General features: G+C 39.7%; 116 protein-coding genes, 4 tRNA genes, 2 pseudogenes, 2 riboswitches and 1 other annotated feature (2 of these 125 running past the window's edge). Of the genes and pseudogenes, 88 read left to right on the top strand and 34 right to left on the bottom strand.

Going from position 1 to position 115343, the window contains the following annotated elements; genetic code table 11:
- The 10 genes from hisD to glyS all read left to right on the top strand — a co-directional run.
- A protein-coding gene (gene hisD, locus IGI38_RS09970) for a histidinol dehydrogenase (RefSeq protein WP_438729352.1) crosses the window boundary here: on the top strand, positions 1–496 show its end. It extends 785 nt beyond the left edge of the window; the window shows 496 of its 1281 coding nt (coding positions 786–1281); its start codon lies beyond the left edge, outside the window; its stop codon occupies positions 494–496.
- The gene (gene hisC, locus IGI38_RS09965) at positions 493–1551 is read left to right on the top strand and encodes a histidinol-phosphate transaminase (protein WP_438729350.1); all 1059 of its coding nucleotides are present in this window, start codon (positions 493–495) and stop codon (positions 1549–1551) included. Before hisD ends, hisC begins: the two co-directional genes overlap by 4 nt.
- Entirely contained in the window at positions 1548–2141 is a 594-nt protein-coding gene (gene hisB, locus IGI38_RS09960) for an imidazoleglycerol-phosphate dehydratase HisB (RefSeq protein ID WP_438729347.1), read from the top strand. The genes hisC and hisB overlap by 4 nt, the downstream gene beginning before the upstream one ends.
- Before the next feature lie 53 nt (positions 2142–2194).
- Positions 2195–2821 (top strand): imidazole glycerol phosphate synthase subunit HisH, encoded by a 627-nt coding sequence (gene hisH, locus IGI38_RS09955; RefSeq protein WP_438729344.1) that lies wholly within the window; start codon positions 2195–2197, stop codon positions 2819–2821.
- Positions 2818–3537 carry a 1-(5-phosphoribosyl)-5-[(5-phosphoribosylamino)methylideneamino]imidazole-4-carboxamide isomerase gene (gene hisA / locus IGI38_RS09950; RefSeq protein ID WP_438729340.1) on the top strand — a complete coding sequence of 240 codons (720 nt, stop codon included), beginning with the start codon at positions 2818–2820 and terminating at the stop codon, positions 3535–3537. The genes hisH and hisA overlap by 4 nt, the downstream gene beginning before the upstream one ends.
- On the top strand, positions 3534–4292 hold the full coding sequence (gene hisF, locus IGI38_RS09945; RefSeq protein ID WP_438729337.1) for an imidazole glycerol phosphate synthase subunit HisF: 759 nt from the start codon (positions 3534–3536) through the stop codon (positions 4290–4292). Before hisA ends, hisF begins: the two co-directional genes overlap by 4 nt.
- Positions 4293–4307: 15 nt before the next feature.
- Positions 4308–4940 (top strand): bifunctional phosphoribosyl-AMP cyclohydrolase/phosphoribosyl-ATP diphosphatase HisIE, encoded by a 633-nt coding sequence (gene hisIE / locus IGI38_RS09940; protein WP_438729334.1) that lies wholly within the window; start codon positions 4308–4310, stop codon positions 4938–4940.
- Between the two features lie 158 nt (positions 4941–5098).
- Positions 5099–5926: a histidinol-phosphatase gene (locus tag IGI38_RS09935; protein WP_438729331.1), complete on the top strand. Its 828-nt coding sequence runs from the start codon at positions 5099–5101 to the stop codon at positions 5924–5926.
- A 714-nt stretch (positions 5927–6640) separates the two neighbouring features.
- A complete protein-coding gene (glyQ, locus tag IGI38_RS09930; RefSeq protein WP_438729328.1) occupies positions 6641–7528 on the top strand; it encodes a glycine--tRNA ligase subunit alpha in 888 nt (295 codons plus the stop codon).
- 1 nt (position 7529) lies between these two features.
- Positions 7530–9608, top strand: a complete 2079-nt coding sequence (glyS, locus tag IGI38_RS09925; protein WP_438729325.1) for a glycine--tRNA ligase subunit beta — start codon at positions 7530–7532, stop codon at positions 9606–9608.
- Between the two features lie 95 nt (positions 9609–9703).
- On the opposite strand, the gene IGI38_RS09920 is transcribed toward glyS, so the two are convergent.
- The 4 genes from IGI38_RS09920 to IGI38_RS09905 all read right to left on the bottom strand — a co-directional run bounded on the left by IGI38_RS09920 (position 9704) and on the right by IGI38_RS09905 (position 14312).
- A complete protein-coding gene (locus IGI38_RS09920) occupies positions 9704–10645 on the bottom strand; it encodes an AEC family transporter (protein ID WP_438729323.1) in 942 nt (313 codons plus the stop codon).
- A gap of 139 nt (positions 10646–10784) precedes the next feature.
- Positions 10785–12719, bottom strand: a complete 1935-nt coding sequence (locus IGI38_RS09915; protein WP_438729320.1) for a fructose-1,6-bisphosphatase — start codon at positions 12717–12719, stop codon at positions 10785–10787.
- A 139-nt stretch (positions 12720–12858) separates the two neighbouring features.
- Entirely contained in the window at positions 12859–13671 is an 813-nt protein-coding gene (locus IGI38_RS09910; RefSeq protein WP_438729317.1) for a pyruvate, water dikinase regulatory protein, read from the bottom strand.
- Between the two features lie 11 nt (positions 13672–13682).
- Positions 13683–14312, bottom strand: a complete 630-nt coding sequence (locus IGI38_RS09905; RefSeq protein WP_016181339.1) for a helix-turn-helix transcriptional regulator — start codon at positions 14310–14312, stop codon at positions 13683–13685.
- 244 nt (positions 14313–14556) lie between these two features.
- Between IGI38_RS09905 and IGI38_RS09900 the strand changes: the two genes are divergently transcribed.
- The 5 genes from IGI38_RS09900 to IGI38_RS09880 all read left to right on the top strand — a co-directional run bounded on the left by IGI38_RS09900 (position 14557) and on the right by IGI38_RS09880 (position 18645).
- Positions 14557–14628: transfer RNA gene (locus tag IGI38_RS09900), tRNA-Glu, on the top strand.
- A 439-nt stretch (positions 14629–15067) separates the two neighbouring features.
- Positions 15068–15544 carry a hypothetical protein gene (locus IGI38_RS09895; protein ID WP_438729314.1) on the top strand — a complete coding sequence of 159 codons (477 nt, stop codon included), beginning with the start codon at positions 15068–15070 and terminating at the stop codon, positions 15542–15544.
- A complete protein-coding gene (locus IGI38_RS09890) occupies positions 15545–16762 on the top strand; it encodes an efflux RND transporter periplasmic adaptor subunit (protein WP_438729311.1) in 1218 nt (405 codons plus the stop codon).
- Positions 16763–17449, top strand: a complete 687-nt coding sequence (locus tag IGI38_RS09885) for an ABC transporter ATP-binding protein (RefSeq protein WP_438729308.1) — start codon at positions 16763–16765, stop codon at positions 17447–17449.
- Positions 17446–18645, top strand: coding sequence for an ABC transporter permease (locus tag IGI38_RS09880; RefSeq protein ID WP_438729306.1), 1200 nt, complete (start codon positions 17446–17448; stop codon positions 18643–18645). The genes IGI38_RS09885 and IGI38_RS09880 overlap by 4 nt, the downstream gene beginning before the upstream one ends.
- Before the next feature lie 40 nt (positions 18646–18685).
- On the opposite strand, the gene yidC is transcribed toward IGI38_RS09880, so the two are convergent.
- A complete protein-coding gene (gene yidC, locus IGI38_RS09875) occupies positions 18686–19618 on the bottom strand; it encodes a membrane protein insertase YidC (protein WP_438729304.1) in 933 nt (310 codons plus the stop codon).
- Between the two features lie 105 nt (positions 19619–19723).
- Complete coding sequence (locus IGI38_RS09870) at positions 19724–19996, bottom strand: acylphosphatase (protein WP_438729302.1); 273 nt, start codon at positions 19994–19996, stop codon at positions 19724–19726.
- 136 nt (positions 19997–20132) lie between these two features.
- On the opposite strand from IGI38_RS09870, the gene IGI38_RS09865 reads away from it, so the two are divergent.
- The 4 genes from IGI38_RS09865 (at position 20133) to efp (ending at position 23294) form a co-directional block, all read left to right on the top strand.
- Entirely contained in the window at positions 20133–20894 is a 762-nt protein-coding gene (locus IGI38_RS09865) for a TrmH family RNA methyltransferase (protein ID WP_438729300.1), read from the top strand.
- Positions 20895–21024: 130 nt separating this feature from the next.
- A complete protein-coding gene (locus tag IGI38_RS09860) occupies positions 21025–21522 on the top strand; it encodes an HD domain-containing protein (protein WP_438729298.1) in 498 nt (165 codons plus the stop codon).
- A gap of 401 nt (positions 21523–21923) precedes the next feature.
- Positions 21924–22556 (top strand): YczE/YyaS/YitT family protein, encoded by a 633-nt coding sequence (locus IGI38_RS09855; protein WP_438729296.1) that lies wholly within the window; start codon positions 21924–21926, stop codon positions 22554–22556.
- Positions 22557–22730: 174 nt separating this feature from the next.
- A complete protein-coding gene (gene efp / locus IGI38_RS09850; RefSeq protein ID WP_438729294.1) occupies positions 22731–23294 on the top strand; it encodes an elongation factor P in 564 nt (187 codons plus the stop codon).
- 609 nt (positions 23295–23903) lie between these two features.
- Here efp and IGI38_RS09845 read toward each other — a convergent pair.
- The 3 genes from IGI38_RS09845 to IGI38_RS09835 form a co-directional block, all read right to left on the bottom strand.
- Positions 23904–24278, bottom strand: a complete 375-nt coding sequence (locus tag IGI38_RS09845; protein ID WP_438729292.1) for a DUF1801 domain-containing protein — start codon at positions 24276–24278, stop codon at positions 23904–23906.
- A gap of 47 nt (positions 24279–24325) precedes the next feature.
- On the bottom strand, positions 24326–24517 hold the full coding sequence (locus tag IGI38_RS09840; RefSeq protein WP_438729290.1) for a hypothetical protein: 192 nt from the start codon (positions 24515–24517) through the stop codon (positions 24326–24328).
- A gap of 186 nt (positions 24518–24703) precedes the next feature.
- Positions 24704–24973, bottom strand: coding sequence for a hypothetical protein (locus IGI38_RS09835; protein ID WP_438729288.1), 270 nt, complete (start codon positions 24971–24973; stop codon positions 24704–24706).
- A 546-nt stretch (positions 24974–25519) separates the two neighbouring features.
- Here IGI38_RS09835 and IGI38_RS09830 point away from each other — a divergent pair.
- Entirely contained in the window at positions 25520–26629 is a 1110-nt protein-coding gene (locus tag IGI38_RS09830) for a peptidylprolyl isomerase (protein ID WP_438729286.1), read from the top strand.
- Between the two features lie 609 nt (positions 26630–27238).
- Here the strand turns inward: IGI38_RS09830 and IGI38_RS09825 are convergent.
- The 3 genes from IGI38_RS09825 to IGI38_RS09815 form a co-directional block, all read right to left on the bottom strand.
- A tRNA-Ser gene (locus IGI38_RS09825) sits at positions 27239–27326 on the bottom strand.
- A gap of 7 nt (positions 27327–27333) precedes the next feature.
- A tRNA-Ser gene (locus tag IGI38_RS09820) sits at positions 27334–27423 on the bottom strand.
- 11 nt (positions 27424–27434) lie between these two features.
- Positions 27435–27507: transfer RNA gene (locus tag IGI38_RS09815), tRNA-Asp, on the bottom strand.
- Positions 27508–27953: 446 nt separating this feature from the next.
- Here IGI38_RS09815 and IGI38_RS09810 point away from each other — a divergent pair.
- From IGI38_RS09810 to IGI38_RS09800, 3 genes are all read left to right on the top strand, one after another.
- Entirely contained in the window at positions 27954–28496 is a 543-nt protein-coding gene (locus tag IGI38_RS09810; protein WP_438729284.1) for a hypothetical protein, read from the top strand.
- A 635-nt stretch (positions 28497–29131) separates the two neighbouring features.
- Positions 29132–30295: a nucleotide sugar dehydrogenase gene (locus IGI38_RS09805; protein WP_438729282.1), complete on the top strand. Its 1164-nt coding sequence runs from the start codon at positions 29132–29134 to the stop codon at positions 30293–30295.
- 30 nt (positions 30296–30325) lie between these two features.
- Positions 30326–31786 (top strand): glycosyltransferase, encoded by a 1461-nt coding sequence (locus IGI38_RS09800; protein ID WP_438729280.1) that lies wholly within the window; start codon positions 30326–30328, stop codon positions 31784–31786.
- Positions 31787–31849: 63 nt separating this feature from the next.
- Here the strand turns inward: IGI38_RS09800 and IGI38_RS09795 are convergent, their stop codons facing one another.
- The 6 genes from IGI38_RS09795 to IGI38_RS09770 all read right to left on the bottom strand — a co-directional run bounded on the left by IGI38_RS09795 (position 31850) and on the right by IGI38_RS09770 (position 34933).
- On the bottom strand, positions 31850–31930 hold the full coding sequence (locus IGI38_RS09795; protein WP_111945109.1) for a type I toxin-antitoxin system Fst family toxin: 81 nt from the start codon (positions 31928–31930) through the stop codon (positions 31850–31852).
- Between the two features lie 101 nt (positions 31931–32031).
- Positions 32032–32625 carry a DUF2922 family protein gene (locus IGI38_RS09790; protein ID WP_438729278.1) on the bottom strand — a complete coding sequence of 198 codons (594 nt, stop codon included), beginning with the start codon at positions 32623–32625 and terminating at the stop codon, positions 32032–32034.
- A gap of 46 nt (positions 32626–32671) precedes the next feature.
- Positions 32672–33055 (bottom strand): hypothetical protein, encoded by a 384-nt coding sequence (locus IGI38_RS09785; RefSeq protein ID WP_438729276.1) that lies wholly within the window; start codon positions 33053–33055, stop codon positions 32672–32674.
- Between the two features lie 72 nt (positions 33056–33127).
- Positions 33128–33340: a DUF2922 family protein gene (locus IGI38_RS09780; protein ID WP_438729274.1), complete on the bottom strand. Its 213-nt coding sequence runs from the start codon at positions 33338–33340 to the stop codon at positions 33128–33130.
- A 20-nt stretch (positions 33341–33360) separates the two neighbouring features.
- A complete protein-coding gene (locus tag IGI38_RS09775; RefSeq protein ID WP_438729272.1) occupies positions 33361–33573 on the bottom strand; it encodes a hypothetical protein in 213 nt (70 codons plus the stop codon).
- Between the two features lie 478 nt (positions 33574–34051).
- The gene (locus IGI38_RS09770) at positions 34052–34933 is read right to left on the bottom strand and encodes a LysR family transcriptional regulator (RefSeq protein WP_438729270.1); all 882 of its coding nucleotides are present in this window, start codon (positions 34931–34933) and stop codon (positions 34052–34054) included.
- 145 nt (positions 34934–35078) lie between these two features.
- Here IGI38_RS09770 and IGI38_RS09765 point away from each other — a divergent pair, with 145 nt between their 5' ends.
- The gene (locus tag IGI38_RS09765; protein ID WP_438729268.1) at positions 35079–36254 is read left to right on the top strand and encodes a Gfo/Idh/MocA family protein; all 1176 of its coding nucleotides are present in this window, start codon (positions 35079–35081) and stop codon (positions 36252–36254) included.
- Between the two features lie 19 nt (positions 36255–36273).
- Entirely contained in the window at positions 36274–37020 is a 747-nt protein-coding gene (gene aroD / locus IGI38_RS09760) for a type I 3-dehydroquinate dehydratase (RefSeq protein ID WP_438729266.1), read from the top strand.
- Between the two features lie 64 nt (positions 37021–37084).
- Here the strand turns inward: aroD and IGI38_RS09755 are convergent, their stop codons facing one another.
- Together IGI38_RS09755 and IGI38_RS09750 are read right to left on the bottom strand one after the other, a co-directional pair.
- Positions 37085–37984, bottom strand: coding sequence for an oligosaccharide biosynthesis protein Alg14 (locus tag IGI38_RS09755; RefSeq protein ID WP_438729264.1), 900 nt, complete (start codon positions 37982–37984; stop codon positions 37085–37087).
- 184 nt (positions 37985–38168) lie between these two features.
- The gene (locus tag IGI38_RS09750) at positions 38169–38699 is read right to left on the bottom strand and encodes a folate family ECF transporter S component (RefSeq protein WP_438729262.1); all 531 of its coding nucleotides are present in this window, start codon (positions 38697–38699) and stop codon (positions 38169–38171) included.
- Between the two features lie 35 nt (positions 38700–38734).
- Positions 38735–38831: riboswitch (THF riboswitch) on the bottom strand.
- Positions 38832–39233: 402 nt separating this feature from the next.
- On the opposite strand from IGI38_RS09750, the gene IGI38_RS09745 reads away from it, so the two are divergent.
- Positions 39234–39941 (top strand): hypothetical protein, encoded by a 708-nt coding sequence (locus IGI38_RS09745; protein WP_438729260.1) that lies wholly within the window; start codon positions 39234–39236, stop codon positions 39939–39941.
- A gap of 88 nt (positions 39942–40029) precedes the next feature.
- Here the strand turns inward: IGI38_RS09745 and IGI38_RS09740 are convergent, their stop codons facing one another.
- Positions 40030–40932, bottom strand: a complete 903-nt coding sequence (locus tag IGI38_RS09740; protein WP_438729258.1) for a LysR family transcriptional regulator — start codon at positions 40930–40932, stop codon at positions 40030–40032.
- A gap of 384 nt (positions 40933–41316) precedes the next feature.
- Between IGI38_RS09740 and IGI38_RS09735 the strand changes: the two genes are divergently transcribed.
- From IGI38_RS09735 to IGI38_RS09700, 8 genes are all read left to right on the top strand, one after another.
- Positions 41317–42171 (top strand): sugar phosphate isomerase/epimerase family protein, encoded by an 855-nt coding sequence (locus IGI38_RS09735; protein ID WP_438729256.1) that lies wholly within the window; start codon positions 41317–41319, stop codon positions 42169–42171.
- 18 nt (positions 42172–42189) lie between these two features.
- Positions 42190–43041: a shikimate dehydrogenase gene (locus IGI38_RS09730; protein WP_438729254.1), complete on the top strand. Its 852-nt coding sequence runs from the start codon at positions 42190–42192 to the stop codon at positions 43039–43041.
- 38 nt (positions 43042–43079) lie between these two features.
- Positions 43080–44384, top strand: a complete 1305-nt coding sequence (locus IGI38_RS09725) for an MFS transporter (protein WP_438729252.1) — start codon at positions 43080–43082, stop codon at positions 44382–44384.
- A gap of 144 nt (positions 44385–44528) precedes the next feature.
- Positions 44529–45857, top strand: coding sequence for a citrate transporter (locus IGI38_RS09720; protein WP_438729250.1), 1329 nt, complete (start codon positions 44529–44531; stop codon positions 45855–45857).
- A 22-nt stretch (positions 45858–45879) separates the two neighbouring features.
- Complete coding sequence (locus IGI38_RS09715; protein WP_438729248.1) at positions 45880–48000, top strand: hydantoinase/oxoprolinase family protein; 2121 nt, start codon at positions 45880–45882, stop codon at positions 47998–48000.
- 22 nt (positions 48001–48022) lie between these two features.
- Positions 48023–48643 (top strand): hypothetical protein, encoded by a 621-nt coding sequence (locus IGI38_RS09710; RefSeq protein ID WP_438730396.1) that lies wholly within the window; start codon positions 48023–48025, stop codon positions 48641–48643.
- A gap of 97 nt (positions 48644–48740) precedes the next feature.
- Entirely contained in the window at positions 48741–49577 is an 837-nt protein-coding gene (locus tag IGI38_RS09705) for an SDR family NAD(P)-dependent oxidoreductase (RefSeq protein ID WP_438729246.1), read from the top strand.
- A gap of 188 nt (positions 49578–49765) precedes the next feature.
- A complete protein-coding gene (locus IGI38_RS09700; RefSeq protein WP_438729244.1) occupies positions 49766–50281 on the top strand; it encodes a ClbS/DfsB family four-helix bundle protein in 516 nt (171 codons plus the stop codon).
- 72 nt (positions 50282–50353) lie between these two features.
- Here IGI38_RS09700 and IGI38_RS09695 read toward each other — a convergent pair whose 3' ends face one another.
- On the bottom strand, positions 50354–52261 hold the full coding sequence (locus tag IGI38_RS09695) for a M13 family metallopeptidase (RefSeq protein WP_438729242.1): 1908 nt from the start codon (positions 52259–52261) through the stop codon (positions 50354–50356).
- A gap of 104 nt (positions 52262–52365) precedes the next feature.
- Between IGI38_RS09695 and IGI38_RS09690 the strand changes: the two genes are divergently transcribed.
- The 7 genes from IGI38_RS09690 to lepB all read left to right on the top strand — a co-directional run bounded on the left by IGI38_RS09690 (position 52366) and on the right by lepB (position 57995).
- Positions 52366–52929, top strand: coding sequence for a hypothetical protein (locus tag IGI38_RS09690; RefSeq protein WP_438729240.1), 564 nt, complete (start codon positions 52366–52368; stop codon positions 52927–52929).
- A 42-nt stretch (positions 52930–52971) separates the two neighbouring features.
- Positions 52972–53943, top strand: coding sequence for a ribose-phosphate diphosphokinase (locus IGI38_RS09685; RefSeq protein ID WP_438729238.1), 972 nt, complete (start codon positions 52972–52974; stop codon positions 53941–53943).
- A 129-nt stretch (positions 53944–54072) separates the two neighbouring features.
- Complete coding sequence (locus IGI38_RS09680; protein ID WP_438729236.1) at positions 54073–55218, top strand: cysteine desulfurase family protein; 1146 nt, start codon at positions 54073–54075, stop codon at positions 55216–55218.
- A 63-nt stretch (positions 55219–55281) separates the two neighbouring features.
- Entirely contained in the window at positions 55282–55629 is a 348-nt protein-coding gene (locus IGI38_RS09675) for a DUF1831 domain-containing protein (protein WP_438729234.1), read from the top strand.
- Positions 55630–55828: 199 nt separating this feature from the next.
- Entirely contained in the window at positions 55829–56530 is a 702-nt protein-coding gene (locus IGI38_RS09670; protein ID WP_438729232.1) for a hypothetical protein, read from the top strand.
- A 107-nt stretch (positions 56531–56637) separates the two neighbouring features.
- Positions 56638–57243, top strand: coding sequence for a metallophosphoesterase family protein (locus IGI38_RS09665; RefSeq protein ID WP_438729230.1), 606 nt, complete (start codon positions 56638–56640; stop codon positions 57241–57243).
- Positions 57244–57452: 209 nt separating this feature from the next.
- Positions 57453–57995 carry a signal peptidase I gene (gene lepB, locus IGI38_RS09660; protein ID WP_438729228.1) on the top strand — a complete coding sequence of 181 codons (543 nt, stop codon included), beginning with the start codon at positions 57453–57455 and terminating at the stop codon, positions 57993–57995.
- 40 nt (positions 57996–58035) lie between these two features.
- Here the strand turns inward: lepB and IGI38_RS09655 are convergent, their stop codons facing one another.
- Together IGI38_RS09655 and IGI38_RS09650 are read right to left on the bottom strand one after the other, a co-directional pair.
- Positions 58036–59412, bottom strand: coding sequence for a PH domain-containing protein (locus IGI38_RS09655; RefSeq protein WP_438729226.1), 1377 nt, complete (start codon positions 59410–59412; stop codon positions 58036–58038).
- Positions 59412–59786, bottom strand: coding sequence for a GntR family transcriptional regulator (locus IGI38_RS09650; RefSeq protein WP_438729223.1), 375 nt, complete (start codon positions 59784–59786; stop codon positions 59412–59414). Before IGI38_RS09650 ends, IGI38_RS09655 begins: the two co-directional genes overlap by 1 nt.
- A gap of 181 nt (positions 59787–59967) precedes the next feature.
- On the opposite strand from IGI38_RS09650, the gene mnmA reads away from it, so the two are divergent.
- The 5 genes from mnmA (at position 59968) to IGI38_RS09625 (ending at position 66111) form a co-directional block, all read left to right on the top strand.
- Complete coding sequence (gene mnmA, locus IGI38_RS09645; protein WP_438729221.1) at positions 59968–61086, top strand: tRNA 2-thiouridine(34) synthase MnmA; 1119 nt, start codon at positions 59968–59970, stop codon at positions 61084–61086.
- A gap of 170 nt (positions 61087–61256) precedes the next feature.
- On the top strand, positions 61257–63002 hold the full coding sequence (locus IGI38_RS09640) for a carbon starvation CstA family protein (RefSeq protein WP_438729220.1): 1746 nt from the start codon (positions 61257–61259) through the stop codon (positions 63000–63002).
- A gap of 115 nt (positions 63003–63117) precedes the next feature.
- Positions 63118–63840 (top strand): LytR/AlgR family response regulator transcription factor, encoded by a 723-nt coding sequence (locus tag IGI38_RS09635; protein ID WP_438729218.1) that lies wholly within the window; start codon positions 63118–63120, stop codon positions 63838–63840.
- Positions 63837–65144 carry a GHKL domain-containing protein gene (locus IGI38_RS09630; RefSeq protein WP_438729216.1) on the top strand — a complete coding sequence of 436 codons (1308 nt, stop codon included), beginning with the start codon at positions 63837–63839 and terminating at the stop codon, positions 65142–65144. Before IGI38_RS09635 ends, IGI38_RS09630 begins: the two co-directional genes overlap by 4 nt.
- Before the next feature lie 118 nt (positions 65145–65262).
- A complete protein-coding gene (locus IGI38_RS09625) occupies positions 65263–66111 on the top strand; it encodes a CPBP family intramembrane glutamic endopeptidase (RefSeq protein WP_438729214.1) in 849 nt (282 codons plus the stop codon).
- Positions 66112–66156: 45 nt separating this feature from the next.
- On the opposite strand, the gene IGI38_RS09620 is transcribed toward IGI38_RS09625, so the two are convergent.
- Both IGI38_RS09620 and IGI38_RS09615 read right to left on the bottom strand, forming a co-directional pair.
- Positions 66157–66405 carry a hypothetical protein gene (locus IGI38_RS09620; protein ID WP_438729212.1) on the bottom strand — a complete coding sequence of 83 codons (249 nt, stop codon included), beginning with the start codon at positions 66403–66405 and terminating at the stop codon, positions 66157–66159.
- A gap of 60 nt (positions 66406–66465) precedes the next feature.
- Positions 66466–67712 (bottom strand): annotated as a pseudogene (locus IGI38_RS09615) (multidrug efflux MFS transporter).
- 246 nt (positions 67713–67958) lie between these two features.
- Between IGI38_RS09615 and IGI38_RS09610 the strand changes: the two are divergent.
- Both IGI38_RS09610 and IGI38_RS09605 read left to right on the top strand, forming a co-directional pair.
- On the top strand, positions 67959–68330 hold the full coding sequence (locus tag IGI38_RS09610; protein ID WP_438729210.1) for a DUF1033 family protein: 372 nt from the start codon (positions 67959–67961) through the stop codon (positions 68328–68330).
- Entirely contained in the window at positions 68269–70344 is a 2076-nt protein-coding gene (locus IGI38_RS09605; protein ID WP_438729208.1) for a DNA topoisomerase III, read from the top strand. The genes IGI38_RS09610 and IGI38_RS09605 overlap by 62 nt, the downstream gene beginning before the upstream one ends.
- A 55-nt stretch (positions 70345–70399) precedes the next feature.
- Here IGI38_RS09605 and IGI38_RS09600 read toward each other — a convergent pair whose 3' ends face one another.
- Positions 70400–71344: a ketopantoate reductase family protein gene (locus IGI38_RS09600; protein ID WP_438729206.1), complete on the bottom strand. Its 945-nt coding sequence runs from the start codon at positions 71342–71344 to the stop codon at positions 70400–70402.
- A gap of 167 nt (positions 71345–71511) precedes the next feature.
- Here IGI38_RS09600 and IGI38_RS09595 point away from each other — a divergent pair, with 167 nt between their 5' ends.
- The 18 genes and pseudogenes from IGI38_RS09595 to IGI38_RS09510 all read left to right on the top strand — a co-directional run bounded on the left by IGI38_RS09595 (position 71512) and on the right by IGI38_RS09510 (position 91462).
- A complete protein-coding gene (locus tag IGI38_RS09595) occupies positions 71512–72006 on the top strand; it encodes a TetR/AcrR family transcriptional regulator (protein WP_438729204.1) in 495 nt (164 codons plus the stop codon).
- Between the two features lie 92 nt (positions 72007–72098).
- Positions 72099–74783, top strand: a complete 2685-nt coding sequence (locus IGI38_RS09590) for a sigma 54-interacting transcriptional regulator (protein WP_438729202.1) — start codon at positions 72099–72101, stop codon at positions 74781–74783.
- 119 nt (positions 74784–74902) lie between these two features.
- Positions 74903–75220 carry a PTS sugar transporter subunit IIB gene (locus tag IGI38_RS09585; protein WP_438729200.1) on the top strand — a complete coding sequence of 106 codons (318 nt, stop codon included), beginning with the start codon at positions 74903–74905 and terminating at the stop codon, positions 75218–75220.
- A gap of 23 nt (positions 75221–75243) precedes the next feature.
- Entirely contained in the window at positions 75244–75573 is a 330-nt protein-coding gene (locus IGI38_RS09580; protein ID WP_438729198.1) for a PTS lactose/cellobiose transporter subunit IIA, read from the top strand.
- An 11-nt stretch (positions 75574–75584) separates the two neighbouring features.
- Positions 75585–76727: a GNAT family N-acetyltransferase gene (locus tag IGI38_RS09575; protein ID WP_438729196.1), complete on the top strand. Its 1143-nt coding sequence runs from the start codon at positions 75585–75587 to the stop codon at positions 76725–76727.
- Positions 76728–76744: 17 nt separating this feature from the next.
- Positions 76745–77997, top strand: a pseudogene (locus IGI38_RS09570) (PTS sugar transporter subunit IIC).
- A 252-nt stretch (positions 77998–78249) separates the two neighbouring features.
- Positions 78250–79638, top strand: a complete 1389-nt coding sequence (locus IGI38_RS09565) for a glycoside hydrolase family 1 protein (RefSeq protein ID WP_438729193.1) — start codon at positions 78250–78252, stop codon at positions 79636–79638.
- Between the two features lie 28 nt (positions 79639–79666).
- Complete coding sequence (locus tag IGI38_RS09560; protein ID WP_438729191.1) at positions 79667–80758, top strand: DUF871 domain-containing protein; 1092 nt, start codon at positions 79667–79669, stop codon at positions 80756–80758.
- A gap of 80 nt (positions 80759–80838) precedes the next feature.
- Positions 80839–81064 (top strand) — a binding site (T-box leader).
- A gap of 444 nt (positions 81065–81508) precedes the next feature.
- Complete coding sequence (locus IGI38_RS09555; RefSeq protein ID WP_438729189.1) at positions 81509–82150, top strand: amino acid ABC transporter permease; 642 nt, start codon at positions 81509–81511, stop codon at positions 82148–82150.
- A 13-nt stretch (positions 82151–82163) separates the two neighbouring features.
- The gene (locus IGI38_RS09550; RefSeq protein ID WP_438729187.1) at positions 82164–82799 is read left to right on the top strand and encodes an amino acid ABC transporter ATP-binding protein; all 636 of its coding nucleotides are present in this window, start codon (positions 82164–82166) and stop codon (positions 82797–82799) included.
- 23 nt (positions 82800–82822) lie between these two features.
- Positions 82823–83650 (top strand): transporter substrate-binding domain-containing protein, encoded by an 828-nt coding sequence (locus IGI38_RS09545; RefSeq protein ID WP_438729185.1) that lies wholly within the window; start codon positions 82823–82825, stop codon positions 83648–83650.
- 118 nt (positions 83651–83768) lie between these two features.
- Positions 83769–86171, top strand: a complete 2403-nt coding sequence (locus tag IGI38_RS09540) for a DNA translocase FtsK (protein ID WP_438729183.1) — start codon at positions 83769–83771, stop codon at positions 86169–86171.
- 329 nt (positions 86172–86500) lie between these two features.
- Positions 86501–88102: a BglG family transcription antiterminator gene (locus IGI38_RS09535; protein WP_438729181.1), complete on the top strand. Its 1602-nt coding sequence runs from the start codon at positions 86501–86503 to the stop codon at positions 88100–88102.
- Positions 88103–88143: 41 nt separating this feature from the next.
- Positions 88144–89091, top strand: a complete 948-nt coding sequence (locus IGI38_RS09530) for an IS30 family transposase (RefSeq protein WP_438725454.1) — start codon at positions 88144–88146, stop codon at positions 89089–89091.
- Positions 89088–89498: a PTS sugar transporter subunit IIA gene (locus IGI38_RS09525; protein WP_438729179.1), complete on the top strand. Its 411-nt coding sequence runs from the start codon at positions 89088–89090 to the stop codon at positions 89496–89498. The genes IGI38_RS09530 and IGI38_RS09525 overlap by 4 nt, the downstream gene beginning before the upstream one ends.
- Before the next feature lie 10 nt (positions 89499–89508).
- Positions 89509–89964 carry a PTS sugar transporter subunit IIA gene (locus tag IGI38_RS09520; RefSeq protein WP_438729177.1) on the top strand — a complete coding sequence of 152 codons (456 nt, stop codon included), beginning with the start codon at positions 89509–89511 and terminating at the stop codon, positions 89962–89964.
- A gap of 83 nt (positions 89965–90047) precedes the next feature.
- Positions 90048–90359 (top strand): PTS fructose-like transporter subunit IIB, encoded by a 312-nt coding sequence (locus tag IGI38_RS09515; RefSeq protein ID WP_438729175.1) that lies wholly within the window; start codon positions 90048–90050, stop codon positions 90357–90359.
- Positions 90360–90370: 11 nt separating this feature from the next.
- The gene (locus IGI38_RS09510; protein ID WP_438729173.1) at positions 90371–91462 is read left to right on the top strand and encodes a PTS fructose transporter subunit EIIC; all 1092 of its coding nucleotides are present in this window, start codon (positions 90371–90373) and stop codon (positions 91460–91462) included.
- A 40-nt stretch (positions 91463–91502) separates the two neighbouring features.
- Here IGI38_RS09510 and IGI38_RS09505 read toward each other — a convergent pair whose 3' ends face one another.
- Positions 91503–92261 (bottom strand): DeoR/GlpR family DNA-binding transcription regulator, encoded by a 759-nt coding sequence (locus IGI38_RS09505; protein ID WP_438729171.1) that lies wholly within the window; start codon positions 92259–92261, stop codon positions 91503–91505.
- 248 nt (positions 92262–92509) lie between these two features.
- Between IGI38_RS09505 and IGI38_RS09500 the strand changes: the two genes are divergently transcribed.
- The 4 genes from IGI38_RS09500 to IGI38_RS09485 all read left to right on the top strand — a co-directional run bounded on the left by IGI38_RS09500 (position 92510) and on the right by IGI38_RS09485 (position 97999).
- Complete coding sequence (locus tag IGI38_RS09500; RefSeq protein ID WP_438729169.1) at positions 92510–94858, top strand: formate C-acetyltransferase; 2349 nt, start codon at positions 92510–92512, stop codon at positions 94856–94858.
- Positions 94859–94873: 15 nt separating this feature from the next.
- Complete coding sequence (locus IGI38_RS09495; protein ID WP_438729167.1) at positions 94874–95656, top strand: glycyl-radical enzyme activating protein; 783 nt, start codon at positions 94874–94876, stop codon at positions 95654–95656.
- A gap of 244 nt (positions 95657–95900) precedes the next feature.
- Positions 95901–96968 (top strand): 23S rRNA (adenine(2503)-C(2))-methyltransferase RlmN, encoded by a 1068-nt coding sequence (gene rlmN, locus IGI38_RS09490; protein WP_438729165.1) that lies wholly within the window; start codon positions 95901–95903, stop codon positions 96966–96968.
- 215 nt (positions 96969–97183) lie between these two features.
- Positions 97184–97999 (top strand): prenyltransferase, encoded by an 816-nt coding sequence (locus tag IGI38_RS09485; protein ID WP_438729163.1) that lies wholly within the window; start codon positions 97184–97186, stop codon positions 97997–97999.
- A 55-nt stretch (positions 98000–98054) separates the two neighbouring features.
- On the opposite strand, the gene IGI38_RS09480 is transcribed toward IGI38_RS09485, so the two are convergent.
- The 5 genes from IGI38_RS09480 to IGI38_RS09460 form a co-directional block, all read right to left on the bottom strand.
- Positions 98055–98534, bottom strand: a complete 480-nt coding sequence (locus IGI38_RS09480) for a DUF2798 domain-containing protein (protein WP_438729161.1) — start codon at positions 98532–98534, stop codon at positions 98055–98057.
- A 151-nt stretch (positions 98535–98685) separates the two neighbouring features.
- Positions 98686–99513, bottom strand: a complete 828-nt coding sequence (locus IGI38_RS09475; RefSeq protein WP_438729159.1) for an NUDIX hydrolase — start codon at positions 99511–99513, stop codon at positions 98686–98688.
- A gap of 106 nt (positions 99514–99619) precedes the next feature.
- Positions 99620–100552 carry a peptidylprolyl isomerase gene (locus IGI38_RS09470; protein WP_438729157.1) on the bottom strand — a complete coding sequence of 311 codons (933 nt, stop codon included), beginning with the start codon at positions 100550–100552 and terminating at the stop codon, positions 99620–99622.
- 160 nt (positions 100553–100712) lie between these two features.
- Positions 100713–101093 carry a YtxH domain-containing protein gene (locus tag IGI38_RS09465; RefSeq protein WP_438729155.1) on the bottom strand — a complete coding sequence of 127 codons (381 nt, stop codon included), beginning with the start codon at positions 101091–101093 and terminating at the stop codon, positions 100713–100715.
- Positions 101094–101519 (bottom strand): HIT family protein, encoded by a 426-nt coding sequence (locus tag IGI38_RS09460; RefSeq protein WP_438729153.1) that lies wholly within the window; start codon positions 101517–101519, stop codon positions 101094–101096. It abuts the gene before it with no gap.
- Positions 101520–101714: 195 nt separating this feature from the next.
- On the opposite strand from IGI38_RS09460, the gene IGI38_RS09455 reads away from it, so the two are divergent.
- The 16 genes from IGI38_RS09455 (at position 101715) to IGI38_RS09380 (ending at position 113190) form a co-directional block, all read left to right on the top strand.
- A complete protein-coding gene (locus IGI38_RS09455) occupies positions 101715–102452 on the top strand; it encodes an ABC transporter ATP-binding protein (RefSeq protein ID WP_438729151.1) in 738 nt (245 codons plus the stop codon).
- The gene (locus IGI38_RS09450) at positions 102445–103653 is read left to right on the top strand and encodes an ABC transporter permease (protein ID WP_438729149.1); all 1209 of its coding nucleotides are present in this window, start codon (positions 102445–102447) and stop codon (positions 103651–103653) included. The genes IGI38_RS09455 and IGI38_RS09450 overlap by 8 nt, the downstream gene beginning before the upstream one ends.
- A 3-nt stretch (positions 103654–103656) precedes the next feature.
- Entirely contained in the window at positions 103657–104526 is an 870-nt protein-coding gene (gene dat, locus IGI38_RS09445) for a D-amino-acid transaminase (protein WP_438729147.1), read from the top strand.
- 89 nt (positions 104527–104615) lie between these two features.
- The gene (locus IGI38_RS09440) at positions 104616–105398 is read left to right on the top strand and encodes a phosphotransferase family protein (RefSeq protein ID WP_438729145.1); all 783 of its coding nucleotides are present in this window, start codon (positions 104616–104618) and stop codon (positions 105396–105398) included.
- 85 nt (positions 105399–105483) lie between these two features.
- A complete protein-coding gene (gene trmB / locus IGI38_RS09435) occupies positions 105484–106134 on the top strand; it encodes a tRNA (guanosine(46)-N7)-methyltransferase TrmB (protein ID WP_438729143.1) in 651 nt (216 codons plus the stop codon).
- 97 nt (positions 106135–106231) lie between these two features.
- Positions 106232–107182, top strand: a complete 951-nt coding sequence (locus tag IGI38_RS09430; protein WP_438729141.1) for an ATPase, T2SS/T4P/T4SS family — start codon at positions 106232–106234, stop codon at positions 107180–107182.
- Positions 107142–108155, top strand: coding sequence for a competence type IV pilus assembly protein ComGB (gene comGB / locus IGI38_RS09425; protein ID WP_438729139.1), 1014 nt, complete (start codon positions 107142–107144; stop codon positions 108153–108155). The genes IGI38_RS09430 and comGB overlap by 41 nt, the downstream gene beginning before the upstream one ends.
- Entirely contained in the window at positions 108152–108427 is a 276-nt protein-coding gene (gene comGC / locus IGI38_RS09420) for a competence type IV pilus major pilin ComGC (RefSeq protein ID WP_438729137.1), read from the top strand. The genes comGB and comGC overlap by 4 nt, the downstream gene beginning before the upstream one ends.
- 40 nt (positions 108428–108467) lie before the next feature.
- Complete coding sequence (gene comGD / locus IGI38_RS09415; protein WP_438729135.1) at positions 108468–108860, top strand: competence type IV pilus minor pilin ComGD; 393 nt, start codon at positions 108468–108470, stop codon at positions 108858–108860.
- Positions 108838–109119 carry a competence type IV pilus minor pilin ComGE gene (gene comGE / locus IGI38_RS09410; protein WP_438729133.1) on the top strand — a complete coding sequence of 94 codons (282 nt, stop codon included), beginning with the start codon at positions 108838–108840 and terminating at the stop codon, positions 109117–109119. Before comGD ends, comGE begins: the two co-directional genes overlap by 23 nt.
- Positions 109106–109528 carry a competence type IV pilus minor pilin ComGF gene (gene comGF / locus IGI38_RS09405; protein WP_438729131.1) on the top strand — a complete coding sequence of 141 codons (423 nt, stop codon included), beginning with the start codon at positions 109106–109108 and terminating at the stop codon, positions 109526–109528. The genes comGE and comGF overlap by 14 nt, the downstream gene beginning before the upstream one ends.
- A complete protein-coding gene (gene comGG, locus IGI38_RS09400; protein WP_438729129.1) occupies positions 109440–109841 on the top strand; it encodes a competence type IV pilus minor pilin ComGG in 402 nt (133 codons plus the stop codon). Before comGF ends, comGG begins: the two co-directional genes overlap by 89 nt.
- Before the next feature lie 166 nt (positions 109842–110007).
- Positions 110008–111015: a class I SAM-dependent methyltransferase gene (locus IGI38_RS09395; protein ID WP_438729127.1), complete on the top strand. Its 1008-nt coding sequence runs from the start codon at positions 110008–110010 to the stop codon at positions 111013–111015.
- 47 nt (positions 111016–111062) lie between these two features.
- Entirely contained in the window at positions 111063–112259 is a 1197-nt protein-coding gene (locus tag IGI38_RS09390) for an acetate kinase (RefSeq protein WP_438729125.1), read from the top strand.
- 136 nt (positions 112260–112395) lie between these two features.
- Positions 112396–112746 carry a BMC domain-containing protein gene (locus IGI38_RS09385; RefSeq protein WP_438729123.1) on the top strand — a complete coding sequence of 117 codons (351 nt, stop codon included), beginning with the start codon at positions 112396–112398 and terminating at the stop codon, positions 112744–112746.
- A 3-nt stretch (positions 112747–112749) separates the two neighbouring features.
- Positions 112750–113190 (top strand): EutP/PduV family microcompartment system protein, encoded by a 441-nt coding sequence (locus tag IGI38_RS09380; protein ID WP_438729121.1) that lies wholly within the window; start codon positions 112750–112752, stop codon positions 113188–113190.
- A 30-nt stretch (positions 113191–113220) separates the two neighbouring features.
- Positions 113221–113383: riboswitch (cobalamin riboswitch) on the top strand.
- Between the two features lie 397 nt (positions 113384–113780).
- Here IGI38_RS09380 and IGI38_RS09375 read toward each other — a convergent pair.
- Positions 113781–114677, bottom strand: coding sequence for a PocR ligand-binding domain-containing protein (locus IGI38_RS09375; RefSeq protein ID WP_438729119.1), 897 nt, complete (start codon positions 114675–114677; stop codon positions 113781–113783).
- 283 nt (positions 114678–114960) lie between these two features.
- Between IGI38_RS09375 and IGI38_RS09370 the strand changes: the two genes are divergently transcribed.
- Complete coding sequence (locus IGI38_RS09370) at positions 114961–115239, top strand: BMC domain-containing protein (RefSeq protein WP_438729117.1); 279 nt, start codon at positions 114961–114963, stop codon at positions 115237–115239.
- Positions 115240–115256: 17 nt separating this feature from the next.
- Positions 115257–115343: the beginning of a propanediol utilization microcompartment protein PduB gene (gene pduB / locus IGI38_RS09365; RefSeq protein ID WP_438729115.1), read on the top strand. The gene runs 723 nt beyond the window's last position; the window shows 87 of its 810 coding nt (coding positions 1–87); the start codon lies at positions 115257–115259; its stop codon lies off the right edge, out of view.

Genomic DNA, 115343 nt, shown 5'->3' with positions numbered 1-115343 from the left:
AATCCTTGTAACAACAGAAGAAGCGTTGATTGAAAAGGTTCAAGTAGAAGTAGCGCAACAATTAGCAGAGCTTCCGCGTAAGGAAATAGCGGAGGCGGCTATCGAAAATAACGGCAAAATTATTTTGGTTCAAGATTTGACAGAAGCACTTTCAATCGCGAACCAAATTGCACCGGAGCATCTAGAATTATCTGTCGTTGAGCCGTTTGCTTTGTTAGGAAAAGTTGAGAATGCCGGCAGTGTTTTTTTAGGCCATCACACGCCAGAAGTACTAGGCGATTATTTTGCTGGACCCAATCATACCTTGCCGACAGAAGGAACTGCGCGGTTCTATTCACCACTGTCAGTGGATGATTTCATTAAGAAGAGCAGTTATCTTTATTACACAGAAGAGGCAATGAAGGCAGCGGGGCCAGCAGTGGAATTATTTGCAGAGACGGAAGACTTGATGGGACATGCACGTTCTATGAGAGTGCGAAGAGGTGAGGAAGCATGACATTTTTAAATAGAAAGTATCAGGATTTGACGCCCTATACACCCGGGGAACAGGTTGACGAACAAGACTACATCAAATTAAATACTAACGAAAGCCCTTATCCTCCCGCGCCCGGTGTTCAAAATGCGGTAGCAGAAGCAACGCAAAAGCTGAATCGCTATTCTGATATAGCGGTGGAGATTGTAGCAAAACCATTGGCAAATTATTTGGGTGTGAAGCAGGATCAGCTATTTCTAGGTAATGGCAGCGATGAAGTTCTCTCATACATTTTTCAAGGCTTTACGGAAAAAGGCATCGCGTTTCCTGATGTGACTTATGGCTTTTATCAGGTTTATAGCGGACTATACCAAGTGGAAGCAACGATTGTGCCATTGAATGAGGATTTTTCACTGGAGTTGAAGGAATATGATGCTCTTAAAGGAACAGTGATTTTTGCGAACCCTAATGCACCGACAGGTATTTATCTGCCGCAAGAAGAAATTTGCAACTTTCTAGAACGTCATCCTAATCGATTAGTCGTAGTGGACGAGGCGTATATTGATTTCAGCGGAAAATCAATGGTTTCTTTGATCGATCACTATAAAAATCTATTAGTGGTTGGAACCTTTTCAAAATCTCGCCAATTGGCTGGAGCACGATTGGGTTTTGGTGTTGGAAATACAGAATTGATCGCGGATTTGAATCGTTTGCGTTTTAGCTTGAACCCCTATAATGTTAATAGCTTGACTCAAGCAGCGGGCAGTACTGTATTGCAAGAACAAGCATATGTAGACCAAAAAATACAAGAAACGATCCAAGTTAGAGAATGGAGCAAGCAGGAGCTGGCGAAGTTAGGTTTTGAACAAACAGACAGCCAAGGCAACTTTCTATTTGCGAAGCATCCGAAGTTTGCGGGTGAAAAACTATTCCAGGCTTTAAGAGAAAAAAGGATCTTAGTCCGTTGGTTCAATCAGGCTCGTACAAAAGATCATTTACGAATAACCGTCGGCACTCAGGAACAGATGGAGCGATTGATCGTAGTTTTGACAACGATATTAGAAGAGGTGGAAGCATGAGAAAAGCAGAAGTGATACGTAATACGTCTGAGACAAAAATCCAATTGACTTTGAAGGTTGATGGCACTGGACAGCAAACGATCAAAACAGGTGTGGGCTTTTTAGATCATATGCTGGAATTATTTGTTCGGCATGGCCGTTTCGATCTTGAGCTTGTTTGTGACGGAGATATTGAAGTAGATGCTCATCACACGACAGAAGATATTGCGATTGCGATTGGTCGAGCGTTTTCAGAGAGTCTTGGTGAACGCCGCGGGATTAAACGGTACGGCAGCATGCTGCTGCCGATGGATGAAGCATTGGTAATGTCAGCGATCGATATTAGCGGGCGCGGGATGGCGGTCATAGAGCTGGATATCCCAAGTGAAAAAATTGGATCGCAATTTGATACCGAATTAGTTGAAGAGTTTTTCATTGCCTTTGCTCGTGAGCTTGGTGCGACGATTCATTTGCATCAAATCGCGGGAAAAAATAGTCATCATATCGTGGAGGCCTGCTTCAAGGGCTTTGGTCGTGCATTGGGCGAAGCGGTGGCGATCAATCAGCTTGCACCGGACGAGATTCCATCCACAAAAGGGACGATAAATTAAGTTGATCCTCAAGATTAGAATGTATGATAAAACGAATTAGAAGGGGGAAGCCTATGCTAGCAATTATCGATTATGGGGTCGGGAACTTGTTCAGTTTGTCGCGCTCACTGGAATATCTAGGGGTGGAATGCCAAATTACCCGGTCATTAGATGAATTAAAGTCAGCGGATCGGATTATTCTGCCGGGGGTTGGTGCCTTTGGTGATGCACGGAGAAAGTTGGAGGAGCTATCGCTGGTTGAACCGATTCAGGAATTGGCGGCTTCTGGCAAACCTTTTTTAGGGATTTGTTTAGGGATGCAACTGCTTTTTGACAAGAGTGAAGAGTTTGGTGAACATCTCGGATTAGGATTGATTCCTGGTCGAATCGTTTCGATGCGGGATGCATTTGATCAAGCGGATATTGATTTAAAAGTGCCGCAGATTGGCTGGAATAAACTAGATGTACAAAATAATGCAAGTCCATTGGCGAAATCAGTTGGAAAAAATGATTTTGTTTATTACGTCCACAGTTACTATGCGACGGAATGCCATGAATATCTAGTTGCTGATAGTGAATATGGACTCTCGATTCCAGGGATTGTACAAAATAAAAATGTTTTTGGAACTCAATTTCATCCAGAAAAAAGTGGTGATGTCGGGTTAAATATCTTAAAAGCATTTACGGAGGTGTCAGCATGAAAATTTTTCCCGCAATCGATCTTTTAGATCAGAAAGTGGTTCGATTATACCAAGGTGATTATGATCAAAAAGAGGTATTTGGTGACGATCCCGTAGCTTTTGCGCAATCATTTGAAGATGCGGGAGCAAAGTGCCTGCACCTTGTGGACTTAGATGGCGCTAAGGCTGGGAAGCTACATTATTTTGGGATCGCCAAAAAAATCGTGGAAAATACGAACTTATTCGTAGAAGTCGGCGGCGGTATTCGTGATGAAAAAACGATCGAGAATTGCTTGTCTGCGGGGGTTGATCGTGTGATTCTCGGTACGATCGCTCAAAAAGACCCAGCGTTTACAAGAGCGATGCTGAAAAAATATGGCAATAGAATCGCGATTGGTGTTGACGCAAAAGATGAAAAAGTGGCTGTAGAAGGCTGGCTGGAAAAAACGGAAACAGACGCTTTTGAATTCTGTCAGCAATTAGTTGAGTGGGGCGCTGAAACAATTATTTTCACTGAAATTTCTCGTGATGGTACAGGCGAAGGGATCAATTTGCCATTATATGAAAAACTCAATCAGTTGAATATTGAGATCGTTGCATCAGGTGGGGTGGCATCTTTGGAAGATATCGAGGGACTGAAACAGTTAGGTGTTTCCAGCGCGATTGTTGGGAAATCATTATACAATGGAAGTTTAAAACTAGAGGACGTTTTAGCTGCAGGAGGTGACAATCAATGATCGCCAAGAGAATCGTTCCATGCTTAGACGTTCGTGATGGACGTGTAGTAAAAGGCGTAAATTTCGCTGGTCTGCAAGATGTGAATGACCCGATAACTTTGGCTCGCTTCTATAATGAACAGGGGGCAGATGAACTGGTTTTTTATGATATTACAGCCTCAGCGGAAGAACGCGGCTTGTTTACCGATATTTTGAAAGGTGTGGCCTCGGAAGTGTTTATTCCATTGACTGTCGGTGGCGGCATCAATGAAGTTACCGATTTTGAACGGGTTTTGAATTGTGGGGCAGATAAGGTCAGTGTCAATTCTGGTGCGATTCGTCGCCCTCAATTGATCGAAGAAGGCGCGAAACGCTATGGCAGCCAGTGTGTTGTTTTGTCAGTCGATGTGCGTCGAGTGGGCGATCAGTGGCACGTCTTTGCAAAAGGTGGACGAGAAGATACAGGATTAGAGGCTTTAGAGTGGATTCGTCAAGGTGAACAGCTGGGGGCTGGAGAACTGGTCATTAACAGCATGGATACCGATGGCGTGAAACAAGGCTTTGATTTAGAGCTGTTGAAGGCGGTCAGCGAGATTACTACTTTGCCAATCGTGGCATCTGGCGGAGCCGGCAAGAGCGAAGATTTTATCGATTTGTTCCAATTGCCGAAGATCGAAGCTGGCCTAGCAGCCTCCATTTTCCATTATGGCGAAGTAAAAATTCCTGATCTAAAAAAACAATTGATGGCGGCGGGCATTCCTGTCCGAATCGTTTAGAGGGGCGGAAATACTATGACTGAGTTAAAATTCGACGAGCAAGGATTGATCCCGGTGATCGTACAGGATGCTGAGAGCAATGAAGTATTAACATTAGCTTATATGAATCAAGAAAGCTATGAGATGACATTAAAGGATCAGCTGATGACTTTCTATTCTCGCAGTCGTAAAGAATTATGGCGCAAAGGTGAGACAAGTGGAAATTATCAGCACCTAGTTTCGCTAAAACTGGATTGTGATCAGGATGCGTTAGTAGCAAAAGTTAAAAAAGATGGGCCGGCTTGTCATACAGGTACGGAGAGCTGCTTCAACGAAATCTTGTATGGTGAGGATCAACAGGCAACGGTTGATGCGTTATATCAATTAGTCAAGGGACGTAAAGAAGTGCCTCAAGACGGCAGCTATACCAGCTACTTGTTTGAAAAGGGTGCCGAAAAAATCTTGAAAAAAGTCGGTGAGGAATCGACTGAAGTCGTAATCGGCGCAATGAAAGGGGACCGCAGTGAAACCGTTTTTGAAATCTCTGATTTGGTGTATCATGTTCTTGTACTGATGGTAGAGATGGGAATCGATTTAGCAGAAGTACGCCAAGAACTAGCGAACCGTCATGTCGTTGATAAAAAAGTTAAGCAAGAACGGATGCAATAAACTGCTAGTTCTGTTTCAGAGAATGATACGTGCACGAAAAATCCATGCATTTGTTCCGAGCTAGCTTGATGATAAAACTGGCAGAATGATGGACATGATGAAAAGTAGATCTATTTTTTAAAAATGAGTACTTTGAGATGAATTAGGAGGAATCAGCGATGTTCTATTCAAACGCTCACACCCACAGTACGTGGTGTGATGGGAAAGATACTCTAGAAGATATGGCGCAAGCGGCGATCGATTTAGGCTTTACTGATTTAGGTTTTACATGTCACTCACCAGCACTCTTTGATCCCAGTTGTTTGGGTGTACAGAATGAAGTGTCTTATCAAGCAGCTTTGCATGAATTGAAGGAGAAACTGGCGGGACAGTTAACCATCAGCTTAGGGTTAGAATGGGATTATTACAGTGCCGATCCGATCGAAGGGTATGATTATACTGTAGGGTCAGTACACTATTTTCCACCGCGGCAAGGAATCTTTCGCAGTGTCGATGAAAGTCCGGAAAGTTTGATGAAGACCTTGAATGAGTGGTATCAAGGAGATACGCTGCAATTAGTTCGCGATTATTATGATACTGTCGTGAAACATATCAACCAGAATCATTCGAAAATTGTCGGTCATTTTGATTTGATTACGAAATTCAACGAGAAAAATCCTTGGCTAGATGAGGAAAGTCCGGAATATCAGGCGATTGCACTAAAGGCGCTGAACAATGTCGTTGATATCATCCAAACCTATGACGGAATGGTAGAAATCAATACGGGGGCGATTTCTCGTAATTGGCGAACAACGCCGTATCCGAATCCTTTTTTATTGAAGCAATTAAAAAAAAGAGAATGTCCGATTATTATTACGAGCGATAGCCATGAGACGACGACTTTGACTTGTCATTTTCCAGAAACGGCTGAGTTGCTGAAATCGGTTGGTTTTACAGAGACGATGCAATTGAAAAATGGTATTTTCCAGCTGATCCCTTTGGACTAGCGCCCTTAAAAAGTCTTTTGTAACGTAGAAACTGCGAAAAACGTAACTCGAAGCTAGCTCATTTTTAAGGAATTTATTTTTCTAAAAACAGAAAAATAAATCCATTTTCGTACGCATACGATTTCGCTAAACGACTCATCTATTGATTGAGCTAATATATTAATCAAATCTCTTGTATTATGCAAAACTGCGAAAAGCATAACTCGCATAGCAGAAAGATTTGACAAAAAGGGTCTGGTGTCGCTATTATAGAACCAAGTTGAATAGGTGCGATGATCAAATTTAGAAATTTGTGGAAGAACACAGCGAGTTTGGGCCGGTGGAAGCCAAGCAGGGAAACAAATTTTGTTGGCGTTTGTGAGCACATGTAGTTAAAGCTGCCAAGTAATTGCTTGGAAGTAGGGTGGAACCGCGTTGATACGTCCCTATGTCGAATTTTTTCGGCATAGGGACTTTTTTTGTCAGTTGCTAGTTGCGCTTTTCACAGTTTATTTGGTGAAAGAAGAAACCCAAGAGTCAGAGCCAGATTTTGATCAAGGCGCACAGTGCAATGGTATGCGTACGAAGATAAGCCCATTTTTCTTTGAGCTAGCTGCATCTGCAAGTTTAACTTCTCAATAATGTATAAACTAGAATTATCAGCTACCGCGCAACTTCACACAAGCTAAGAAATAGACAATAAAATTTTTCAATAAGTAAGTAGGAGGAAACAGAATGAGCAAGTTAACAGTGCAAGAAATGATTTTAACGTTACAAAAATTTTGGTCAGACAACGGCTGTATGTTGATGCAAGCCTATGATACAGAAAAAGGAGCAGGAACGATGAGTCCGTATACTTTTTTACGGGCGATCGGACCAGAACCGTGGCGTGCGGCTTATGTTGAACCATCGCGTCGTCCAGCTGATGGCCGTTACGGAGAAAATCCGAACCGTTTATATCAACACCACCAATTCCAAGTGGTGATGAAACCTTCACCAAAAAATATCCAAGAATTGTATTTAGACAGCCTGCGTTTATTAGGAATTGATCCATTAGAACATGATATTCGTTTTGTAGAGGATAACTGGGAAAATCCATCAATGGGCTGTGCCGGTGTTGGTTGGGAAGTTTGGTTAGACGGTATGGAAATCACGCAGTTTACGTATTTCCAACAAGTCGGCGGTCTGCAAGTGAATCCTGTAACCTCTGAATTGACTTATGGTTTGGAACGTCTGGCTTCATATATCCAAGAAGTTGACAGTGTCTATGATTTGGAATGGAGTGCTGGTGTTAAATACGGTGAAATCTTCAAACAACCAGAATATGAACACTCAAAATATTCGTTCGAAGAAAGCAATCAAGAAATGTTATTGGAGAATTTTGAAAAATTTGAAAAAGAGGCGAAACGCTGCATTGACGAAAACTTGGTGCATCCAGCGTATGACTACATTTTGAAATGCAGCCACACCTTTAATCTATTAGATGCTCGCGGAGCTGTTTCCGTAACTGAACGTGCCGGATACTTGGCTCGTATCCGTAATATGGCTCGTTCTGTCGCGAAAATCTTCGTAGCTGAACGGGAAAAACTAGGCTTCCCATTATTGAATCAGGAGGGCAAATAAGATGGCGAAAAATCTACTATTAGAAATTGGTTTAGAAGAAATGCCAGCCCATGTGGTTTGGCCAAGTATCAAACAACTAGAGGAAAAGGTCTCGAAATTTTTAGAAGAAAACAGTTTGACGTTTGACTCTATCGAAACATTCTCGACACCTCGCCGCCTAGCAATTCGGGTAACAAGTATTCCTGACCGTCAGGACGATGTGCAAGAGGAAGTCAAAGGACCTGCAAAAAAAATCGCTCAAGACGCAGAGGGCAACTGGAGTAAAGCTGCTGAAGGATTTGTCCGTGGGCAGGGTTTAACAACTGATGCGATCACTTTCCGTGAATTAAACGGTGTGGAGTATGTGTATGTGACAAAGTATATCCACGGAAAAGAAAGTAAAGAAGTTTTAACAGGACTTTTAGATGTTGTGAAGGGCATGAATTTCCCAACGATGATGCATTGGGGAGAGACAATGTTTGAATACATCCGCCCGATTCATTGGATCGTAGCATTATTGGATGAAGAAGTGATTCCATTTGAATTGCTAGATGTGCAAACGGGACGAACGACAGAAGGGCATCGTTTCTTAGGGGATCAAGTTGAACTTGCAGATCCAAGCGAGTACGAAGCGAGATTAGAAGAACAGTTTGTAATTGCTGACGCGTATAAGCGGCAACAAATGATTGTAGAACAAATTGAAGAAATTGCGGAAAAAAATAAATGGGTCATTGATCTTGATTCAGATTTATTAGAAGAAGTAACGAACTTAGTTGAATATCCAACGGCATTTGTTGGTGATTTTGAGGAACGTTTCTTATCGATACCTGAAGAAGTGTTAGTTACTTCGATGAAGGAACATCAACGCTATTTTGAAGTGCGCAATCATGCGGGTATGCTGTTGCCTCATTTCATTTCTGTCCGTAACGGAAACAGCGTAAAATTAGATAATGTCGTTAAAGGGAATCAAAAAGTTTTGGCCGCTCGTTTAGAAGATGGTGAGTTTTTCTTTGAAGAAGATAAGAAATTGTCGATTGAAGAGTGCGTTGAAAAATTGAAGAATGTGACCTTCCACGAAAAAATCGGCAGCATGTACAAAAAAATGCAGCGTGTCGGTTTAATCAGCCAGGTGGTTGGCGCACAAGTAGGGTTAAGCGAGGACGAATTAACGGACTTGAAGCGTGCTTCAGAAATCTATAAATTCGATTTAGTTACGAACATGGTAGGCGAATTCCCTGAGTTACAAGGAATCATGGGTGAAAAATATGCTTTATTGAAGGGTGAAAAGCCAGCTGTTGCTACAGCGGTCAGAGAACATTATCTGCCGATCTCATCTGAAGGTGAATTGCCTAAAACGGCGATTGGAGCGGTTTTAGCGATTGCTGACAAGATTGACAGTGTATTGGGTTTCTTCGCCGTAGGCATGATCCCAAGCGGTTCTAATGACCCTTACGCATTACGTCGTCAAACTTACGGCATTGTCCGGATCGTCGAAGCTCAAGGCTGGACGTTCTCATTCACAGACATGCAAGGAGCGATCGTGGATGCGATCAACGAAGATGTTTTAGATTATGGCATTCATTTCAATCGCGACCAAAAAGAGTTCATCGAATTCTTCAAGGGCCGTATGCGCCAACGTTTGCAAATGTATAACGTACGTCACGATATTATTGATGCGGTATTGGATTCTCATCAAGGTGACCTCGTTCAAGTCTTTAAGACAGCTCAAATCTTTGATCAGCATTTGTCTGATGATTACTTTAAAGAGGCAATGGAGGCCTTGACGCGTGTTATCAACCTAACGAAGAAAATGGACCCAACGACTATTAATTTCAAAGTTGATCCTAAGCTGTTTGAAAATGATACCGAAAAAGAATTATATGCTGCGGTGAAAGAAGCCGAAGATGAATTTTCTAACCAAAGCATGGCTGAAAATTATCAAACGTTGACGAATTTGCGTCCAGTGATCGAACGTTACTTCAACGAAACGATGATCATGGTAGACGATGAAGCTGTTCGTGACAACCGTTTGAACCAATTAGCGATTATTGCTCGCATGGCGAATGCTTTAGCAAGCATTGATAAAATCATTACGAAATAGCCGTGAAGACTCTAAGAGTTCAATCAGTATTTTATTGATTGGACTCATTAAGTTAGACAAAAAAAGAAAGCCTTCGAGTTCGCGCTCGAAGGCTTTTAGAGTATCAACTTTAATAACAACGGAATATAGGCAAGATACAGCAGAACAGAGTAGCCTAAAGCCGACGCGGCAAATTGCTGATCGGCACCATAAGAACGAGCCAAGATCGGTACGGAATTTTGAACCGGCATGGCGGCCTGGATAATAAATACAGAAAGCATCAATGGCGGTACACTGATCCATTGTCCTAAGAGCCAGACGATCAGGGGAGAGATCACGTAGCGTCCTACGATCACGCCGATAATATCTTTGTTCAATGTTAGATTTTTTATTCCCACATTATATACGATGATCCCGATCACGAACATTGATAATGGTGTGGTCAAGTTTGCAAGGTAGCTCAAGAAAGTCGCGACTGAGTCTGGGACGGTAATAGCCATGAGAACGGCACATAAACCGATCAGAAAGCCTAACAATGCAGGAGAAAAAATTTTCTTCAGAATCGGTATTAAATGAAAATTGACTGTTGCTTGTTCGATTTTTGGATTATCACGAGCGATGAAATAAATACCCAATGTCCAAAAGAGTGTAGTATTCACGATGTAGTAGAGCAATACATATGGGACTGCTTTTTCACCAAAGATGGCTAAGTTAATGGGTAAGCCTATAAAAATCGTATTGGAGCATGTGAACATTGTCGAGAAAATTCCCTTACGAGCTGGCGTAATCTGAAAGATCCGCTGATAAGCAAAGCTGACCGCAAAAGTCAGAAGCATTGAAAGCAACGGAATCACTGTTCCGCTGAATAGCTGCAGAAATTCTTCCCGAGAAAAATTCTTCGTGATCGTCAAAAACATATTACAAGGCAGGGCGATCTGTAGAACCAGCTTAGAGAAGGCATCGCCGACTTGATTCGAGAACCATTGCTTGTAAGTCAGCAAATAGCCGATAAACATTAAAACAAAAATAAAAAAGATATTAATATATGCGGAAATCATTTTTTCACCTCGAGACTACTATACAGAAAAACACGGGCATCATCAATTGCTGATGGCACCCGTGTTAATAGTTTTCCAAACCTGCTTCAGCAGGTTTAGAAAATGTTATACGTATGAAAAATAGTTCGTTAACAGTGAGCTAGTTGTCGTTTTTGTCTTGATAATTTAGTAGTCCCGTTAAGTTTTCGATCTGTTCTTCAAGACTATCGCCGACGGTTGTATCCTTGATTAGGATGCGCTTCAAATCCTTATCGATCACTCGTTTCAAGGATGTTTCATCTGCTTGTTTGGCTAAAAGGTTTTCGATAGATTCAAAGGGATCGTGTGTAACGAGCTGGAAGCCGTAAGAATTATTCAATAGAGAATACCCCGCGATCCCAGTCGTTTTTTGATAAGCCTTTGAGAGACCGCCATCGATCACGAACAACATGCCTTCACCTTTGATCGGTGATTCGCCGCTTTTGACTTTCACTGGGGTGTGGCCGTTGATAATTCGTGAATTTGACGTATATAAAGCAAATTCTTCTAAAATCATTTGACAGGTTTCGTGTGTATCACGAAATTGGTAATAAGGATTTTTAACTTCTTTATGCGTCTTTTTATCAGCGATGAAATAACGCTCAAACGTCGTCATCGCGCTCTTGCCGAACTGCGGTGAAATTTTACCTGTCCAGCAATACCAGATCCAGTCAGCCGCGGAACTATCCTTTTGCTGATTTCTGCAGCCTGAGCGGATCTGCTCTTCAAAAAAATTCAGAAGATCTTTTCCGCCATAATCTTGTCCATCAACATTCAGTGGGAGAAAACTGCCATCCGCTTTTAGCGGCAAACAGCCGTGAAAGAGCAGATGTTGATTATAAACCAGGTACATTGATCCCTTTTCTAAAAGCAGCTGCATATGCTCCTGCATTTTTGCTGATTGCTGGAAAGAAGTTAGGAGCGTATCAATCACATATTCTTCCTGCTCAGTTAACGCGTGTACGTCCTTTTGCAAGGTTTGAAAGCAACTTCCTTGTAGTGGGTAATCTTTTCCAGCTAAGTGGATCGTATCTTTGTCGAAATCGATTTTTTCAAACAGTAATCGATCCTCCATTTGAAAATCAGGATGTCGTTTAATCAATTGTCCTTCCAATTTAAATTGGAGAATCGACAGTGCCTGATGAACTTTTTCTAAGCTGTCTAGGCTTTCAATCGAATAACTTTCACTGCTGTTTTTTTCCTTCGGTGTGAAAATCGGATTTTTCTGATAGTGCTCCTCCGCATACATAAACAATGGACGGAGATTCAGCGCATAAGCCTGTTCAATCTCATAAAGATAATTGTAACGCGCGGCTATTCGTAGCAGAGTCATCAAGCAGGCTCGTGAGCCTGCATAAGCGCCCATCCATAAAATATCATGGTTTCCCCATTGAATATCAACGGAAGGGTGGCGGTATAGTTTATCCATGATTTTATCGGCCTCTGGACCTCGATCATAGATATCGCCGACAACATGGAGATGATCGACCACTAAACGCTGGATGCTTTGACACAAGGCGACGATAAAAGGTCTGCCCTGTTCTAAATCCAAAAGATGTGCCAAAATTTGATCGAAGTAAGCAGCCTTATCGGAATAATTCGTATCAGTGTACATCAGCTCTTCAATGATATACGCATATTGTTTCGGTAAAGCTTTACGTACTTTCGAGCGGGTATACTTGGTAGAACAGAAAGCCAGCAGTTCTAAAAGCTGTCGAATTTTTTTGCGGTACCAAGAACAATCTCGATACGCGTAAAAATCTTTATCGTCTAATGATTCTCTAGGATAGGCCACAAGAATCGTCAATTTGTCTTTTTCATGCTCCGTCAAACGGTCACCGAAAAGTAAACTAATTTTTTCTTTGATGTTACCCGCACCAGTGCGCAAAATGTGATCAAAGGCGGTGAACTCCCCATGAATATCACTGATGTAAAGTTCGGTTCCTTTTGGCAGATGCATGATCGCTTCTAAGTTGATCAACTCGGTCATGATCGCCTCCTTGGTACTAAATTCTTTCTCCAACATTTGATAATATTTTTCACGGGTCGATAGCATAAATGCGCTCCTTATTCATAATAATGGACTGATTTTTCTAACGTAAAAGTTTCTTCGCTTTCCACAGTTCTCCCGTTCATTAACCTACTAAGTCGTAGAATGAAACCGATTGCTGTGAAGAGCAGGAGAGACATTCTTTTTATAAGCGGTTATCTAAATGTTCACAAATCAATGTCGCGGATTCTTCAATAGATTTGTTCGTGACATCCAATGTGAAGGCCCCCAAGTAATCGTAAACGCCTAGTGCATAATCTAATTCTTCTTTGATCCGGTTGATATCTGAGTAGCGAGAATTTTCAGCTAAACCGAGAGAATTTAGTCGGCTCATGCGGATTTTTTTCTGAACTTCCGGCTCGATTACTAGTCCAACAATCTTGTCCTTCGGTACAGATTTTATTTGTTCAGGTAAAGGCACTTCAGGAATCAACGGCAGATTGGCTACCTTGATCCTGTTATTTGCCAAGTACATGCTCAATGGTGTTTTAGAAGTACGAGAGATTCCTAGCAACACGATATCTGCTTCTAAAAAGCCTTTTGCATCTTTTCCGTCATCATATTTCACTGCGAACTCGATCGCTGCGACGCGATCAAAATATTCTTGATTTAATTTGTGTACGACCCCTGCTTGTTGCAATGGAGCGACCCCGGTTTTTTGATGAACAATATCCATGAACTGACTCATTAAATTGATGTATTGCAAACCTGTTCGGTCACCAAAGTCTTCGACGATCTTGGTCAAGTTGTCGCTGACTAATGTCGTTACGACGACAGCACTGTCCTTTAATGCGTCCCCTAAGATACTCTTTAGTTCTTCTTCATCTTTAGTGAAAGGAAAACGGTAAGATAAATCAAAATTTACTGTAGGAAATTGAGCTGCCGCAGCGTTCACTAATTTTAGAGACGTTTCGCCGACTGAATCAGAGATCATATATAATGGTACACTTTTTTTCATTTTGTTCGCTCCTATCGATTGGTTTCAGTTTGTTTTGCTTGCTGCATGATATAATTAAAAATTCGCGATTTCGTGATTTTTCCAATCACTTTTTTCGGATCGTCTTCACTGACTACAGGTAAAGAATCCACTTGGTAATCCAATAAGACTGCACCTGCTTCTAGAATCGTGTAATCCTTCGTGCACGTTTGCAGATGAGGGGCACGCGTCATAACGACTGCGACTGGCGTATTTTGCAAGTTGCTGTTTAGAGATGCCCGTAATAAATCTTTGCGCGACAGCAGCCCGACAAGATGCTGTTCTTTGTCTGTTACATAAATCGAACCAACATCATACATGAACATATTGGTGATGGCATCATGGATCGAGGTATCTTGCGGTGTTAACAGCGGTGACAGCATGATCTCTTCCACCTTTACAGAAAAGATTTTATCGAATAGAAATTGTTCTATGCCTACACCTGTATAAGTGTAGCCAACCTTTGGACTTGCTTCCAAAATACCTGCCATTGTCAAGAAGGAGAGGTCGGTTCGTAAAGTAGCATGTGAGATCCCTAAGTGGTCAGCGATTTTCTCGCCGCTCAACGGTTGGTCGCGTTTAACGATCTCGATGATTTTTTCTTGCCTTTGTGATAGATTCATAGGTCCTCCTAGTAATGCATTCGTTTTTCTGTGAGAAAAAATGAATTTATTTTTCTTTCGTTGTTTATTCAAGTACGTCAAAAAAAGCAATCACTTGAATACACAACCTATTATACACGTAATAACTATATAAACAACATGAATGGTTAAATAAACACATATTAAATTGTTTGCGAAAATGAAGTGTAAATACTTTCTAAAAAAATAATTTAGCAGTATAATTCTTTCTGTTGAGAAAAAGCACAACCCGTTAGTCAAGGGGTCAAGACGCCGCGTTCTCAGCGCGGAGGCACGGGTTCAAATCCCGTACGGGTTATATTAGTAAAGAAAAGAGACGCTCATCAGCGATTTTGTTGATGAGCGTTTCTTTGTATTCTCAAAAATGCTTTTTCCGATCGTTCAGTAAAAGAATTGAAAAATTTTTTTCATTTAATTATTCAATCTTTAAAATGATAAAAATAGGATAGTTTTATCATTTTTCATTGAACGAGCAAGCGTTTATTTCATTAATTCTACTATATTGATTTTATGGTCGTTCACTCGCCTCTTAATTATTAGGTCTGGAAAAATAATTCTTTAAATCTGTTGATTTTATTGAATTGTGTACGTTAAGGACAGAAATACCTTTTTTCAGGATCACCCTTCAAAAGAGGATGAACTTAGTAGTATAATGAGAATTATTTTGTGAAATGTTTGCTTAGGGATGTTGCAATCTTTTCATGAATAGATGAAAAACTGTTGGATGGAGTGATGAAATGGAAAAGCATTTAAAAAAAGCAAAGACTTGGAATATGATCTTGATTATATTATCTCTGATTTCAGTCGCTACAGGGGTATTCGGTCTACCAAAAAGTTTAAATCCTAAAATGAGTGATTACAAAATGTTAGGAGATTACGGTTTACAGATGTTTGATTATCTGAATAGTCCGTTGACTAAAATTATATCTGTATTATCATTGTTAATTTCGATTGCCTTAGTCGTTTTCTATTTTATGGCTAACAAGAAATTAGCTGATGAGGTTGCACCGACAAAAGTGCCTTATTACGTATACATTGGATGGAGTGTTGTCGGTTTAGCAATTAATATGATGATGCAGCCTAAAATGCAAGTAGAAGGGGTCAATGTGTCATTCATAACAGTAATTATTGGGATCGTTTTCCAATTTATTTTCTTAATCCCAGCGATTCTTGTGATCGTGCACTTATTTAAAGCAGAGCCAGAGGAGTATTAAATGAAAAAGAAAAAAATGACGAAAAAACGAAAGATCCGTTGGAGTATTATTGCGGGAGTTCTTGCACTCGTTTTATTTATTGGAGCTTTCGTTTACTCTCAAATGAAGAGTAACACGGTTAAGGAGAATCCGTTTAAAACAGTTACCTTGAAGAAGTCCGATCCGCTAACTTTCAATGGTGTTGTAGAAGCAACCCACACTCAAGATTATTATTACGATCAGTCTTTAGGAAAAATTTCTGAGATCAATGTTCAGGATGGGCAGGAAGTAGACTCAGGGTCGTTGCTTTTGAGCTATACCAACACAGAGTATCAAGAGCAGGCAGACGAGCAAAGCACGAATTTAGATAAGCTCAATTTAGCTGTTTCTAATGCGCAGGAATCATTAGCGCTTGCACAAGATAAGCAAGCCAAAGAACAACAAAAATTGAATGATGCAATCACAAACTATAATAATACGAACGAAAACACAGAAGAGGGTGCTGCGAAGAAAGAGCAATACAATCAAGAGAGGACACAGTATGAGAGTAGTTTAGATGCTGCCAGCGATGCAGTTGTCCAAGCCAGACAAGCGCTGGAAAGTGCCAATGTTGAATTGAGCTCCGCTTCACAGAGTGTCAACACGATGCGCGCCAAAGTCAGCTCAACAATTGCTAGTGCCACTAAGGGAACTGCGTATATCAACGAAAAAGGCAAAAATGATCCTTCGGTACCGGTTGTAAAAATTGTTAGTAATGAGATAACCGTTGAAGCAAAAGCCTCCGAGTATGATTACCCGCAAGTACATCAAGATGCTGCAGTAACGATTAAACCAATCACTACCAATCAAGAGATTGCCGGAACGATCACACACGTAAATAAATTACCGGATCAAGCAAGTGCGGATGCCAGTCAAGCTGGAGCGTCAGGTTCTGCAGCAACTAGTTCGGTTTCCAATTATAGCTTCATCGTGAAACCAACAGAGGAGCTGCAATATGGCTATAATGTTCAAGTTGTTTTGCCATTGAATGAGATTCGAATCCCCAAAAAGGCGGTCCGAAAAACAGGAGATACTCACTATGTCTTTGCGTACCACAAAGGAAAGGTTCGGGAAGTGACGATCCAAGCGGAGGATAAAGGGGACTATTACCTATTGAAAGATGGCCTTAAGGACGGTGATCGGATCATCTCAAATCCTGACAAATCATTACGAGACGGTCAGGAATTGGCGGTGGATTAAATGATCGAACTAAAAAACATCAATAAGTATTATCGCAACGATGAAGAATCGCTGCATGTATTAAAAGACATCAACCTGAAAGCTGATGCGGGCGAAATGATCGCGGTTATGGGACCGTCAGGATCGGGGAAGTCGACGCTGATCAATTTGCTGGGCTTTATTGATACGAAATTTGATGGAGAATATCTATTTGAAGACGAGAATTTGGTCACTACAACGGATGATCGATTATCGAAAACGCGAAATGAAATGGTAGGCTTTGTCTTCCAAAATTTCAGTTTGATCGAAAATTATACGGTCTATGAGAACGTGGAGCTGCCTTTGCTTTACAACGGTTATGGCTTCCATCAGACGAAGGAAAGAGTCATGTCAGCGTTAGAAAAAGTTGGGATTGCGGATAAATCAGAGAAGCACCCGCGTCAACTTTCTGGTGGGCAACAGCAGCGGGTCGCTATTGCTCGAGCGTTGATCAACCAACCGAAGTTTATTATTGCTGATGAACCGACTGGGGCGTTAGATACTCATACCTCGAATGAGATCATGGATTTGTTCAAAGAATTGAACCGCCGTGACCATGCGACGATCTTTCTAGTAACCCATGATCCTGAAGTCGTCCCCTACTGCACACGTTTAGTCAAAATCAGAGATGGTGCGATCACTGAAGACAGGGCGGTGAATGAAGAATGAAGTTTTATGTAAATTGGCGCTCGTCTATCGGATCGATTTTCAAAAACAAGAAGCGCAGTGCATTGACGATGTTTGGGATCATTATCGGGATTGCGGCTGTTATTGCCATTTTGTCAATTGGCCGCGGCTTTGAACGAGACACGATCGAGAGTCTCACTGCCGAAGACTCAGATAAACTGGAAGTGGATATCAATTTTGTACCTGGGAATACTGCTCTGTATTATTCCAATGTTGATATGATCCAGTCCTCTGATTTTAGTTTGCTGAAAAATGTTGAAGGGGTTGAATCTGTTTCATACCCTAAAAACGATTTATCTTATATTTACAAGGATGTCAAAATCAAAGATAAAACAAAGAATTATCGAGTAGGAGTCGTTTCTAAAGATGGGGATTCTGTCAGCCATGGTCGTGCAATCAGTGCGTATGATAACCAAACGCAAAACAAAGTAGTGACGATTGACGCTTCATTGGCAAAGGAACTCTACGGTTCAGCGAAGAGCGCAGTAGGTCGGGGCTTTGAACTTGATAAGCAAGTCTTTACGATTATCGGTGTTTTTCCAGCGGGAGCTGAGGAGACCATGTTTTCAGAAGGCTCGACTAAGATTCTGCTGCCGCGTCAGACGTATATTCATTTCTTCGGGAATGAGCAGGATACGAGCTCAGTGGTTCTGACCTTAGCAAATGGCAGCCAGCTTAATAAAGTCGCTGACCGAGCGATTAAGAAACTAGAATCCGCTGGAGCCATGCGTCAGCAAGGGGAATATCAAGTCTCCAATATGGCGATGATGACGGATGGAATCAGTGAAGTGTTAAATAGTATTACGCTATTTATTAGTGCGGTCGCTGGTATTTCACTATTTATTGCTGGTGTCGGTGTGATGAACATGATGTATATCTCTGTTTCTGAACGTACAAAGGAGATCGGGATTCGTCGAGCGTTAGGCGCGACACGCGGTGCGATTCGAATGCAGTTTCTACTGGAGGGCATGACCTTGACGCTTGTTGGAGGGATCATCGGGTATCTGCTTGGAATGATCGTCGCCTATGCAATTGGGAATGTGATGGATATTTCGGTATCTGTCGATTTATTCACTGTTTGTTTGGCGGTGGGTGTTTCTAGCGGTATCGGGTTAATCTTCTCAGTAATGCCGGCTTCAGAAGCAGCAAAAAAAGATTTGATCGATATTTTAAGATAAAAAATAAACCATCGCCCGCAAGCGATGGTTTTTCATTTTGCTATTTTCGTTGTTGTTTACCGGCATTACGGCCGTTGTTGTTGTTTTTATTTTTATTCTTTGGCTGACTGACTTGCTTTGGTGCTACTGGTTCAGCCTTTTTGATTGGTTTAGTAACAACTTGTTTTGGTGGATTATTTTTTAGATCTTCTTGAATCTTTGCTTTGATACGAGGGCGCATCAAGACGTTTGTGATAAAGGTTTGCAGACAACTAAAGATACCGCCGACTACCCAGTAAAGCGCCACACCAGCAGGTGAAGTGAAGGACATGAAGACGATCATCAATGGTGATGCGATCATCATACTGCGCATGGTTTTCTTTTGCTCTTCTGGCACACCAATCAATGAAATATAGCCTTGAAGCAAGTAAGCCACTCCGACAACGACTACCAAGAGGATACTTGGTTTTGCCATGTCAATGCCTAAGAATGTTGAATGTTGAATCCCTTCCGAGAAACGAGCTGTGTAATACAAAGCTGAGAAGATCGGCATTTGGATCAGTAATGGTAAACAGCCCATACCGCCCATCATGCTGACATTATTTTCCTTGTAGACAGCTTGCATTTCACGTTGTGCTTCCATCTGTTCTTCTTGTGTTGTTGCTTGCTTAACTTTTGCTTGAGCAGCATCAACTTGTGGTTTGATTGATTGCATTTTTTCTGATTGAATCAAAGATTTCTTTGATTGATGGATTCCTAATGGCAAGATAATCAAACGAACGATGATCGTCAAGACGATGATCGCTAGGCCATAGGACCAGTTGAAGTTTTGAACCATCCAATTAAGAAAATTCTCCAATGGAACAACCAGCATTCGATAGACAAGGCCCGATGTATCTGGGGTACCATCACTATTTGAGCGAACACAACCTGATAATAGTAAAAGAACACCCAAAAGGCCGGAGCCTAAAAGCCAATTTTTAAATTTATTCATTCAATTCTTCCTCTGCTAATAAAAATTTATACAGGAAATACTATACTAGATAACACTGGGGTTTTCAATCAAATTCGAGAAAAGTAAGGGAACCTTGTCTTATTTTTAATAGACCACGTTAAATTGACTATAGTCTTTGATGGTAGGGTCTTCATATTGTTCGATATGTGCTACTTTTGCAAAAGGATTTTTCGGCTTTTTGATTTTTTCCAGAAAGTCAGCTATTTGTTCTTTTGTACCAACAGCTTCAATCGTCACACTGCCGTCGTCTTCATTTTTCACCGTTCCAGTCAGCCCAATTTCGATGGCTAATTGGTAGGTGGTATATCTAAAACCAACACCTTGGACACGGCCAGTAACATTCAAATACATCTTCATAAGAAAACCTCCCATTATTTTTATCTTCTCTCCTATGATAACGACTTTTTCTGGTTGAGACAAGAATTCGCGTGCTATAATGGCAGACGTAGCTGTATCAAAGAGAAAATATAGGGTAACCAACGAGGTGAATACGTTGAAAGAAATTCAATCGAGTAAAAATACATTGATCAAAGAAACCAAAAAACTACAACAAAAAAAATACCGGCAACAGACTCGGACCTATTTATTAGAAGGGTTTCATCTGATTCAAGAAGCCCAAGCTGCCAGTGTGGTGTTGAAAGAAGTATTTATCAGTCAGCGGGGCTTAAACGAATGGTCTGAATGGATCGAAGAGAATCTAACTGATTATTACTTAGTCTCCGACGAGGTATTGAAAACGTTAGCCAGTCAGCCAACACCGCAGGGAATGATCGCTGTAGCAGAGATGCCTGTGGAAGAGAGCGATGATTTTTCCGGTGCGTGGTTATTGCTGGATAAGGTGCAGGACCCTGGCAATGTCGGCACGATGATTCGTACGGCGGATGCGGCAGGATTTTCCGGCGTTATCTTAGGATCGGGCAGTGCGGATCTGTATAATCCGAAAACCTTGCGCAGCACTCAAGGCAGTCTCTATCATTTATCAGTAAGAAATGGGGCTCTACCCGAGATTATCCCGCAATTCCAGCAAGCGGACCATCCTGTTTTAGGAACAGCGCTAGATAAAGACGCAAAAGATTATCTTGCGGTCGAGAAAATGACGGATTTCGCCTTAGTGATGGGAAATGAAGGACAAGGGATGTCGCCGGAGCTATTAGCGATGACGGATCAGAACTTGTACATTACAATTAAGGGGCAAGCGGAGTCACTGAATGTCGCGATTGCGGCCGGTGTGTTAATGTTCCACTTACTTAAGTAAAAATTCACAATTTGATAACTGTTATTAAGGAACTGTTAAACTTTATTCACAAACTCATGGAAGCCTATTCAACTTTTCTTCACCGTGCTATACTTATCGACAGAGACAAATGAAAAGGGGCTTTATATCCATGACAGAAAACTGGCGTGACGATGAAGAATACGTTTCTTATATTGAAGATTTATTAGCTACCGATGAAGTACAAAGATTAGCAAACTACACCCAACATATGAATTCAACACGTTTGGAACACTCGATCAGTGTTTCTTATAATAGCTACAAATTAGCAAAACAATTTAACGGCGATGCTAGAGCAACTGCTCGTGCGGGTTTATTACATGATTTGTTCTACTATGACTGGCGGACAACGAAATTCGATGAAGGCTCCCATGCCTACATGCATCCGCGGATTGCTGTGAAGAACGCAGAAAAGATCACTGAGTTATCTGAACTTGAACGTGATATTATTATTAAGCATATGTGGGGAGCAACGATTACGCCTCCCAAATATAAGGAAAGCTACATTGTAACAATGGTCGACAAATATTGCGCCGTTAAAGAAGCTGCTGTGCCTTTAGTAGACCGATTCAATTCCTACAAAGCACGTCTAAAAAGAGAATGGAACTAACAGAACAATTCTAGGAGCTGTGACAAAAGATTTGTCATAGCTCCTTTTTTCGAGTAAACGGTGTTCCAGAAGCTTCTTCCTCGCAAGCTACGCATACAGTTACTATTAAGTTTCACTAAGCAGAACTAGCATTCGAAAATAAGCAGAAATTTATTGAAGCTGCCCACTTCTTTCACAACCACTTTGTCTGTTAATCACGCTTTTTTACGTAGTAGTAGCAGGAAAATACTGTACTTCTGCTTTATACTGAACTGAATTCTTTACGTGTGAAGATATGTGAGTGAAGGAAACTGAAACAGAACTAGAGCTAGCGATCAGTTAGCAGTATGGATTTCTATCAGAAAATTTTTAAGTAAAACAGTTTACCAAGGTGAGATGTTGCACTTAGTCATATAAAGAAAGTGAGGAACGAAATTATCAAACCAAATGCAGTAAAGCAATTATTTTTTGCTGTTATAGGAACGTTTATTGCTGCGATCGGCGTTCGATTGATTGTTGTCAGCGGATTAGGTGCGGATGCCATCAGCACATTAGTATTAGGAATTTTGCAGCATGTGCCTTTGAAATTTGGAACTGTCAGTATGTTGTTTAATGGGATCATACTCGTGATCGTCTTTTTCTATGACCGGAAAATGATTGGATTTGGGAGTATCATCAACAGTTTTGGATTGGGTTTTTGTCTAAATATTTTAGACTGGGCAGGGATACTGCATACGATTCCTAGTGGGACCGGCTATTTTTCGATTATTGCGGGATCAATCATTTTTGGCATTGGGACAGGTATTTATCTATTAGCAGATGCAGGTTCTGCCGCCTATGAATCGTTGATGATATTATTGAAACGTTTACTGAAGAGTTCAGTAAAAATCGCTCGGATCGTATTAGATGCGATGATCTTTTTGACCGGTTTTTTACTAGGTGGACACATTGGCTTTGGTACGCTAATCGTTTTGCTTCTAATGGGTCCTTCATTAGAAATGACGTTGAATCAATTACCAAAGTTAAACTTCTTCCGAGTTCGAGCAGCGAAATAAGCAAATTACGCTGAGTTTCCAGATAGATAACTAAATTTCCCTAGTAACTACAAGGGTTATTTGCTACAATGAAAAAGGTTCATTTTATAGTAGAATCGTACATGAATGACGATCCATCGAATCTTCGCGTTAGAAGAATTCGAACATATAAAATAAGAATAGGAGTGCTTATTAATGATTTCAGCAAGCGATTTAAGAGCTGGTATGACTTTCGTTCAAGACGGAAAATTGATCAAAGTTCTAGATGCTAGCCACCACAAACCTGGTAAAGGAAATACAGTTATGCGTATGAAATTACGCGATGTACGTTCAGGTTCAACGTATGACACAACATTCCGTCCAGACGAAAAATTTGAAAAAGCAATGATCGATACAAAACCTGTTCAATATTTGTACAGTCAAGATGATGTTGCTATTTTCATGGATTTAGAAACATACGAACAATATGAAATTCCTGTATCGACCGTTGCAGATGAAATGAAATTCATCCTTGAAAATATGGAAGTGAAGATCCAGTTCTTCGGCGATGAAGTTATCGGCGTAATGTTGCCATCTTCAGTTGTCTTGAAAGTTGTTGAGACACAACCATCAATTAAAGGTGCAACAGTCACTGGTTCAGGCAAACCTGCGACAATGGAAACAGGCTTAGTTGTAAACGTTCCTGATTTTATTGAAGAAGGCGAAATGCTGGAAATCAGTACACAAGAGGGCGCATACCAAAAACGTGCGAATAAATAATTGTGATTGAGAACGAGGCTGTGACAGAAGTGGTCAGCTTCAAGAAATAAGAAGGAATTTCCGAAAATTGCTTCTTAAATTTTTGTGAAATTTCGGCTTATTTCCGAATGCTAGCTCTGCTTAGTGAAACTTAGCAGTAACTGTATGCGTAGCTTGCGAAGAAGAAGCTACTTCTGACACACCGTTTGTTCGGAAAAAGGATCTGTGACAAGACTTTCGTCACAGGTCCTTTTTTTGACCAAGTCATTTTGATACCTCAAAGAAGCCTAGCAGAATGGTTCTGTTAGGCTTTCTTGTTAATATAATAGTTTCATTTTCGAATAGCTACTTATTTTTTAATGCTTTAGAAAAAGAAAAAATAAGGATCACGATACCTAAGGTAATTAAGAAGCTGAACAAAATGAAAAGAATTATTCCTGTTTTAGACAGTGAATCAAATAAAGTCAATAGCTGTTGCATGTGTTATCACTCCTTAAGTACATTTTATCATACGATAAGAGAGATTATTACGAAACTACACATATTACAAAAAAAGAACACCTATTATAAGATGTTCAATAAAATAGACCGTTCTATTTCGCAAAGAATGGCCGTAAGCAATCTTAGATGCTACTTCATATGATAATAAAAGGCTTGATCAATACAAATCTTTAGTGATTCTACTGGAAAAGGTTCTTCAAGTCTAAGGACGATTGCGCGATTCTTTGAAAAAGTCAATGTATCCGCGAATAGAGATCGCCATGTTTCGATTAAATTGGTTTGACAATGAACAAAGCAGCCAATCTCTGTGTCAGAAAGCTTATCGATCCTTATCGGTGTTCCTTGCGGAGTCGCAAAGGAAAGCTGTCCCCACTTGGAACTTTCGACAAGTTCAAGATGAGATTCGTCAGCCACCTGATGAATCAAGTTTTGCAGTTCTATCAATCTTTGTTTTTCCAGTGTAGAGTAATTTGGGTAAAAAACTGGGATATCAATTGGATTCATTTACTTCTCCTTGATACATTTTTCTCTAAGTTAGTTGCACTAGAAAGTTAGTAAAAAAAGGCATATCCTGCAGCTGCGAGGAAAGATATCCCAATAATGAAGCTGAACCATAGGCCTAACATAATAAACGGTGAGGTATTTTTATTGCCATTTTTCTTGAGGTCTGTAAATGATCGTTTAGTCATCGCAAGCTGCCAGACACTAAGTAATAGAAAAACAATTCCAAGTATATAATTCATGCCGAATCTCCTTTTTCTACTAGTTTACTCTCATATGTAAGCCTAAACAAGATAAAGAAAAAGACATTTGGTTGTCCTCAATCATAAGAAGATAACCAAATGTCAGTTAATAGGATTCACTAAAGTTAGAAAGGAAACATGATCTAAATTAAGGTGTTCCTATTTGAATAAAAGCTTAGAATAATACTAAGAAACTCTATTTTTGACAGCAATTGCTTTTTCAAATTTATGCAAAAAAATATTTAGTACTATAGCAGAAAGAATGGCTAGACTCGAACAAAATAAAGTTTCTTTAAACCCTACTCCAAGCGAGTGAGTAATCGCTAGCAAAATAATACTGGCAGCAGACAGCCAATTGGCACGTTTAACATCAACCTTTAATTCTCTTACAAAACTACGATTCATCATGAATGCTCGATCATTATTTTTTGAATGTTTATTTATGATAGTGTTCACTACCAATCAACTCCCTCTGTTTTTACTAACTAAATTTTGTCATAGCAATCAGTTATTTCTCAACTATATAGTAACCCTTGTTTCTTAAGCTAAACTTAATTGAGTAAGCTTTTCAATTTTTTTTAAAAGATATTTAGCGATACAACAACAAGAATAGACGGCACCAAACAAAATAATGCTTCTCTGATTCCTACTCCACTAAACTTGTATAGTATTATTCAAAGAAAAATGGAAGAGATGGGAAAAGTTGTCACAATTTTACGAGGAAAGTACTGTTAATTACTAGTAAGACCAAGCCAAGTGAATGTTGGTTTGGTCATTTTTTTGTGATATGCAAAGCTAAGATTATTTTGTTTACTAGCTGAGTAGGTATAATTATCCCGTTTTGCTAGTTTGAAAATAGACGTTCCTTCGAAGTTTCAATGTTCTAATCAAAGGTTCGACAGCGTTTAAATGATAATTGTATTAGAAAACGAGAAAATAACAAATAAAGATATTTCGTTACGTTAGAATGTAATCGGTTACAAAATGAAAAGGAGGATGGTTATGAAGATAAGAAAAGGATTTGTTGGTTTAGGAATAGCTCTGGTGTTAGGAGGGACGTTACTGGGGGCGGCGACTGTTTCTGAGGCTAAAAGTAAAGTCCATGATTATTCAAAAGAAAAAACGGTTGATGAATTGATTGGACGACACTGGGATGAAACGGAAATAAAGGAGCAATTTGAAAAGTTTTCAGAGAAGCTTACGGATGAAAAAAGTATTAAAAGCGAGATTGTTAGTAATATTTCTAAAGCAGATAAGCAAAAGATCACCGATTATTTTAATAAGTATTCTGGAAAAAAGGTTGAGTATGTCTATACGAAGTTTGATCAGTTTTACAAAGTAAAGGCTGACGATGATTACAATGATTTACGAGCGATTCTGGAATACAAGTTCAAAGTAACAAACAAGAAAAAAGTGACAGAATACAGTGTATTGTTAAAAATGGCACGCTTAGGTGATAAGGACGGCGTAAAATGGCAGATTTATGACATTCTTTGGAATGATACGGGAGTGGATGTATCAGACGTTGAATTAACACAACTTGAAGCCCCAAGTAAGGGTGAGGAAATCTGTGTGATGGATACAGATGCAGGGGTCATCAAGATGCGATTATTTCCAGAACAAGCACCAAAAGCTGTAAAAAATTGGATTAGTCTTTCAAAAGACGGATTTTATGACGGCACGCCATTTGCGCGTGTAATCAAAGAATTTGTAATTCAGGGCGGCGCTTTGGATGGTTCAGGAGATGAATCAAAATCGATTTATGATGGTTTTTATGAAGATGAGGTGAATAAGGGACTGTATAATTTCAATGGCTCGCTATGTCTAGGAAACAATGGCCCGCATACAAACGGAAATCAGTTTTATATTGTTCAAAATACAAAGATCGATGAAGAGCAATTGCCGATTCTTTCGCTACCAGGTAATGTAGAGTCGAAATATAAAGAAATCGGTGGACTACCAGAATTAGATGGGCGATACACTGTGTTCGGCCAAGTTTATGAAGGCATGGATGTCGTGAAGAAAATTGCAGATCAAGAAACAGATGATGAAGACGCACCAGTCTCAGATCCAGTAAAAACCAAAACGATTATCTTTGAGAAGGTTGAATAGCAGACTAAACGATTAATTTAAATAAAAGAGGAAAAAGAAGTTGCATTTACTTCTTTTTCCTTAACTAGTGCTACCCTTTTCTTCATTAAAGGGCTATCTTGAAGGATGAACAATTCGAAAAACGTCATAAACATTTCATAATAGATTCAGATAGAATGGAGGAAAAAGCATGGTTCGTATTGTAACAGTCATTACAGTAGTTAGTCTTGCAGGTGCAGGTGTGTTATGGAAAAGGAAACAAAACAAACTGAATTCGTACAAAATTGTCTAGGATTTGCTAGTATACGAGATAAAGGATAGAGAGAAATTGCTATAGTATCAAAAAATGGAAAACCAAAAAAACAAGTCAAACGTGAATTGGACTACATCAAATGTTTTTTACAGGTAAAAAGCTTTGGGCTAAGGAAAGAGGATTGGAGAAGATTCGGTCCTTTTTTTGTTTATTAAGAACATAACCAACGCAATAAAGAAGGAGTGCCAGTCACTAGTAAAAAGTAACTGGCATCAATGAAAAAGATTTTGTTGTATTTGAATATAACTACATTGATCCAATCTAGTGTCTCTGTCTTTGATCGAGATAGTGTTTGATCAAACCATGGATAATCATTACGGAGAAGGAGGGATTTGAACCCTCGCGCCAGTTTCCCGACCTACACCCTTAGCAGGGGCGCCTCTTCAGCCACTTGAGTACTTCCCCAGAATTAAGGAGGATAAGGGATTCGAACCCTTGCACGGTTTTACCCGCCTGACGGTTTTCAAGACCGTTCCCTTCAGCCGGACTTGGGTAATCCTCCATTATGTCCAACGGTTCCGACGGGATTTGAACCCGCGATCTCCTGCGTGACAGGCAGGCATGTTAACCCCTACACCACGGAACCTCTTTAGCACAAAGATTAGTATACCGAAATATGTATCTATCTGCAATAGAAATTCAGAAAAATAAATAACGATATGGAAAGATAATTTTGTTGCTTTAAAGCGTATAATTAGCGAATGGAATGCAAATAAAAGAACGCATTTCAAACAATTATGTTGTGAAATTTATAACTGTCTATTTTCGCAGTGCCATTATAATGATTGAATGCTGATTTTTTTAAAATTATAAGCTGAAATTTTTTTTGTTATTGCTAAGATATGAGGATTTGTTGAAAAGAAGCAGGAGTCACAAAGAATTTTTTGAAACAATAAAAAATACTATTTAGGCATATTATTTTCTCTTCTATACAGATAAAGAACAATTTGTAATATTATTTAGTTTGAAGTTAGTGTAAACTGTAACGTAGGGTAGATATTTTTAACTAATATTCAAATATGGAGGATCAAAATGAAAAAGAAAATGTTTGAGGTTATGTTTATTGGCTTTGCTTTTATTAGCTTAGCAGCATGTTCTAACAATCGTTCTGAAAGTTCGCCTAAGCCAGCAGAAAAGGCATCTTCATCTGAAGTCAAAGAATTGCTTGAAGAATCAACTTCTTCAGAAACGAAGGCCGTCACTGAGGCTTCGGATACTGAACAAGGAAATTCAAAATTTTTTGATCTTATGATCGAAGCAGCGCAATCCCAAATTCCAGCTATGAAAGAACAAATGGGAACGATGTATTCGGATATGACGATTACTGCCGGACCTGACTATACAGTGATATATACACTTACTTACTTGGAAGATCCTGGGGTACAAATGGATTCAGAAGCATTAAAACCCGTAATGGTTAAAGCGATGAAGCCCATTATGGATTCTGTAAAAGGAATGCTTCCAGATGCCAAAATTCAAGTCATCTACTTAAAACCAGATCAAACAGAATTAGGGAATATCCTTATTACTCAAGAAGATACGGATGCGATTCAGGACGAGGCAGATCCAATATAGCATAAATTCATAATTAATAGGATTGAATCAATAAATGTATTTTACAGTTTTTAAAAGTGTCTATGGAACTTGTTACAGATAGACTGAAAACAGACATACATGAAATTAAAAAACGGTATCGGCGCTTAGAGACGCTGATACCGTTTTTCTATTGTGTATTGAATAGTTCATTGCGGGAATTTGAGGCAGTCAATTATTAATTTATGAAGTGATTATAGCGACTGCAAAGTTAAAATAAAGTTTAAGCTGATAGTCATTTTCAGATTCTAAAAAAAGAACTACGGTTGTATGAAATGCCATTCCTAGAGCCAGGAAATGTGGGAGCTAATTTGTCAGTAAGAGGCCTAGCTCAAGCACATATCTTGTTTACATTCCAAATGTAAACTTGTCTTGATCGAGTGAAAAGAATACATATAAAAAAATTGTAAATGAATAGTTTCTTTGATGGGTAAATATTATTTATCAATGTAATATATTTAGCACAAATTATTTATCAATGACAAACTACCTATATCTCATTATTTTTAGCATATTTAATTAATTTTGTATTGCTATAACATTTAATTAACGTTAGAATATAGTTGTATAATTCTATTTGAGAATGATTTTAAGTTAGGAATGAGGACAATTATCTATTGAATATATCGGTTTTTGGAATGGGATACGTGGGGCTTTCGAATAGCCTGCTGTTAAGTCAGAGTGAGAATGTCATCGGTTATGACATCGATGCATGGAAGATTCAGCTTTTACAAGAACGCAATAGTGTCATCGATGAATCAGAACTTCACGAGTTTTTAGAAAAGGACTCGACAATTAAATTTACAAACAATTTTACTGAAGCTGTCATGCACGGAGAGTTATTGATTATTGCAACACCGACAGACTATGATGAAAAAACGAATTATTTTGATACATCATCTGTTGAATCGGTTGTTTCCAAGGCATTAGCGATTAAACCTGAAGCATTGTTTCTAATCAAATCAACTATTCCGATTGGATATATTGACCATTTGAAACAAAAATTTTCTTCGGAAAATTTTATTTTTTTGCCTGAATTTTTACGTGAGGGCAAGTCTTTATATGACAATCTCTATCCTACGAGAATTGTTGTAGGGGAACGCAGTGGGCGAGGAGAGAAAATTGCTGAATTATTTTCTAAAAATGCACGTAAAGAAAATGTTCCAGTGATTTTAACGAACGCGAGAGAGGCCGAATCGATTAAATTATTTGCCAATACATATTTGGCGATGCGAGTCGCCTATTTTAATGAATTAGATTCCTATGCAGAAATGCATGGGTTGGATGCTAGTCAAATCATTGAGGGAATCGCACTTGATTCTCGTATTGGTGATCATTATAATAATCCCTCCTTTGGCTATGGCGGGTATTGTTTACCAAAAGACAGCAAGCAATTACTGGCAAATTATAAAGAGGTTCCGAATGACTTGATTCAATCCATAGTCGCATCGAATGATACGAGAAAAGATTTTATTGCAGAACAGATCGCTAAAAAAAATCCTAAAGTTGTCGGTATTTATCGATTAACAATGAAATCCAATTCGGATAATTTTCGCCACTCCTCTATTCAATGTATTACAAGAAGGCTGCAAGAAAAAGGGATAAAGACCGTGATCTATGAGCCTCTTATTACAGGGACGGAACATGAAGGAACGCAGGTGATTCATGATTTGGAGACGTTCAAACAAAAAGCAGATCTGATTGTATCAAACAGATACGATGTAGAGTTGCTTGATGTAAAGGATAAGCTGTATACACGCGATATATTTTATCGTGATTAAGATACTTATAAATGGATTTAAAAGAAAGGAATGTATAGTTTGTTTTATGTTTGGTTACTATCATGTTTATATATAGTTGTAATGATTTTGCTTGGTTTGATGCTTTCGTTTTCTGGAGGAAAAAAGAATGATACAGAAACGGAATTAGAAAATAATTCACAGACGGTGATGAAACGTAATGGCTGGCATAGGGTCACGTTAGTTTTCTATTTATTATCCTTCGTTTTGGTGTTGGTCTATCATCATTTTTCAATTAATAATATATTGTATTGGACGATTCCTTTTGTCGTGATTGCCTTTTTCTGGAATGCCTTTTTAACTCTTTCGTCGTACTTTAATCCAGTATATGTAAAGCCCGAAGGAAAATCGTTAGCTGCTTTTCGGACAGCGGTTGTGATACCTGTCTACAATGAGGATAAAGAAATTTTTAAAAAGGTATTAGAGAGCCTTACGACTCAAACTAATTTACCTGACTATGTATATGTTGTTGAAGATGGTTCGTTAGAGGAAAATAAATGCGATGAGCTATTTGAAGAGTGGGAAAAGACATTTCCGAATATCGTTAAATATGTTTATAAGGAAAATGCCGGAAAAAGAGAAGCACAAGCCATTGCTTTCCATGATCTGAAAGGCCAGGTAGATATCTTTATAACCATAGACAGTGATACGATTTTGAATGAGGACGCTATTGAGCAGGGGCTGTATCCATTTTTTGATAAAAAAATTATGTCCGTTGGCGGAGCATTGTTGGATTACAATAATCAAGAGAATTTTCTTACTCGATCAGTTGGTGTTTCTTTTGTTTCGGCCTTTTCAAATGGACGGTCTGCGTATTCTCGTTGGAAAGCAGTTGGGGTAAATCATGGCTGTTTAGCTTTTTATCGTTCGGCTGTGATTGATAATTACATTGATCATTATTTATCGCAGGTCATTTTTTCTCAGAAAGCTAAATTTGGAGACGATCGGATGTTAACACAGTATGCCTCGATTATGGGAGATACGGTCTACCAAGAAACGTCCATCGGCTATACATTGAATCCTGTAAAGCTTAGTCATTTAATGAGACAGCGAAGCCGTTGGTGGCGCAGCTTCTGGTGGGGCGGCCTTTGGTTTATTAAAAATCAAAGCCCTAAGAAAGCAGCATGGTGGATTCAGCTTAGTCATTATATCTCTTTTGGTGCATATACTCCTGTGTTTTTCGCAGTCTATTTCTATTACCCATATATAAATCGGCAGCTTCCGATTGTTATTCTGCTGTACATGATTGCCTTAGGGTATTTTAGAAATATACGTACACTGACATTTGATAGAAATGATATGAGTAAATGGGCTCAATTCTTTTCATACCTGATCTTTTCACCATTCTCTACGCTGGTTAATCTTTTGATTTGCAGTATTTTACAAATCTATGGCTTGCTAACAGTTTGGAAGGTAGCGAATTGGGGAACGAGAAAAAATGTTGAAGTTGGTATTGATGAGAATCAATCATAAAAAATATATTTAATAATGCACCTGCGATCACAAAAATCGCAGGTGTATTTTATCGTTCTGTCGTCATGGATCATGCCCGCTCAACCAATGGTTCACGAGGGCAATGATCAGCCCCACAAAGAGCGGAGCGAGGACATATCTCATCAGCTCACTCAAAAGCATCACCTCCTCTCATGCGGGAGGATGACGACATGAGCAGAAATACCTACGCAAAGGTTTAAATTTTCAAAGGACAGAAGTTTGTATTAGGGTTTAGTGTCGCCAGAGCGAATATCTGGGTCGTCTTTATTCCTGTTTTTCTTTCGACGAATCCAGGCAAGGAAGCCTTTCTTGGTGTCCTTTTGTTCATGATCATCAACCTGCGATGCGACAGGTTCTGAAGGTTCTCCGACAGAATTCCCTTTAGTTTTTGTAATCGATTGTTTTCCGATTTGTGGCGCATTTATTGTTAATGAAGGGTGGTCGTTCGTCGCTTCTGCGGGACCTTCAAGCTTCTGTGCGATCGCAGTTCTTGAGGGATCGAACAAATAATCATAGTTTTCTGGTGCTTTGAAAGGGACGGCTTCCCGTGCTTGTTCCTGTTTACAAGGTTCGTTTTCGACGATCATTGGTTCCTTTTCAACATCAAAAACGTCTCTTTCATACGTATCCACGATCTTGGCCGTAACAACGGAATCAAATAGTTTTACGCCATTTTGTTCAAAAATATCCAACGTGGTCAATAGTTCGCAAGCTTCTTTGATCGCTGGTATCGGCAGATCGGGGTTCAAATCTCTGTAGGTCCAGTCGTGGTTTTTCCCTAGACTGTTTGCGAATTTGACAACTAAATCCTTTTTCATCTTCTGTTTTCCTTTCTAATTTTTTTCTGCGTAGGTAAGGTTACAGTCAAGGTTCGTTTGTTTCTTCAGGACGGACGAATGACATCAGGGAACGGGCAACTGACAAGGCTTTTTCGCCAAAGTTACGGAGCGGAAATGTTCTAAACTTTAATGTGCGCCATTCTGGAGCCATGAAGTAATCTTGGAAATAATAGAAAAAACGTTTCATGGTGCGAGTAGCCTTAGTATTCATAAAGATTTCGCGAATAAGATCCTTTAGAATGAACGCAAACTCCTCTGCGCCAAGCTGGTACCTTACGCGCAAGGCGATAATATATTTAATGGTTAAACTGCTGTTTTGTGACTCGAGATAATATTCTGTAATCCGTTTTTCAAGTATTTTTGGTGTTAAATTGAACAGCTGGCGGCAGCTGAGTAGTTGGTCATTCATCGAATCATTCCTCCTAATTTTTTAAGTAGAGGAGGCGGTACGTCTACCGCTCCTCAATTCATTCAGTTTCTTCTAAAAAATGATTGTTTCCACTGTTTCAACATATTTGGCGCTAACCACTTGATTGAACAGCTTTTCGTCGTCTTTCTTGAACAAGTTCAGTAAAGTAAATTTTTCTAGGATGCCATGGACTTCTTGGTTGGACAATGTGTCATTTGGATTTGGATAGCTCCACGTTTGTGAACGCCCTGTGCTGGTTTTAAAAAGCGCTACTATTTTTTTCATTGATCAATTTCTCCTTTTCCTTAGTCTTTCGTTACTCGTGATTGGCTAGTGATGATCACGCCGTTTAGTAATGTGTCTTCTTGGTCTAGCTCAGTTAGGATTTCTCCTAGTGTAAGAATCTCTGCTTCGTTCGGTTCATCGACAATATTTTGGAAGGTGACTTTCTTCAATTTCTCAACGCCTGGTAATTGTAAGTGAACCTGTAATTTTGTGCTCAATTTTTGAATCATCATTTAATTCCTCCATGTTTTGATTTTTTTGTTCCGGCCGGTGACTAAAAGATAAGGCATTTCGAAAATGATTGCGAATCGCAAATTGACCAAATCACCCCCAATTTGACCACTTTGGAGGCTGGAACCCGCATTCCTTCGTTCAAAAGGTGTCAAATTGGGGGTAAAAGTGTCATTTTGCGATTTGATAAGAAAATTGTTTTGTATTATAATCAAAGCTTTAATTCAAGGATGATAGAAAAAGAGCGGATCACTTAACGTACAAAGTGATCCGCTCTTTTTGTATACTGGGATTCGTCAATTGATCGTGTACTATCATAAACGATCAAAAGAAATACGCAAACACAGAGTAGATATGCTGAATTCTAGAAATTGGTGTATGATTAATTCCAAAAAAGTAACTAACATTTTCGTTATCTCCTTTGTGGGATCATACCCAAAACACTGTGATGCATAGTCAAGGTGACGATAGTGTTATCATTTATATCATCAACCTAAATTCTTTCTGTTTCAAAAACTTCTCAAAAACTTGTGCACCAGGTGATAGCTGGCTATCTTTTCTTTTGGCTAAATAAACTGGGCGATAGATGGGTGTCTCAAGTTGAAGAACGGCAATGTCATGAAAGGACATCAGATTATTGTAGGGTAGGATTGCTCCGCCGAATTCGATGGAGACTAACCCTGCCAATGCCTGGTCTTCCTCTACACGGCAGGCGATATTTAAAGGCAAACCGGCCTTTTTGAACAGGTTCTCTATAAAATAGGTCTTGTCTTGGCACAGAATCATAGGAATCTCAGAAAGTTCAGTAAGAGATACGGCTTTCTTTTTTGCATACGGGTGTGACTTTGCGACGATCGCTACTAAGGGTTGATCCATCAAATGTGTGAACTCGATTTCGGGTTCATTGTTCAGATATGAACAAATAGAGTAATCACAGGTTTCGTGTTTTACATGTTCAAGCAGGCGCGGCGTATTGCCTTGCCAGAATTTGAATTTATAGTTGGCACGTTCTGGATCATTTCGAAATTGTTTGAGGAGCTGCGGGATAATCTCTGGTCCTAAGGTAAAGATGAATCCAAGATCGATCGAACCGAAATAGGGGTCCACGATATTCTTGATTGTATCTGCGCCGGATTGTATCTCATCCAAGCCTTTTCGGACTTTCTGATAATAGAGCCGACCCATTTTTGTCAGCTTGATATTTCGACCGCTGGGCTTGAATAAGCTCACGCCAACCTCGTCTTCGATTCGATGAATCATCCGGCTTAAGGATGGTTGAGCGATGCCCAATTCATCTGCGACTTTTCCATAATGCTCAACCTCAGCGAGGCGACAGAAGGCTTCGATATTTTGAATTTTCATAGAGAATTTCCTCTTTTTTCAAAAAGTATAACATTTTTGTTATGAATATCAACTCCAAATGAGATTGTTTTCACAATCAAAAGTTTCTATAGTTGGTAGTGTAGAAAGAAAACGTTTTATAACTTGAAATGGAGGAATAATATTTATGAAAACAGTAACGATTGCATTGGTTGGTGCAGGATTTGCCGGGAATTTCCATACGAACGCGTACAACAAGGTCAGCGGAGTGAACTTGCGAATCAAATATGTATTCGACAATGACCAAGAACGGGCAAAACAACTATGTGACAAATGGGACATCATTGAACAGGTTGCGGCGACTTATCAGGAAGTGCTGGAAGACCCGGAAGTTGATGTAGTTGATATCATTACGCCGCCGGTGACGCATTTGGATCTTTCGTACCAAGCACTGGAAGCGAATAAACACGTCATCTGTGAGAAGCCGTTGACAGGTTATTTTGGTGAAGAAGGCGATGAAGAGCCGATCGGTTTAAATGTACCAAAAGCAAAGATGTATAAAAAATTACTAGCGGATATTGACGAGTGCCGTCAAAAATTTGAAGCATCAGATCGTTTATTCATGTACGCTGAAAATTATGTGTATTCTCCAAATATTTTGCGTTCGGCGGAAATGATCGAAGCGAAGAAGAGCAAGATCATGTACATGAAAGGTGAAGAAAGTATTCGTTCATCCACTTCACCAGCCTCTGCCCATTGGTCTTTAGCAGGCGGTGGATCATTAATTCGATTGGGGAGTCATCCGATTGGCGGAATGCTGTTCTTGAAACAAGCCGAAGCAAAAGCTCGCGGCGAAAAGATCGAAGTTCAAAGCGTCGTTGCTGAAACTGGTCGTTTAGCCCCAAGCTTAAACGAGCATGACAAACGTTACTTCCCAGCAAAATCGGTTGATACGGAAGATTTTGCGACAGTCATCATCACGTTTACAGATGGTACGAAAGCTATCTCGATCTCAAATGATAATACTTTAGGCGGCGTAAAAAACTACGTAGAAGTGTATACGAATGACAGTGCGTTAGTGAATAATATTACACCTGCAGATAATCTATCTACTTATTTCTTAGATCAAGATGATTTAGAAGATGTCTATATTTCCGAACAGCTACAGGATAAAACTGGCTGGAACAAAGTGTTTGTTGCAGAGGAAACACTTCGCGGCTATTTAGCACAATTCCAGGATTTTGCGGAATGTGTGGCAGAAAATCGTCAACCACTTTCTGATTTGGACTTGGCTTATGATACAATCAAGATTATTTACGCAGCGTACTTATCAGCTGAAGAAGGACGCAGAGTCGATTTTTAAGAAAGAGCAGGGATAGACTATGAAAACTGTAACAATTGAAAATGTAACTCTGGGCGAGGGGCAGCCGAAAATTATCGTGCCTTTAGTGGGCAAAACGAGAGCAGATGTTTTACAAGAATCAGCAATTGCTGTCCAAAGTAACTGTGATATCGTTGAGTGGCGAATCGATCATTTTGAAGAAATTTTAGATTTTGATAAAGCGGCGGCATTTTCAAAGGAAGTCAAAGCGGCTGTAAGCAGACCTCTTTTGATTACTTTCCGGACTGCCAAAGAAGGCGGTGTTTGTCCGTTAGAAGATCAAAAATATTTTGAGATGTATCACACGCTTTTAGAAAAGGGTGCGCCAGATTTATTGGATGTTGAACTATTTATGCCTGAAGCTGGCGTGAGTGAACTGGTTGCGAAGGCGCATCAAAAAGGCAATAAAATCATTATGTGTAATCATGACTTTGATAAAACGCCTGCTAAAGAGGAGATCATCCAGCGCTTGCAAATGATGCAAACAAAGGGAGCGGATATCTGTAAGATTGCGGTGATGCCGCAAACAGCTCATGATGTCATTGTCTTATTGGATGCTACTCAGGAAATGTATCAGCAGCATGCAGATCGACCGTTGATTACCATGTCAATGGGCGAGCTTGGCGTAGTCAGCCGTGTATCGGGAAAGACCTTTGGATCAGCAGCTACTTTTGGCGCAGCGAAAAAAGCATCCGCACCAGGACAGGTATCTGTTGCTGAATTGCGCACAATTCTTGAAACACTGTAAATAAAAATATAATGAGTCATAAACAGCCCCGTCAATGCGCACATTGATGGGGCTGTTGCGTCTTTTATAATGCACTGGCATGTTTCATCAACTCAGGATAATACTCGTATTCTTCAAAGAGCTTCGGATCGTAATCAACGAAGCGCTTGATCCAATTTTTGGCTTCGAAGAAATCCAATAAATCCTGATCGGCTGGGTGATAAGGAATATTCAAGAAAGCAGTTAGTTGGCTCAAATCGGGTTCGATCATAAAAACATTTCTTGGATCATAAAGACGATAAAACGGCAGCATCTCATTTGCGGTAACGAGTTTCTTTTGTAAGAATAACGATTCAAAGGTTCGCAGGGTCACTCCATATTGTCCAGCCCGCAATATTTCTAGGATTCCTTTACTGCGTTTGACAAGCTGTAGATAGTCACCATAAGGCAGATAGCCTTCTTGTTCGTTTCCGCGTTTTGGCAGAATATGGTAAAACGTCGATAAACCTAGCGATTCAAATCGATTTTTCAGTTCCAAGGCTTGATGCTTGCGGCCGTTGTCATTGGCGCCAAAGAAAATATCATAATCAGTCTCATGTAAAGGATCACCAACGGATTGCGTATAAAACGAGCTATTGTGTTTTAAACCCAGATCACGCGCTTCTAATGGATCGAAGTGGAAAATCTCATCAATCGCAGGTTCTTTTTTGGCGGCATTTAATTTGCGATAGTGTTCCAATTTGAAGTGGTTCCAGAAAAATAGGACGATTTTAGCTTTTGTGAACGGACGTATCCGAGCCGCCATTTCTGGTTCAAAGCCGAAATCTAAGAATATGATCAATTGAAAGTCTTTCAAGTATTGTCGTAAATCATTGTGGCTTGCTGCAAGTAATTCTTTCCCTGAACAAACACTTATTTCGGAAATGGCAGGGAAAAAGTATAGTGAACGGTCTTTAGGTACAATCAAAACATCAGATTTTTTCATTTTTCTCCCAGCTTTCATATTAAATTTTTCATAGCATAGCGCTTTCCAAAACGAATAGCGATTATTATGCTTGGGAAAAATAACACAAAAATAGAGACTGTCTATGGGATAAGACAGTCTCTAAAGGGTTAAATAGTGTGAAAGAAATAACTACTTTCAGACAAATGTAATAAATTCTAAAAAATTAATGTGCACGATTAAAGCGCGCGATCCATTGTTTATATGGCAGAGCACCGCCTAAGAAATAGGTGATGATTGCTTGGATCGGGATCCAAATGACGGTTTTGATCAAACGAGGAGCCCAGATCACCCAGCTGTTCAATGGCACATGATACATCATTGCCAGCCATAGTGGGGTCAGGATCAGGTTGATCACGACGGTCGTTACTAACACTGATTGAATCGAATTCTTCCAAGTAATTTCTTTCTTATAAAAGAAGTAACCGTAGATTGCTCCTTCAAGAAAGGCGTTAATGGTAAAACCGATAAAAAATGGTGCCTTCGCGAAAAGTGACATTCCAATAAAATCAGCGATGACTGAGCCAATTCCTGTCCAAAAAGGACCGAACAGCATTCCCATAATAATTTCCGGGATGAAGGTAAAGCTGACTTTGACAAACTGCATCTCGATTCCTAGTATCCGAGACAAAGTGACCATCATGGCGATCAATAACGCCATCGTTGTGATGCTTCTAGCATCAAGGTGTTTCTTCATTTCTAGCATCTCCTTATAGAGCTGCTACATCTTCATGCAGCGAATGCGAAAATAAAACCGCAGACTAAGTCTTTCGTCCAGAGGACAACATCCCATCCCTCCAGCACTTGACGCTTTATTTCCTACTCTGATTTATTTTTGGGGTTCGTCCCCCGAGAAAATACTAGCACAGAATGAAAATGGAAACAATCTTTTCATATCAATTCTGTAAACATCGAGATTTTTTAATTTTATTAAATAAAATTGGGTAAATTTCGGGTTATTTTAGAGGTATTATAGAACTATAGAAATTATAAGAAAGCGCGGCAATCTTGAAATCAGAATGACTCAATATTTTCGGGAACTCGGGATTTTGAAACCGTGCTTGATTATAGTATGGCAGTTCTAATATTTAATGGATCACCATGAACAATTATTCATTTATTTGCAAAGAATTAATAACGGAAATCTTTTTAACGAGTGCGCCTGCCCAGTGATAAATTATAGGGGAAGAAGCACAAAGAAATAATTTTTAGAAAAAAGGAGGAAGGCAGCGTGGAACCTTTACAGGAAAGACAGTTGCTTCAAATGAAACGGGATTCTTTAGAAAAGAAAATCCTTAAGTATTATAGGGAAACACAGAACGAAGATGTGGTAATCGAATATGGAATGGCCCTTCTAACGAGAAATGCAATGGTGATGGATGATTACTCTTTCATCTGCAAGGATCTTATTTGTGAAATATTCTTAAATGGGGAACCGAACGATAAAAAGCGCGATTTTTGTTTATATTTTTACGACTTTTTTGACTATAGGGAATGGGAGATCGTACGCAATCGATTGTTCAAATCACGAGCAGAATTTTCTGAATGGACCCGAGCAATTCGACCAGATATGAAATATGTCCGAGCTGCTTCGGCACCCACCTATGATAAATTTGATGAGATTCTGGCCTTTGCGACAAGCGAGTATTCTGAAGAACTACGAATGATTGCTTTCGCAAATAAGGAGAACTATGATTTTTCATACAAGGCGTTCTTTGCAGATGAGAATGGCAAGAAGCATGTAGTGACTTTCAAAAATGCGGATACTAGTAAATCCGGTGAAGAATTCTATGTACTATTTGACATATTGACGAAGCTGACGATTTTTGAGAAAGATGGCATCCGTCGGTTTAAGGAACTTATTGCAGATGACTGTCATGGTATCACTCGGCGCAGAGTGGTCAGTTCAAAGCGTAAAAAAGAAAAAGTTGAACCGTAAAATCATTTGTTTATATACGAACGAATAGAAATAAAAACAGGTATCAAGCTCAAAAAATTGAGTCTGATACCTGTTTTTCTACGGTCTGCTAATAAACAATTTCTTTTGGATCAGAATGGGCTAGGACAAATTCTTTAAAATTAAGGACAGCTGGTGTGAGGTAGGCTTCCTTATTCGTCACTAAATAGAAGAAGCGATCCTGCATCACGTTTTTCAAATGAATGATTTTTACCGGAAGATTCTTCAAAATATACATATTCGGAACGATCGAGATGCCGAAGCCTTGACTGACAAGCCCTGCAATGACTTGATCTACAGTGACCTCGTAGACGATATTATAGCTGCAATTATTTTTACGGAATATTTCGTCAATCACATTACGCAGACCGCTATTTTTACTGAAGCCGATCTGTTCGTAAGGCTGCGTTTGCTCTAGATAGATATCATCGAACTGTGCCAATGGGTGATCTAACGGTGCGATCACCACTAATTCTTGACTAGCAATAGGTAAAAATTCCACAGTGGGCTCATTCTGTAAACAGGAAGCGATACCAATGTCGTAATGCATGGTTTTGATGCCTTCAATGATTTCTTTAGAGACGCCCGTGGAAGTATGGAAATCAAAAAGAATTTCTTTGTCTTGATTGGAGTTATGAAAGTCACGGACTAATTTTGGGACAAACGTTGTTCCTAGCACTGGTAAAAAGGCAAAGCTGATAAAACCGCTGCCCTTGCTGATTTTAGTTACTGTCTCAATGCCATCATCTAATGTTCCTAAAGTCCGAGAAACATAATCCTGAAAAATCATGCCTGGTTTGGTCAATACGACATTACGGCCCTTTTTTTCAAATAAAGTAATACCTAATTCATCCTCAAGTGAGGCGATAGCGTTACTTAAGCTGGGTTGTGTAACATTCAGTAGTTTACTGGATCGAGTATAGTGTTGTTCTCTAGCTAATACATCAAAGTATTTCAAATGCTGCAAATTCATCCGCACCGCTCCTAGTTTATAGTTATATAGTTGTCTTCGATCGTAAGATCATTTAAATTTGTTTTCTTTTCACTGACCATTTAACGAAATAGTACAGACAAGATTAGCCGCAAATCTGGAACTACATCTTATTTATATGGTCTTTCAATAATTATAGCAAAACCTATATGCATTACCTATAGATTATGCGATAAAAACCAATTAGAATTTTGAAAATTCCCACGTTAAAATGAATACAAGATTTGATTGTGAAAGCCGATACATTGTTAAAGCTACGGTTTTCGCAATAAAAAAAGTTTTTTTTACTTAAGGGACTGCAGCCCTGCATGTGAACAAAATAACTTTTGATCAATTAGTATGAAGGATTAACTAGGAGGAAGTTTAATGAAAAAGGTACCATTAACAATCAGTTCTTATACATTAGGAATGGAGATTGATTTCGAAGAACGTGTAAAAATTGCAAAAGCGGCAGGATTTGACGGCATTGGTCTTCGGGCTGAAACGTATATGCTGGCGATCAAACAAGGCTATTCTGATGAACGCATGTTAGAAATTCTGGCAGAAAACGACATGAAGGTAACGGAAGTTGAATACATTACCTTATGGGCAGACCCGAATAAAACACAAGAGACACCTGAAACCTTGTTGCAGCAATTTAAAGAACAAACAGTTTATCATATGGCGCGCTTATTCGGAGTAGGACATATCAACTGCGGATTGATGGAAAAATACCCAGCAGAGGTTCACATCCAAGCTTTCAAAGAATTATGTGCCCGAGCAAAAGAACTAATTATTGGGCTGGAATTCATGCCATACAGCGGTGTACCGGATTTGGCTAGTGCGTGGAATATCGTTAAAGGTGCAGATTGCGACAACGGTATGCTGATTTTAGATACATGGCATTGGGCCCGTGCTGAAACATTAGCAGAAGATTTAAAAGGTGTTCCGGCAGAAAAAGTTGTTTCAGTTCAAATCTGTGATGTGTTAGAACGTCGTTACCCCGATACAATCTTACGTGACGAATCAATGCATGATCGTCTTTGTCCAGGAACCGGGTGGGGCGATACGGTTGGCTTCTTGAAAGCAATCAAAGAACATGGCATCGAGCCGCGTGTGGTCGGTACAGAAGTCATCTCTGATCCAATCTTAAGCTTAGGCTATAAAAAAGCAGCACAAATGAACTACGACACGAGTATTGATGTGATCAAACAAGCTTGGCCAGAACTATTAGAAGACTAAAAAAAGGTGGGTAAAACGATGTTAGAAAGCGTATCAGGGAAAACTCAATTATACGGATTGATCGGAAGTCCGGTTGGTCATTCAGGATCACCAGCGATGTACAATTATGGCTTTGAACAATTAGGCATCGATGCGGTTTATCTTGCATTTGATGTAGAGATTGCTGAAGTAGAAAAAGCGATCCAATCTGTTCGTACCTTCAATATGCCTGGAGGCAATGTAACGATGCCTTGTAAAGGCGAAGCAGCGAAATATATGGATGAACTTTCACCAGCTGCCCAAATGGTCGGTGCGATCAATACGTTCCAAAATAAGGATGGAAAACTAACAGGCCATATCACAGATGGGATCGGCTTCGTTGATAATTTGAAAGCGCATGATGTTGATCCTAAAGGGAAAAAATTTATTGTTTTAGGGACTGGCGGAGCTGCCACAGCGATTCAGGTTCAATTGGCGATCGAAGAAGCAGCATCAATCGATATTTTCAATATCAAAGACGATTTCTTTGTTAAAGGCGAAGAAACGGTTGCTCGAATCAAAAAATTCTATCCTGATTTAGCTGTAGCGATTCATGATTTGACCGATGCAGAGTTATTGAAACAAAAAGTAGAGGCTGCGGATGTTTTAGTTAATGGGACAACACTTGGGATGGGCGAGGGCTCTACCAGAACACCAATCAGCGATCCGACTATTTTCCATAAAGATTTAACGGTTGCAGATGCGGTCTATAATCCTCCAGTGACACAACTGATCAAGGATGCCAGAGAGCAAGGCTGTGAAACCGTAACTGGTGAAGGAATGCTATTGGGCCAAGGAAAGGCAGCATTCGAAATTTTCACGGGACAGGCACTTCCAACAAAAGAAAATTAAAAATTGGACGTAAATAAGCGAGTAGGAGTAATTATAATATGAGGAAAAAATATTTACCGTCGTTGATTTTTGTGTATTTAGCCTATTTTACTCACGGAATGCAGACACTTAGTCTGAGTCAAAATGCTGCATACTTCTTTGATAAATGGGGATATACAGATGCTACTGCGGGGGCAGCAGCAGTTTCAATGGCCATCACGTTTACGGGTTTTGGAAAGTTGATCTCTGTTTGGATCGGCGGCGAGATTTCAGATAAAGTTGGTCGTAAGGTATTGGCTGTTGGCGGCTCTATCATCTACTTCTTGTTCTTTGTTATACTATTAATGTCAACGAATGTCTATGTGGCATATGTCGCAGCTTTCATAGTAGGAATTGCTAACTCAGGGATGTGGGATGCGGCTTTATATCCAGCAGCGCAGGAAGCTGCTCCAAAATATGCAGCATCAGCACTTTTAGGAATTAAATTATTTGTATCGATCGCAGGGGTAATTTTCCCGTTGATGGTCGTTCGTTTCGCTGAATCTGGGCAAAATTCAATGAGTATCATCCTTCCAGGGGTATTGGCACTTATTTGTGTAATCATGTCACTGTTTTGTCCTTTTGCTTACGATGATGATATGAAGGCTAGTAAAAAAGCGAAAAGCAATTCTTCAGTAGAAGAAGCATTAGAAGCGACAGAAGATTTAGTCCAAAAAGAAATTGATGAAGCAAAAGCAAAAATGCTTGTTCAACCAAACAAACTGGTCAATTTTACGACGATGTTTTATGGATTTGTCTGCATGTTCATTATGTATGGCGGTCAGCAATACACGAAAGCCTATGGTTTGAGTAATGTGGGAATGACTGAGATCCAGGCTGCAAGTCTGACATCGGTTTATACGATCGGGTCCATTTTAGCCGTTCTTTTCTGGGCATTCATGATGGGTAAGTTAAGATGGAATCCAGTAAAAGTTTTGTTTATCGATGCGATTTTTACAACGATCCCGTTGATTGCGGTTTTACTGATCCACAACATAACCGTGATTTATATTAGTATTGCTTGCTTAGGCTTTTTCGCAGCAGGTGGTGCTTTACAAGCTGGTTTAAGCGTTCGTCAAATGTTTTCACCAGGTCGTAAAGGTAGAAATACTGGAATTTATTATACTTGGATGAGTATCGCCAGTGTCGCGTTGCCATATTTTGTAGCCTATATGACAAAATCTGTTGGCGAAGGCCAAGCAGTTTATATTATGATGGGCTTGTTGCTTATGTTTGGTGTGATCTCGATTGTTATGATGAGCTATTTAGTTCTGCAACATAAAAAAATCTTTGGCTATAGCGCATTTGCCAAGTTACAGGATTAAGTAACGTTAAATAATTAATTTGGAGGTAGAGTGGATTTTTTTAAGAATCCGTCTCCTCCTTGTTTTCATATCATGAAGCAGCATGTAAAGTGTTTTCAAATTTAGTATCTACTTCAGGATGCGGAGGAATTTAAGGGGGTACCCATGGATATTTTAATTGGGCTGTTGTTAATCTGTTCCTTCATAGGAATGGTCATATTTTGTATCAAGGGACACAATTTGATGGTAGGATTCTTCATTATGGCAAGTATTTGGACGATTCTGCCGATCATCGGTCATTTGATCTCACCTAACGATGCGTTTGTGGGAATGACTATCAATGACATGCTGAAGACGGTTTATCAAACGGCACCAGAAAAATACGGCGCTTCATTGATGAATATTTTCTTAGGCGCTTTTTTTGGACGTATTTTATTGGATACCGGCATTGCGTCAACGATCATTCGTAAGAGTGTGGAATTGGGCGGCGATAATCCCGCAATTATATTAGCGATTGTGAATTTAATTACAGGTTTCATTTTTACCTCTATGACCGGAGCAGGTTCTGTTATCGCGATTGCGGTAATTATTCTGCCGATTTTGTTCTCTATCGGTATCCCGAAAGTAATTGCTTTCTTTTCTTTTACAGGTTCAGTTGCGGCGGGATTGTTTCTGAATCCAATCAATTTTGCACAGTATTCTGCTTTCTTTTTGAACGCCAATGGCGGAGCGAATTATACGTACAATGATTATTTTCCGTTTGGCATCTTAGCCTTTTTAGTAATGATTGTTGTTGTGTCTATCGCAGCGATGATTTATTTGCGCGTGGAGAGTTTAACTTATGCGTGGGCAGCAACAAATGATAGCAAGATTGTGGACGCACCAGGGATCTCGCTGATTACGCCTTTCTTACCCGTATTAGGTGTGATTGTGTTTAAGCTTCCAGTTATTCTATGTTTCATTTTGGCTAGTTTGTATGCGCTAGCAGTGTGCGGGGAGTTGCAGGGCGGCTTCAGAAAAATTTGCCGAACCATTTCACGTCTATTTACAGAAGGAGTCAAAGATACCTCTTCTTTGGTGGCGTTCTGGATTACTTTGGCAATGTTTAATGATGCGGCGTTTTTTGCGGCACCCTATTTTGAAAAGATTATCGGCGGAATTATACCGACAGCACCATTAGCACTGTGTCTTTTATTTGGTGTGTTGGCTCCTTTGACATGGTTCAAGGGCCCGTTATCGCTGATTGGTTCGGGAGCTGCACTGCTTGCGGTAGTTAGTCAAACAACCAACTACCCGACCACATTTTTATACCCATTATTTGCGTCCGTTTTGATTGGAATGGCTCATTTTGATATTACGATTTCTTGGAATGCATGGGGATTGAGTTTCAACCGCATTAACGCGATTGATTATATGAAGGTATCATTGGTTCCGGGAATTACCGTAGCGTTGATCCTAGAAATTGCGAACTTCTTACTCAATAATCCAATATAAATGAAAGGAGGAGATTTTCTGAATGAAACGAAGAGTTCGAATAGGGATTGACGTAGGCGGCACGCATACAAAAGCTGTCGCTATTGATAATGATACCCAAGAAATTATTGGAAAATCTTCAGTAAAAACGACTCATGACAATGAAAAGGGCGTAGCGGAAGGTGTCGTCAATTCCTTTTTAAAATGCTTAAACGAGTATCGGATTGATCCTGATGAAGTTGTTTTTGTCGCTCATAGTACGACCCAAGCGACTAATGCCCTATTAGAGGGTGATGTCGCCAAAATCGGGATCATAAGTACTGCTAAGTCAGGCATTGAAGGCTGGTTGGCACGTTCGCAATCAAACTTGAAGGATATTGACTTAGGAACAGGCCGAAGTATCCATATCGCTTCTTATTTTATTCCGTTAAAAGAATTGAATGAGGAGACGATTTCAAAAACGATTGATGCACTGCTGGCGGATGGAATGGACGTTTTGGTCGCTTCCGCAGCATTTGGCGTTGATAATTTGTATTTAGAAGAACAAATAGCGGAGGTTGCTCGGCAAAAACAAGTGCCCGTGACCTTGGCATCTGAAATGACCAAACTTTACGGGCTATCACGACGGACGCGCACGGCGACGATCAATGCTTCGATCCTGCCTAAAATGCTGGAGACAGCGAATTCTACGGAAGAAAGTGTTCGTTCCTCCGGTGTGGATGTTCCTCTAATGATCATGCGGGGCGACGGCGGTTTGATGGATGTTGTTGAGATGAAGAAGCGTCCTGTATTAACAATGTTGTCAGGACCAGCAGCTAGCGTCATGGGGGCGTTGATGTATCTGCGTACGTCTAATGGTATCTACTTTGAAGTTGGCGGAACCTCGACCAATCTAGGTGTAATCAAGAACGGCCGTCCAGTTATCGATTATTCGGAAATTTCCGGACATAAAACGTATGTCAATTCGTTAGATGTCCGCGTTTTAGGTGTAGCGGGCGGAAGTATGATTCGTGTGAATAAAAACGGTGTAAAAGATGTGGGCCCTCGCAGTGCGCATATCGCGGGACTAGAATATGCGGTCTACACACCGGAAGAAGAAATTGTTGATCCTAAGCTGGAGCTTTATTCGCCAAGAGAAGGTGATCCGGCCGATTATGTGGCAATCAGACTAGCAAGCGGAAAATGTGTTACCATCACGAACTCCTGTGCTGCAAATGTTTTAGGCTATGTAACAGAAGAAGATTTTTCTTATGGAAATGTTGCTTCTGCTCGCAAGGCCATGACACCTTTGGCAGAATATTTAAATACGACCGTAGAGGATGTTGCTCGTCAGATTTTGGCGAAGGCGGTTGAAAAAATCGAACCGGTAATTCGTTCGCTAGCCAAAAAATACCAATTGGAAAAGAATCAAATGACACTAGTAGGCGTGGGTGGCGGAGTGGCTTCCTTGATCAAATTTGCCGCCGAACGAATGGATCTTAATTATAAGATTCCCGAAAATGCTGAAGTGATTTCTTCGATCGGTGTTGCATTGGCGGCTGTTCAGGATGTGGTAGAGCGAATCGTACCAAATCCCACAAAGCAAGATATTCAGGCCATTAAGCAGGAAGTCACAGACATGGCGATTGAAAGTGGTGCAACGGAGGATAGTGTAGAGGTACACATTGAGATCGATCCGCAGACACAGAAAATTACGGCACGAGCTTCCGGGTCTACAGCGGCTCAAGCAACAGAGGTTCAAACGGCAGCCAGCGAGACAGAAGCACGTGAGATTGCGACGCAAGATTTTCGTTTACCAGCAGAGCAAATCCAACTTGTTGATTCTACTGAGAACTTTTACATCTATGGGGCTAACACTAAAAAAGGCGACGGTATTCGTGTAATCGATAAAAAAGGATTTATCCGGGTCCAGCGGGAGCATGCGGAAGTAGTGAAAACTTCGATTCAAAATTATTTTGAGCAGGTTAGCTATTTATGGGAAAGTATGGCTAATTATCAGAGTGATCTGATTATTCGTCCAGATTTTTATTTTTGTGTCGGACCACGGTTATTAGATTTTTCCAGCACAGACTTTACCCAGTTGACGATGCTGATGGAAATTGAGATGAGTGAAATTGTTGGCGCTGAGGAAATGATGATCATTGCCGCCAATCGCTATACGTAGAATGAGGGAGGCGCTATTTGTGATGGACCAAATAAATCAACTATTGCAAATAAGTGACCTGCAAATCGGGCAGTTTCTACTTATGCAGGATCATCTTTATAAAAAGATACCTAAAAATGAGCGTTTAAAATTGATTCAACAGGCGATTGAATGTGGAAAAAGGGCTGCTGGTATGATTCCGGCATCTGATTTACAGGACTATTGTTGGCAAGAAAAAATTGAAGTTGAGTTTTTTGAGGAAGCATTGAAGTCTGATAATTTCCGCTATGTTCTAGCAGAATTTCAACTGCCGAAGCACATTCGGATTAACCAGAGTTTAGTGGATCAATCGGTCTCTTTCGTGGCTGAACAGAAATTTCTCCAAGGTCAGCAAGTAACAGAAATCTTACTCGCTCATGAGCTGTATCATTATCTGGAAAACAAACACCAGCTATTCACGATTCAAAAACAATTAAATTATCAAACAGGACCTTTCAAAAGAAGTGCTCGTTTACATGGATTAAGTGAAATAGCCGCGATGACCTTTGCACAAGAATCATTGGGATTGACCTTTTCACCAGTTTTGTTGAATGTACTTTTGCTGCATCCTGTCGCGCCAGACTATAGTTATGCGATGGCAAAGCAATTGTTGGCGATTGATTGAATAAGACTATAGATTGATTGAAAAAAAGAATTAGTATCCACTGTCTGGATTCAGTATATTTAAGGAAAGAAAAACTAATGTATAGGGAGCGGAAAGAATGGAAAAAACATGGTTAGACTTAGCGGACGACGTAGTAATAATCACTGGAGCTTTGGGCGGTATGGGACGTAAAATCGCGAATGATTTTGCCGAACAAAAAGCCAATTTAGCTTTGGTTGATTTAAATGAAGAAGCAACGGAAAGCTATGCTAAGGAATTAGCGAATAAATATGGAATCAAAGCGAAAGGTTATGCGTGCAACTCCACTGTTGAAGAACAAGTAGATGCGTTGGCAAAAACAGTCAAAGAAGACTTTGGCAGAATCGATGTGTTGGTTCAAACTGCAGCGATCCTAACATTCAGCCCGTTGGAAGATTTAGCATTAGATGAATGGAAACGAACAATCGATGTGAACTTGAATGGCTACTTCTTAGTTTCACAACGTATCGGTCGTGTGATGATCGAACAGCAATCAGGTCGGATGGTACACATTTCAACGATCGCTTCGATCGCACCAGAAACTTACTCAGGCGCATACAGTCCAAGTAAAGCTGGTGTTAATATGTTGTCTAAAATGATCGCTGGCGAGTGGGGACAATATGGCGTGCGCAGCAACTGTGTATTACCATGTTTCGTTAAAACGCCGTTATCAACAAAATTCTATGAAGATGAAGAAGTAGAAGAAGGGAGAAGAAGAATGACTGCTAATCGCCGTATCGGTGAGGTTCAAGACATTGCAAACGCAGTATTGTATCTTTCCAGCAAACGTTCAGATTACACGAACGGCCACGAACTGCGTGTCGAAGGCGGCTTTGGGAATATGATCGGCGACTTAGTACCAAAACCAGGTGGACGCCGTCAATACGCGATTGATTCAAAGAAACCAAAAGCATAAATAAAATAGACAACAAAACTCCTGACAGAACTCTGTCAGGTTTTTTTTTAGTTCTGTTTTTCGTAGCTTTTTAAAGTAAACATAACGAGAAACCTAAGCAAACATGACAAGTTCCTAAACTAGCTCTCTGCAGATGCTAAATTATGAGTATAGCAGATAGCTAAGACAACCAAAGGAGCGTGAAGATCATGCAGGAATACACAAGTAAAGAAGCATTTATCACAGAAATTGAGAAAAGAGCCAATTTGTTCATCAAAGAATACGAAGATATTAAGGAAGAAGATAAGGATGTCCGCTTAGTTGAAGGCGAACGTACACCATTTGAAAACCTTGCATATCAATTGGGCTGGTTGGGATTGATTCAACATTGGGAAGAGAGTGAACTAGATGGTGAGGCTGTGGCGATGCCAGCGCCGGGGATCAAGTGGAATCAAATGGGTCCTTTACATGAGCAATTTTATGCGGAGCATCGAGGGAAGAGCTTGGCTGAAATGACCACGTTATTCAACAATGCGATTGAGACAAATAGTCAGTGGCTTGCTAACCTGTCGGATGATGTGTTGTTTAAGCCCAGCGGCCGAAAATGGGCACAATCGACTTCTTCTAATTGGCCGGTTTGGAAATGGGTGCACATCAATACTGTTGCTCCCTTCAAATCCTTTCGGACCAAAGTTCGTAAATGGAAGAAACAGTATGCGGTATAAGAATAAAAGTAAAAAGATCGCAGAAAACCAATGTCGTTTTCTGCGATCTTTTTTGCTATAGAAATTAGCGAATTACCAGATACTTACACGTTTTTCGGGAGCCAGATACATCGCATCCGTCGGTTGAATGTCGAAGGTTTGGTAGAAATCTGTCAGATTTTTAACCTGAACATTGGCTCGTAATTTATTTGGTGCGTGCACATCGATCGATAGGAGCAGTTGGGTGTATTCTTGACGGGCCTTCATGCGCCAAATTGTGGCCCAGTTAATAAAGAAGCCTTCAAGATCAACATCACGATCTTTTTTCGCTGCTTCTAGAGCACAACTCAAACCACCTGCATCGGCAATATTCTCGGAAACAGTCAGTTTGCCGTTCACCTTTCCACCGGTGATTTCTAAACCATCAAATTCAGCAATCATTTGATCGGCTAATTCTTGGAAGTGTTGTTGATCGTCTTCGGTCCACCAATTGTTCAGATTGCCATACTCATCAAAAAGCGAACCGTTGTTGTCGAAGGCATGAGAGATTTCATGAGCGATCACGGCACCGATTCCACCAAAATTTTGACTGCTGGATTGTTCCAAGCTGTAAAATGGCGCTTGAAGGATTGCGGCAGGGAAAACAATGATGTTGCGGAATGGATGGTAATAGGCGTTCACTGTGTTCGCACTCATTTCCCATTCATCACGTTCTACGGGATTGTTCCATTTAGCGTACTCATTTTTACGTTTCAATTTGCTGAAATGGAGTGCATTGCTTAAAAGTGTGCCGCCCTTTTCTGCAGGTGTCACTTTGAATTGTGTAAAGATCGGCGGGATTTTTTCAGGATAGCCGACGTGGATGCCCAAGGTATTCAGCTTGACGATAGCTTTTTCACGAGTCGATTCACTGAGCCAAGTATTATCACTTAGGCGTTCCTGATAAATACTCACCATCCGCTGTACCATTTGTTCGACATCTTTTTTCGCTTGTTCGCCGAAGTATTTTTTCCCATAATAGTCGCCGACAACTTGATCAAAGCGTCCGGTAGCTAAATAGAAGGCCGCCTTTTCCTGCGGGCGTGCTTCGGGAGCACCAGAGAGCGCTCGATTGTAAGTGCCGCCAACTTGACGGAATTCTTCACTTAGATAAGCGGTCAGAGCGTTGATTGTCATTACCATCATCCAACTTTTCATTTGCTGGAAGGTGTCGGGGTTGACTAAGTTATCCAGTTTTTCAAAAAAGGCCGGTTCAGTCACGATGATTTTCTCAGGAACGCCACCAATCAATCCGACTAGGAGTTTTTTCAAATCCAGATATTTGCTATGTCTGATGAAATCTTCGCCACTCTCAGGGTTGTACATTTTACTGTAGTCTGCATTTTCTTCTGCACTTTTTACATGGGGAGCCAACAATTTATCATATTGGAGTGCTTCGTCTGTAATTTTCTCCGCTGCATCTGCTGGATAGCCTGCTAGTGTGAAAAGCTTGATCGTCATTTCCTTAAAAATTGACAGAAGCTGCGGCGCTTGCGGATGATCGGCTTCGTAATACGTCTTATCGGGCAAGATCAAACTTGGTGCGCCAGCGAATAGGGCGTTGATTTTAGTATTCTTCATATCAGCATCTACATCAACACCGAATGGCAAGGGCAGTCCATCAAGTACCCAGCTGGTTAATTGCTGCTCAAGATCATCAAGCCCCGTCAATCTTTCCACTTGCTTCAATAATGGGAGCATTGGCTCTGCACCATCGAGATCGCGTTTCTGATAGTCATTCGCTAATTGGAAATAAGCGATGTACTCTTTCATCAAATCATTAGGAATGAGGGTAGGGTCGTCGCTCATCTTCTTCGTGTCAGCCATTAACAAGTCGTCAATACCGTCAACCAGATCTTGAAAGCCGCCTGTCGCGGGTTTATCTGCGGGGATCGTGGCCTCTTTGATCCAAGCCCCGTTGACTGCTTCATATAAATCTTCTTTGATTTTTGTTTTATCCAAAATAGATTCCTCCATTCTTTTTTTTTTCTAGTTCTTTCAGCTACTATCCATTATGATATAACTTAAGAAGATACACAAAAGAAAATGATTCGGTGGTGGAAAAAATGGATTATCCAATCGATCAATGGATAGAATTGAATAGTTTTGAAACGTATCGTGAGTGGAAAACACCGCGGGGATTTTTATGCGGGACATATGCCAGCAGTGTACTGTTAGCGTATTGGCAAGACCATTTAGATGAGACCTGTGTTCCGAAAGGGCTGCGAGAACCGTATAGCAGCCAAAATGAAGAACTGATTCAGGCACTGCAGCCTTTATTGCAGCCAATCGATTTTCCAACAGTTCCTATGCAAATTTCTCTAGGCTTGAATCGCTTTTTTCGACGCTATCGTATTCCTTTTCGAGCAAGGGGGACAGCCGCGGGGGCTTGGCAACGAGTGACTAAGCGTATCCTGGTCGGTGAACCTGTTATGATCGGACTTTTGCAGATGTTCGGCAGCAGCTACAAGAATCATTGGGTCGTTGTACATGGTTTTAAGGAAACCTCGGATGGACAAAAATTTTATAAAATTCATGATAATTGGGGGAAGAGTGAAGCAGTGATTCCCGCAGAATGGGGAAACGGAACGATTTCATTGAAAAAAGTAAAATCTACATCAAATAACTAAAAATATGTTAAACTGATGGTACAAAATACTTGGAGGGACACCATGTCAGAAGAAAGTAACGAAAAATTTAAAATTTTTAGCCTTAATGGAAATAGACCATTGGCTGAAAAAATCGCCGATGTCTGTGGCGTGCCATTAGGGAAAAGTACTGTCAAGCAGTTTAGTGATGGAGAAATCTCGATCAACCTGGAAGAGACAGTCCGTGGCTTTGATGTATACCTGATCCAATCTACCAATGAACCGGTGAATGATTCCTATTTGGAATTATTGATCATGATCGATGCATTGAAACGAGCAAGTGCGAAAACGATCAATGTCGTCTTGCCCTATTATGCCTATGCTAGACAAGATCGTACAGCTAAACCACATGAGCCGATCACAGCGAAATTGATCGCGAATTTACTTTCAGACGCAGGTGCAACAAGAGTACTGACTCTAGACTTACACACCGTACAAGTTCAAGGTTTCTTCGATATTCCAGTTGATAATTTATTTACAATGCCGTTGTTTGCCCATTATTATCGCCGCCGTGGAATGGTAGGGGATGATTATGTGGTCGTTTCTCCGAAAAATAGCGGGGTTCAGCGTGCACGCAGTCTAGCAGAATACTTGGATACAGCGATTGCGATCGTTGATGTTGCTGAAGAAGGCAATCCTGATACAGGCTATGTAATCGGTGACGTCGAAGGGCGTTGCTGTATCATGGTAGACGATATCATGAATACAGGAGAAGTATTTTCTAATGCGGCAAAAACATTGAAGAAAGCTGGCGCGAAAGAAGTCGTTGCTTGTGCCTCTCATGGGTTATTATCACCTCCAGCAAAAGAAAACTTAGATGCGGCTGATATCAAAGACATTTGTATTACTGACTCTGTCTTGACTGGTCCTGAACGTCATCCTGAAAAACTGTCGATCATCAGTTGTGCGGAATTGATGGGTGAAGGGGTCAAGCGTATTCATGAAAATGAATCGGTCAGTCCATTATTTACAATGGAACCAAAAGATTACGAATAGAAAAGCGTTGTTGCTTTTTTATTGAAAAGTGTGAACAAAATTATTTATGTCTGGCTTCGCGAACTAGTCTTGCTGCTCAAAAGCTGAACAAGTTCGCGAGGCTTTTCTTATAGAAAGGTTCGAAAATTTGTGGAAAATATTTATTTAGATCATGCGGCAACAAGCCCGATGCATCCAGAGGTCATTGCAACGATGGCAGAGGTGATGACAGAAACGTTTGGTAATCCCTCAAGTGTGCATTCTTTTGGCCGGCAAGCTGCCAGCAAATTAGAAATGGCTAGAGAAGTTATTGGAGCAAGTCTTAGCGTAAAAGATCATGAGATTATTTTCAATAGCGGAGGTACAGAAGGGGATAATACAGCTATTCTGGAAACCGCCTTTGGTCGTAAAAATGAAGGCCGTCATTTGATCACGACACAAATTGAACATCCAGCAGTCATCAATACCATGAAGTTTCTAGAAACGCAGGGGTTTGAAGTGACCTATTTACCTGTGGATCGTCAAGGTAATCTGTCATTAGATGATTTTGACGCTAGCTTGCGACCAGATACGATCTTAGTTTCGATTATGTATGGCAACAATGAGATCGGCAACTTGATGCCCATCAAAGAAATCGGCGAGCGGTTGAAAGAACACCCTGCTTATTTTCACACCGATGCCGTTCAAGCCTATGGGAATCAATGGATTCGTCCACACGAATTGGGCATTGATTTCTTAAGTATCTCGGCGCACAAGATCAATGGACCAAAAGGTGTCGGCTTCCTCTATAAAAGTGATCAGGCAAAACTTGCGCCCTTACTTCGCGGCGGTGAACAAGAAGAGAAGCGTCGTGCGGGAACTGAAAACTTAGCAGGGATTTGCGGAATGGCAAAAGCGGTAGAATTACTGACAGAAGACGAACGAGAAAAGCGTCGTGAACTGTATGATCAGTTTACTCAGAAAGTCTTAACGACATTAGACCAAGCTGGCATCACTTACGAGGTAAATGGTGATTTGAGCAATAAGCTGCCCCATGTATTGAACCTGCGATTTACTGGAATCGTCAATGATTTATTGTTGATGAAGCTTGATTTGCGCGGAATCGCCGTCTCTACCGGCTCAGCTTGTACGGCAGGAACGATTGATCCGTCTCATGTATTAGAAGCGATGTACGGCAAGAATGCACCAGAAGTAAAGGAATCACTGCGCGTTAGTTTCGGTTACGGCAATACGATGGAACAGGTAGAATACTTTGCGTCTCAGCTTGTTGCTAGTTTGCAAGAACTGACAAAGTAGATTGAAATGGCTGCTACTTATCTTTATAATTAAGGATGAAAGAAAAATTGATGAGGTGAGTAAATGGCATTTACAAAAACAGCAACGATCAAAGGATCGAAATATCACTACGCGTTAGCGCCAACCGCAAAAAAATATACGTTGCGGGATAACGGCTTTACTGAGACTAGCTCAGGCAATTTTCAATTGATTCGACCATTACAGGCGACCCCCCAAAGCAAAGAAGGGTTCAAATTGAAGATCACAGTCGCAAAGGATATCAGTACGATGAAAATGTCGGTGACGACAGCGAATGGGCTAAAATCAGTCGATATTTTTAAAGATACGAAACAAGAAATGGTCCAAGAAAAATTCTATTTCCTGATGGATGGAATGATTGATCGTGGATTATTTGTAAAAGAAGAAATTTAAGCACAAAGCGGATCTTATCTAAATAGATGAGGTCCGTTTTTTATAGGACAGAAATGGAAACAACGATTATTTATTCGTTAGATGTAACGATTATTTTTCAGTCAAACATTAAATCGACAGCTCTGTAATTATAATGCGCTTTCTATTTTTCTATATTCATCTTTTTTTCTAAATCTTTTTAACGCTTAGAAGCTTAAAAGTGAGAAGATTATGGTACACTGATACTAAGAAATTTGCTGGAAATGAAGGTGAGAAGTTGGTTCACAAGATACAAACGATCGAGCATCACAAAATTATTTCTGATTTCCGTCTCTTGTCGGGGCTGACCGTCTCAATTGAAGACTGTGCCACGCTGACAAAAGACTTTCAAAAATATGGTGTAGAAGATTATTATATCAGCGACTATGAAGGAAACAGCTATTTGACCCGTTATGTGGATTACTTTATCGATGGTATCCCTTGCTGGAAATACAAAAAGAAATACTTGGTTCCGCTGATTTTTCGTGATATGCCCGACACACAAAAAATGTTCCGCGACAGCTATCGATGGGAAGCTTTTTTTATTCTCCTAGATTGGTATTTGGAGTACAATCCTAAGAAAGTTCTTGTTACATGCAGTAAGAAAAGAAAAACCTTGGAAGTGATCGATACGGCGTTTTTGATCTTCCGTTTATGGGAAATTTGTGATGGCGCGGCTTTTCCGATCGCCAATCTCAATAATCTTTCTGAATTTGAAAAATGGAATCAGATTTTTCACTTGATTGATACAGGCAAATCCTTTGAACGCACAAAAGAATTTGACGCGACCAAAGTTGAAGATCTGACTCAATTAGAAGCAGTTATCACTATTATCAAATTGAAATATCAAGCACTTTTACAAAGACAAGGTTACCAAGTATAATTTGGCGACCTTGTTTATTTTTATTGGTGATGGCTGTAGAAGCGCTTTTTTTTGGAAGAGATGGTAAAATAAAGGAAAGAATCAGAATTCATTTGTAGGTGATTAAAATGAAATATTTTATATCAGATACACATTATTTTCACGAAAATCTTTTAGGCGATAACGATTTTGCGCCGCGCTTGTTTGATTCTGTCGAAGAAATGAATCAACAAATGATCTATGCCTGGAATGCTGTCGTGAATGAGAAGGATACGGTTTATCATTTAGGGGATGTAGCGATGCATCCGCAATATGAAAAAGGATTTAACGATATTTTAGAACAGTTGCTGCAATTAAAGGGGAAAATCGTTTTTATCAAAGGCAATCATGACTCTCGGACATTTTTCAGATATTTAGCGGCACATGATCCTAAGCTTTCCAATGGTGAGGACAAATTCGAATTCCACGATGTGGGGGCAATCGTCAAGTTTAATCATCATCAATATTATCTGACGCATTATCCAATGCTTTTAGGAAAAACGTTGAACATCCGCAATTTGCATGGGCACATCCACAACTATAGTATGCCGATCGCTGAAGATATCAATGTCGGTGTAGATGCTCCTGAGCGCGAGTTTCTTCATACGCCGCTGCCATTTGGCACACCGATCTCTGAGAATTTGATTGACGAGATTGCTGACTATAAGGAAGCCGAAATAAAGAAGTTAAAGTAATTAGAGGCATCGAATAATCGGTGTCTTTTTTATCGAGTAAGATGAGTGGGAGAACAGCGTAAGCAAATCTATACTTTGATTCTAACGCCTCTCCTATTTCAAAGAGTTAAAAGACGAAGCCAAAAAATGAACTAATTGTATTCATGGCCTCCTCGCTATGGTAAATTGGAAGTAAGTGATAACGGATATTATTTTTAGAGGGTGGGAAAATGAAAGCAAAAGAAATTGTGAAAACGATTCTGTTTTATGTGGTGATGATTGCTGCAGTGGTTGCGTTGCGGCATTATGTATTTACTCCTGTAGAGGCGATTGGTGATTCGATGAAGCCAAATCTAAATGATGGCGAGCGGATGTTTGGATTGAAGCATTCGGAAATCGATCGATTTGATGTAGTGACATTTCCAGCACCAGATGATCCGGGGGCCGATTATGTTAAACGCGTGATTGGTCTACCAGGCGACACAGTAGCCTACAAAAATGATCAGCTCTATGTCAATGGAAAGAAATATGATGAGCCTTATCTAGATGAGTACAAAGAAAAGTTGACGGATGGGCAACCCCTGACCTTTGATTTTGATTTGCAAAGCTTATTCGGTTACGAAAAAGTTCCAGATGGGCAGCTATTTGTTTTAGGAGATAATCGCCGAATCTCAAAAGATGGTCGAATCATTGGCATGATCGATCAAGAAGATATTTTGACCAATGTAAAATTTGTTTTTTGGCCAATCAATCGAATTGGAACGGTAAAATAAAAAGATCCCTTTCTTCATTTTTTGAAGAAAGGGGTCTTTTTTAGTGATGAGCTTGAAGTTTTTGATACAGCTTTTTGGTTACCGTGGAATCGGTATTCGTATAGTAATAGTCCCGATTCTTGGTCGTGATTTTCAAAATTGGTTTTGATTGATGGTCTACAAAGAGCGTAGCTGATTTGCCATCAACCTTAAAGCTGCCGATGGCATAATTTACAGAGGCAAGTCCGTTTTCCTTCAGTCCAATCGTGGGCATTTTATTAAGCAAGCTTACTTTTTCTATGCTGTTGTAGTTGATGTTACTTTCACGATAGAGAGGACCATCTAGAACAACACTCTCTTGTTTCACTTCATAAGTCAGCGGATCAGGATGATAATCCAAAATATATAAAGGAACAACGACGATCAGCATAACACCGATCAATATAGCAGGGATGAGCCCAATAAAGATTTTTCCGCCTACTCTTGCCAAATTGATCGTAATGTTTAATCCGATCCGATCCGGCAGCATCAAGCGACGATCATCTGGATTGTAGTAAATACCATAACGCCAATAATAATCATCGCCGGTGTAACGAAAGCTGGACGTCTGAGTCAGCAGCTGGTCCTGTTTATTACGCAAACGAAACAGCCACCAAATGGTAAAGCCACAGAAAAGAAAGACCAATAAGAATTCACTGGTCATTAGAATTTCAAAAAAGCGGCTACTGTTAGACATCGTCAACAACGGAAGATAAACAATCAGGTTTATAAAAATACTTGTTGCCATCATAAATGCGGACCAGTAAAATTTTGTCAGGTCATTGTATTGACGATTGATGGTTGAATCATTCGTCAAAGCTCGTACCGGTAGTCGGCCAATCGCCCACCAGGCTAAAACAAACAGAGCTGAAGTAAGTCCGCATGCGGATAATAAAATCCAGGTCAAACTGCCCATTTCTTGTTGATGAAGCATGATCGTGAACAAGATCAGTACTCCAAAAGAAAGAGCAAACCACCAAGGAGACACTAATTTTCGATTTTTTTCAAGAAGAAGCTGAGTATCGACTTGAATGGGTTGTTCCGTTAACTGCCAGCCATTATCTACAATTAGTTGATGGCCTTTACGGATATAGCGAATCTGCAATAAATAGCCTGAACCGATCGTGATATATAAAAGAACGAAGAAAAGCATCATAAAGATCGAGTCCTTCATAGGGATCAACAGGCTCAAATCTAAAAGAGTCAATATACCTGCTAATTGAAATTGACGTTTTCGATAATTCTTTCTGAAGGACAGCACCAACGGATCATTGATTTTATCAGCAGGAAAGGTATTCTCCACAATCACATAATTGTGAGGCTTTGCCGCTAAAGAATTGGTAAATGCCATGACAAAATTACAAAAAATCAATATACCTAAAATAAGAGGGGACAACATCAGACATCCTCCTTTCTGAAACTCGTCAAAATCCTTTGAACTTTTTCTTGAACGACCTGTTCATCTGGCTCGGACAAATAAAGTTCCGCCAATAGCAAGGTCAAGTTTTCTTCGCTTGTTTTCTTTGGGGTCACGGGCAATGGCGCGACTAACGTTCCTTTACGACGATCAGTGATCAGATAACCTTCTTCTCGGAGCTGCTGATAGCCTTTTGAAACAGTCATCGTATTTACACCAAGTTCATCGGCAAATTGCCGAACAGTCGGCAGTTGCTCATTGGGGCTTAGTTCGCCGCGAGCGATACCGATAATGATTTGCTTTCGTAATTGTAAGTAGATCGGTTCTTCAGAATGGGGATCAATTTCTAAAATCATTTACTCGCCCTCCTTTGTATTGTTTATATTAATACAAACAATACAAAAAGACAAATAAAAAATATTTGAAGGATTATCTATCGAAAATTTAAGATTTATGATGTATAATTCGTCATACTGAAAAGTTGCGACCTTCAAATCGTAGAGTTTTCGGAATCTATATTGAAATGATGGTGATACTGTGTCTAACAGCAACACACGAGTCGTCGTAGGAATGAGCGGCGGCGTCGATTCATCAGTAACGGCTTTGTTACTAAAGGAACAAGGTTATGATGTAGTCGGCATTTTTATGAAAAATTGGGACGACACTGATGAAAATGGTGTTTGTACCGCGACGGAAGATTATAAGGACGTGGCGAAAGTCGCTGCCCAAATCGGCATTCCTTATTATTCTGTCAACTTTGAAAAGGAATATTGGGATCGTGTTTTCGAATATTTCTTATCAGAATATCGTGCAGGCCGCACACCGAATCCAGATGTAATGTGTAATAAGGAAATAAAATTCAAAGCTTTCTTGGATTACGCGATGGAATTAGGTGCGGATTATGTAGCAACAGGGCATTACGCTCAAGTCGAAAAAGACGAAAATGGCGTAGTTCATATGTTGCGCGGCGTCGATAATAATAAGGATCAGACCTATTTCTTGAGTCAATTGTCGCAAGAACAATTGGCGAAGACGATGTTTCCTTTGGGCAGTATGCAAAAACCTGAAGTTCGTGAAATCGCTGAACGAGCTGGGTTAGCCACTGCCAAGAAAAAAGATTCAACGGGTGTTTGCTTCATCGGTGAGAAGAATTTCAAACAGTTCTTAAGCAACTATTTGCCTGCTAAAAAGGGCAAAATGGTGACTCTTGATGGTGAAGAGAAGGGAACACATGATGGTTTGATGTATTACACTATCGGCCAACGTCAAGGATTAGGAATCGGCGGCGGCGGAAAAACCAACGATCCATGGTTTGTAGTCGGCAAAGACTTAGCTACCAATACGTTATATGTTGGTCAAGGCTTCCATCACGAAGCGTTATATGCGACGAGCTTGGATGCCAGTGAGATCCACTTTACGACCAACGAAGACCGACCAAAAGAATTTAAATGCACAGCGAAGTTCCGTTATCGTCAACAAGATGTACCGGTAACTGTTCGTTTAGTGGATGATGACCGCGCTGAAGTGATTTTTGATGATCCAGTTCGCGCCATCACACCAGGCCAGGCGGTTGTTTTCTACAACGGCATGGAATGCTTGGGCGGCGGTCTAATCGACCATGCCTATCAAGAAGCAAAAGAATTACAATATATTTAATAGCAATAACCATGACTGAGGCCGCTTTTTTAAGCAGTCTCAGTTTTTTCTTTCAATTTTATTTACAGAAAATTCTTGAAAATTAGAATGATTCTCTTTACATGCTTATGGAATTATGGGAATATACTAATTAAATATTTATTATAAAATGAAGAGAGTTGGGTGAGTTTATGAATGGTGTTGTTCTACTAGTGTTTGCTATTATTTGCTTTGCGGCTGCCTATTTTATCTATTCCCGTTGGTTGGAGAAAAAATGGGGGATCGATCCAAAGGCTGTTACACCGGCCGTTGCTTTGGAAGATGGGGATGATTATGTTCCTGAACCTGCTTTTGTAGTATTTAGTCATCAATTTTCATCAATCACTGGTGCAGGACCAGTAACAGGTCCGATCATTGCGGCAATGTTTGGCTGGCTGCCAGCTTTTTTATGGATTTTATTTGGTGGAATATTCTTTGGAGCAGTTCATGACTTTGGTGCGTTATACGCTTCGGTGAAGAATGAAGGGAAATCGATTGGGCTGATCATTGAAAAATATATTGGAAAAGTTGGAAAGAAACTCTTTCTTTTATTCTGCTGGTTATTTGCTCTTTTAGTAATCGCTGCTTTCGGCGATATCGTTGCAACGACATTTAATGGGATGACACCTGATGTCCCGGCAGCAGTTAATACAGCGAATGCGTCTGCAGCTTCTATTTCAATGTTGTTTATTGTTTCGGCTGTTTTGGTCGGCTTTTTCATGAAGAAAGTTCATTTAAAAGGAATTGCTATGCACGCATTTGGAATCGTCGTTTTACTTGTAACTCTTGCTGTTGGCATTTTCTTTCCAATTTTCGCTGATAAGCAAACGTGGTTATTGATTGTATTTGCTTACTTGTTCTTAGCTTCAGTTATGCCGATTTGGTTATTGATGGCCCCTCGTGATTTCTTAAGCACCTACATGCTGTTAGGGATGATCATCGCCGCTGTTTTGGGACTTTTAGTTGAGGCACCCATGGTTGAATTGAATGCATTTAATGGGTTTGCTGTACAAGATGCTACAGGGAATGTGAAGTATCTTTTTCCGATTTTATTTATCACGGTTGCATGTGGGGCAGTTTCTGGCTTCCATAGTTTGGTGTCGTCAGGAACTTCGTCTAAACAGGTTTCAAATGAAAAACATATGCGTCCAATCAGTTATGGAGCAATGATGTGTGAATGTGTATTAGCTGTTGTTGCGTTGGTTGTCGCGGGTGCTGTTGCTACAAATGGCCAATTACCAGCGGGGACCCCTTTCCAGATATTCTCTGGTTCAGTGGCTGGGTTTCTAACAAAGTTTGGCTTGCCCTTGAATATTGCTCAAGCATTTATGACGATGTGTGTATCTGCTTTGGCACTAACTTCACTGGATTCTGTTGCACGCATTGGTCGTATGTCTTTACAGGAATTCTTTTATGAAGAAGGCAAAGAGCCAACGGGCTTGGCGAGATTAATGGCTAACAAATATGTGGCAACGGTGGTAACACTGGGAGTTGGGTTTGTCTTGGCGCTTGGGGGCTATAACAGTGTTTGGCCTTTATTTGGTTCAGCGAATCAGTTGTTAGCTGCGATGGTAATGATCGCTGTAGCTGTATATATGAAGACCTCGAAAAAATCAGGTGTTATGTTCTATATTCCGATGGGAATCATGCTGGCAGTAACATTTACTGCTTTAGCTATGTCAATCTACGGATTAGTAATGAAAGTAATCAACGCGACGCAATATTTAGTAACGATTCCGAAAGTTCCGGCGGCAGGTCAGTTCGTATTCTTATCTGATGGATTGCAATTAGTCTTTGCATTTCTGCTATTGGGATTAGGATTGATGGTTGCGACGAAATGCTTGCGTTCACTCTTTAAGGTGGAAACGAAAACTACGGATAAAACGATAACAGAATAAATTGGAAAACGACTCTCAAGCGGGTCGTTTTTTGTTGAGGTTCTTGTTTATTAGAATCAGATGAAGGATACTTAACTTAAGAGTTTTCAATGACAAAAATGATATGGAGGGAATAATGAATATAGCAATTTGTGATGATGATCCAAAAATGATCGGTCAAATCGAAACCTTGCTGCTGTCTTTTTTTGAAAATGATCCGAATCAATTTAGTTATGAGGCTTTTCTTTCGGGCGAGTCTTTGGTTGATCATTTGAGTAGAAAAGAGTCCAGCTTTCAAATTTATTTATTAGATGTAGAAATGAAATCGCTGGATGGTTTTGAAACGGCGCGAATGATTCGGAAACAGGATCAGCAAGCAATCATCATTTTTATCACGAGCCATGTAGAATGGATGCCGGAAGCATTTGAAGTCAATGCCTTTCATTATCTCATCAAACCAATCGATGAAATCAAAGTTAAGCAAGTTTTATTGAAAGCAATAGAACAACTTTCTTTACGAAAAATGATTCTTCAATTTACGATTAAGAAAAAAGTGTATACCGTTTATTTAGGAGAAGTAGAATATTTTGAAAGTATGAAACGTAAAATGATCATTCATTTAAAGAATGGTGAAGAGTATGAATACTATGGAACGATGAAGGAAGTCATCGATAAAGTATCCTCGCAGCTATTTACTCAGATCCATCATTCGTTTGTGGTCAATATGGACTATGTACAAGTAAAAGGCGGAGAGACGATCGTGATGCAAACCGGTCGAGAAATAGCCGTTACAAAGAAATTCCATCAAGCATTTCAAAAGGCTTACCGAAACTATGTATTGATGAGGACAAAGGAATGAACTTGACAGTATTATTGGAACTCGTTAAATCGATTAATGATGTTTTTATCGTCAGTATGTTCTTTTCTTGTTATTTAACAAGCCGGTCATTTAGGTATTGGAAGAAACATGCGGGAAGAGGAGCTGTTGCAATCTTTATAGTAATCGCGGCTTATTTAATCAGAAATATCAGTCCAGTCTATCTGACTTTCGGATCATTTTATATGCTGGTGAATAGTATTACGTATGTCTGCCTGATGTATAGTATCGGCTATTTCTTTTTTAAGGGCAGGAATATAACAAAGCTCTTACTGATTTTTCTCTCGATGATGATTGTGCTGGTCTTTGATTTTTTAGTTTATTTGATTATTCAAAGCCTTTTTGGAATAAATTATTTTGATTCGAGCCAGCTTTCGTATGCGTATGGTGGAATTTTTGCAAGTCAATTCATTCAATTGATTGTCGTTTTTCTTTTACGTTCAAAACGCAAGGCCCCTTTAGCTGCACAGGGGAAATATGGCTTCTATTTATTGCAGGTAATCGTTCCTTTTATGACTAGTCTCTTTTTTATTATCTATCCGGTTTTTGTCGAGCAAGAAACCCAAGACAGCGATGCTCGTTTTTTTATGGTAGTGACCTTATTTGCGGTAATCAATTTGGTTCATTTTATCGTATTTGAGATCCACCAAAAATTAGAAAAAGAGAATTACGAGAATCTTTTTCTGGTGCAGGAATTTGCGCATCGCGAAGAGTACTATCAGCAAATGGAAACCCATCAGACGAAAATTCGGGCGATTCGTCATGATTTGAAAAATCAATTATTAACTCTGATTACTAAGGCTGATGGAACAGAATCGCAGATCGAAAAATTATTGGAAGAAGTTATAAAGGAAGAAGAATGTCAATTCACGCAAAATAGCGGCATCAATCAATTACTTAGCAATAAATATCAGCGAGCGAAAGAAAGCAATATCCAGACTAATTTTGAGGTGAAAATTCCGCTAGAGATGGGATTTGAAATGCGTGATTTAGGCGCATTGATTGGCAATGCGATTGATAATGCGATCGAAGCTTGTCAAAGATGTCCGCAGGAACGTCAAATCAATTTGAAGCTAATTTATTTCAATCATATGCTGCTGTTAGAAATCGAGAATAGCGTCGCTAAGCAAGTAAGTGAGTTCAAAACGCAAAAGAAAAAAGCTTTTGAACATGGATTTGGGGTGAAAAGTATCCAAGCGATCACCGAAAAATATCATGGGGATATGCTTTATGAGTCAAAGGCCGATTTTTTTCGTTTAGAATTGTCAATTTGGGAGCCTAATTAAAAAAGTCGAATCGTTACAAGAAAAAGGGTCAAACGTTACATTTTGCTTAGATGTCGTGTTTTTCCTTCTATACTGTGGTCAGTTAGTAAATGACACGAAAATATAGGAGGAATTTAAAATGATGAAAAATGAAGTAGTGAAAAAGGAATATAAACCAGGAAAATTCTTTGGCTGGGTGTTTTTGATCACATGGGGGAGTTGGCTGATTGCTGCTTATCTAAGCTACAATCATCCTGCCCCAAATTTCTATTCAATCTTTTTGATCCCAGGATTATTCGCACCAGTGCTTGTCACGATTGCTTTTATTGCGTCACCGAAGAATCGTGACATTAGAAAAGATTTCTTCCAACGCTTGTTCGATGTAAAAAAAGTTCATTTGGCTCCATTAGTAAAAATTTGTTTGGTCATGGGATCATCCGTTGTAGCAGCCATTTTGATTTCATTACTTTTTGGTGGGTCGATTAGTCAATTGCAATTATCTGAGGATTTCAACTTCTCAGCAGGTTCCATTCCAGTGCTACTGGTGATGATTATCGCTCCAATCTTAGAAGAAATCGGTTGGCGCGGATATGGTGTGGATGCACTGCTGAGTCGATTCAATCTGTTTGCGGGCTCCTTGCTGTTCGGCTTCTTATGGTCGATCTGGCATTTACCTTTGATGTTCGTAAAGAATTATTCGATGAACCTATTATTGCAGGAGAACCCATGGTTTGCGGTGAATTATTTTGTAAGTATCGTTCCGCTGGGAATCATTTTAAACTGGCTTTACGTTAAAAGTAATCGCAGTACAATGGCATTGATCATTTTTCATATCTTCTTGAACTTTATGCAAACATCGACCCAAATGACCGAATGGACAAGCTGTATCCAAACGATTGTAATCATCAGTATCTCAGGAATAATCATAATCACAAATAAAGAATTGTTCTTCCCTAGTTTGCAAGTTTACTCAGAAATCGAGGCATAGTAAAAAAGTAGTCACAGTCGATGTTCAGACTGTGACTACTTCTTTCTATGAAAGGCTTTGGGCGAAATGCGCCATCGCAACTTTCACTTCGTTTAATTTTTCAGGTTTGATCAAAGGGAATAGCTTCTCTTGGAGCTTTTTGAAATCTTGCAGGCTTAACGCTTCAGTTTCTTGATCTGCAAAACTCTTTACTAGAATTTCTTTTGCTTCGTTTTCTTTTCCCTCAATCGTGTTATTAAGGAAAAAGTCCAAAAATTTTAATTGTCCATCAAGCATGTTGTTCACTTCTTTCATTAGAATCACTTATTAGTATAAAAAATTAAAGAAAAAGTTACCATTAATATGTCTTGAAGATTAATGAGTTCCTTGCGTTTGATGCTGATTTTTAGTAATTTCTTTTGTATTGCGATGAACCAATAGATAATTGGTCAAAACAAGTGCCGAGGTTGAAATAAAAACGCCGCGATACCCAAAGATTGATGAAACACTGGAGCCGATCATAGGACCAACAACATTTCCAGCGGCTTGGAAGGATTGGTTGTAACTGAAAATTCTTCCGGCGGCCTCTTGTGGGGAGTACTTTGTTATCAGCGCTTGAACAGCGGGCAATAGACAAGCGTCAGAAATACCGACTAAGAAACGCAGAAAAGCTAATTGCCAAACATTTGTGACAATCGACATTGGTAAGAAGACCAGCATTGCAAAGATCAAACCTATACCGAGAATTTTCTCGCTGCCGATTCGATCGCCGAGCCGACCAAAACGCGGCGCTGCGATCAAGGTTGCGATCCCAGGTATCGATGCGATGATTCCGCTGACCAGCGTGATGTTGCCATGATTATGCATCAATTGTCGAATATATAAGCTGATGATGGGACTGATTGAATTGTTTGAAGCTTGAATAATAAGTGTGGTGACAAACATGCCAATCACAACGTGGGGGTATTTCAGGTTATGAAAAATTTCTTTAGCAGGCAGCATATCTTTTTTCTCAACAGGTGTAAATTCTTCATGGACAAATAGCAGACTAAGCAGAAAAACCAGAAATAAAATACTGCCTGTGATAAAGAAGGTTAAACGGTAGCCGAAAATTGACGCCGTCACGCCACCGACTAAAGGCCCTAGTAAATTTCCGGTTACTGCACCGGTTGCCAACGTGCCGAGGACTTGGCCGCTTTTTTCCCGAGGTGTACCCGTTGCGACGAGAGCGGTCGCATTACTGATATAGCCTGAAAAGACTCCTTGAAGCAAACGCAAACCGATCAATTGGTAGACTTTCCGACCATGCCCATTAAACTGATGACGATCGCCATACCAAGCGATGCCCGCAGCAACATCACTTTTCGCCCCTTTTGATCAGCTAATCGCCCCCATAAAGGTGAGACGATCGCAGTAATCAAAAAAGTCGAAGAAAACGTAATTCCGCTCCAAAAGTTCAGCTGTTGATTCGTGTAACTCCCTAATGAATCTATGTATAAGGACATAAACGGCATGACAAGACTGAAGCCGATACCTGCCATAAAAGTACCAAACCATAGAACAATCAGATTTTTTTGCCAAGTGGGTCGTGGTTGAAATAATTTATTCTTGATTTTACTCAAACTAAAAAAAGCCTTCTTTCAAAAACAACGATTAACTATTCAGAAATCGTTTTTCATTATAACTCTCTTAAGGGCCATGTAAAATAATGCCGCATTGTGTTACGATAGAATTAAGAAAAAAGCAATATTTTTCTGCATTTTTTTTCAGAGAGCTTGTTTTTTCTTGAACTTGTTTCAGCCGGAAACATTTTTCTTGAATTTTTATTTCATGATACTTATGATTGAGATGGAAAGAAGGGTAGCGGGATGTATCAAGTAATAACAATGTACGGTGATAACGAACCTTGGTGGTTCTTTGAAGAATGGCAGGATGATATCCAAGAGACCGCGGCTTTTGAGGATTTTGATGTGGCTGTAGCATATTATGAACATCGTTGGAGTGAACTCCAAAACACGAATACATATAGCAATGCGAAGCAGAATTTTTTAAGCGCATTTTGGAAAGAGCAAGACGAACGCTGGTGTGAAGAGTGCGATGACTATTTACAGCAGTATTGGGGGCTTGCACTATTAAAGGACGAGCAGCCGTTGACGGTTGACAGCAGAAAGGAATTTTATGAAACAGCTAATTATAGCGGAAAAGCCAAGCGTTGCAAGAGACTTGAGCAAGGTGCTTAACGCCAATCAAAAGAATAAAAATTATTTTGAAGGACCCAATGTTGTTGTGACTTGGGCCCTTGGTCATTTATTGGGTCTAAAAATGCCAGAAGATCTGAATAAGGAATGGCAGAGCTGGAAAATGGAAACATTGCCGATGATTCCTAAATATATCGGAATCAAACCATTACCGAAAACACGAGGGCAATTGAAAACGATTCAACAACTAGCTAAGCGCAAAGATATTTCCGAAGCGGTAATCGCTACCGATGCTGGACGAGAAGGGGAATTAGTTGCACGCTGGATTTTGGAATATGTGAGATTTGAAAAGCCCGTAAAACGGTTATGGATCTCCTCTCAAACCAATAAGGCAATCAAAGATGGCTTTAAAAAATTGAAGCCTGCGAAAGAGTACGACAATTTATATTACTCAGCTTTAGCACGAGCAAAGGCTGACTGGCTTGTTGGATTGAATGTCACTCGTGCGTTGACTGTTAAATATGAAGACAGCCTATCCGCAGGTCGGGTGCAAACACCAACGCTTGCGATGGTACGCCAACAAGAAAAGAAAATTGAGAAATTTCGTCCACAGAATTATTTCGTGATTTCTTTAGAAGTCAACGGTCAAAAGGCCAAATTAAATCAAAAAAATCCTTATGGAATCACAGCGCGTGAGGATGCAGAAAAATTAGTTCAAGAATTATCTAAACAAAAAGGTACTGTAACTGATATCACAGAAAAAGAAAAGATTGAACCTGCACCGCTGCCTTATGACTTAACGGAGATTCAACGAGAAGCGAATGCTCGATATCAATTTTCTGCGAAAAAGACTTTGTCATTGGTTCAAAGTTTGTACGAAACACACAAGATTGTCACTTATCCACGGACAGATAGTAAATATCTAACAAATGATATGAAGGCGACGATGAAGGAACGTTTACAGGCTGTTAGTGATTTTGCACCTGAAGTGAAGACCTATATCAAGAATGGTGCTCAGGTTAAACAAAAACGAGTCTTTCAGGATAATAAAGTGACAGACCACCACGCATTGATCCCAACTGAACAGCGCGCGCGTTTCGAAAAATTATCAACGGACGAACAGCGGATCTATAATATGATCGTGACTCGTTTCTTAGGTTTATTTGCGGATGCTCATAAAGAAAGTCAGCAAAAGGTGACAGTGGCTTTTCAAAAAGAAACCTTCACTTTCCGCCAAAATAGAGTGTTGGCAGCTGGCTGGAAGCCCGCGGAAGAGGCTAAAAAAGCAATTCAGTGGTCAGATGGGATGAAGATCGTACCGAACTTTACGATCGAAAAAGCTTTGACGACTCCGCCAAAACCTTTGAATGAGGGTACGTTGCTGGGACAAATGGAGAAACACAGTTTAGGTACTCCGGCGACTCGTGCGGAGATCATTGAAAAGCTGATCAAGTCTGAATTGATGGAACGAACGAATACGGGGTTATTGGTTTCACCTAAAGGGAAGCAATTACTAGAGCTTGTTAATCCATCTTTAGTGACTACAGAGTTAACAGAAAAATGGGAGAAACAGCTAGAAGCAATCGCTAACGGCACATACAGCAGCAAGCAATTCCTGCAAGAAATTGAAGCAGATACGAAGAAATTAGTCAGTGAAGTTAAGCATAGTGATAAAAAATATCAAGACTTTTCCATCACGGCAAAAAAATGTCCGGAGTGCGGTTCACCACTACGGGAAAAAAATACACGCGATGGAAAAATTTATATTTGTACGAATCCAGAGTGTAATTATCGTCGTCGTAAAGATCCTAAAGTTTCGAATCATCGTTGTCCGCAATGTCATCGTAAGATGGAAATTATTGATGGAAAGAACGGTTCGTACTTCCGTTGTAAATATGACGGTACGACAGAAAAGATGCTAGATAAAAAAGAACGTTCGAAGAAAATGACGAAGCACGAAGAACGTCGTTTATTGAAAAAAATCAACGATCAAGAAGAACCGCAAGAAAGTCCGTTGGCTGCTGCACTAAAGGCAGCGATGGAAGAAAAAGACTAGAACGAAGCCGCCAGAACCAAAAGCGTTTTGGCGGTTTCACTTAGTCAAAGATGATTCATGAGGCTGAGGACAACTGTTCTTGGCTTTTTTCATACTTTTCTTTAGCAGCCCGAAGTAAGGAATCAAGTTGTGGACTTGAAATCGTCTGATAGTGTTGGAAAGTATTGATCAAGGAATGAATCTCTTTAAAGCTGCCCTGAACCAAAGCGTTGACAGGCAAGCGATAGTAAATCGTGTAAAAAAGCTTCGACAGTCTCGGATGACTGAAGAATGTTTTTTGCCCCTTTGGTAATAGGTCATTTCCAGCTATTTCCAGAAGATCAAAAGCTTCTTTTAATGCGATCGCTGGCTGTGATAAATCGCTTGTCTTACGAATCTCTCTTGCTGAAAAATTATAAAGATATTCAAAAGAATTTTGGACCATGATCAAGACTGCATGGCTTTTAAGCCAAGAATCAATATTAGGTTCGAAAGCCCACGTATAATTGGTTCCGTCAAAGATAGTATCTAATAACGTAGTGATATCAAAATCAGTGTGTAAGGAACCTAGTTTTAGTTGTCCTTTACCAAAACGCAGAACAGAGATTCCTTTGTCCGTGTTGGTTCCGCCAGTCATTTGAAAGCCAAAGTAAATCTTTTTTTTGTGCACACTTTTTTTCTGAATCTCTTTCTCCAAAGAGGCAGCATCGATTTGATTGCCGATAAAAATAATTTTAGAACTGCGGTTTTTTGCTAGTGAATCAATAACCGTTGGAAAGTCACAGTATTTCATAGTAACAAAAATCACATCATAATAATCATCTGGATGAAGAGATTCAATTACACGGACGGTATCGCTTGATTGTTTCCGCTGAAGTGAATGATGCAGCACCAAGCCATGAGTCAGCAGTTCTTCTTTTCGCTTTCCACGTGCCAAAAGAGTGACATCGTTGTTTCCTTTCATGAGGGAATGTGTTAAAAAACTTCCTTGAATCCCAGCACCGTAAATCAATAGTTTCATTTTTTCCGCTCCTTCTGTAAAGAGGTCATTTTTCGGATAAAATCAACAGGTGTTGATTAATCAACTCATGACCATTATAATAAGAAAGAATTTAGACTGTATCAACCAACAAAATAAAACTTTTGTTGATAAATGAACAGAAATAAGAAAATGATTGGAGTCTATTGATGGATCGACGAAAACGAAAAACACAACGATTGATCACCACGATTTTTTATCAGCTATTACAGAAGAAAAACTATGAGGAAATATCTGTGAGCCAAATCTGCCAAGTGGCGGATATCAATCGCGGTACTTTTTATCTTCATTTCATTGATAAAGATGATTTACTTGAAAAAAGTATTGAGTATGAGATGCAGAAATTAGTCATCTATTGTGAGGAAAATGAAGGAACGAGTAATCAACGAAAACTAGAAAAGACTTTTGAATATGTTTCTGCTCATCGTGATCAGTTAAAACGATTATTGAATGCTGATCGGCAAGGTTTTTTTGCTCGCTTTCAAATTAATTATTTGATGGAGCAAATGACAGATCAATCATTATTGACAAGTATTTTCTTTGCCCATGGACTGGTAGGACTGCTGGAATATTATTTGACGAATGACGTTTCAGAACTAGAAGTTTCTCAAGAATTGGAAAAAATTACCTATTCATTTAGATAAAGGGTTCTGATTTTTCAAGGATATTTAGTAGAAATTCAAAAAGAAAAGGTTTACAATATAAATGGTTTATACCACTTTCGGGAGGGGTTTTTTTGAAATCAAGAAAAGATGAAGTTTTAGAAGCATTGAAAGCAAATCCTAACGAACAGACGGCACAAGAGCTGGCAGATCAAATGGGGGTTGACCGTACCAACGTCAGCCGTTACTTGAATGAATTAACGAAAGACGGTACAGTCAAAAAAATCGATGGCCGTCCAGTGAAATTTCAAATCACCACAGTGTCCAATGAAGGACATGGACATATTAACTTTGATAATTTGATTGGTCGCGAAGACTCTTTGAAGAGCCAGATCCAAAAATCAAAAGCGGCTATTTTATACCCGCCTCGGGGATTACATACGATCATTTTTGGGGAAACGGGGACAGGGAAGACGATGTTCGCGGAATGTATGTATCGTTTTGCTGTCTCAGCCAAGGTTTTGGATGAAACGGCACCATTCATCACGTTCAACTGTGCGGATTATGCGCAAAATCCTCAGCTTCTTTATGGACATATTTTTGGAGTAAAGCGAGGCGCTTTTACTGGTGCTGAAGAAACACGCGTGGGTCTGATGGAACAGGCAGACGGCGGAATTCTATTTTTGGATGAAATTCATCGACTGCCGCCGGAAGGGCAAGAAATGCTCTTTACGTTTATTGATAAAGGGACTTTCCGATCATTAGGCGATGGGCAGGAAAAACATGCTTCAGTACAGATTATCGGAGCTACGACAGAAACTAGTTCAATGTTCCTATCGACCTTCAATCGTCGAATACCTATGCAAATCGAACTACCATCTTTAGCAGAGCGTTCGTTGGATGAGCGTTTGGCAATCATCAAAGAATTCCTTCAACAAGAAGCTAATCGATTAATGCAGGAAATCGCGATTGATAAACGGAGTTTGTTGGCGTTTCTTCTATATAATGCAGAAGGAAATATCGGCCAGTTAAAACGGGATTTGAAATTAGTTTGTGCCAAAGCCTTTCTTCATCATCAAACGAACAGTGAATCAGAAAAATTGATGATCGTAGAAGAAGACCTGCCTTTAGTAGTTCAAAAGGGTCTATTGCGAATGAATGAAGTTCAAGATAAATTGACTCCTTTTATGGATAAGAAAAATCTTTATTTGACTTTGAAACCAGGCACGGAAGAAGTGGTTTGGGGGCAGGACCCGAATAAGGACATGGAAGTTTACCATTCTATTACTTACAAATTAGAGAAACTAGGTCGTGAAAATTTATCAGAGATTGATTTAGAAGAACTGATTTCTGATGATGTAGATCAATACTTTGAGACATATGTTGAAGAGCTTTCTCACAGCAACGCCTATCGAGAGATTATTTCAGATGATCTGTGGAAGCTGGTGAATGATCTGTATGACTTTGCCTCTGCTCAAATGAATCGGGAATATGATGAAAAGGTCCGGTTCGCATTTGCGCTGCACATTAATTCAACTATTGAACGAATTCGCGGCAATCAGTTCATCTCTCACCCTAATTTAAATGACATTCGCCGCAATTACTCAAAAGAATTCCAATTAGCGATTGAGTTATCTAACCGTATAGAAGAAGCTTATACGATTATGATCCCATTGGATGAGATCGGTTTTATTACGATGTTTCTAACGATGGATAATCAAGAAGAACAAAAAGTGGATGAAAAGCAGGTAGCTGTACTTGTCGTCATGCATGGGAAGTCGACGGCTTCAAGTATGTTAGAAACGGTTCAAGATCTTTTAGGGACCACGCATGGCATTGCCTTTAATATGCCCTTAACATTGAACACAGAAAAAATGTATGGACAGATCAAAAATTACATCCAAGGAAAAAGAGAAGAATTCTCAGAAGGCATCATTCTTTTGACGGATATGGGGTCGCCGAACAATTTCGGTAATTTGATCTTCCATGAAATGGGCATCCGTACACGGGTAATCTCCATGGCTAGTACAATGCTGGTTTTGGAAAGTATCCGATTGGCTACACTGGGACGTTCATTAGAAGAAATCTATACAAGTGTCATTTCAATGTTTCAAACAATGGTCCGTTTAGAAGAGCCGACACAAAAGGATGAAAAGAAAGTGATCATCGTGGCGTGTTTTACTGGAGAAGGTGTCTCTAAACGATTGAATGAAGTTGTCTCCCAAATTGTTAATTTGGAAGAATTCGAAGTCATTCAAATGCAATCGTTGGAACGAGAAAGCTTCAAGCATCGGATCGATCAGCTGATCACGCATAAGGATATCGTAGCGATCGTTGGAACAATGGAAATTCATTACCAAAAGATTCCGTTCATTCCAGCAATGAATCTATTTAAGCGGGATAAGATCTTAGAATTTCAAGATTTATTAGGCAGTACGATCACACTCCCAGAGATGGTCGATTCATTAACAAAAAACTTTTCACCTGAGCTAGATGTTAAAACACTATTCTTATTAATTGATGATGTGCTGCAATTAATTCGTAAAGACCAAGAGCTGATCATTGAGAATACGGCGATGCAAGCGTTGAGTGTGCATATCGCTTTCTTGGTCGACAAAATCAAAAAAGATGAGGATCGCCCAACATTTGAAAATGTAAAATATTTCCATCAGCAGAATCTTGTTCGATTTAATCAAACAGCTGCAACTCTTTCGCTGATCGAAAAACAGTTTGCGGTTCGATTTACTGAGGATGACATTGCTTATATTGTAAAAACGCTTGAAGATAACCGGATTGAACTAGGATTGCACAGTGTGTAATCCTAGTTTTTTTGTGTGTAAGATGAAAACCTTATCACGACGGCTTCTGTGCGGTGGAAAAGTTGGCACGCAATTTGCTTTATATAAAGTGAACAATAAAAAATCGAGGAGTGTTAGATATGAAAAGAATTATGTTAGTTTGTGCAGCAGGAATGAGTACTAGTTTATTAGTAACAAAAATGGAAAAAGCAGCAGAAGCTTCAGGATTAGAATCAGATATCTTCGCAGTGTCAGCTTCAGAGGCAGATTCAAAATTAGAAGATGCAAGCAAACCAGTTGATGTTTTATTATTGGGACCACAAGTTCGTTTCATGAAGGGTCAATTTGAAACAAAACTAGCTGATAAAGGGATTCCAGTTGATGTTATTGATATGAAAGATTATGGCATGATGAACGGTGAAGCTGTTTTAAATACTGCGCTTAATCTTATGAAATAGGAAGCAGAAGGGGAGCTAAGCAAATGAGCGAAACAATGAGTCAAGAACAATTAGAAGCAGTAATGGGGCTGATCATCAACGCTGGCAATGCCAAAAGCGATGCAATGGAAGCGATTCAGGCAGCTAAAGATGGCGATTTCGCCTTAGCACAAGAGAAACTTGCTGCAGCAGATCAAGCATTAGTTGAAGCACATCATTCTCAAACAGGGTTATTAACAGAAGAAGCAAGTGGTAATCCAATGACAGTAACACTGTTAGCTGTTCACAGTCAGGACCACCTGATGACTGGTATTACTTTTAATGATATGGCTAAAGAAGTAGTAGATCTTTACAAACGTTTAGGGAACGAATAGGAAGTGATCCCGTGAAATTAGCTCGTGATCAAGAATCGTTGAAAGCGATCACAGGTTTAATTGAATACGCTTTTAGAAAGCAGCAAACAATCATCGATGATCCGCTCTTTTTATCCCGTTATGCACATGCTGATGCTTACGGTGTTTATCAAGACGAGGAATTGACTAATCTAGTCATGGCGAATCATTTTGAGATTCAACTTTTTCAACAGAAGGTAAAAATGGCTGGTGTTGGTTATGTGGCTAGTTATCCAGAATATCGAGGCAAAGGTGGTATCAGCAGTATCATGCCTGACCTTTTGTCAGATCTTTATCAACAGGGTGTGGCGGTTTCACAGCTGGCTCCTTTTTCCGAAGATTTTTATCGACAATTTGGGTACGAACCTACAAGCCGCAGAAAAACATATCGCATTCCAGCGCTAGCCTTTAATTATTTGCCAAGTGAACGAAGGGGGAATGTCAAACGTGGAACCTGGCAGCAGATGAAGTCGGTGATCCAATCAATTTATCAGCGCTTATTAAAACAGCAGCAAGTTGGAACAGTCGTTCGTGAAGACTGGTGGTGGGAACGTTTAAATGAGTACTACCCGCACCGTTTTTATGCCGCAGCTTTTGACGATACTGGTGAAGCGAAAGGATACATCATTTATCGAATGCAAGGCAACACGCTAGTAGTAGACGAACTCGCCTATGAAAACGAACTCGCATTGCGAAAGTTATTAACGTACTTGAAGTCCCATGTCTCATCATTTGAAGAATTTCTTTATCACGCACCGGTTCATGAGATCATTGAAAAATGTTTCCGGGAGCAAGAGTACTTTACGATTACTATAGAACCTTATATGATGAGTCGAATTATTGACATTACGCAATTATTACCGAAAATTCCGATTTACCAGAAAGAAATTATATTAGAAGTAACAGAAGATAAGGAATGTCCTTGGAATGTTGGTAGCTGGCTAGTCAGTCAGGGGAGTTGTCAAAAAGTACAGCAAGCAGGCGATATCAAAGCTTCGATTCATGGGTGGAGCGAATTGTTATTAGGGGAATTGACTTTAGCCGAAGGAATTTTTCTGGGTAAAGTCACTGTTTCAAAAGATTTTGAAACGGAAATTTTTCCAAAAGGTCGACAAAGTTTCTATGATTATTTTTAAAATAGGGGGAATACACAATGGATGGATTTATTAATTTTATGGAGAAACACTTTATCCCGCACGCGTCAAAAATCGGTAATCAACGTCATTTGATCGCGATTCGGGATGCATTTACAGTAACGATGCCGTTAATGATTTTAGGGGCTTTAGCGGTAATGTTGAACAACTGCCAATTCCGGCCTTCCAAAACTTTATGAACGGTATTTTCGGCGGTGAAGCTTGGAAAGGCTTTGGTGGAGCTGTCTGGAACGGAACATTTGGTGTTCTTTCAGTTTTGATCGCATTTTTAGTAGCCTACAATTTGGCTCATCACTATGGTAAAGACCCAGTAGGTACAGGGATTGTATCTGTAGCTTCTTTCTTCACTTTAGGTGCAGCTACAACAGGTATGAACTCTTCTGGTTTGTTCGTAGCATTGATCGTAGGGATTATCGTAGCAGAAGTATTCACTCGTTTAGTTGGTAACGAAAAATTAGTCGTTAAAATGCCAGACGGCGTGCCGCCAGCAGTTGCACGTTCATTTGCATCTTTATTCCCAGCAATGATCACGATCTCAATCTTTGGTTTGATTGCAGCGATTATTGCCGGATTTGGTATTGAAGATATGTTTGCTGCCTTTTACGGTGCTGTTCAAGAACCATTCATGGGCTTAGCCAATTCTTACGGTTCAGCATTATTGATTGCCTTCATTACGCCATTCTTATGGTTCTTTGGTTTACATGGTGCCAACATGATTGACCCATTCATGCAAGCAATCAATGCACCAGCTATTGAAGCAAACAATGCTGCTCTTGCAGCTGGAAAAGCAGCTCCTTATATCGTAAACAAACCATTCATCGATTCATTTGTAAACATGGGTGGTACTGGGGTAACAATCGGTCTGATTATCGCAATCTATTTAGTAGGACGTAAAAACAAACCATTTATGGTCGTAAACAACTTGGCTGCAGCTCCTGGTATTTTCAACATTAATGAACCATTGATGTTTGGTTTGCCATTGGTATTGAACCCAATTATGTTTATTCCATTCATCTTGACACCAATGGTCTGTGTATCTACAGCCTACTTTGCAACAAGCTTTGGTTGGGTGCCGGCAGCAACAGTTATGCCGCCATGGGTTACACCGCCAATCATTGGAGGATTCTTGGCAACTCAAAGCTTCTCAGGAGCAATCTTGGCAGCTGTTAACGTATTAATTTCAATCGCTATTTATGTTCCATTCGTATCACTAGCAACAAGACAAGAACTAAAAAAAGTAACAGAAGCATAATTGATAACAAAAAAGGGGTTATGGATCGTTCAATTGATCCCTAGCCCCTGTTTGTCGGTTAAGAAATTAGTATGAATTGTACTGTGTAGCAGAATGCTATGTGAAGTGAGAAAAGTCATTTTCATAATAGGAACTAGCTACGAGTTTCTCTTTTAATTTTCAATTCATTTAGAGAAATGGTATACGATGAGAATCGAACTTATTTCTCTGGAAGAAGAAATAAATACTTTAAAACGAGTTAGGAGATTTATAATGAAAACTTTTCCAAAGAATTTTTGGTGGGGTGCCGCAACCTCTGGCCCACAAAGCGAAGGCCGTTTCAACAAAAAACATGCCAATGTCTTCGATTATCATTTTGAGATCGAACCGGAAAAATTCCACAATCATGTAGGTCCGGATGTTGCATCAAACTTTTACAACAGCTACAAAGAAGACATCCAAATGATGCGTTCAATCGGTATGAACAGTTTACGGACAAGTATCCAATGGAGTCGTTTGATTGATGATTTAGAAACAAATACTGTCAATCAAGATGCGGTAGATTTTTATAACAACGTGATTGATACGATGTTAGCTGAAGGCATGACACCAACGATGAATCTGCATCATTTTGATATACCAGTAGAATTGTATAACAAATATGGCGGCTGGGAATCGAAGAAAGTAGTCGAACTATATGTTGGCTTTGCAGAAAAATGTTTTGAATTATTTGGTGATCGTGTAAAATTCTGGACCACGCATAATGAACCGATGGTTGTTGTAGAAGGTGAATACCTATTCCAATTCCATTATCCTAATATCGTCGATGGCAAAAAAGCGGTTCAAGTAGCTTATAATTTAAATTTGGCTTCAGCAAAAGCGATTCAAGCATTCCGAAAGCTGAATATTGCTGATGCGCAAATCGGAACGATTTTAAATCTAACTCCGACTTATGCTGCTTCTGATGCCCCAGAAGATCAAGAGGCGGCACGAATCGCTGAACTTTGGAATAATAAAATGTTCTTGGAACCAGCTATCTATGGTCATTTTCCTGCTGAATTGGAAGAGTTACTAACTAAAGATAAAGTTTTATGGGAAACAACGGACGAAGAGAAAGAAATCTTGAAGAATAATACGGTTGATTTCTTAGGGGTGAATTTCTATCATCCAAATCGTGTAAAAGCACCGGATGTAGCACCAAACTCAGTAGGTGAATGGATGCCAGATCGCTATTATGATGCGTTTGATATGCCTGGCCGCCGAGTGAATTTAGACCGCGGTTGGGAAATTTATCCAAAAGCACTTTATGATATTGCTGTGAACATTAAAGAGAATTACAAAAATATTCCATGGTACGTATCTGAAAATGGTATGGGTGTCTCAAATGAAGATCGTTTCAAAAATTCTGACGGTATGATCGAAGATGATTATCGGATTGACTTTGTACAAGAACATTTGGAATGGCTTCATAAAGGGATCGAAGAAGGTTCAAATTGTTTTGGCTATCATATGTGGACGCCAATCGATTGCTGGTCTTGGCTAAATTCCTATAAAAATCGTTATGGTTTTATCTCGAATAATATCCATACACAAATTAAAACCGTTAAAAAATCTGGTAACTGGTTCAAAGAAGTAGCAGAAAGAAACGGCTTAGAAGACTAACCCAATAATTTTAAAAGGAGGAAATTAAGTGAAACGTGAATTAGGCATTTCGGTTTATCCCGATCATAGTGATCCACAGGCGGATCGTGATTATATCAAAAAAGCGGCAGAACTTGGTTATACTAGAATCTTCATGAGTATGTTGGAAGTGACTGAAGGAAAAGAAAAAGTCAGCGAAAAATTTGGCGGTATTATCCACTATGCAAAGGAGTTAGGTTTTGAAACCGTCTTAGATATTGCGCCTTCAATTTTTGATGACTTAGGAATTTCCTATGACGATTTGAGCTTTTTCTCAGAGCTTGGAGCGGAAGGAATTCGTTTGGATGAAGGATTTGATGGAAATAAGGAAGCGATGTTGAGTTATAATCCAGAAGGGTTAGCTATCGAATTGAACATGAGTAACAATGTTGCTTATCTTGATAACATCTTGTCTTACGAAGCAAATGAGCCATTCATTTATGGATGTCACAATTTTTATCCGCAGGAAGGTTCTGCTTTACCCTATGACTTCTTCATCAGCTGCAGCGAACGTTTCAAAGGTCATGGGATTAAAACGGCGGCCTTTATCACAAGCCATGACGCAGAATATGGCCCATGGGATGTCAACGATGGTTTGCCAACGTTAGAAATGCACCGTCATTTGCCGATTGATTTACAAGCTCGTCATATGTTTGCGACAGGTTTAATTGATACGGTGATAATCGGAAATGCCTATGCTTCTGATGAAGAACTAGAGAAGGTAGCAGCAGTGGATCGTTATAAATTGAGTTTAGGAATCGAGTTTGTTCCTGAAGCAACAGAAATCGAACGCAAAATCGTTGCTGATCCGAAACATTTCCGTCGCGGTGATATTACAGCAACTACGGTTCGCTCAACGATGGTTCGGGTAAAATATGCCGATGTCGCAAATCCAGTTCACGATAACACTCAAGAGTTTCAAGTTGGTGATGTCGTGGTAGGGAATGATGATTTTGGGAAATATAAAAATGAATTACAAATTGTTTTAGAACCTCATAGCGATTCGCGGAAAAACCTTGTTGGAAAAATCCCGCAGGAAGAATTGATTATGCTGGACTTTTTGAAGCCTTGGGCGAAATTTCAGTTTGTTCCTAAAAACTAAATTTGAGGCAGATGAAAGAAAGATGAGGGTTCCTTATTGACAAACCCCATAAAGGCGTGTAAAGTATGACTCAACTTAATCAAACGACAATGAAAAGAAGAGTAGCAGTTTATTTGTTCAAAGAGAGTCTCTGGTTGGTGTGAAGAGACAGCAATAATTTGTGAACCACATCTTTGAGTCGATCAGCTGAAATTAGTAGGTTGATCCGGGAGAGCCCGTTAGCGCAGAGGTCAGATTGACCAGTTAAGATCGTTCGTTGCGAGACGACGATGAAAAAAGGTGGAACCACGTAATTACGTCCTTTAGCCCTAGTGGCTAAAGGACTTTTTTTATTTCACTAACTGGATACTGACCTGTAGAGGTCCCTTTCGCGAGAGAAGGACAAAGATGAGGTGGAACCACGTAACTAACGTCCTCTGGTAGAGATACCAGAGGGCTTTTTTTTATCAGTTCTGCTTCCTGCTTTGGCAGGCTAGTAGAATGATATGCGTAGTGAGAATCAGACTAACTTTTTCGCTTTTTTTAAAAGTTAATTTCTTAGTACGAAATAGCAGTTAGGTACGCTTTTCGCAGTTTATTTTGAAAAGGAGCTGGGCTTGGAATGTTCAGTAGAATCGTATGCGTACGAAAATAGTTCTATAAAAACGAACTACCCGCACTAATAATTTCTACTTTAATAGAAACGACAAAGTCAAGATTAAGAAACCTCGAAAGGCCGTACACCTTTCGAAAACATGGAGGGATATTGGGATGAATTATTTGATCGAAGTCATGCCGCAATTATTACAAGGGGCATTGATCACACTGAAATTATTTACTTATACGATATTGGGCTCATTGCCACTGGGAATTTTACTATCATTTGGGTTAGCGAGCCGCTTTAGACCCTTACAGTGGATTTTACGTTTTTATGTTTGGATTATGCGGGGCACTCCGCTGTTGCTGCAATTGATTTTTGTATTTTATGGGCTGCCGCTTGTCGGAATTATTTTTGATCGGTTCGAAGCCGCACTTTTCGCCTTTGTTTTGAACTACGCGGCCTACTATGCTGAAATTTTCCGCGGTGGGATTCAATCGATTCCATTAGGACAATATGAAGCATCGAAGGTTATCGGCTTGACTCCTGTTCAGACAATTACACGGATCATTATTCCGCAGGTGGTAAAAATCGTTTTACCATCCGTTGGAAATGAAGTCATCAACTTAGTAAAAGATACTTCACTTGTATATATCCTTGGTCTATCTGATGTGATGCGCGCTGGTAAAATTGCGATGGAGCGGGACACGACATTACTTCCGTTATTCGGGGTCGCAATTATTTACTTGGCATTGACGGGAATTACGTCAGTAATTTTGAAGCAATTAGAAAATCGTTTGAATTATTATCGTTAGGCAGGTGGAAAAAATGATTGAATTAAAAAATGTAAACAAATCGTTTGGCAATAAAAAGGTTATTAATAATTTGAACTTAGTGATCCCTGATGGACAGATATTAGCAATCGTTGGACCATCCGGCGGTGGAAAAACGACGTTGTTGCGAATACTAGCTGGCTTAGAGACGTCAGATAGCGGGACGTTTTTATTAGATGGAAAACCTTTTGATCCGACGTCTTCGAAAGAACAGGAACAAGTCGTCGGTGTGGTTTTCCAAGATTTCCAATTATTTCCACACTTGAGTGTTATGGATAATATCACGATCGGTCCGCGATTGGTTTTGAAGCAAGACAAAGAAACCTACACAAATAAGGCGAAACATTTAGCTAGTCTATTAGGTATTGAAGAGTTGCTTGATAACTATCCATATCAATTATCCGGCGGTCAAAAACAACGTTTAGCGATTGCTCGAGCGATGGCGATGAATCCGAAGGTGTTGGCTTATGATGAACCAACAAGTGCCTTAGATCCGGCTTTGCGCCAACAAGTGGCAAGTTTGATTTTAGAATTGAAGGCAGATGGAGTGACTCAGATCGTTGTTACCCATGATTTAGTTTTTGCTGAAGAAATTGGCGATCAGGTATTGAAGGTTGAACCTATCAAATAAAAAAAGATATTGGAGGAGTAAGTATGAAATTGAAGAAGATTATTTTGGGAATGGTGGCTGTTTTAACATTGGTAACGTTAACTGCTTGCGGAAAGAAAGAAGACAGCAGCACTGATAGTTGGAAAACCATTGAGAAAGATAAAAAGGTAACGATTGGTTTAGATGACACCTTTGTCCCTATGGGCTTTAAAAATGAGGATGGAAATATCGTTGGGTTTGACGTAGACTTGGCGAAAGCAGTTTTTAAAGAATATGGCATCAAAGCAGATTTTCAGCCAATTGACTGGTCGATGAAAGAAAATGAATTAGCCAATGGCACGATTGATTTGATTTGGAACGGCTATACAGTGACCAAATCCCGGGAAAAGAAAGTGCTATTCTCTGATGCTTATGCGCAAAATGAACAGGTATTGGTCACTAAAAAGGATAGCGGCATCACAAAAGCAGAAGGCATGAAGGATAAAATCTTAGGTGCACAAGAGGGGTCTTCTGGTTATGAAGCTTTTAACAACGAGACGAAAATTTTAAAAGATATCGTAAAGGATAATGATGCGACATTATATGCCAGTTTTAATGAAGCGATGATCGATTTAGAAAATGGACGGATCGATGGGCTTTTGATCGATAAAGTTTATGCTGACTACTATTTGAAACAAGCTGGCAAATTAGATGCGTACACTATCTCTAGTGTGGGCTTCAAAAACGAAGACTTTGCTGTTGGTGCTCGCAAAGAGGATAAAGAGTTAGTTAAGAAAATCAACAGTGCCTTCAAAGAATTACAAGACAATGGCCAATATGCTGAAATTTCGAAAAAATGGTTTGGCGAAGAATTATCTTTACCAAAGGATTAATCAATTCTTTTATCCCTGATAAAATTTAAACTTTAATTAACCAGAAAGAAAAGGCGAGCAAAACTTTTGTTCGCCTTCTTTTTTTTGTATAATGGTACAGAATGGAAAGAGGGATAGCATGGCGCAAAAGAAGCGTACAAAGAAAAAAAGAAAAACAAAAAAGCAAAAACAACTGCAAGAACAGCGCCTGATTATCGGGATTGGGCTTTTATTTATTTTGTTTACAGTCTTCTCCTTATTTCAGCTGGGCTTTTTAGGGAATTTGATTGCTAACGTATTGCGATTAATTGGTGGGAATACTTATCAATTTTTGGCCGTACTTTTAGGTTTATACGGCGGCTTACTTGTTGCGAAGAATACAAAACTACGAGTAACCAAGCCGCGGCGCTGGATCGGGATCGGAATCTTTTATTTAGGAATTCTGCTGATTCTTCATGCGCGTTTGTTTGCGAATGTAGAGAGTAAAGACCCCAATATTTTAAAAACGACTTGGGATTTGTTAATGACTGATTTCTTAGGAAATAGGATTACTCAAAATGTTGGCGGCGGAATGTTGGGTGCCACGCTTTACAGTTTGACCCACTTTTTAGTATCACAAGTGGGCAGCTATTTAATTGCTGGATTGTTACTGATACTTGGAATCTTCTTATTCAGTCTTCTAGAATTCAACCAAGTAACTGACTATTTGGCGAAGCTGGTTGACACTATGCAAGAAAAATTTTCTGAATCTGATGAGAAAAAAGCAATAAGAACAGCGAAAAAAGAAGAACGTCAGGCCCAGAAGGCTGAAGCTAAAGCCGAAAAGCAAGCGGTTGAAAAAGCGAAAAAGAAAGCTGAGCTTGAAGAGCGGGAAAAAAATAAGGTTCGTTCGATGACGCCTGGTGAACAGTTGGCGAAGGAAAGCAAGGAGCCTTTGGTCAAAGAACCAGAGCAAATGACCTTGGTACCGATCGAAGGTTTTCAAGAAAATCTGGAACCCTCAGCATCGCCAGTCACAACGAAACAGCCAGAAATTAACGAAGAGGAGATCGATGATCCTGGTGATTTAGAATTTGAGATCAACGCTGAACCAGAGGATCATGATTACCAATTACCGCCATCAACTTTGCTAGACTCAATTCCGGCGGCTGATCAAAGCGACGAATATCAAAAAATCGAGCAAAATATCAAAGTGCTGGAGAAAACCTTCAACAGCTTTGGGGTGGATGCAAAGGTTGTTAAAGCCAGCTTGGGACCATCAGTTACTAAGTTTGAAGTTCAGCCGGCAGTTGGAGTGAAAGTCAGCAAAATCGTTAATTTGACGGATGATATCGCTTTGGCTCTAGCGGCAAAGGATGTGCGAATGGAAGCACCGATTCCTGGGAAGTCCTTGATTGGAATCGAAGTGCCTAATAGTACGATCAGTATGGTCTCATTCCGAGATATCATTGAAGCCCAGCCGAATCATCCAGACAAATTGTTGGAGGTTCCTTTAGGTCGAGATATTTCTGGCATGGTCCAAACCGCTGATTTATCAAAAATGCCTCACTTGTTAGTTGCCGGCTCAACTGGTAGTGGGAAATCTGTTTCTATTAATGGTATCATCACCAGTATCTTGATGCGGGCGAAACCGAATGAAGTAAAACTAATGATGATTGACCCGAAAATGGTTGAACTGAACGTTTATAACGGTATTCCACATTTATTGACACCAGTTGTGACCAATCCGCGAAAAGCGGCGCAAGCATTGCAAAAAGTTGTTCAGGAAATGGAAGAACGCTACGAAAAATTCGCGGCTACAGGTGTTCGTAATATTTCCGGATTTAATGAATTAGTGATCCAGAAGAATATGGAAGATGGACAAAATCGTCCGATCTTGCCGTTTATCGTAGTGATTGTAGATGAGTTGGCCGACTTGATGATGGTTGCCAGTAACGAAGTCGAAGATGCGATTACACGGTTGGCACAGATGGCCCGGGCGGCGGGAATCCATATGATCTTAGCTACGCAACGCCCGAGTGTCGATGTCATTACTGGGATCATCAAAGCCAATGTGCCATCACGAATCGCGTTTGCAGTTTCAAGTGGTACAGATTCACGGACGATCATTGACAGTAATGGTGCCGAGAAACTTCTAGGACGAGGGGACATGCTGTTCTTGCCGATGGGTGAAAATAAACCAATTCGTGTGCAAGGAGCCTTTATCTCTGATCATGAAGTAGAACGTGTTGTGGAGTTTGTTTCTGATCAGCAAGAAGCGCATTACGAAGAAAAAATGATGCCAACAGAAGAGACAACTTCATCACCATCTGAAACGCCACAGGACGATTTATATGAAGAAGCGAAAGCTTTAGTGATCGATATGCAGACTGCTAGTATTTCGCTGCTGCAGCGGCGTTTCCGCATCGGGTATAATCGAGCGGCCAGAATCGTCGATGAATTGGAAGAACACGGTGTTATCGGACCATCTACCGGCAGCAAACCGCGAGAAGTTCTCCTTCAGAAAGCAGAAGAAGAAATAGAAAATCCTTTAGATGAATAATAAACATACTAAGATTAGAGGGTAAAATCAGTGACAGCTGATTCTACCCTCTATTTTTTATTTTTCGATAATTGCACATATGTGCAGAATAGAAATCAATTTCAGTGAATCAAGTTTACCTATTTTTCGATTTCAGTTTCTGCTAGTTCACATTGAAAGAGCGCCATTGCAAGCTTTTATAGCGAATATTGAGAAGTTCTTTGATGTGTTAGAAGTTGAAATGGCTGAATTTCAACATTAATGTGTAACTTTTATGTGTTATACAATAGAAAAACCCTGTGCTATCTTTTTGTTACATTGATGAGCGCTTACAATTGGAGGAATAAAAAATGAAAGGGTTGAATCCACGGCAAAAAAAATTGATCTATTTACTTGTACAGAATGAGGACTACTTGCCGGTATCTTTCTACTCGGAAAAGTTAGAAAAATCGAGCAGAACTATTTATTCTGATTTGGATAAAATTCAAGGCTTATTATCCAGGGCAGAACTTGTTTTAGAAAAGAAACCGCGAATCGGTGTCCTGCTAAAAGGAACGATTGAAGCAAAGATGCAGTTTTTGGAACGAATTACTGGGATACGGACAGAGGCCGTCGTTGAATCGCAGGAACGTCAATGGCAGATTGCGAAGCAGCTGTTGATTGATGAAGAAACAGTAACACAGCAAATGCTTGCACAACAATTTCATGTGAGTCCAAGTTCAGTCGTGAGCGATTTAGAAAAAATCGTTGAAAAATATCGTTTGACACTTGGGGTATCAAAACGCGGAACGAAAATTAATGGGAGCGAGGAAGATATCCAGAATAATCTTTTCCGATTCAGTGAAGACTATTTAGATTATCATGGGATCGATACAGAACAGCTATTTCGGGCAGAAACACAAACCTTGCTATTCAAATTGTTTCCGCAAACGTTAGTTGAAAAGCTCATTCAACAGATCGGGGAATGGAGGAAACAAACAGATTTCTGTTTTCCTGAACATTACGTGAAATCTTTGGTTATCCGCTTGCTCGTTTTTTGTTTTCGTTTAAATAAAGGGAAACATATTGAGGAAAAAGAGTTTCTATTTGATCAGATAAAATTGATTGATACGTATTTGATCGCCAATGAATTATTGGTGAAGCTTGCAGAAAAACTTGATTTTGAGTATGACGAAGAGGATATTTCCTATGTCAATCGACAATTGGTTGGCTATGGTGTAAAGCCAAATACGAAAGGGCAGAAAAGTTACGAGAAATATGCGGGAACGATCCATAAGATTTTAGAAAATATGAGTGAGATTATGCAGGTTGACTTCTCAGCGGATACGCAATTAGCAGAACGATTTGCCAATCATTTTATTCCAATGATCTATCGCTTAAAAATGGGTATCGCAATTACGAATCCATTAGTTGAAGAAATCAGAAATCAGTATGGAATTACTTTTAGTGCCACTTGGTATGCTTTAGCCAATGCCGAAGAAAAATTAGGCGTTCAATTTAATGATGAAGAAGTTGCTTTGGTAGCCATGTATTTCCAAGTCTCTTTGGAAAAAAGCCAAAACGGGAAAAAAATCTTGATTGTCTGTCCTAATGGTGTAGGCACATCAGAATTAATCTTCAATAAAATTAAACGAATTTTACCGGCGCAAGATATTGCCGAGATTACAACGGTCGATCAACTTTATAAGAAAAATCTGGATAATGTTGATTTGATTATTTCGTCTATTCAATTAGCAGACGTGAATAAACCGATCATTAAAGTTTCTACTTTGGTAACGCAAGAAGATATCAAAAATATCACTGCGCTTTACGCAAACTTGTTTTATTCAGAAGAAACAGACGAGGCCGAGGTTCTAGACTTTCCTTTTTTGAAGAAAGTGATTGATCTAGAGTTTATTTATACGCTGAATTGTAATATTAATCGCAACAAAGAACCCATCAAAAATTTCTAGTAAAATGAGTTTAGGATAACAAACTACTAGGAGTGATTTTGATGGGTTCACACAAAAAGCTTACACGAGATAATCGAAAATGTATAGAGACGATGATTTATGATGCCAAGAGTATTCAAGAAATAGCGGACAGAATTGGTGTTAGCCGAACAACGATTGATCGTGAGTTGAAACGAGTACCCGAAGATTTGATCTATAATGCCGACAATGCGCAATTAGATGCGGAAATGAAGCGCAGTGCCTGTGGTGCGAAGTCCAAATGGACTTCTGAATTCGCTTATCAGATTGAATGTGATCTTGAAGACAGCTGGTCCCCTGAACAAATTGCGAATGATCGTCAAATAGTTTCATTCAAAACCATTTACAATTGGCTCTATGCCGGTATTCTTAATGTGTCTAAACAGTGTCTGAGACATAAAGGCAGAAGACAAGAAAAACAAGAAGAGGCACGAGGCAAAATGACTGTAGGGCATACCATTGATGAACGCCCAGCTTCTGTGTCAACTCGAGAAGAATTTGGACATTGGGAGTTGGACACAGTTGTTTCTAGCAGAGGGGAAAGCAAAGCCTGCGAAGCAACGTTTATTGAACGGAAAACACGCTTTTATTGGGCGATCTCAATGAGGGATCGTACCGCGAAGTCAATGGCACAAGCGATTAAAGCTTTTGTGCAAGACCTAGGGAGTCACAAGGCATTTTTAAGCTTTACGGTCGACCGTGGGAAAGAGTTTTCTTGCTGGAAAGAAATTGAGAAAGATTTAGACGTACCTATGTATTTTTGTGATCCATACTCCCCATGGCAACGCGGATCTAACGAAAATGGGAATGGTTTATTTAGAGAATTCTTCCCTAAGGGAACTGATTTTTCAAAGGTACCCCCTACGGAGAAACAGGAAGCATTACGCAAGATAAATATGCGTCCTAAAAAAACATTGAACTGGAAAAATTGTTGGGAAGTCTTTCAAGAAGAAATGTTGCAATTAATTTGACAATTCAGCATACGCAAAAAAAATTTTCAGATAAGCAAGTTTGTTTAAACTGGATGATCAACCAGCTAGAGAAAAAAAAGATTGTTTCAAAAGGCTTTCGCAAAGAAGTTTTTGATCGGGAAGCGATCGGGGAGACGGCACTTGCAACTGGGGTGGCCATTCCCCATGCGTCTCCGCAAAATGTTTTGCAAACTAAGATTGCGATCGTAACCTTGGCTCAACCAATCATTTGGGATCAGCGAAAAGTCCATTATGTTTTGTTGATGTGTATCGCAAAAAGCGATCGCAAATTGGTACGGGGCGTAATCACAGATATTCATAAAATCGTTCAATCGGAAAAACAGCTAAAATATTTTTTCGCAGAAAGAACGGCAAAAGAAATATATAACGACATTATCAGGAGGTAGAAAGATGTAAGTGATTAACGAAGAATTAGTCGATTTGGCAATTGATGCAGATTCAAAAATGAGTGCTATCAACGTTTTAGCTGAACGAATCAATCAAGCAGGGCGCTTATATGACCACGCGGGGTATGTCGCAAGTGTTGTGGAGCGTGAGAATTTAACGACGACAGGGATTGGTTTCGGTATCGCTATTCCGCATGGTAAAAGTTCCCATGTTAAAGAAACAACAGTGGCTTTTGGACGTTTGAACAATAAAATTGACTGGCAAAGCCTTGATGGAGAAAATGTTAGCCTCGTCTTTTTGCTAGCTGTTCCAGAAGAGTGTCAAGGAGATCAGCATCTGAAAATTATTGCAGGTCTATCAAGAAAATTGGTTCATCAAGAATTCAGAGACACCTTAGAACAAGCAGCGAGTGATCAAGAAATTGTTGAACTATTAAACGATAGCTTAGCCGGTGTTGTTGCTTAAAAAGAAATGCCTGGAATGTGGTAAGAGAGTCCTTCCTCATTTTTACAGAACCTTCAAAAAAAAATAATAAGGAGAAAACTATTATGAAATTAGTTGCTGTAACGGCATGTCCATCAGGAGTAGCCCACACGTATCTTGCTGCCGAAAGTTTAGAGGTAGCAGCGAAAAAGAATAACGTGGAAATCCACGTTGAAACTCAGGGATCAATCGGGATCGAAAATGAATTGTCGATGGAACAAATCCAAAGTGCGGATGCGGTCATTCTGACCAATAATATTGGAATAAAAAATGAAGATCGTTTTAAAGGAAAACCAGTTGTTCGTGTAAGTGCCGGTGATTGCATCAATAAGGGTGATGCGATCGTCAAAAAGCTCCAGCAGAAATTAGCTAAATAGGAGGAACAGCAATGATTGAATTATTAAAAGATACAAGAAAAAATTTGATGACCGGTGTTTCATACATGATTCCTTTTGTTGTTGCCGGCGGAATTTTATTAGCACTGAGTGTGCTGCTCTCAGGGAATGCCTCCGTGCCAGATAAAGGCTGGTTGGCCGATATTGCGAATATCGGAATCACTGGATTGGGAATGATGGTTCCGATTTTATCTGGTTACATCGCCTTTTCGATGGTGGATCGTCCAGGCTTGGCACCGGGGATTATTGGCGGCTTGATTGCTAGTAATATTGGTGCGGGCTTTTTAGGAGGGATTTTATCAGGTATTTTAGCCGGAGTAGTGGTTTTTTATTTGAAGAAAATCAAATTACCATCAAGTTTGCGTTCATTAGGACCGATTTTTATTATTCCATTATTTGGAACTCTGATTGTTGGAGCATTGATGTATTGGGTCATTGGTCAGCCGATTGCTGCGTTGATGACCGCTTTGACAAAGTGGCTGGAATCAATGGGAACCGGAAACTTGGTCGTTCTTGGACTGATTCTAGGAGCGATGATTGCTTCTGATATGGGCGGCCCAATCAACAAGGTTGCTTTCAGTTTTGGTTCTGCAATGGTAGGAACAATTAATCCTGCGACCGGTTTGCCAAGCGATACAGCGTTGACGATCATGGCAGGAATCGGGGCTGCTATCTGCATCCCACCACTTGCGATGGGGTTAGCAACAATCGTTGCCCCTAAGAAATTTACCATTGAAGAAAGAAATTCTGGAAAAGCTGCGATCGTAATGGGTATGGTCGGTATCTCAGAGGGTGCGATTCCGTTTGCGGCGGCTGATCCACTACGTTGTATTCCGGCGAATATGATCGGCAGTGCTATCGGAGCTGCGATAGCGATGGTATTAGGTGCGGGAAATCCGGCACCTTGGGGCGGATGGATCGTTGCGCCGGTAGCACAGAATCCGCTGGTCTATATACTTGGAACGGTGATTGGGTCAGTGATTACCGCAGGTATCGTTATCGCTTTGAAAAAGCCGGTCGTTGAAGATGCGGCTCACGCAGTTGATATTGATGATGACTTTGATTTGGATATCGAGATCATGTAGCAAAAAAAGATGTGCCGAATAATCCATCGGCGCATCTTTTTTAAACTAAAATCAATTTTGCATAAGCACGAATCATGCGCTCGTAATCTAACGGCAGTCCTTTGCTGGTTATCACGATATCGATCTCCGACCAGGGAGCGACCTGTACAAGCGACGTTTTTTCAAATTTCGTGTGATCCAGCAGCACGATTTTTTTTGTGGATTTTTTTAGCATTAGGCGTTTGGCTTCAGCATCAATCAGAGAAGAGGTACAAAAGCCTTTACGATTTTTAACACCGCTTGATCCGAAAAAACAAAGATCAAACTGAATATCAGGATACATTTCACTGCCATTATTCCGAAAAGCCATGTCGGCAGGTGAATATTCGCCGCCAAAACAAAAGAGTTTGTGATGACTGCTCGCCAACTGAGTGATGGCAGCTAAGGAGCTAGTAAAAATTTGTTTTTTCTCGAAGGGTACTATTTTTTTAGCAAGAAGAGCTAAGGTGCTCCCTTGATCTAGGCCGATCGTATATTCTTCGGCAGAAATGAATGACAAGGCAGCTTGAGTGAGTTTATCCTTTTCCAAAAATTGCGCGGTTCTTTGAAAGACTGGAGCTAATTCTTTTTCACGTACTAAGGTCGCCTTGCCATGCTGCTTTTCTAAAATACCTTCTTCGGCTAGGTAGGCCAAGTCTTTGCGGATTGTTTCATCAGAGACGTGAAACTTTTTCACTAGTTCATGAACTTTAAGCTCGTTTTGCTGATATAAAAGTTCGGTGATTTCTTTGCGTCGTTGAGCAATTTCGGCAGCCTTCATCTAAGAACCTCCAGTTTTTTCTTCAACGTTAGCATGAGATTCCAATAAAAACAATCGGAAACTTGGGAAAAAGTGATCAAATCCAATTTTTTCTTGTAATTCAAAGGATTCTGTAGTTTCAATCGAAAAAACTTTCTATACTAAGGGGGAACAGAGGCAGAAGAGCATTAGATACATACTGCTTGAACATCAAAGTATTTTTTTTAGAAGGAAAATAAATATTTTAAAATGAAAAAGGAGTGAACAAAATGGGAACGGGAGTTATTAATCAAGAAAAAAATATCGCGAATGTCGTGGACAAGGGGAATCCCCGAATTCAGCAAATGAAGGACCATTTATTTAAGGAGAAGCGTCAGATTTCATTAGAACGCGCGCTTCTCTACACTGAAAGTTATCGCCAGACTGAAGGAGAACCGACGATCCTTCGACGAGCAAAAGCAGTAGCACACATTTTAGCAAATGTTGAAATCAGTATTCGCAATGGAGAATTATTAGTCGGTAATCGAACTGTTCGGCCTCGCTCAGGCATTCTTTCACCAGAGATGGACCCTTATTGGATCATGCAGGAGATTGATACGATCGCCACACGTCCCCAAGATCAGTTTGAATTCACAGAAGCGGATAAAAAAATCTATCGCGAGGAATTGTTTCCTTATTGGGAAAAACGTTCGATGAAAGATTTTATCAATGGAGAGTTGACTGACGAGGTAAAAATAGCCTTGAAAGATGAAGTCTTTAAATTGAATCAAACGGATAAGGGACAAGGCCATATCATCATGGATTTCCCTGGAATGTTGTCACGAGGAATCGGCAGCTATCTTGAAATGTTAAGCAAGAAAATCAGTGAGGAGCCGGATAATCATTTTTATCAAGCAGGAAAAATCATTTTTACGGCGATGCGCGACCATTTTTTACGCTACGCTGAATTGGCAGAAGAGATGAGCAGAGAAGAAGACGAAAAACAACGCCATCAAGAATTACAAACGATTGCGGAAATGTGCCGCAAATTAAGCATAGAAAAGCCGGACTCATTTTATGAAGCACTGCAATTATTATGGATGACTAGCATCGTTGGGCAATACGAATCGAATGCTTCTTCGCTTTCTTTGGGGCGGATGGATCAATATTTATACCCATTCTACGAATCGTCATTGCAAGCAGGGATCGATCAAGAGTTTTTATATGAAGTATTAGGCGATTTTTATATCAAGACGAATGATGTTGTACTGTTGCGTTCTGAGAGCAGCGCGAAATGTTTTGCGGGATTTCCAACAGGCTACACGGTCGTTCTTGGTGGTTTGGATGAATTAGGCCATACCTCAGTCAATCCATTATCATTTGTGATGTTGACGCTTTATCATGAGATATTACTGCCGCAGCCAAATTTATCAGTGCGCATGAATGAATTGATTCCTCGACGTTTTTTGCTAAAAGCAGTAGTGACAATTCGCTTGGGAACAGGGATCCCTCAATTATTTAATGACGAGGTCTGTGTGCCAGCCTTTTTAAGCAAAGGAGTATCGCTTGATGACGCACGAGACTATGCGACAGTAGGCTGTGTGGAGACCTCTATTCCAGGTAAAACCTACGGACTGCACGACATAGCGCTCTTTAACTTGCTGAGAATTATGGAACTAAGTATGTACGAGCTAAGAGGTGTTGCTGAACTCACGTATGATCAGTTAGTCGCGACGATCAAGAAAAAGATCGATTATTATGTTGAACTAGTAGTTAAAGGATCGAATATCGTGGATTTAGGACATCGTCATTATGCACCCACTCCTTTCCTATCTGTCTTGATCGATGATTGTCTATTAAAGGGTAAGGACGTCACAGAAGGCGGTGCTCGCTACAATTTTTCTGGAGTACAAGGAATTGGTGAAGCCAATCTAAGTGATTCATTGTACGTCATCAAAAAAATGATTTTCGAGAATCAGGAGATGAGCTTTGACCAATTGGTGGATGCGCTGGAATCAAACTTCACTGGTGAATATGCTGAGCTGCAAAAACATGTCATTCAAGACTTTGAAAAATTCGGCAACGATGATGAAGAACTGGATATTATTGCCGCACAATTGTTCCGACACTATGCCAAAGAATTAGAGAAATACGAAAATGTTCGAGGCGGGCAATTTATTCCCGGAGCGTACACCGTTTCAGCACACATTCCATTAGGAGAAGCCGTTGGGGCAACACCTGATGGACGCAAAGCTCGTGAACAATTAGCTGATGGTGGATTGTCACCAATGGTTGGGAGAGATCATTTAGGTCCGACGGCTGTTTTAAAATCTGTCAGCAAGCTGGATAATTATTTGACTGTAAACGGCAGTTTGTTGAATCTGAAGTTTCAGCCCAACACGTTGAAGGGCCAACAGGGGTTAAATAAATTTGCTGACTTTTTATTGGCATTTACTAAATTAAAGATTCAGCATGTCCAATTCAATGTTCAATCGAAAGAAACTTTGCTAGAAGCACAAAAACATCCAGAGAAATATTCTGGCTTATTGGTTCGTGTAGCGGGGTACAGCGCCTTCTTCGTTGATTTGAATAAACAGATTCAAGACGATATTATTGCGCGCGTGGAACACCAATTATAGGGTGAGGGATAAAAAATGGATCAAGGACTAGTTTTTAATATTCAACGCTACTCCGTTCACGATGGCGGGGGAATCCGAACATTGATTTTTTTAAAGGGGTGTCCTTTACGCTGTCCATGGTGTTCAAACCCGGAATCGCGAAAAAAAGTTGAACCTGCTCTCTGGAAGAAAAATGGCAAGACTGAACAAATCGGAGAATGGCGCTCAATTGACGAGTTGCTGGATGAAGTATTGAAGGATGAAATTTTCTATCGGACCTCCGGCGGCGGTGTGACCTTGTCCGGCGGCGAAGTCTTGATGCAGGCTGAATTTGCTAGTGCGCTTTTAAAAGAATTAAAAAAGCTTGGAACCCATACAGCAATTGAAACGACGGGATGTTTTCCAGTGGGAAGGCTTAAAAAACTCACGCCTTATGTTGATCAAGTGCTATTTGATTTAAAAATCATGGATCGTTCTGAGGCAAAAAAAGTTATTGGGCTTGATCCGGAAACGGTCAGAGAAAATTTTGATTATCTTTTAGGTCAGAATCAAATTCAAGTAATTCCGCGAATCCCGCTGATTCCTGAATACACAACAAATAAAAAAAATAGTCAACAACTCATTCGTTTTTTGACTGAACGGGAGATTACGGAAGTTCATTTATTGCCATTTCATCAATACGGCAGCAGCAAATATGACTATCTTGGCTGGAAATACAGCATGAAAGATGTTAAAACACTGAATCAAGCAGAAATCGATCTCCTTAAGGAAAAATTTGAGTTGGCAGGAATCGTTGCAAATGTTGATGGATTGGAATGAGAGACTTAATGTCTCTCATTTTTTTAGCCTTTTTTACAGGTTGTGAAATCATTTCTTTTTTTCAAAGTTGATTGTTTTCTACTTGTGAATCGGTTATAGTATGTAGCGAATGTTGCTATTTTTCGAATGATAAAAAAAAGCGACGTACGAAGAGAAATTTTTAAAATTTCTGATCTTATTAGTGAGCTGGCTATTTTGCAATAATAGGCTAGCACTTCGGTATAATGTAGTAGGAGGTAACACCTTGGAAAAACCCTCAATTTATGGTTTAAGAAGAGAAGAATTAGTCGAATGGTTTCTAGAACACGGTGAGAAAAAATTCCGTGCGACGCAAGTTTGGGAGTGGCTTTATCGTAGCCGTGTAACTGAATTTGCGGAAATGAGCAACCTGTCGAAAAAAACAATCGCTCTGTTAGAAGAAAACTTTATTATCAATCCGTTAAAACAAATAGTCGTACAGGAAGCAAGCGATGGCACCGTCAAATATTTATTCGAATTACCGGATCATTTAATGATCGAGACGGTATTGATGCGTCAAGAATACGGCTTGTCTGTCTGTGTGACGACTCAAGTCGGTTGTAATATCGGCTGTACATTTTGTGCATCAGGTTTGTTGAAGAAACAGCGTGATTTGACTGCGGGCGAGATTGTCGCGCAAATTATGTTAGTCCAACATTATTTTGATGAACGTGGGGAAGAGGAACGTGTTTCCCATGCCGTCGTAATGGGAATCGGTGAACCCTTTGACAATTACGGCAATGTGATGAATTTTCTTAACGTCATCAATGATGACAAAGGCATGGCCATTGGTGCACGTCATATCACGGTTTCAACAAGTGGTTTAGTTCCGAAAATCAAAAAATTCGCGGAAAATGGATTGCAGGTCAACCTAGCGATTTCATTACATGCTCCAAATAATGAAGTTCGTTCATCAATCATGCGGATCAATCGCAGCTTTCCAATCGAGAAATTGATGGGAGCGGTAGACTATTATATAGAAGAAACAAACCGCCGAGTGACGTTTGAATACATCATGTTATCAGGTGTGAATGATCGACCAGACCATGCACAGCAATTAGCAGACTTGATGAAAGACAAGAAAAAGCTAGTCTATGTGAACTTGATTCCATATAATCCCGTCAGCGAACATGATCAATACTCCCGCAGCAGCAAAGCGGATGTTTTACGTTTTTATGATGTCTTGAAAAAGAATGGTATCAATTGCGTGATCCGAAAAGAACATGGTACGGATATCGATGCCGCCTGCGGACAATTACGCAGTAAGCAAATGAAGAAAGCCGCAGCAAAATAAGTTGTTAACTCCCTCATTCGTTGAGGGAGTTTTTTAGCTGAATGATAGGCGAAATGAAAATTCAGTTCATTCTTTACGACTGAAGAATAATACTCATAAACTAAGTGTATTATCAATAAGTTTTTGTACTAACAAACCAATATATACGAAAATACGTTCCCTAGTTTCAGCCAGCTATGATACACTTAAAAGAAAGTGCAATCAAGGAGAATAAGATGAACAAAGCAGATATTCAAACGATTTTGGATCATCGGTACGATCAAGGTTGGGATTATTGGACAACGGAAGATAAACGTCTAGGAAAGGGCGCCCCTTTTTCTTGTTTAGAATCAGCGGAGTATCTTTTGGAGCTGGGGATGGACCCGCAGGAAGAGGTATTACAGAAGGTTGCTGAACTTTTATGGGACAGCTGGCGTGAACCCGGCGATTTCAAACTTTATCCTAAAGGGGCAGTGTTTCCCTGTCAGACGATTCCGGCAGCAATACTTTTGGTTCGTTTGGGGCATGGAGATGATCCGCGAATGGTCCAAACGATGGAACAGCTATTAGCAACACGCTACGAGGATGGTGGCTGGTGGTGTAAAAAGTTCTATTTTGGCCGAGGACCAGAAACAGAGTTTTCCAATCCGTTACCAACATTAAATGCGTTAGAATTATTTCGGCGGACAAGTTTTATTGAGGAAGCGGAATTGGATGAAGCTGTGGAATTTCTCTTAGGCCATTGGGAGAGTAAACTACCGCTCGGTCCATGTCATTATGGAATCGGAACATTATTCATGCAGGTGGAATACCCATTTCGCGGTTATGATCTGTTCTATTATCTTTACGTATTGTCCTTTTATAAAAAAGCTCGAAATGATTCGCGTTTCAAAGAAGCTTTTGAAGTATTGAAAGAAAAGACAGTTGAGGATCAAATCGTTGTCGAACGGGTAGTTCCTAAATTGCGAAAATTGAATTTTTGCAAAAAGAATCAGGTGAGTGACGTAGCGACTGAACGTTATCAGGAGATTCTTTCCAATCTAGCGAAATAGCAGATGAAACAAAGCAGCCGAGAACACGAATAGCGTGCTCCCGGCTTTTTTTGTATTAAGCTAAAATCGTTCCGATTGGAAAGACTCTTCTAAACATTTTTCGAACGAGAGGTCCAGCGATGATTATCTGAAAGGGCAGAGCCATGACAAGATTTTTCAAAATATTTGTTCCCCACATAATGAATAACTTATTCCATTCCTGTGTTTGACTCAAGACTTCGATTGAACCATACAAGGACATGAAAAAGACCATTGGCAAGACCATGCAGGTAGAGACAGTAAGGACTTTGCGTAAGGGACTCGCAAATGTCGGTAATAGTTTGAAGGCTACTTTTTTCGCTGGAGTCGATACGACAAACCAATCCAAAAGTAAAGCGCAGCAATAGCCTAACGGCAAACCAAGCCATGCTGATTTAAAAACCTCTAAAGTGAACGCGCCTGAATGTAAATAAATATTGTACAAACTCATCCAGAACACCATCACGAAACACATCATTATCGTATAAATAAAACTTTCTCTTTTATTACTTGGCATTAAAAATCCTCCTATTTTTTGAATGCAAAAAAGCGGCCATCGTATAACTCGCTACGATGGCCACTTTGGGAATCTTCACTGCGTTATGGAAAGTCATTTTTTTGCTTTTTCCATTATATACAGATTTTCCTATTTCATGTAAGTAAAACTTTTATTTTTTTTCACCAATCTCATCTTTTAGGCGATAGATCTTTGAAGGACGGCCAATACCGACCGGGCGTTCGCCGATTTCATCAAAATATTGCAGCATTGCTTTTTTAAAATTGGAATGATCGACGGTTTTGAAATCTACACCTAAGAATTTCGCAAATACTTTGCGCGCCTCTGTGATCGTAAATTCTTCACCCAAAACTTGCAGAATCAATGGCTCATGATCCATCTTATTCACGACCCGATTAAAGGCCTTACGAATAATTTCGTTATGGTCAAAGGCTAAGGTATCTTTTCCGACGGACTTTCCAGCTTCCAACTCAATCTCAATGGAAATATCATCGCTTGTTAAGCAAATCGTTTCACCATGACGTTCAAGATTAAACCAGCGGGCATCTTGTGTATCATCGCCGGCCGTTGGCGGTACTTGCCCGATAAATGCTAAATAGCTGACTGTAATCACCCAGCCTCGAGGATCACGATTCGGAGTGCTGAAGGTATGAAGCTGTTCGACACTTTTACGTCCGATAGTTAAACCGGTTTCCTCAGCAGTTTCGCGGCGAACGCTGTCGTTGGTTGATTCATTACGCTCCACAAAACCACCTGGCAAAGCCCAAGAGTTACGATAAGGGTTTCCGCGGCGTTGAATCAGTAAAATTTTTAATTGATCTTCTTCTTTGTTATAACCCATGATGACGATGTCGACGGTGACGGAAGGCTTGTCATATTCGGGATGATCCTGTTCTTTATACCAAGCGACGAATTCAGCTTCATCCGCTTCGTGTTCATAATAATCTTTTTCTGCTTCTTTAGAGGCAAATTTTTTCATGCTCTGTTCACCCATCTTCTTATTATAAGTATTCGCCACTTTATTGTAGCATGAATAGCCAAAAAAGGGGAACTCCGCTTGGAATTCCCCTTTTTATTAGTCTGAATTATTTTGTTGATTCAGTTGTTGCTTTTTTACTTGAGCTATCCGTCGTTAGGAAATCAGATAAGATGTTTTCAAATGAATCATCTTTGATTTTCACATTCGCTTTCTTCAATTCTTTCGCGATAACTTCAGAAGAGAAGGTTTGGTCAGCCATTTTTGTATCTTCGGCAATTTGTTTCAATTCTTTTTTGTACTTGTCCATATCATTGCCCTTAGAAGAGGTTTTCTCCATTTTGACAATGTAATAGCTTGATTGGTAAGTTGAAGAATCCATTGCAGTGATTACATCAGAAACTTCTCCGTTTTTCAACTTGAAGGCTGCTTCTTTAACTTCAGTAGGAACGGTTGTTGATTGAGAATCAAATTTGATTTCACCGCCGTCTTCCTTCGTTGTTGAATCTTGTGATTTTTCTTTCGCGATTTTCGCGAAATCACCTTTGTCATCTAACTGTTTCTTGATTTCTTTTGCGTCATCTTCGCTGCTTGCTAGAATGATACGAGCCGTTACTTCTGGGTGGAATGAATCCCAGGCAGATTTTATATCTTTATCAGTGATCTTCACATGTGCTTTCAAGCCTTCTTGGAAAGCTAGTGATTGTTTCAAATATTCTTTATACGATTTTTTCGTATAACCAGCAGATTGCAATTGGCTTTCGAAGCTGTCGCCTAATTGTTTTGCTTGTTTATTGTATTCTTTGTCGATTTGTTTATCAGTAACCTTATCTCCATAAGCATTTTCAAAAACTTTGTAGATGATCATGTTACGGACTAGACTTTGATTTGTTTGTTCTTTTTTCGCTTCGCTATAAAAATCTTCGACGGTGATTTTTCCGCCTTTCATTGTCGCGATGTCTTGATTAGAACTTCCTGAACAGGCCCCCAGTACAATTACACTAAGTAAGCCGGCAGTGGCTAAAAGAATCTTTTTCTTCATTTCTTTGCTACAACTCCTAAAATTATATTTACATTCGTTTGTTATTCCTGTTCAACTATAACACACCTAAAAATGTAAAGGAAAGGGGGTTAAAAATAGTTTCCGAGAAAATTCACAATAAAGGCATAATTATTTAAGTGAATCAAATTAATTTTTATGTTTATTCGGCAGGTCTTTCTAAGGAGAACCGGCCTTTTTTGATAACTGTTTTTTCCTCTGGTTGAGGCAATGCTTGATTGATCTTTTCTAATTGTGCTTGAATCTGCTGAATACGAGGTTCAGCTTGAAAGCGAAACTCTTCAACATCCTTTTCAACCCCAGTCTTAAAAGCAGGAACTAACGTATCGAAGGTTCCTTTTAAAGTAACTAACGATTCGCGGAATGCGGTTAGGTTATCATTCAATTCATCCGTTAATTCAACGATTTCTCGTGTATTTGTAATCAATTTTTCTCTTGTTTCTTCACCTTTACGAGGCGCTAACAGAAGTCCGCCTAGTGTCCCAAGACCGGCACCAAATAGAATTCCTTTAAAAAAGCCCATTTATTTCACCTGCTCCTTGATCTTATCAGCAATTGTTTGCATTTCTTCCGGTGTTTGTTGATCGGTATGGTTACCGAAATGAATTGAGAAATCATCTTTTTTGCTATAACGCGGAACTAAGTGTATATGAGAATGGAAAACGGATTGATAAGCTAATTCTTTATTATTATTTAAAATATTTAATCCTTCCATTTCAGGAAAAGCATTCTCAATTGCACGGGCGATTTTAGGGATACGAGCAAAGACATCCGCTGCTAAGGTATCATCGTATTCAAAAATATCAGTTACATGCTGTTTGGGAACAACTAATGTATGGCCCTTCGTGGCTTGTGAGATGTCTAAAAATGCGTAGACTTTGTCATCCTCATAGATTTTGTAGCTAGGGATTTCTTGGTCGATGATTTTACAAAAAATACAATTTTCCATTGCAAACATCCTTTCTGATCATTCATAATTGGTTTATTTTATATCGACGACTGCTAAAGAGAAAACCAGAAGTCGGTGTAAATTCTTCTTTTACTTTACCATAACTTGTTATACTTGTGCTGGAAAAGGTCAGTAGAAGATTAAATATGTGTAGGATTCTGCTATAATACTAACTAAGAAATTGGAGGGAAAAAGATGAGCTTAGCAATTCAGCATGTTACAGGCGGATATGGGCATTTGCCTGTTTTAAAAGATATTAGTTTTGAAGTCCAAAATGGAGAAATGATTGGCCTAATTGGCTTAAATGGTGCAGGTAAATCCACCACGATCAAGAACATTATCGGTTTGTTGACGCCGCAAAAAGGCAAAATCACTGTTGACGAACTAACGTTGCAGCAGGATCCAGAGAATTATCGGAAACGGATCGGATACATACCAGAAACACCCTCATTATATGAAGAGTTAACTTTACGAGAACATATTGAAGTGACGGCAATGGCGTATGGTATTCCAAAAGAGGAAGCGATGCAGCGGGCTGAATCGCTATTAAACACATTTCGATTAGAAAATCGGTTGGATTGGTTTCCAGTGAATTTTTCTAAAGGAATGAAACAAAAGGTGATGGTTTTATGTGCATTTTTAATTCAGCCAAGTTTGTACATCATTGATGAACCTTTTCTTGGTTTGGATCCATTAGCTATTAATGCTTTATTGGAGTTGATGGTGACCATGAAAGAGCATGGGGCAGCAATTTTGATGTCCACTCATATTTTGGCGACAGCGGAAAAATATTGCGATCGATTTATCGTCCTGCATGAAGGAGAAGTAAGAGCACAGGGAACTTTGCAGGAGTTGCAAACGGAATTTAATCTACCCGGCTCTTCTTTGGATGAGATTTATATCGCGCTGACAAAGGAGAAAGAACATGCATGATTTTTTTCTATTAAGGCGACAACGCCATCAGAAAAAAATGATGAAGTACATGCGTTATGTGTTGAATGATCATTTTGTCTTGGTGTGCTTGTTTTTAGTCGGCGGTCTAGCCTTTTACTATTCGAATTTGTTAAAACAATTGCCGCCAGATTTTCCTTGGAGCTTGCCGATCGTGGGTATTGCATGGTGGGTTGTCTTGCCATTTGGTAAATTAGCGACATTAGTCGAACCTGCAGACATGACATTCTTGCTGCCAAAAGAAAAAGAGATGGGAAACTATTTATCTCGCGGCTTACGTCACTCGTTAGCATTTCCGTTTGTTGTGGAATTGCTCATTTGCGGAGCTTTATTGCCGTTAGTCGTTTTAGCTAAGCAAAGCAGTTTTACAAATTTTTTCTTCTATCTAGTAATGCTCTGGGGAATGAAAATTTCTCATCTGCGATTGCAGCGATTGGCATGCTATCAGAAAACAACTGAACAATCGCAACGGTTATTTGCATTATGGTTCATCAGCAGCGGAGCGGTGATCTTTGTCAGTTTGTATGGAGTCGCTTGGATCGGTACGGTGCTTTCTTTAGCACTAACCTTTGGATTTATTTCATTGACGCAGGAAAAGGATCGCCTGTTAGATTGGAGCAAAATGATCGACCGTGAAAACGCTCGACTGCATCGTATTTATCAGTTCATTAATTTATTTACAGATGTGCCTGAGGTTGAAGCGAAAGTGCGTCGCCGGAAATATTTGGATGGTCTGTTGGCAAGGATTTCTTTTAAACAAGAAAATACGTATCTCTATTTATTTGCTCGAGGTGCCCTGCGAGGTGCTGAGTTTGGTGGATTACTTTTCCGCTTATTGATTGTTGGCGGTGTATTATTATTTTCGTTGAATGACTTTCGTTTTGTACTCGGAGTAAGTTTGCTGTTTATTTATCTAATCGGGTTTCAAATGATTCCTCTATACCATCAGTTTGATTACATTAGTGCAACACAGCTTTACCCAGTGGCAACGAAATATAAGAAAGCCGCTTTGCAACGGTTAATGGTCATTCTGTTGTTTGCTGCGGCAGTTATTTTTACTTTGTGCATTCTGGTGCATTTGTCAATCGTTGAAAGTTTAGTATTACTTGTGTTACTTTTAATCGAAATCGGCTTGTTTGCTTGGTTCTATCTCCCAGCAAGAGTAAAGAAAATGGAGGTTTAGTGAATGAAAGTATTATGGAATGAAAAAATCGTAGATGAATCAGAAGTGAAGATCGATCTTGAGGATCGCGGGTATCAATTTGGAGACGGTATTTATGAAGTGATCCGTATCTATGATGGCTACATGTATATGGAAAAAGAACACTTGGATCGCTTATGGGTCAGTGCAGAAAAAATCCGCATGCCCCTGCCTTTTACAAGAGAAGAATTAAGTCAGCGTCTACATCGTTTGGCCGATGAAGTGGGGCTAGAAAATGCACGTGTATATTTCCAAGTCACTCGTGGAACAGCGAAACCGCGTCTGCATAATTTTCCAAATCCAAAAGAGGTCCAGCCAGTATTAATGGCAGACATCCAACCTGCTTCCCGGCCGAGTGCTAAACAAAACATTGGTATTCGCGCTGGTTTTGTAGAGGATAAACGCTGGTTGCATTGCGATATTAAATCTATCAGCCTTTTAGGAAATATTATGGCGTTAGATGAAGCACAACAAAAAGGATACGATGAAGCTGTTTTGGTTCGTGATGGCAATGTGACTGAGGCATCTGCTTCGAATCTTTGGATGGTGAAGGATGATGTAATTTATACTCATCCTGATGGGAATTTGGTACTACCAGGGATTGCGAAAATAAAAATTCGCGAAATATCAAAAGCTCTAGGAATTGAATTGCGGGAAGAAGTATTTACTGAAAAAGAACTTTTAGCAGCGGACGAATGTTTCAAAACTAGCTCAGTAGTGGAAATCATGCCGATTATTGAGATTGATGACCAAAAAATCGGTGATGGAATGCCCGGTAAAATTACAAAAAAAGTTCTCAATGCCTATATTGAATCAGTGAATTTATCCGTTCAAGCGCATCGCGATGAAAAATAATCAAAGAAGAACATATATGCTCTTGACGAAGTGCCTTTCCCCGACTAAAATAGTAAATACGTTTAAAATGCTAGGGGAGGGCCTTGGGAATGGAGTTTCAGTTGGATAGTGACTGGCGTGTGCAGCCGATCAAAGGCGATACGGGAAAAACGTATATCGGCTATCGTGACGAAGATCGCGTCTTCATTAAACGAAATACCACTCCAATGTTGGCAGCCTTATCCCGTGAAGGAATCGCGCCAAAGCTTGTCTGGATCAAACGGACAGGGAATGGTGACACGTTGACTGCGCAAGAATGGTTGGATGGTCGAATACTCGAACCAGAAGAAATTCCTCGTCGCAACGATGTAGTGGATGTTTTATACCATCTTCATCACTCACCTTCATTGAAAGTGATGTTGAAGAAAATGGGAGGACGTCAAGTTTCTCCGCAACAACTCTTGGCAGACTATGAAGCAAATTTGCCAACGATGATTGAACAGAATGGTTTTATTGAATTAGTCTACGATTATTTGAAAAAGAATATTCCAACGTATGCTAAGAAAAATTACACTGTCGTACATGGCGATGTGAATCATCGAAACTGGCTGGTGTGTTCTAACTATTTATATCTAGTCGATTGGGACTCAGTCATGTTCGCTGATCCTGCGTTAGATATCGGAACAATTTTGGGCAATTACGTTCCGCTGTCCAGCTGGAGCAAATGGCTTGTACGTTACGGTATTCGACCAACGGATGAAAATATGGAACGAATTTATTGGTATGGTTTGATGAGTTTGCTTTTAGAGATTGCTCGTCAATACAAACGTAAAGAGTACCATCATATGAACCAATCAATTTTACAATTAAAACGAATTTTTGCTGGAAGCTGAACGTTTCGTTCAGTTTTCTTTTTTGCTAGTTATGCTTAATGAAATCAAAATAATAAGAAATATAGATTTTTTTTGGAGGAAAAAAATGCGAGTAAGAAATCGTCCAGGCGCAGCAGAAATGCTGGCGGCTCGACCCGAATATGTAGTACAAGATCCTGAAGCATGGAAAGGCCGTTGGTCTGAGCGCTTCGGAAACGATCACCCAATTCATATTGAAATTGGTATGGGAAAAGGTCAGTTCATTATAGGAATGGCTGCCGCTCATCCAGAGATCAATTATATTGGTGTAGAGATGCAAGTTAGCGTGATCTCGCTTGCGTTGGATAAGCTTGTTGAAGCGGCATTGCCGAATCTACAGTTATTGCATGTAGATGGTTCAGAATTGACAAATTATTTTGCTGACAGTGAAATCGATCAAATTTATCTGAACTTTTCTGATCCATGGCCGAAAAAGAAACATGAGAAACGCCGTTTAACATCGCCAAGTTTTTTAGCAGTAGATGAAGAAATTTTGCGACCTGCTGGTGAGATTCATTTTAAAACTGATAACCAAGGGTTGTTCGAGTATTCTTTGAGTAGTTTTTCAAAATATGGTATGACACTCGAACAAGTGTGGTTAGATTTACATGAGAGCATTTACGAAGGAAATATCATGACTGAATACGAAGAAAAATTTTCGAATAAAGGTCAACGTATCTATCGAGTAGAAGCACGTTTCCAAGATAAGACAAAATAAATATATGCACTAAGCGAGGATGGACTTTTTTTGGTTCATCTTCTTTTTTTTAAAGCCGATAAATTTTTTTACGTATATTATTCTTGAGGTGAAAGGAATGGAGATCGAAAAGCTTTCAGACGAATTGATTCAATACGGCTTCGAACATCAGATGCAAGATTTATATTTATTACCTCAGGGAGAAAAGTACCGCTACTTTTTTCGACGGGGCCCTTTCTACGAGCGCGAAAACTCAAATCTATCCTATAAAAAAAATGAATTGTGTGTGGTTACAGCCTTGCAGCTGATCAATCGTTTTAAGTATCTGGGTCAAATGGACGTTAGCGAAAAACGAAAAGCGCAATTGGGTGCGATCTCCTACTCCTTACCTCATGGAGAACAAAGGTTGAGACTGTCCACTGTAGGTGATTATTTACAGAGAGAAAGTCTAGTTATTCGCTTTTTACATCAATTTGGGCGGAGTCCGGAGGTTTATCATTTGCCAGAACAGTTGGGCATACTTCAGAAGCAAAGCAAAAGGCGAGGACTTTACTTATTTTGCGGTCCTGTAGGCTCAGGTAAAACGACTTTGATGTATAAGTTGGCGCGTGAAGCAGATGGTCAAGTACTGACGGTGGAGGACCCGGTGGAAATTGAAGAACCTGGATTTTTACAATTGCAAGTAAATGAAAAAATCTATCAAAGTTATGATGAATTAATCAAATTATCTCTACGACATCATCCCGATGTTTTGATCATTGGGGAGGTTCGTGACAAAAAAACTATTCAGGGGGCAATCAGAGCGGCATTGACGGGTCATTGTGTTTACGCGACATTGCATGCTGCCAGCTTAGAATCTGCCCATGCAAGAGTTTTTGAATTGGGCGGCGAGGCGTCATTACTTAAAGAATGTTTGCAGGGAATCATTTATCAAGAGCTTATGCCGATAGATGAGACGATCGGGTTGTTAACGAGTTATCGGTTTTATCAAGATGATTTGCTGTTTACTTGGAAAGAAGGACTTGAGCGTGTGGAGCAAAACAAAATTAACCAGAAGACAGCGAATTGATTTTGTTCATTTATTGGGGGAGCTGTTGGAGAATGGATTTAGCCTGCAGCAGGCTTTTGATTTCTTTATCAATGCGAATCTCTTTGTGCCAATTATTATAGACAATGTCCAACGTGAACTTCATCAGGGACAAAGTTTGGCCGCAAGTTTCGCACAATTGAATTACTCGAATGATCAAATCTTGCAAATCGAATTGGCTGAATCGCATGGAGATCTGGCCCAAACATTATTGGGGATTGCAGAACAAATGAGATTAGTTCAGCGACAAAGAGAAAATTTCCTTAAAGCAGTTTCTTATCCACTTCTCTTGTTAGTTTTTTTGATCGTGATTTTATTAGGTATGCGTTTTTTTCTATTACCGCAATTATTAGCCAGTGGAATGATTCGCGACGAGGACTTATCCGTCCAGTTGATCAAATCGGTGCCGATTATTGGGTTAGGAGCGATCCTTTTTTTACTAATAGTCCTTTTATGCTGGCGAAATTTTGGCAAGCATCACACCTATTTGGTTCGCTTTCGCTACTTAGCGAAGATCCCGTTGGTTGGGACATTATTTAGTAATTATTATTCTGCTTATTTTGCTCTAGAGTGGGGAAAACTTTTTCAGCAGGGCTTGGAATTGCATCAAATTATAGAATGCTTATTAGTGATTGATGGAAAATCTTTAATGCAGGAGTTGGCTGCGGATCTAAAAGTTCGTTTGTCACAAGGCAATACCTTAGCAGAAGAATTGAAGAGATATCCTTTTCTAACGAAAGAATTTAGCCGAATTGTTTTTCAAGGAGAAGCCCGCGGAAATTTAGCTAAAGAATTATTAACCTATAGCCAATTAGTTTGGCGTCGATTTTTTAATCAATTGGAGTTTTTATGTTCGTGGCTGCAACCTCTCGTTTTCTTGATCGTGGCGCTTTTGATTGTCAGTTTGTATTTAACGATGCTTCTGCCTTTAACAAATATGGAGGGAATCTTGTGAAAAAGAAAGTATCTGGTTTTACATTGTTAGAAATGTTAGTTGTTTTATTCGTTATCAGTTTGTTGTTGCTGCTGTTCGTTCCTAAGTTGATTAATCAAAAAGACAGTGCCAGTAAAAAGAGCGATGCGGCTATTGCAAAAGTTGTTGAGACGCAAATCGAAGTATTTGAATTGGACCAAGGCAGAACGCCGAGTAAACAAGAGTTGATTGATCAAGGCTATGTCAAGGAGAAACAATATGAAGCCTATGAACGAAACAAAGGTAAAGAATAATGCAGGTTTTACTCTGATTTAGACATTAATCGTATTAGTGTTGGTTTGTAGTTTTGTCTTACTGCCTACGATTGCATTAAAAAGGTGGCAGCAGCAATTAGAAAAAAATTTTTTCTATTATCAATTTGAAAAGTCGATTTTACATTTGCAACAAGTGGCTATTGCTGATTATTGCGGCACTCGTATTGAACTGCATGAAAATAAACAGATTATTGTTTTTTCTACGATTCATACTGAGTTGCCTTGGAAGCAGCTCAGCGTTCCGCAATCTATTCGTTTGGAAAGCAAAGGCAGTATTTCTTTCAGCGCAGGAAAAGGGAATATTTCTACGGATCAGCCGGGAAATGGAAATATTCCCAAAATTATTTTTAGTGATGATAATCGAGTCACCTATCAATTTCAAATGGGAAGTGGTCGTTTTGAAAGAAAATAAGGGATATATCTTATTAGAGAGTTTAATTTGCCTCGCAATTTTGGTGATTATTGTCTCGAGTTATATAGAGGTAACAGTCAAGATGCAGCAGGAGAGCCAGCAACGTTTAAGTAATCTTACAAATTATCGCGACCTCTATAATGAAACTCGTCGCTGTCGCTTGCATTCCGTTCAATCAGAAAAACCGCAGATTGAAATTTCTTTAGAACAAGGTGTTGCTTCAAATCAACAAGGAGGAATTCTGATTGTTAAAAAGTAAAGGGTTTACTTTGCTAGAAAGTTTAGTTGCTCTCTTAATGCTTAGTGGAATCCTTTTGCTGCTGTCAGGATTAATTCAACATGCACATAAAATGGAGCAGGTGTTGAGTGGATATCATCAGCTGGAGTGGGAAATATTTTTGTTACAGTTAGACAATGAATTAGACGATGTAGAATATATAGCTACAGCGCAAAATGAAATTTCTACTAAAATAGAGGATAAAGGTAAAATGGTTCCTTTGGTCATACTAAAAGTAAATAGGAAAATCATCAAAAGACAATCTGGCGGAAACCAACCATTATTGACAGGAGTGGATCGATTTGTTTGCCAAGAGAAAAATCATGGGGTGGATTTTGTTGTTACGTTCACTGACGGAAAACAGAAAAGAGGAACATGGATCTTTAAATAGCCGAGGCGGAGTGCTGCTTTCCGTACTTATGGCTATTTTTTTGTTTAGCTTTTTATTATTGAAGTTAACGATAAGTTATCATCAAACCGCTGATTTAGTAACGCGTACGGAGCAATTGTATCAGGCTAAAATTGCCAAAGAACTTTTTTTAGCCGATTATCCCAGTTTGAACGATAAAAAAGGGACGTGGGAATTTAATGAGGGTGAGATAACTTATGAAAAAGAGCAGGATCGAGTGAAGATCATTGTGAAAATTAAAAAGAAAACATATCATTTTTATGAAAAAAGTAGCACATCAAATGCCTCCGATTGATATAGCTCGTAGGATCAAGCAAATATAGGCTGTTTTATTGTAAAAGATACTTTTACATTGAATTAGAAATTCAATAATAAAAGAAAGAAAGCGATTGATTAATTGGAACATGTTCGCTAAAATAGAACAGGTATCGTGAGTGTTACATTAGTTAGTGAGGTGCAAGATGAATCCAGAAAAAATTGAAACGGCTTTTTCTTTAATGGAAGAAGCGATCATCGTATTGCAGCGTTCACTAGGAACTTCTTTTTTTGACGCTTACATCGAAAATACGGAGAACTTAGTTGACAATGCAAAAGTACGTGTGCTTGATCAACAACCGAATGAAGCCACTGTAGCAAGAGTAGAGGCGCTTTATCAAGAATTATTAGGGTTAGAGTTAGAGAAAGAGGACTGGCGCAAACTAACACAGCTAGTTTTACTTAAAGGATCAAAAACCGAAAGTTTACAGCCCAATCATCAATTGACGCCTGATAGTATTGGCTTTTTATTTGTCTTTTTGATCGAACAATTAACGCTGAGGAAAGATCAACCGCTAGAAATTTTGGATATTACTGTTGGCATGGGGAATTTATTGCTGACGACAGTAATAAATTTACAAGCTGCAAAGTATTCGGTTAAAGGAATCGGCGTGGACAATGACGAGACGTTACTGGCAATTGCTGCCTCGAATAGTCTGTTAATGGATGAAAAAATAAAACTGTTCCACCAAGATAGTCTGCAGGACTTATTAGTAGATCCTGCCGATTATGTAATCGGCGATCTGCCTGTCGGTTTTTATCCAAATGATCAGCAAGCTGAGAAGTTTGCGACCCATTCTGAAAAAGAACACAGCTATGCTCACCATCTATTGATGGAACAAGCAATGAATTATGTGAAGCCAGACGGCTTTGGCTTATTCTTAGTACCAAGTAATTTTCTTGAAATGGAACAGGGACCGTTGTTGCAAAAATGGCTGAAGAATGAAGTACTGCTGCAAGGAATCATTCAATTGCCCGATGAACTATTCAAATCAGAACATTCTCGTAAAAGTATTTTATTGCTGCAGAAAAAAGGCGAGACGGCTGAACAAGCCGAAAAAGTTTTACTCGTTCATTTACCATCATTAAAGGACCCGACTCAAGTAACAGAGTTCTTCAAAAAATTCGAGGACTGGAAGTCTTCTAATTTATAAACTGCTCAAATGAGCGAAAAGCATTTCAATTATAAAGGAGAGTTAAAATGTCAAAAACAATTGCAATCAATGCAGGTAGTTCAAGTTTAAAATGGCAACTTTATCAAATGCCTGAAGAATCAGTAATCGCAAAAGGAATCGTTGAACGAATCGGGATTAATGATTCTATCTTCACTATCAAATATGGCGATGGACAAAAATTTGAACAGATTTTAGATATCAAAGATCATGAAGTAGCGGTTCAAATGTTACTAGATCAATTGATTGAACTAAAAATCATTGCGTCATTTGATGAAATCACTGGTGTTGGCCATCGTGTAGTAGCTGGCGGCGAATACTTTAAAGATTCTGTTTTGATCGACGATGATGTCTTAGCAAAAATTGAAGAGCTAAGTGAATTTGCACCATTGCACAATCCAGCGAATGCGATGGGAATCAAAGCTTTCCGCCATATTTTACCAAATGTTACGAGTGCGGCTGTTTTTGATACTTCTTTCCATGCAACGATGCCAGCTGTAAACTATTTATATAGTATCCCCAAAGAGTACTACGAAAAATATGCAGCTCGTAAGTATGGCTTCCATGGAACTAGTCATCGTTATGTTTCGGAACGTGCGGCTGAATTACTTGGCAAGCCAATTGAAGAAACAAAAATCATTACTGCTCACATCGGAAATGGCGGATCAGTTACTGCTGTTGAAGGTGGAAAATCAGTTGATACATCCATGGGCTTCACACCATTAGCTGGTTTGACTATGGGAACACGTGCTGGCGATATCGATGCGTCATTGCTTCCATACCTAATGGAAAAAGCAGGAATCAAAGATATCAATGAAATGATTGATGTGTTAAATAAAAAATCAGGTGTCTTGGGCCTAACTGGCATTTCAAGCGACATGCGTGACATCGAAAATGGCGCTGACGAAGGTAATGAAGAAGCTATTTTAGCTTTGGATATTTATTGTGACCGTATTCGTAAATATATTGCTCAATACATTTCAGTGATGAATGGTGTAGATGCGATTGTCTTCACTGCGGGTGTGGGTGAAAATGCAGATCCAGTTCGCCGGATGGTTTTAGAAAACCTGACTTGGTTTGGGATTGAAATCGATGAAGAAATCAATAAGAGCATCCACGGAAAAGAAGCAGAGCTTTCAACTGAGAATTCTCGTGTGAAAGTTTACGTGATTCCAACGGATGAGGAAGTAATGATTGCTCGCGATGTTGAGCGTTTAAGTAAATAAATTATTGAAGGCCTTCGCAAAAAATAGCGGAGGCCTTTTTATCTAAAAAAATCTTAAAGCATAATTTTGTTGTATAAGAACAAAACTATGCTATTTTTTTGTGCTAAACTTTTTTATGAAAGCGAGAGTGACTGTTATGAGTGAAAAAAGAGAGATCGAACGTTCCATTCAAGAATACGTTCCGGGGAAACAGGTCACACTTGCTCATTTGATTCCCCATGCCAATCAAGAAGTCTTCGAAAAACTTGGTCTTGAACATACTGGTGATGCGATAGGGATTTTGACGATTACCCCGAGTGAAGCGTCGATTATTGGTGCGGATATTGCCAAAAAATCGGGAAATGTGTCGATTGGTTTTATGGATCGTTTTAGTGGAGCAGTGGTGATTATCGGTGAAGTATCGTCAGTAGAGTTTGCATTAAAGCAGGTAACCAATTCTCTTGCAGCTATTTTGGATTTCGATGTTGCTGAAATCACTAGGACTTAGTGTATGAAACGAATCATTTTTATTGGTGAAACTGGATCAGGGAAAACGACGTTGATGCAGCTTCTGAATGATTGGGAAATTAGGTATCATAAAACACAGCAGGTTTATTTTACAGAGAATGTGATTGATACACCTGGCGAATTCATGGAGAATCGTTTCTACTATAATGCGTTAGTCAGTTCGGCTGTCGGTGCGGATTGCATCGCCATCGTTCAAAGTATTACGAGTAAGCAAAATTATTTTCCGCCCTGTTTTTCTTCGCGCTTTACAAAACCGATGATTGGGATCATCACAAAAACTGATTTGGAGCATAGTCAGGCGGACTATGACTTGGCACAAAAAAGATTGCGTTTAGCAGGAGCTAGAGAAGTTTTTTCGTTGTCTACTATGAATCAAGAAGGAATTTCAGGATTAAAAGATTTTTTAGTAACGGATGAATTTTGACAACGATTACATTCTGAGTTATTATGGATGCATAAATAATTGAATAAGAGCATTTGGAGTAGGGAACAAGGTGTGAATCCTTGACAGACCCTTTCTACTGTATAAGCTGACAAAATCTCAATAAGCCACTTTCGGGAAGGCGAGATGGAGGATGAAGCGAAGTCAGGATACCTGCCCTTTTGCTGAGATAATTGTATTGGGAGAATTATTTCACCATAGAAATAGTCAAAGCGACGTTTATTTGGTGAGGTGTCTTCCAGACACCTCACCTTTTTTTGCGAGTTCCACTTTTTGTAGCTTGTATAGCGAAAAAAGAAATCATTGATTTAGAATGAATTGCGGATAATGATGCTAGTGGAATCGTATGCGAACGAAGATAAGCTCATTTTTCCCGCTTTTTGAAAAATCAATTTCCATTAAATTGAGATAGCTCCTAAATAAAGAAACACTTTTTCTAAAGTACGTGTACGATTCTGCTAAACTTTACTGTTAATAATTTACTTAGTACTGTTTTCTTCAGATTAGTCGTTTTATACTGCGAAAAGCAGAACTCGAAAAAAAACAGCCGAATGACGGCTGTTTCATATAAATTATTTGATTTTCCGGTAATTGACTGGGGTCATACCAACAAGCTCTTTGAATATTTTGCAGAAATAGCTTGTTTGGGAATACCCAATATTTTGTGAAATGGATTTGATGCTTAAATTCGATTGAGACAAAAGAACTTTTGCTTGTTCGATTCTTTGCTGATTCAAATAGGTGATAAAGCTAACACCGATTTCCTTTTTGAACAAACGGCTGAAATAGAATTGGCTTAAATAAACATGATTAGCCACATCTTCCAAGGTCAAATTCGTCGTTAAATTGGTATCGATATAAGAAATAGCTTTACGGATTTCATCATTTTTTGAGTTTATTGAATTTTTGTTTTCTTTTTTATTCGGATGAAAGTTAAATTTAATTTGATCACGTGGGTCGTCGTCATTAAAATGATAGTCGCCAATCGTCTTGAGTAGAGCTGCGGCAGATTCTATTTGAGTATTACTAACGGTCTTAATCTTTTTTCGAGCTTGCCTCAATTCAGGCGAAGATTCCCAATGGGTGACAATCGGGTGGATTCGGGTAAATGAATTTTCAGATTCGTTATTCATTTCCACTTGGCCAAATAATGCAAATCCAATTAATTGATTATTGCGAATAATAGGTAATGAAATATCTGTGAGTCCGGCGTGACAACGATAAATGCAAGGGTTCCCATTTTTTGAGGCTTCTAAACCTCCAAAGGCATCACATTTTTGGCAAAGAGACTTAAATTCTGGGGTGGAACGCATGAGCTGACAAAACGGGGAAAAGTTATACAGGTCGGAAGTTTCCTTTCCATGTATATCAACAAGAACTGAGCCAAAATCAGCAGCAAGAGCAAAATCTTGAATTGTTTTGGAAAGTTGTAAGGAACTTTCCAAGTTCATTGTACTGGTATTCTCCATGTAAGCGCCTCCTAATCACTTATCATTTTACCAGAACCAAAATTTTTTTTAAATCTTGTTTAGACCAATAACATTATTTTGACCAGCAGAAGACAAAATATTACTATTTATTGAGCTTAATCGACACTTGATTGAAGCTTATTTGGCGTTGTCTTGACATAATGTGACAACAAAATATTCATAATGTAAATAAATGAACCAAAAGATAGGACAAATTTGTTCTATCTTTTTTGTTTATCATTAGAAATGTAAGTGCTATCAAAATAATTAGGAGGAATGTTTTATGCAACAGGAAGCGTTAGGAATGATTGAAACTAGGGGATTGATTGGTGCTATTGAAGCAGCTGACGCAATGGTAAAAGCTGCAAATGTTTCCTTAGTTGGAACGGAAAAAATTGGTTCTGGATTAGTCACTGTAATGGTACGAGGAGATGTAGGTGCAGTCAAAGCAGCAGTTGATGCAGGGGTTTCTGCGGCCAACGCGGTAGGAGAAGTTGTTTCTAATTATGTTATTCCACGGCCACATACTGAAGTTGAAGGCTTGCTCCCTAAGTCAGAGTAGAAAGGGTGGGATAGCTGATGGCAAACACAGATCAAAAGATTGAAGAAATCATGAAGCGCGTGCTCGCAAAAATGGAGACGAAAGACGAGCCGAAAATAACTAAT

Source organism: Enterococcus sp. AZ128 (genome assembly GCF_051714485.1).
GTDB lineage: Bacteria > Bacillota > Bacilli > Lactobacillales > Enterococcaceae > Enterococcus_A.
This window is presented reverse-complemented; position numbering and strand designations above follow the sequence as displayed.

Coding starts and splice junctions, on each gene's coding strand:
- hisC (WP_438729350.1), top strand. CDS start 493: ATGACATTTTTAAATAGAAAGTATCAGGATTTGACGCCCTATACACCC.
- hisB (WP_438729347.1), top strand. CDS start 1,548: ATGAGAAAAGCAGAAGTGATACGTAATACGTCTGAGACAAAAATCCAA.
- hisH (WP_438729344.1), top strand. CDS start 2,195: ATGCTAGCAATTATCGATTATGGGGTCGGGAACTTGTTCAGTTTGTCG.
- hisA (WP_438729340.1), top strand. CDS start 2,818: ATGAAAATTTTTCCCGCAATCGATCTTTTAGATCAGAAAGTGGTTCGA.
- hisF (WP_438729337.1), top strand. CDS start 3,534: ATGATCGCCAAGAGAATCGTTCCATGCTTAGACGTTCGTGATGGACGT.
- hisIE (WP_438729334.1), top strand. CDS start 4,308: ATGACTGAGTTAAAATTCGACGAGCAAGGATTGATCCCGGTGATCGTA.
- IGI38_RS09935 (WP_438729331.1), top strand. CDS start 5,099: ATGTTCTATTCAAACGCTCACACCCACAGTACGTGGTGTGATGGGAAA.
- glyQ (WP_438729328.1), top strand. CDS start 6,641: ATGAGCAAGTTAACAGTGCAAGAAATGATTTTAACGTTACAAAAATTT.
- glyS (WP_438729325.1), top strand. CDS start 7,530: ATGGCGAAAAATCTACTATTAGAAATTGGTTTAGAAGAAATGCCAGCC.
- IGI38_RS09920 (WP_438729323.1), bottom strand. CDS start 10,645: ATGATTTCCGCATATATTAATATCTTTTTTATTTTTGTTTTAATGTTT.
- IGI38_RS09915 (WP_438729320.1), bottom strand. CDS start 12,719: ATGCTATCGACCCGTGAAAAATATTATCAAATGTTGGAGAAAGAATTT.
- IGI38_RS09910 (WP_438729317.1), bottom strand. CDS start 13,671: ATGAAAAAAAGTGTACCATTATATATGATCTCTGATTCAGTCGGCGAA.
- IGI38_RS09905 (WP_016181339.1), bottom strand. CDS start 14,312: ATGAATCTATCACAAAGGCAAGAAAAAATCATCGAGATCGTTAAACGC.
- IGI38_RS09895 (WP_438729314.1), top strand. CDS start 15,068: ATGGAAAAGCATTTAAAAAAAGCAAAGACTTGGAATATGATCTTGATT.
- IGI38_RS09890 (WP_438729311.1), top strand. CDS start 15,545: ATGAAAAAGAAAAAAATGACGAAAAAACGAAAGATCCGTTGGAGTATT.
- IGI38_RS09885 (WP_438729308.1), top strand. CDS start 16,763: ATGATCGAACTAAAAAACATCAATAAGTATTATCGCAACGATGAAGAA.
- IGI38_RS09880 (WP_438729306.1), top strand. CDS start 17,446: ATGAAGTTTTATGTAAATTGGCGCTCGTCTATCGGATCGATTTTCAAA.
- yidC (WP_438729304.1), bottom strand. CDS start 19,618: ATGAATAAATTTAAAAATTGGCTTTTAGGCTCCGGCCTTTTGGGTGTT.
- IGI38_RS09870 (WP_438729302.1), bottom strand. CDS start 19,996: ATGAAGATGTATTTGAATGTTACTGGCCGTGTCCAAGGTGTTGGTTTT.
- IGI38_RS09860 (WP_438729298.1), top strand. CDS start 21,025: ATGACAGAAAACTGGCGTGACGATGAAGAATACGTTTCTTATATTGAA.
- efp (WP_438729294.1), top strand. CDS start 22,731: ATGATTTCAGCAAGCGATTTAAGAGCTGGTATGACTTTCGTTCAAGAC.
- IGI38_RS09845 (WP_438729292.1), bottom strand. CDS start 24,278: ATGAATCCAATTGATATCCCAGTTTTTTACCCAAATTACTCTACACTG.
- IGI38_RS09840 (WP_438729290.1), bottom strand. CDS start 24,517: ATGAATTATATACTTGGAATTGTTTTTCTATTACTTAGTGTCTGGCAG.
- IGI38_RS09830 (WP_438729286.1), top strand. CDS start 25,520: ATGAAGATAAGAAAAGGATTTGTTGGTTTAGGAATAGCTCTGGTGTTA.
- IGI38_RS09810 (WP_438729284.1), top strand. CDS start 27,954: ATGAAAAAGAAAATGTTTGAGGTTATGTTTATTGGCTTTGCTTTTATT.
- IGI38_RS09800 (WP_438729280.1), top strand. CDS start 30,326: ATGTATAGTTTGTTTTATGTTTGGTTACTATCATGTTTATATATAGTT.
- IGI38_RS09795 (WP_111945109.1), bottom strand. CDS start 31,930: ATGAGATATGTCCTCGCTCCGCTCTTTGTGGGGCTGATCATTGCCCTC.
- IGI38_RS09790 (WP_438729278.1), bottom strand. CDS start 32,625: ATGAAAAAGGATTTAGTTGTCAAATTCGCAAACAGTCTAGGGAAAAAC.
- IGI38_RS09785 (WP_438729276.1), bottom strand. CDS start 33,055: ATGAATGACCAACTACTCAGCTGCCGCCAGCTGTTCAATTTAACACCA.
- IGI38_RS09780 (WP_438729274.1), bottom strand. CDS start 33,340: ATGAAAAAAATAGTAGCGCTTTTTAAAACCAGCACAGGGCGTTCACAA.
- IGI38_RS09775 (WP_438729272.1), bottom strand. CDS start 33,573: ATGATGATTCAAAAATTGAGCACAAAATTACAGGTTCACTTACAATTA.
- IGI38_RS09770 (WP_438729270.1), bottom strand. CDS start 34,933: ATGAAAATTCAAAATATCGAAGCCTTCTGTCGCCTCGCTGAGGTTGAG.
- IGI38_RS09765 (WP_438729268.1), top strand. CDS start 35,079: ATGAAAACAGTAACGATTGCATTGGTTGGTGCAGGATTTGCCGGGAAT.
- aroD (WP_438729266.1), top strand. CDS start 36,274: ATGAAAACTGTAACAATTGAAAATGTAACTCTGGGCGAGGGGCAGCCG.
- IGI38_RS09755 (WP_438729264.1), bottom strand. CDS start 37,984: ATGAAAAAATCTGATGTTTTGATTGTACCTAAAGACCGTTCACTATAC.
- IGI38_RS09750 (WP_438729262.1), bottom strand. CDS start 38,699: ATGAAGAAACACCTTGATGCTAGAAGCATCACAACGATGGCGTTATTG.
- IGI38_RS09740 (WP_438729258.1), bottom strand. CDS start 40,932: ATGAATTTGCAGCATTTGAAATACTTTGATGTATTAGCTAGAGAACAA.
- IGI38_RS09735 (WP_438729256.1), top strand. CDS start 41,317: ATGAAAAAGGTACCATTAACAATCAGTTCTTATACATTAGGAATGGAG.
- IGI38_RS09730 (WP_438729254.1), top strand. CDS start 42,190: ATGTTAGAAAGCGTATCAGGGAAAACTCAATTATACGGATTGATCGGA.
- IGI38_RS09725 (WP_438729252.1), top strand. CDS start 43,080: ATGAGGAAAAAATATTTACCGTCGTTGATTTTTGTGTATTTAGCCTAT.
- IGI38_RS09720 (WP_438729250.1), top strand. CDS start 44,529: ATGGATATTTTAATTGGGCTGTTGTTAATCTGTTCCTTCATAGGAATG.
- IGI38_RS09715 (WP_438729248.1), top strand. CDS start 45,880: ATGAAACGAAGAGTTCGAATAGGGATTGACGTAGGCGGCACGCATACA.
- IGI38_RS09710 (WP_438730396.1), top strand. CDS start 48,023: ATGGACCAAATAAATCAACTATTGCAAATAAGTGACCTGCAAATCGGG.
- IGI38_RS09705 (WP_438729246.1), top strand. CDS start 48,741: ATGGAAAAAACATGGTTAGACTTAGCGGACGACGTAGTAATAATCACT.
- IGI38_RS09700 (WP_438729244.1), top strand. CDS start 49,766: ATGCAGGAATACACAAGTAAAGAAGCATTTATCACAGAAATTGAGAAA.
- IGI38_RS09690 (WP_438729240.1), top strand. CDS start 52,366: ATGGATTATCCAATCGATCAATGGATAGAATTGAATAGTTTTGAAACG.
- IGI38_RS09685 (WP_438729238.1), top strand. CDS start 52,972: ATGTCAGAAGAAAGTAACGAAAAATTTAAAATTTTTAGCCTTAATGGA.
- IGI38_RS09675 (WP_438729234.1), top strand. CDS start 55,282: ATGGCATTTACAAAAACAGCAACGATCAAAGGATCGAAATATCACTAC.
- IGI38_RS09665 (WP_438729230.1), top strand. CDS start 56,638: ATGAAATATTTTATATCAGATACACATTATTTTCACGAAAATCTTTTA.
- lepB (WP_438729228.1), top strand. CDS start 57,453: ATGAAAGCAAAAGAAATTGTGAAAACGATTCTGTTTTATGTGGTGATG.
- IGI38_RS09655 (WP_438729226.1), bottom strand. CDS start 59,412: ATGTTGTCCCCTCTTATTTTAGGTATATTGATTTTTTGTAATTTTGTC.
- IGI38_RS09650 (WP_438729223.1), bottom strand. CDS start 59,786: ATGATTTTAGAAATTGATCCCCATTCTGAAGAACCGATCTACTTACAA.
- IGI38_RS09640 (WP_438729220.1), top strand. CDS start 61,257: ATGAATGGTGTTGTTCTACTAGTGTTTGCTATTATTTGCTTTGCGGCT.
- IGI38_RS09635 (WP_438729218.1), top strand. CDS start 63,118: ATGAATATAGCAATTTGTGATGATGATCCAAAAATGATCGGTCAAATC.
- IGI38_RS09630 (WP_438729216.1), top strand. CDS start 63,837: ATGAACTTGACAGTATTATTGGAACTCGTTAAATCGATTAATGATGTT.
- IGI38_RS09625 (WP_438729214.1), top strand. CDS start 65,263: ATGATGAAAAATGAAGTAGTGAAAAAGGAATATAAACCAGGAAAATTC.
- IGI38_RS09620 (WP_438729212.1), bottom strand. CDS start 66,405: ATGAAAGAAGTGAACAACATGCTTGATGGACAATTAAAATTTTTGGAC.
- IGI38_RS09610 (WP_438729210.1), top strand. CDS start 67,959: ATGTATCAAGTAATAACAATGTACGGTGATAACGAACCTTGGTGGTTC.
- IGI38_RS09605 (WP_438729208.1), top strand. CDS start 68,269: ATGAAACAGCTAATTATAGCGGAAAAGCCAAGCGTTGCAAGAGACTTG.
- IGI38_RS09600 (WP_438729206.1), bottom strand. CDS start 71,344: ATGAAACTATTGATTTACGGTGCTGGGATTCAAGGAAGTTTTTTAACA.
- IGI38_RS09595 (WP_438729204.1), top strand. CDS start 71,512: ATGGATCGACGAAAACGAAAAACACAACGATTGATCACCACGATTTTT.
- IGI38_RS09585 (WP_438729200.1), top strand. CDS start 74,903: ATGAAAAGAATTATGTTAGTTTGTGCAGCAGGAATGAGTACTAGTTTA.
- IGI38_RS09580 (WP_438729198.1), top strand. CDS start 75,244: ATGAGCGAAACAATGAGTCAAGAACAATTAGAAGCAGTAATGGGGCTG.
- IGI38_RS09565 (WP_438729193.1), top strand. CDS start 78,250: ATGAAAACTTTTCCAAAGAATTTTTGGTGGGGTGCCGCAACCTCTGGC.
- IGI38_RS09555 (WP_438729189.1), top strand. CDS start 81,509: ATGAATTATTTGATCGAAGTCATGCCGCAATTATTACAAGGGGCATTG.
- IGI38_RS09550 (WP_438729187.1), top strand. CDS start 82,164: ATGATTGAATTAAAAAATGTAAACAAATCGTTTGGCAATAAAAAGGTT.
- IGI38_RS09545 (WP_438729185.1), top strand. CDS start 82,823: ATGAAATTGAAGAAGATTATTTTGGGAATGGTGGCTGTTTTAACATTG.
- IGI38_RS09540 (WP_438729183.1), top strand. CDS start 83,769: ATGGCGCAAAAGAAGCGTACAAAGAAAAAAAGAAAAACAAAAAAGCAA.
- IGI38_RS09535 (WP_438729181.1), top strand. CDS start 86,501: ATGAAAGGGTTGAATCCACGGCAAAAAAAATTGATCTATTTACTTGTA.
- IGI38_RS09530 (WP_438725454.1), top strand. CDS start 88,144: ATGGGTTCACACAAAAAGCTTACACGAGATAATCGAAAATGTATAGAG.
- IGI38_RS09515 (WP_438729175.1), top strand. CDS start 90,048: ATGAAATTAGTTGCTGTAACGGCATGTCCATCAGGAGTAGCCCACACG.
- IGI38_RS09510 (WP_438729173.1), top strand. CDS start 90,371: ATGATTGAATTATTAAAAGATACAAGAAAAAATTTGATGACCGGTGTT.
- IGI38_RS09505 (WP_438729171.1), bottom strand. CDS start 92,261: ATGAAGGCTGCCGAAATTGCTCAACGACGCAAAGAAATCACCGAACTT.
- IGI38_RS09500 (WP_438729169.1), top strand. CDS start 92,510: ATGGGAACGGGAGTTATTAATCAAGAAAAAAATATCGCGAATGTCGTG.
- IGI38_RS09495 (WP_438729167.1), top strand. CDS start 94,874: ATGGATCAAGGACTAGTTTTTAATATTCAACGCTACTCCGTTCACGAT.
- IGI38_RS09485 (WP_438729163.1), top strand. CDS start 97,184: ATGAACAAAGCAGATATTCAAACGATTTTGGATCATCGGTACGATCAA.
- IGI38_RS09480 (WP_438729161.1), bottom strand. CDS start 98,534: ATGCCAAGTAATAAAAGAGAAAGTTTTATTTATACGATAATGATGTGT.
- IGI38_RS09475 (WP_438729159.1), bottom strand. CDS start 99,513: ATGAAAAAATTTGCCTCTAAAGAAGCAGAAAAAGATTATTATGAACAC.
- IGI38_RS09470 (WP_438729157.1), bottom strand. CDS start 100,552: ATGAAGAAAAAGATTCTTTTAGCCACTGCCGGCTTACTTAGTGTAATT.
- IGI38_RS09465 (WP_438729155.1), bottom strand. CDS start 101,093: ATGGGCTTTTTTAAAGGAATTCTATTTGGTGCCGGTCTTGGGACACTA.
- IGI38_RS09460 (WP_438729153.1), bottom strand. CDS start 101,519: ATGGAAAATTGTATTTTTTGTAAAATCATCGACCAAGAAATCCCTAGC.
- IGI38_RS09455 (WP_438729151.1), top strand. CDS start 101,715: ATGAGCTTAGCAATTCAGCATGTTACAGGCGGATATGGGCATTTGCCT.
- IGI38_RS09450 (WP_438729149.1), top strand. CDS start 102,445: ATGCATGATTTTTTTCTATTAAGGCGACAACGCCATCAGAAAAAAATG.
- dat (WP_438729147.1), top strand. CDS start 103,657: ATGAAAGTATTATGGAATGAAAAAATCGTAGATGAATCAGAAGTGAAG.
- IGI38_RS09440 (WP_438729145.1), top strand. CDS start 104,616: ATGGAGTTTCAGTTGGATAGTGACTGGCGTGTGCAGCCGATCAAAGGC.
- trmB (WP_438729143.1), top strand. CDS start 105,484: ATGCGAGTAAGAAATCGTCCAGGCGCAGCAGAAATGCTGGCGGCTCGA.
- IGI38_RS09430 (WP_438729141.1), top strand. CDS start 106,232: ATGGAGATCGAAAAGCTTTCAGACGAATTGATTCAATACGGCTTCGAA.
- IGI38_RS09395 (WP_438729127.1), top strand. CDS start 110,008: ATGAATCCAGAAAAAATTGAAACGGCTTTTTCTTTAATGGAAGAAGCG.
- IGI38_RS09390 (WP_438729125.1), top strand. CDS start 111,063: ATGTCAAAAACAATTGCAATCAATGCAGGTAGTTCAAGTTTAAAATGG.
- IGI38_RS09385 (WP_438729123.1), top strand. CDS start 112,396: ATGAGTGAAAAAAGAGAGATCGAACGTTCCATTCAAGAATACGTTCCG.
- IGI38_RS09380 (WP_438729121.1), top strand. CDS start 112,750: ATGAAACGAATCATTTTTATTGGTGAAACTGGATCAGGGAAAACGACG.
- IGI38_RS09375 (WP_438729119.1), bottom strand. CDS start 114,677: ATGGAGAATACCAGTACAATGAACTTGGAAAGTTCCTTACAACTTTCC.
- IGI38_RS09370 (WP_438729117.1), top strand. CDS start 114,961: ATGCAACAGGAAGCGTTAGGAATGATTGAAACTAGGGGATTGATTGGT.